Annotated in this window: 78 protein-coding genes and 1 tRNA gene (1 of these 79 running past the window's edge); 40 read left to right on the forward strand and 39 right to left on the reverse strand. The window is 64.1% G+C overall.

Annotated features, from left to right (window positions below; genetic code table 11):
- Positions 1–651: the 5' portion of an energy-coupling factor transporter transmembrane component T family protein gene (locus RY1_RS17945; protein WP_072805359.1), read on the reverse strand. Its footprint begins 87 nt before the window's first position; the window shows 651 of its 738 coding nt (coding positions 1–651); it begins with the start codon at positions 649–651; its stop codon lies off the left edge, out of view.
- On the reverse strand, positions 648–2,675 hold the full coding sequence (locus RY1_RS17950; RefSeq protein WP_218019815.1) for an ABC transporter ATP-binding protein: 2,028 nt from the start codon (positions 2,673–2,675) through the stop codon (positions 648–650). The genes RY1_RS17945 and RY1_RS17950 overlap by 4 nt, the downstream gene beginning before the upstream one ends.
- Before the next feature lie 68 nt (positions 2,676–2,743).
- Between RY1_RS17950 and RY1_RS17955 the strand changes: the two genes are divergently transcribed.
- Together RY1_RS17955 and RY1_RS17960 are read left to right on the forward strand one after the other, a co-directional pair.
- Positions 2,744–3,193, forward strand: coding sequence for a GNAT family N-acetyltransferase (locus RY1_RS17955; protein ID WP_174565413.1), 450 nt, complete (start codon positions 2,744–2,746; stop codon positions 3,191–3,193).
- Positions 3,194–3,197: 4 nt separating this feature from the next.
- Complete coding sequence (locus tag RY1_RS17960) at positions 3,198–4,496, forward strand: MFS transporter (RefSeq protein ID WP_072805361.1); 1,299 nt, start codon at positions 3,198–3,200, stop codon at positions 4,494–4,496.
- 59 nt (positions 4,497–4,555) lie between these two features.
- On the opposite strand, the gene RY1_RS17965 is transcribed toward RY1_RS17960, so the two are convergent.
- The 4 genes from RY1_RS17965 to RY1_RS17980 all read right to left on the reverse strand — a co-directional run bounded on the left by RY1_RS17965 (position 4,556) and on the right by RY1_RS17980 (position 9,334).
- Complete coding sequence (locus tag RY1_RS17965) at positions 4,556–6,001, reverse strand: DEAD/DEAH box helicase (RefSeq protein ID WP_072805362.1); 1,446 nt, start codon at positions 5,999–6,001, stop codon at positions 4,556–4,558.
- Between the two features lie 252 nt (positions 6,002–6,253).
- Entirely contained in the window at positions 6,254–7,582 is a 1,329-nt protein-coding gene (locus tag RY1_RS17970) for an HNH endonuclease (RefSeq protein WP_072805363.1), read from the reverse strand.
- Between the two features lie 162 nt (positions 7,583–7,744).
- Positions 7,745–7,820 (reverse strand) — tRNA-Arg (locus RY1_RS17975).
- 281 nt (positions 7,821–8,101) lie between these two features.
- Positions 8,102–9,334, reverse strand: coding sequence for a PucR family transcriptional regulator (locus RY1_RS17980; protein WP_072805364.1), 1,233 nt, complete (start codon positions 9,332–9,334; stop codon positions 8,102–8,104).
- 363 nt (positions 9,335–9,697) lie between these two features.
- On the opposite strand from RY1_RS17980, the gene RY1_RS17985 reads away from it, so the two are divergent.
- Positions 9,698–10,606: an acyl-ACP desaturase gene (locus RY1_RS17985; RefSeq protein ID WP_072805365.1), complete on the forward strand. Its 909-nt coding sequence runs from the start codon at positions 9,698–9,700 to the stop codon at positions 10,604–10,606.
- 368 nt (positions 10,607–10,974) lie between these two features.
- Complete coding sequence (locus RY1_RS17990; protein WP_072805466.1) at positions 10,975–11,832, forward strand: universal stress protein; 858 nt, start codon at positions 10,975–10,977, stop codon at positions 11,830–11,832.
- On the opposite strand, the gene RY1_RS17995 is transcribed toward RY1_RS17990, so the two are convergent.
- From RY1_RS17995 to RY1_RS18005, 3 genes are all read right to left on the reverse strand, one after another.
- The gene (locus RY1_RS17995) at positions 11,829–12,155 is read right to left on the reverse strand and encodes a cupin domain-containing protein (RefSeq protein WP_072805366.1); all 327 of its coding nucleotides are present in this window, start codon (positions 12,153–12,155) and stop codon (positions 11,829–11,831) included. The two genes, RY1_RS17990 and RY1_RS17995, sit on opposite strands and share 4 nt — an antisense overlap.
- A gap of 61 nt (positions 12,156–12,216) precedes the next feature.
- Positions 12,217–12,723, reverse strand: coding sequence for a dihydrofolate reductase (locus RY1_RS18000; protein WP_072805367.1), 507 nt, complete (start codon positions 12,721–12,723; stop codon positions 12,217–12,219).
- Positions 12,720–13,520 (reverse strand): thymidylate synthase, encoded by an 801-nt coding sequence (locus RY1_RS18005; protein WP_072805467.1) that lies wholly within the window; start codon positions 13,518–13,520, stop codon positions 12,720–12,722. Before RY1_RS18005 ends, RY1_RS18000 begins: the two co-directional genes overlap by 4 nt.
- Before the next feature lie 64 nt (positions 13,521–13,584).
- On the opposite strand from RY1_RS18005, the gene RY1_RS18010 reads away from it, so the two are divergent.
- Positions 13,585–14,451 (forward strand): Fpg/Nei family DNA glycosylase, encoded by an 867-nt coding sequence (locus RY1_RS18010; protein ID WP_072805468.1) that lies wholly within the window; start codon positions 13,585–13,587, stop codon positions 14,449–14,451.
- Here RY1_RS18010 and RY1_RS18015 read toward each other — a convergent pair.
- Positions 14,444–15,997: a carboxylesterase/lipase family protein gene (locus RY1_RS18015; protein ID WP_072805368.1), complete on the reverse strand. Its 1,554-nt coding sequence runs from the start codon at positions 15,995–15,997 to the stop codon at positions 14,444–14,446. The genes RY1_RS18010 and RY1_RS18015 overlap by 8 nt on opposite strands.
- 64 nt (positions 15,998–16,061) lie before the next feature.
- Here RY1_RS18015 and RY1_RS18020 point away from each other — a divergent pair, with 64 nt between their 5' ends.
- The 4 genes from RY1_RS18020 to RY1_RS18035 all read left to right on the forward strand — a co-directional run bounded on the left by RY1_RS18020 (position 16,062) and on the right by RY1_RS18035 (position 19,910).
- Positions 16,062–16,637 carry a molybdenum cofactor biosysynthesis protein gene (locus RY1_RS18020; RefSeq protein WP_072805469.1) on the forward strand — a complete coding sequence of 192 codons (576 nt, stop codon included), beginning with the start codon at positions 16,062–16,064 and terminating at the stop codon, positions 16,635–16,637.
- A 170-nt stretch (positions 16,638–16,807) separates the two neighbouring features.
- Positions 16,808–17,992 (forward strand): CaiB/BaiF CoA transferase family protein, encoded by a 1,185-nt coding sequence (locus RY1_RS18025; RefSeq protein WP_072805369.1) that lies wholly within the window; start codon positions 16,808–16,810, stop codon positions 17,990–17,992.
- A complete protein-coding gene (locus tag RY1_RS18030) occupies positions 17,989–18,924 on the forward strand; it encodes a hydroxymethylglutaryl-CoA lyase-like TIM-barrel protein (protein WP_174565416.1) in 936 nt (311 codons plus the stop codon). Before RY1_RS18025 ends, RY1_RS18030 begins: the two co-directional genes overlap by 4 nt.
- The gene (locus RY1_RS18035) at positions 18,921–19,910 is read left to right on the forward strand and encodes a 2-hydroxyacid dehydrogenase (RefSeq protein ID WP_072805371.1); all 990 of its coding nucleotides are present in this window, start codon (positions 18,921–18,923) and stop codon (positions 19,908–19,910) included. Before RY1_RS18030 ends, RY1_RS18035 begins: the two co-directional genes overlap by 4 nt.
- Positions 19,911–19,948: 38 nt before the next feature.
- Here the strand turns inward: RY1_RS18035 and RY1_RS18040 are convergent, their stop codons facing one another.
- On the reverse strand, positions 19,949–20,536 hold the full coding sequence (locus tag RY1_RS18040; protein ID WP_072805470.1) for a TMEM175 family protein: 588 nt from the start codon (positions 20,534–20,536) through the stop codon (positions 19,949–19,951).
- A 38-nt stretch (positions 20,537–20,574) separates the two neighbouring features.
- Here RY1_RS18040 and RY1_RS18045 point away from each other — a divergent pair, with 38 nt between their 5' ends.
- A complete protein-coding gene (locus RY1_RS18045; RefSeq protein WP_072805372.1) occupies positions 20,575–20,961 on the forward strand; it encodes a nuclear transport factor 2 family protein in 387 nt (128 codons plus the stop codon).
- On the forward strand, positions 20,958–22,361 hold the full coding sequence (locus RY1_RS18050) for an APC family permease (RefSeq protein ID WP_072805373.1): 1,404 nt from the start codon (positions 20,958–20,960) through the stop codon (positions 22,359–22,361). Before RY1_RS18045 ends, RY1_RS18050 begins: the two co-directional genes overlap by 4 nt.
- Positions 22,362–22,365: 4 nt before the next feature.
- On the opposite strand, the gene RY1_RS18055 is transcribed toward RY1_RS18050, so the two are convergent.
- Positions 22,366–23,802 (reverse strand): dihydrolipoyl dehydrogenase family protein, encoded by a 1,437-nt coding sequence (locus RY1_RS18055; protein ID WP_072805374.1) that lies wholly within the window; start codon positions 23,800–23,802, stop codon positions 22,366–22,368.
- A gap of 29 nt (positions 23,803–23,831) precedes the next feature.
- On the opposite strand from RY1_RS18055, the gene RY1_RS18060 reads away from it, so the two are divergent.
- The gene (locus tag RY1_RS18060) at positions 23,832–24,590 is read left to right on the forward strand and encodes an SDR family oxidoreductase (RefSeq protein WP_072805375.1); all 759 of its coding nucleotides are present in this window, start codon (positions 23,832–23,834) and stop codon (positions 24,588–24,590) included.
- 3 nt (positions 24,591–24,593) lie between these two features.
- On the opposite strand, the gene RY1_RS18065 is transcribed toward RY1_RS18060, so the two are convergent.
- The 3 genes from RY1_RS18065 to RY1_RS18075 are packed head-to-tail and all read right to left on the reverse strand — an operon-like array spanning position 24,594 to position 26,839.
- The gene (locus tag RY1_RS18065; RefSeq protein ID WP_072805376.1) at positions 24,594–24,839 is read right to left on the reverse strand and encodes a DUF2630 family protein; all 246 of its coding nucleotides are present in this window, start codon (positions 24,837–24,839) and stop codon (positions 24,594–24,596) included.
- Positions 24,840–24,854: 15 nt separating this feature from the next.
- On the reverse strand, positions 24,855–26,078 hold the full coding sequence (locus tag RY1_RS18070) for a hypothetical protein (RefSeq protein WP_072805378.1): 1,224 nt from the start codon (positions 26,076–26,078) through the stop codon (positions 24,855–24,857).
- Positions 26,075–26,839 (reverse strand): crotonase/enoyl-CoA hydratase family protein, encoded by a 765-nt coding sequence (locus RY1_RS18075; protein ID WP_072805379.1) that lies wholly within the window; start codon positions 26,837–26,839, stop codon positions 26,075–26,077. The genes RY1_RS18070 and RY1_RS18075 overlap by 4 nt, the downstream gene beginning before the upstream one ends.
- Positions 26,840–26,900: 61 nt before the next feature.
- Here RY1_RS18075 and RY1_RS18080 point away from each other — a divergent pair, with 61 nt between their 5' ends.
- Together RY1_RS18080 and RY1_RS18085 are read left to right on the forward strand one after the other, a co-directional pair.
- On the forward strand, positions 26,901–27,497 hold the full coding sequence (locus tag RY1_RS18080) for a TetR/AcrR family transcriptional regulator (protein ID WP_072805381.1): 597 nt from the start codon (positions 26,901–26,903) through the stop codon (positions 27,495–27,497).
- Entirely contained in the window at positions 27,497–29,128 is a 1,632-nt protein-coding gene (locus RY1_RS18085) for an acyl-CoA dehydrogenase family protein (protein WP_072805382.1), read from the forward strand. Before RY1_RS18080 ends, RY1_RS18085 begins: the two co-directional genes overlap by 1 nt.
- 7 nt (positions 29,129–29,135) lie before the next feature.
- On the opposite strand, the gene RY1_RS18090 is transcribed toward RY1_RS18085, so the two are convergent.
- Entirely contained in the window at positions 29,136–30,896 is a 1,761-nt protein-coding gene (locus RY1_RS18090) for an MFS transporter (RefSeq protein WP_072805383.1), read from the reverse strand.
- A gap of 174 nt (positions 30,897–31,070) precedes the next feature.
- Positions 31,071–32,720, reverse strand: coding sequence for a glucose-6-phosphate isomerase (pgi, locus tag RY1_RS18095; RefSeq protein WP_072805384.1), 1,650 nt, complete (start codon positions 32,718–32,720; stop codon positions 31,071–31,073).
- An 80-nt stretch (positions 32,721–32,800) separates the two neighbouring features.
- On the opposite strand from pgi, the gene RY1_RS18100 reads away from it, so the two are divergent.
- The gene (locus RY1_RS18100) at positions 32,801–34,252 is read left to right on the forward strand and encodes an NAD-dependent succinate-semialdehyde dehydrogenase (protein WP_072805385.1); all 1,452 of its coding nucleotides are present in this window, start codon (positions 32,801–32,803) and stop codon (positions 34,250–34,252) included.
- A 48-nt stretch (positions 34,253–34,300) separates the two neighbouring features.
- Here RY1_RS18100 and RY1_RS18105 read toward each other — a convergent pair whose 3' ends face one another.
- The gene (locus RY1_RS18105) at positions 34,301–34,591 is read right to left on the reverse strand and encodes a chorismate mutase (protein ID WP_072805386.1); all 291 of its coding nucleotides are present in this window, start codon (positions 34,589–34,591) and stop codon (positions 34,301–34,303) included.
- A 357-nt stretch (positions 34,592–34,948) separates the two neighbouring features.
- On the opposite strand from RY1_RS18105, the gene RY1_RS18110 reads away from it, so the two are divergent.
- The 9 genes from RY1_RS18110 to RY1_RS18150 all read left to right on the forward strand — a co-directional run bounded on the left by RY1_RS18110 (position 34,949) and on the right by RY1_RS18150 (position 46,906).
- Positions 34,949–37,420 carry a UvrD-helicase domain-containing protein gene (locus RY1_RS18110; RefSeq protein WP_072805387.1) on the forward strand — a complete coding sequence of 824 codons (2,472 nt, stop codon included), beginning with the start codon at positions 34,949–34,951 and terminating at the stop codon, positions 37,418–37,420.
- 89 nt (positions 37,421–37,509) lie between these two features.
- On the forward strand, positions 37,510–38,580 hold the full coding sequence (locus RY1_RS18115) for a glycosyltransferase family 4 protein (protein ID WP_072805388.1): 1,071 nt from the start codon (positions 37,510–37,512) through the stop codon (positions 38,578–38,580).
- A 139-nt stretch (positions 38,581–38,719) separates the two neighbouring features.
- Positions 38,720–39,427 (forward strand): GAF and ANTAR domain-containing protein, encoded by a 708-nt coding sequence (locus RY1_RS18120; RefSeq protein WP_072805390.1) that lies wholly within the window; start codon positions 38,720–38,722, stop codon positions 39,425–39,427.
- Positions 39,424–40,365 (forward strand): glycosyltransferase family 2 protein, encoded by a 942-nt coding sequence (locus RY1_RS18125; RefSeq protein WP_072805391.1) that lies wholly within the window; start codon positions 39,424–39,426, stop codon positions 40,363–40,365. Before RY1_RS18120 ends, RY1_RS18125 begins: the two co-directional genes overlap by 4 nt.
- Entirely contained in the window at positions 40,362–41,507 is a 1,146-nt protein-coding gene (locus tag RY1_RS18130; protein ID WP_072805393.1) for a glycosyltransferase, read from the forward strand. The genes RY1_RS18125 and RY1_RS18130 overlap by 4 nt, the downstream gene beginning before the upstream one ends.
- A complete protein-coding gene (locus RY1_RS18135; RefSeq protein ID WP_139279901.1) occupies positions 41,504–43,420 on the forward strand; it encodes a putative glycosyltransferase family protein in 1,917 nt (638 codons plus the stop codon). Before RY1_RS18130 ends, RY1_RS18135 begins: the two co-directional genes overlap by 4 nt.
- Positions 43,417–44,310 (forward strand): hypothetical protein, encoded by an 894-nt coding sequence (locus RY1_RS18140; protein WP_072805395.1) that lies wholly within the window; start codon positions 43,417–43,419, stop codon positions 44,308–44,310. The genes RY1_RS18135 and RY1_RS18140 overlap by 4 nt, the downstream gene beginning before the upstream one ends.
- On the forward strand, positions 44,307–45,647 hold the full coding sequence (locus RY1_RS18145) for a lipopolysaccharide biosynthesis protein (RefSeq protein WP_072805396.1): 1,341 nt from the start codon (positions 44,307–44,309) through the stop codon (positions 45,645–45,647). The genes RY1_RS18140 and RY1_RS18145 overlap by 4 nt, the downstream gene beginning before the upstream one ends.
- Positions 45,644–46,906, forward strand: coding sequence for a glycosyltransferase family 4 protein (locus RY1_RS18150; protein ID WP_072805397.1), 1,263 nt, complete (start codon positions 45,644–45,646; stop codon positions 46,904–46,906). The genes RY1_RS18145 and RY1_RS18150 overlap by 4 nt, the downstream gene beginning before the upstream one ends.
- 25 nt (positions 46,907–46,931) lie before the next feature.
- Here the strand turns inward: RY1_RS18150 and RY1_RS18155 are convergent, their stop codons facing one another.
- The 4 genes from RY1_RS18155 to RY1_RS18170 are packed head-to-tail and all read right to left on the reverse strand — an operon-like array spanning position 46,932 to position 55,072.
- Positions 46,932–47,906, reverse strand: coding sequence for a glycoside hydrolase family 6 protein (locus RY1_RS18155; RefSeq protein WP_072805398.1), 975 nt, complete (start codon positions 47,904–47,906; stop codon positions 46,932–46,934).
- Positions 47,907–47,917: 11 nt separating this feature from the next.
- On the reverse strand, positions 47,918–52,000 hold the full coding sequence (locus RY1_RS18160; RefSeq protein WP_072805399.1) for a non-ribosomal peptide synthetase: 4,083 nt from the start codon (positions 51,998–52,000) through the stop codon (positions 47,918–47,920).
- The gene (locus RY1_RS18165; protein WP_072805400.1) at positions 51,997–53,217 is read right to left on the reverse strand and encodes a cytochrome P450; all 1,221 of its coding nucleotides are present in this window, start codon (positions 53,215–53,217) and stop codon (positions 51,997–51,999) included. The genes RY1_RS18160 and RY1_RS18165 overlap by 4 nt, the downstream gene beginning before the upstream one ends.
- A 1-nt stretch (position 53,218) precedes the next feature.
- Positions 53,219–55,072 (reverse strand): non-ribosomal peptide synthetase, encoded by a 1,854-nt coding sequence (locus RY1_RS18170; RefSeq protein WP_072805402.1) that lies wholly within the window; start codon positions 55,070–55,072, stop codon positions 53,219–53,221.
- A 595-nt stretch (positions 55,073–55,667) separates the two neighbouring features.
- Here RY1_RS18170 and RY1_RS18175 point away from each other — a divergent pair.
- Positions 55,668–56,234 (forward strand): ANTAR domain-containing protein, encoded by a 567-nt coding sequence (locus tag RY1_RS18175; protein ID WP_169914743.1) that lies wholly within the window; start codon positions 55,668–55,670, stop codon positions 56,232–56,234.
- Positions 56,235–56,242: 8 nt separating this feature from the next.
- Here the strand turns inward: RY1_RS18175 and RY1_RS18180 are convergent, their stop codons facing one another.
- The gene (locus RY1_RS18180; RefSeq protein WP_072805404.1) at positions 56,243–57,271 is read right to left on the reverse strand and encodes a M23 family metallopeptidase; all 1,029 of its coding nucleotides are present in this window, start codon (positions 57,269–57,271) and stop codon (positions 56,243–56,245) included.
- A 245-nt stretch (positions 57,272–57,516) separates the two neighbouring features.
- Here RY1_RS18180 and RY1_RS18185 point away from each other — a divergent pair, with 245 nt between their 5' ends.
- From RY1_RS18185 to sucD, 3 genes are all read left to right on the forward strand, one after another.
- Positions 57,517–59,376 (forward strand): hypothetical protein, encoded by a 1,860-nt coding sequence (locus RY1_RS18185; protein ID WP_245819739.1) that lies wholly within the window; start codon positions 57,517–57,519, stop codon positions 59,374–59,376.
- Between the two features lie 149 nt (positions 59,377–59,525).
- The gene (sucC, locus tag RY1_RS18190; protein WP_072805405.1) at positions 59,526–60,689 is read left to right on the forward strand and encodes an ADP-forming succinate--CoA ligase subunit beta; all 1,164 of its coding nucleotides are present in this window, start codon (positions 59,526–59,528) and stop codon (positions 60,687–60,689) included.
- A gap of 8 nt (positions 60,690–60,697) precedes the next feature.
- Positions 60,698–61,609 (forward strand): succinate--CoA ligase subunit alpha, encoded by a 912-nt coding sequence (sucD, locus tag RY1_RS18195; protein ID WP_072805406.1) that lies wholly within the window; start codon positions 60,698–60,700, stop codon positions 61,607–61,609.
- A 118-nt stretch (positions 61,610–61,727) separates the two neighbouring features.
- Here the strand turns inward: sucD and RY1_RS18200 are convergent, their stop codons facing one another.
- On the reverse strand, positions 61,728–62,789 hold the full coding sequence (locus tag RY1_RS18200) for an ABC transporter substrate-binding protein (protein WP_072805408.1): 1,062 nt from the start codon (positions 62,787–62,789) through the stop codon (positions 61,728–61,730).
- Positions 62,790–62,937: 148 nt separating this feature from the next.
- Here RY1_RS18200 and RY1_RS18205 point away from each other — a divergent pair, with 148 nt between their 5' ends.
- From RY1_RS18205 to purH, 6 genes are all read left to right on the forward strand, one after another.
- Positions 62,938–64,161 (forward strand): acyl-CoA dehydrogenase family protein, encoded by a 1,224-nt coding sequence (locus RY1_RS18205; RefSeq protein ID WP_072805472.1) that lies wholly within the window; start codon positions 62,938–62,940, stop codon positions 64,159–64,161.
- Positions 64,162–64,187: 26 nt separating this feature from the next.
- Entirely contained in the window at positions 64,188–65,312 is a 1,125-nt protein-coding gene (gene sfnG, locus RY1_RS18210) for a dimethylsulfone monooxygenase SfnG (protein WP_072805409.1), read from the forward strand.
- 79 nt (positions 65,313–65,391) lie between these two features.
- On the forward strand, positions 65,392–66,678 hold the full coding sequence (locus tag RY1_RS18215; protein WP_072805410.1) for a DUF5336 domain-containing protein: 1,287 nt from the start codon (positions 65,392–65,394) through the stop codon (positions 66,676–66,678).
- 57 nt (positions 66,679–66,735) lie between these two features.
- Positions 66,736–68,238 (forward strand): cell division protein PerM, encoded by a 1,503-nt coding sequence (locus tag RY1_RS18220; RefSeq protein WP_245819741.1) that lies wholly within the window; start codon positions 66,736–66,738, stop codon positions 68,236–68,238.
- Positions 68,239–68,299: 61 nt separating this feature from the next.
- Positions 68,300–68,923, forward strand: coding sequence for a phosphoribosylglycinamide formyltransferase (gene purN / locus RY1_RS18225; protein ID WP_072805474.1), 624 nt, complete (start codon positions 68,300–68,302; stop codon positions 68,921–68,923).
- Positions 68,920–70,473, forward strand: coding sequence for a bifunctional phosphoribosylaminoimidazolecarboxamide formyltransferase/IMP cyclohydrolase (purH, locus tag RY1_RS18230; protein WP_072805411.1), 1,554 nt, complete (start codon positions 68,920–68,922; stop codon positions 70,471–70,473). The genes purN and purH overlap by 4 nt, the downstream gene beginning before the upstream one ends.
- Before the next feature lie 30 nt (positions 70,474–70,503).
- On the opposite strand, the gene RY1_RS29430 is transcribed toward purH, so the two are convergent.
- Genes RY1_RS29430 through RY1_RS29770 form a run of 3 tightly spaced genes read right to left on the reverse strand, consistent with a single transcriptional unit; the run spans position 70,504 to position 72,924 of the window.
- Positions 70,504–70,857 (reverse strand): response regulator transcription factor, encoded by a 354-nt coding sequence (locus tag RY1_RS29430; protein WP_218019816.1) that lies wholly within the window; start codon positions 70,855–70,857, stop codon positions 70,504–70,506.
- Between the two features lie 28 nt (positions 70,858–70,885).
- Entirely contained in the window at positions 70,886–72,271 is a 1,386-nt protein-coding gene (locus tag RY1_RS31040) for a M20/M25/M40 family metallo-hydrolase (RefSeq protein WP_072805412.1), read from the reverse strand.
- 2 nt (positions 72,272–72,273) lie between these two features.
- Positions 72,274–72,924, reverse strand: coding sequence for a hypothetical protein (locus RY1_RS29770; protein ID WP_139279903.1), 651 nt, complete (start codon positions 72,922–72,924; stop codon positions 72,274–72,276).
- Between the two features lie 102 nt (positions 72,925–73,026).
- Here RY1_RS29770 and RY1_RS29775 point away from each other — a divergent pair, with 102 nt between their 5' ends.
- Positions 73,027–73,515 (forward strand): hypothetical protein, encoded by a 489-nt coding sequence (locus tag RY1_RS29775; protein ID WP_139279904.1) that lies wholly within the window; start codon positions 73,027–73,029, stop codon positions 73,513–73,515.
- On the opposite strand, the gene RY1_RS29780 is transcribed toward RY1_RS29775, so the two are convergent.
- The 5 genes from RY1_RS29780 to RY1_RS18270 form a co-directional block, all read right to left on the reverse strand.
- Entirely contained in the window at positions 73,499–74,395 is an 897-nt protein-coding gene (locus RY1_RS29780; RefSeq protein WP_139279905.1) for a hypothetical protein, read from the reverse strand. The two genes, RY1_RS29775 and RY1_RS29780, sit on opposite strands and share 17 nt — an antisense overlap.
- A 571-nt stretch (positions 74,396–74,966) precedes the next feature.
- Positions 74,967–75,434, reverse strand: a complete 468-nt coding sequence (locus tag RY1_RS18255; RefSeq protein ID WP_139279906.1) for a hypothetical protein — start codon at positions 75,432–75,434, stop codon at positions 74,967–74,969.
- Positions 75,431–76,747 carry a hypothetical protein gene (locus RY1_RS18260; RefSeq protein WP_218019817.1) on the reverse strand — a complete coding sequence of 439 codons (1,317 nt, stop codon included), beginning with the start codon at positions 76,745–76,747 and terminating at the stop codon, positions 75,431–75,433. The genes RY1_RS18255 and RY1_RS18260 overlap by 4 nt, the downstream gene beginning before the upstream one ends.
- Positions 76,731–77,426 (reverse strand): hypothetical protein, encoded by a 696-nt coding sequence (locus RY1_RS18265; protein WP_072805418.1) that lies wholly within the window; start codon positions 77,424–77,426, stop codon positions 76,731–76,733. The genes RY1_RS18260 and RY1_RS18265 overlap by 17 nt, the downstream gene beginning before the upstream one ends.
- 34 nt (positions 77,427–77,460) lie before the next feature.
- The gene (locus RY1_RS18270) at positions 77,461–78,609 is read right to left on the reverse strand and encodes a hypothetical protein (protein ID WP_072805420.1); all 1,149 of its coding nucleotides are present in this window, start codon (positions 78,607–78,609) and stop codon (positions 77,461–77,463) included.
- A gap of 200 nt (positions 78,610–78,809) precedes the next feature.
- On the opposite strand from RY1_RS18270, the gene RY1_RS18275 reads away from it, so the two are divergent.
- Positions 78,810–80,195 carry a sigma 54-interacting transcriptional regulator gene (locus tag RY1_RS18275; RefSeq protein WP_072805421.1) on the forward strand — a complete coding sequence of 462 codons (1,386 nt, stop codon included), beginning with the start codon at positions 78,810–78,812 and terminating at the stop codon, positions 80,193–80,195.
- Positions 80,195–82,144 (forward strand): vWA domain-containing protein, encoded by a 1,950-nt coding sequence (locus tag RY1_RS18280; protein ID WP_072805423.1) that lies wholly within the window; start codon positions 80,195–80,197, stop codon positions 82,142–82,144. Before RY1_RS18275 ends, RY1_RS18280 begins: the two co-directional genes overlap by 1 nt.
- On the opposite strand, the gene RY1_RS18285 is transcribed toward RY1_RS18280, so the two are convergent.
- From RY1_RS18285 to rpmB, 7 genes are all read right to left on the reverse strand, one after another.
- A complete protein-coding gene (locus tag RY1_RS18285) occupies positions 82,141–82,722 on the reverse strand; it encodes a DUF1707 SHOCT-like domain-containing protein (RefSeq protein ID WP_072805424.1) in 582 nt (193 codons plus the stop codon). The two genes, RY1_RS18280 and RY1_RS18285, sit on opposite strands and share 4 nt — an antisense overlap.
- A gap of 25 nt (positions 82,723–82,747) precedes the next feature.
- Positions 82,748–83,212 carry a hypothetical protein gene (locus RY1_RS18290; protein ID WP_072805425.1) on the reverse strand — a complete coding sequence of 155 codons (465 nt, stop codon included), beginning with the start codon at positions 83,210–83,212 and terminating at the stop codon, positions 82,748–82,750.
- Positions 83,213–83,269: 57 nt separating this feature from the next.
- The gene (locus RY1_RS18295) at positions 83,270–84,193 is read right to left on the reverse strand and encodes an AEC family transporter (RefSeq protein WP_072805426.1); all 924 of its coding nucleotides are present in this window, start codon (positions 84,191–84,193) and stop codon (positions 83,270–83,272) included.
- 111 nt (positions 84,194–84,304) lie between these two features.
- On the reverse strand, positions 84,305–84,559 hold the full coding sequence (gene rpsR, locus RY1_RS18300; protein ID WP_008719028.1) for a 30S ribosomal protein S18: 255 nt from the start codon (positions 84,557–84,559) through the stop codon (positions 84,305–84,307).
- Between the two features lie 14 nt (positions 84,560–84,573).
- On the reverse strand, positions 84,574–84,879 hold the full coding sequence (gene rpsN, locus RY1_RS18305) for a 30S ribosomal protein S14 (protein WP_072805427.1): 306 nt from the start codon (positions 84,877–84,879) through the stop codon (positions 84,574–84,576).
- 1 nt (position 84,880) lies between these two features.
- Entirely contained in the window at positions 84,881–85,051 is a 171-nt protein-coding gene (gene rpmG / locus RY1_RS18310; protein ID WP_174565417.1) for a 50S ribosomal protein L33, read from the reverse strand.
- A complete protein-coding gene (gene rpmB / locus RY1_RS18315; RefSeq protein WP_072805429.1) occupies positions 85,048–85,284 on the reverse strand; it encodes a 50S ribosomal protein L28 in 237 nt (78 codons plus the stop codon). Before rpmB ends, rpmG begins: the two co-directional genes overlap by 4 nt.
- Before the next feature lie 76 nt (positions 85,285–85,360).
- Here rpmB and mrf point away from each other — a divergent pair, with 76 nt between their 5' ends.
- From mrf to rpmF, 3 genes are read left to right on the forward strand one after another with little or no spacing between them, the layout of a single operon-like run.
- Positions 85,361–86,644 (forward strand): ribosome hibernation factor-recruiting GTPase MRF, encoded by a 1,284-nt coding sequence (gene mrf / locus RY1_RS18320; protein ID WP_174565414.1) that lies wholly within the window; start codon positions 85,361–85,363, stop codon positions 86,642–86,644.
- A complete protein-coding gene (locus tag RY1_RS18325; protein ID WP_072805430.1) occupies positions 86,641–86,901 on the forward strand; it encodes a type B 50S ribosomal protein L31 in 261 nt (86 codons plus the stop codon). The genes mrf and RY1_RS18325 overlap by 4 nt, the downstream gene beginning before the upstream one ends.
- 3 nt (positions 86,902–86,904) lie before the next feature.
- Positions 86,905–87,072, forward strand: coding sequence for a 50S ribosomal protein L32 (gene rpmF, locus RY1_RS18330; RefSeq protein WP_072805431.1), 168 nt, complete (start codon positions 86,905–86,907; stop codon positions 87,070–87,072).
- The last annotated feature ends 147 nt before the right edge of the window (positions 87,073–87,219 follow it).

An 87,219-nucleotide genomic window follows, 5' to 3' on the forward strand; every position in this document is an offset into this window, starting at 1 on the left:
GCTGGGGTATGCCGTGATCTGGCCGGTACCTCCGCGCGCTGTGATGGCCTCACCCATCTCCGATGCTCGCCGGATGGCGATGGACATGGTGGCGGTGATGAGATCGACGATCGAGTTGTCCGCGGCACTGTTGAGCACCGACTTCGGGCGCAGGCGCCGGGCAGCGATCATCACCCGCATCTCCTCGATGAGCAGAGGCAGCGACCGCAGGCACAGCGCGATCGTGGCAGCCCACTCGTCGACGGGTAAACCGATCTTCTTCAGCGGATAGCCGAGAACCGCGGCTGCAGGTGCGATGTCGCTCATCGACGTCGTCCAGCCGATCATCATCGACGCACCCAACAATACGAACGCGAAGACGGCTGCGCGCAAGAAGAGGAGCACAGCGTCGAAACCGAGGGGCACATTGATCAGTCCGCCGATCAGGAACAGGATCCAGATCCACACCGGCGGACGAGGAATCGCAGTCGGTGGCACGTGTGCGATGATCGCGGTGACCACCAGCAGACCGGAGATGATTCCGATCGTCGACCACGTGGGTGCCACCACCAGCAGGATGCTGAGCATCGCGACAGCGATCAGCTTGGTACCTGCCCACAGCCGATGGACCGGGGACGATCGCGGAACTTGCCGCAGCACAACCGTTGTCACGACGGAACTCCTGGGGTCGGTGCGTCGGAGGTGATATGGCCGTCGTCGAGCACGATGGTTCGATCGCACACGCGGTCCATACCGTCGACGTCGTGCGAGATGACGACGATGGCGATTCCCAGGCGGCGCAGGTTACCGAGAACGCCGATGATCTCGGTGCGGCCGGGCGGATCGAGCCCGGCCAGCGGCTCGTCGAGCACGAGAATTCTCGGTTTGTTCACCACGAGACCGGCAATGACGACGCGGCGCATCTGGCCACCACTGAGGGAGTCGATGTCGCGGCCGGCCAGCAAGCGGTCGAGCCCGACGGCATCCATGGCTCGCGAGACCTGCGCCGAACCGACTTCGGGGCCTCCGGCAGATTCGATGTCCTCGGCGACGGTTCGACGCTGCAGTTGCAGACGTGCGTGCTGGAAGGACAGGCCGACGGCACCGACGTCACGGGAGATTGCCGAGCCGTCGAACAGGGCAGAGCCGGTGGACGGGGTGGTGAGTCCCGCGAGAATCCATGCGAGGGTGGATTTTCCCGATCCGTTCCCGCCGAGGACCAGAATGCCGTCACCCTGTGACACGGTGAGATCGAGGTCGCCCAGCGCCTTCTGCGACCACGGCGTGCGCCGATTGTAGGTGTGGCCTACGCCGCGCAGAACCAGCAGCGGCGAGCCGGAGCGGAAGATCGCCGAACCCTCGCCGAGAAAGCGAGAGCGCATCCATTCCGGTGAGTGCTCGACCTGCGTTCCCCCGTGCAGGTGTACGACGCGGTCGGCGGCGGTGGTCTCCGACTCCTGGTGTGTGACGAGAACTACCGACATTCGGTGACGGCGGGGGAGGTCGGCGAGCAGCGCAACGAGGCTGGCCCGACCGTCCGCGTCGACCATCGTCGTCGCCTCGTCCGCGATCAGCAGTGCAGGTCGCCGTGCCAGTGCCGCCGCAACTGCGAGTCGCTGCATCTCACCACCCGAGAGCGAGGCAGTGTCGCGGGGTCCCATTCCGCCGAGGCCGACCTCGGTGAGCAGCGCCCCGACGTCGGTGTCGGTGTTCGGCGGCAGCCCCCACACGACATCGTCGGCGACGCGGCTGCCGAGAATCTGGCTCTCGGGGCGCTGCAGTACGACAGCGGTGCCGCCGGTGAGTCCGAGACCGGCGACACCGTCTCGCTCGACGGTGCCCGACGTCGGTGCGCGCCCGGCCAGTATGCGTGCCAGTGTCGATTTGCCCGACCCGTTGTGTCCGACGATCGCGACGAACTCCCCGAAGTCGATGGACAGGTCGATATCGCGCAGCGCATCCGACCGTGCATCCGGGTAGCGAAAACCTATGCGATTCAGTGTGACCGGGAGGGGTGCAACACGGCCGCCGCCCGCTGCGGGCAGATGATCGACGACGGGGATGGTGGCAAGGCGATCGAGGACCGCCCCCAGAATCAACCAGGTGAACAGGGCGCCGCCGACGATGGTGAGGGTCATCGTTCCGAGAATCCACCACCACCAATTGTCCAGTACGGCACCGGCGCTCGACCGAAGCACGTCGGCGGGGCCGACCAGGGCCTGCGCCCGCGACAGCAGACGTGCGACACCTTCGATGGTGTTCTCGACGGTCCTCAGGAAGAGCTCGCGGAGCGGCGCAAGGATCAACAGCACGGTGATCGCGACGAGACCGAGCAGTGGACCGATGACCGACGTCAGCGCGAGGACAGCGAGCAAACCCTGCCCGCGTCGTTTCGCCCGCCCGACCAAGCCGCCGAGTAGTGCCGAAGTCGCCACCGTGACGGCCGTCGTCGTACCTGCTGCCACGAACGCGACGAGGGTGCCTGCGACCGCCGCGGAGATCAGCGCACGGGTGCGGTGACGCTGCGCGACGACGGCCATGGGTACCGCCGCGACGATCTGCAGCGCAGTTGCGAGAGGAACAACCATGGCGATGACGGACAGGGCAACGGTGAAGCTGCTCATCACTGCCGCCGTCGCCAACTCGGCAGGCGTCAAGGATGACGACGTGCGGTGGACGTGGGGGCTGTCGGTCACCTGTCCAGTGTGCCAGCAACGGACTTAGACTCACGCCAGGCGAAAAGCAGAGAGGCGCACCTGACGTGATGACCGTGGACGAAGAAAGCTGGGACACCCCCGTGGGTGCCCAGCTCCGCGCAGCTCAGCGAGCTGAATTGGACAACAGATACGGCAACAGCGATCACGAACCCGGAACACCGCCGACCGGCGAGGACATCGCGGTGTTCGTGGTGGCCCGCGACGACAACGCGGTCGGAATCGGATGCGGTGGGCTACGACTGCTCGGCGAGGACGAGGCCGAGATCAAGCGCATGTACGTGATCCCCGCAGAGCGGGGACGAGGCGCGTCCGTCGCGATCCTGCGGATGCTGGAGGACTGCGCGCGCACGCGGGGGATTCGAGTGCTCAAACTGGAGACGGGATCGGGCCAGCCCGACGCAGTGCGCTTCTACGAACGCGAGGGGTATTCCAAGATCGACCCGTTCGGGCCGTACGCATCCGAACCGACCTCGCTGTGCTACGCACGAACGTTGTGAACCTGTGACCCGTCTGCCCTTCGGTTCGGCACGCAGCCGTTCGGCAGGCAGCGGTTCGGCACGCATACATGCTGCCTGGATCGTCGCCGCCGTCGCATTCCTCGCGCTCGTCGGTGCCGCAGGCTTTCGCGCTGCACCCGGGGTCATGCTGGTGCCGCTGCAGGACGAGTTCGGATGGTCCCGCGGAGTGCTGTCGACGGCAGTGGGAATCAACCTGCTGCTGTTCGGGCTGACCGCGCCGTTCGCGGCGGCTCTGATGGACAGGTTCGGGATCCGGACAGTCGTCGCATCGGCACTGACGGTCGTCGCGGCCGGAAGTGCACTGAGCGTGTTCGTCACCGCCTCATGGCAATTGGTGGTGACGTGGGGAGTGCTGATAGGGATCGGCACAGGTTCGATGGCGTTGGTGTTCGCCGCGATGATCACCGACCGATGGTTCCTGAAGCGTCGCGGCCTGGTCTCCGGCATCCTGACGGCGGGCAGCGCGACAGGCCAGTTGATATTCCTGCCCGTCGTCGCGCACCTCGTCGACGCATCCGGTTGGCGGACAGCATCTCTCGTGATCGCTGCATCCGCGCTGGCGGTGGTGCCGCTGGTTCTACTGTGGCTGCGAGATCGACCGGCCGATATAGCCACGACACCGTTCGGAGCCCCCGAGGGCTACCTCGCTCCAGTCCCGATCCGTGCCGGCGTCAACCCGGCCAGGGCCGCGGTCGATGCACTGCTGTCCGCGAGCCGAGTACGGACGTTCTGGGCGCTGGTGGTGGGGTTCGCCATCTGCGGTGCCACCACGAACGGGCTCATCGGCACGCACTTCATTCCATCCGCGCACGACCGCGGAATGGCGGAGACGACAGCCGCCGGACTGCTCGCCGTGGTCGGCATCTTCGACGTCGTGGGAACCATCGCATCCGGATGGCTCACCGACCGTGTGGATCCGCGATACCTGCTCGCCGGGTACTACGCGTTCCGCGGTGTATCGCTTCTGTTTCTGCCGCTGCTTCTCTCGGCCACGATCCAGCCGTCGATCGTGGTGTTCGTCGTCATCTACGGGCTCGACTGGGTCGCGACCGTACCGCCGACCATCGCCCTGTGCCGCGAAGTCTTCGGCGAGAAGGGGCCTCTGGTGTTCGGGTGGGTGTTCGCCTCCCACCAGATCGGGGCCGGAGTGGCCTCGGTGGTGGCAGGGGTGATCCGTGACAGCACAGGCGAATACACTCTCGCCTGGTTCGGGGCGGCAGGGTTGTGTGCAGTCGCCGCCGTCGTGAGCGTGGGTATAACAAAGGCGAAAGTGCACTCCTAGAGCGCACTTTCGCCTTTGTGTCTACCCGGTCAGTCCATCGCCGGTTTTGCTTTTCGGTGTCAGCGCGTCCGCTGGCTTGTTGCGGGCCCGGCCGGACGGCGACGTCGTCCGCCGCCGGCAGCGTGCTGGCGTCCGTCGGTTGATGCTGCTCCGCCGCCCGTGCCACCGCCTGCGCCACCACGGCGCGCAGTGCTGTTGCTGCTACTGGTGTTGCTGCCGCCGTTACCCCCGCTGCGAGTGCTGCTGCCGTTACCCCCGCTGCGGCGCGGGTTGCCGCCGCCGCGTGGGCTGCCCTGACGCTGTGGCTGCGGTGCGGCCTTCGGTGCAGGCTCGACGTAGCGGGCCTGCTCGCCGACCAGTTCGGCAACCTGAGGCGAATCGGCGGTGACGCGAACCGGTGTCACGGTGATGTTGGCCTTGCGCAGTAGAACTGCGGTGTCCTTGCGCTGCTCGGGGAGTACGACGGTGACGACGTCTCCAGCGCTTCCTGCGCGCGCGGTACGGCCCGACCGGTGCAGGTACGCCTTGTGTTCTGCCGGCGGATCGACGTGCACGACGAGCTGAACATCGTCGACGTGGACACCACGAGCAGCCACGTCGGTGGCGACCAGTACCCGTGCGTCACCGGAGGAGAACGCGAGCAGGTTGCGGTCACGCGCTGCCTGGGACAGGTTGCCGTGCAGGTCGACCGACGGAATTCCTGCGTCGGTCAGCTGCTTGGCGAGCTTGCGTGCCTGGTGCTTGGTGCGCATGAAGAGGATCCGACGACCCGTACCCGATGCGAGCTGCTGGACGAGCTTCTTCTTGGATTCGACACCGTCGACCTCGAAGACGCTGTGCGTCATGGCTTCCACGTGCGAGGTGACCTCGTCGACCGAGTGCGTCACCTGGTCGGTGAGGAACCGCTTGACGAGCTTGTCGACGCCGTTGTCCAGTGTCGCCGAGAACAGCAGACGCTGGCCCTTGGCAGGTGTCGCAGCAAGGATGCGCGTGACGACGGGCAGGAAGCCGAGGTCGGCCATGTGGTCGGCTTCGTCGAGGACGGTGATCTGAACGCCGTCGAGGCTGACGTGGCGCTGTTTCATGAGGTCTTCGAGCCGACCGGGGCAGGCAACGACGATGTCGACACCTGCGTTGAGTGCGGACACCTGACGGTTCTGTGAGACGCCGCCGAAGATGGTGGTGACTTTCATCGAGTACGCAGCAGCCAGCGGTTCGATGGCGACGGCGATCTGAGTGGCGAGTTCACGTGTCGGAGCGAGGATCAGTCCGCGGGGACGGCCCGGCTTGCGGTTTCCTGCAAGCTGTCCCGCGAGGCGGGCGACCATCGGGATGGAGAAGGCGAGGGTCTTACCGCTGCCGGTCTTTCCGCGCCCGAGGACGTCGCGTCCTGCAAGGGTGTCGGGAAGAGTATCGGCCTGGATGGGGAAGGCCTCGGTTTTGCCTTGAGTGGAAAGAACTTCGGCGAGCGCGTGCGGGACGCCGAGTGAAACAAAGGTAGTCATGAAGGGTGATGCGCCTTTCGGGCAGGGTGTTGCACCCATGGGCGATGGCCCGAGAATGCAAGGGTGGCGAGACTGCCGGTGGGCAGTTTCGATCGCCGTAAGAAAAGCCTGTGCAGGGTGCACATGGACTACGCGGCCGGAGCCGGGCGGAAGTAGAAGCATTCCACGACGTCTGACGAGCAGCTACGCGCGTCATCACCGAGTGTAACCGAGCCCAGTTCCATATCCTTCCCGGAGTGACGGAACCGGCATTCACGAGTCCGTCTCGATACCGAACACCGCTTTGTCGATGACGACGTTCTCGACTGCCGAGATGTAGTGCCTGACCACCGGCATACGCGGCGCTTCGGAGGTGTATTCGTGGCCGGTGGACGTGATGATGTCGTAGATGTGGATTTGTCCGGGGCGGCCAGGTGGCCGTGGTCGGATCCACCAACCACCGGCTTCTTTCGCGTAGTTGCACGCGGCGCACAGTCCGGCGCCGTTGTTCGCGGTCGTCTCGCCGCCGTCGGCGAATGATTCGATGTGGTCGCTGTGACGGATAGGGGCGTCGCACCACGGAGTGCGGCACCGGCGATCGCGGATCTCGATCAGCCGAGCCAGTGCAGTCGGGAAGGCGCGCGCCGTCGATTCCATCGCTGTGAGTGCGCCGGTAGACGGATTGGCGTACACCCTGCGCAACGCGAGATACGTGTCCTTCGACAGCGCGTGCGCGACCAGGTGACGTGCGATGTCCGACGGGATGTCGCCGTATCCTTGCAGGTGGCCGGATTCGGTACCTTCGCCGAACAGCGTGGTGTCCGGTATGACGACGTTGACGACCATGCCTGCTCCTGCTGCAGCCGATGCGGCTCCGGTGATCCGCTCGTACGCGAGGTCGGACATGAGTTGGTCCCGCGTGCGCGCCTCGCCGCCGGCAGCGATGATCGAGGCGGCGTCGCGTTCCAGTGTCGACCACATGGCGACTGCGCGGTCCATCGAAGTCAGGACGTCGAAGTCGCACATGTGGTCCGATCGAGGCCGTGTGCTGCTGCGGCGCTCGGAATAGGACTTCTCGTAGCGGCGGACCACGAACGCAGGATCCAACGTGCTCGCGACGACACGTGATTTTCCCTCGATCGATTTGTCTCCCAGGCCTTTCAACGTGGACGCGTCCGCGCACAGCTGTCTGTCCGCTTCCCTACGGTCCTCCGCGTTCAAACATGCTGTCTCTTTTGCTATCAGGGCTGCTCGACGCTCGTTCAGATCCCCGGCTCGAAGACGTTCGAGTGTGTGAGGAAGCTCGTGGACCAGCGCGCGGGACAATTCGAGATATCTGCTGCCTCGGTTGGGCGACTCGCGTCGAGCGAGGCCGATTTGGGAAGGGATACCGTTGCGCCACTGCGCTTTCGGCTTACCGAGTGCCTTGCGCTCATCGCTGATCGCGGTAGCAACTGCATCGGTTGTGACCGCTTGCGCCGCGGCGCACGCGCTCTTCACGGACTCGAGAGCGGCGATCAACTCGATGCCCGCGGCTGCGTCGCGCGTCAGTGCTGCTTTGTTCAGGCGCCTGACGAACCTCAATACATCCACAGCGTCCATGAGATCCCCCAATCTCGAATGTATGTTCGATACTAGCGCCCTCCAGGGGGGACGGCAATACTCGAATCCGAAATGCACGAATCGGGGAAGTCGAACGAATGCACGGCCATCGTGTCGCCGCTCGTACGCGCCGAGAACAACTCTGACGCTGCAATAGATGAATGGTGCCCTCGGCAGGATTCGAACCTGCGACCTACCCTTTAGGAGAGGGTTGCTCTATCCCCTGAGCTACGAAGGCGTGCTGTGCTCGTGCGAGTGTACCGTCCACCCGATCGGCCGGCTGCAATCGCGTCCGCGATGGCTGCCGGACAGCACGAAGAGGCTTGCGCGAAGAGGTGTGCGCGACGAGGCTCATGCAAAGAACCGCCCGTACCGAAGTACGGGCGGCTCTTGCGACAGTGTCCGCCAGTGCGCCTCTCGGCAAGAGGCCGCTCGAAGCGGCAATGTGTTGGTACCCGGGGCATGGATCGAACACTGTCGAGTGGTGTAACCCGGGCTCCTCGGAAACTATTCCTGCCGCTACGCCGCACCCTGTGATGCTTCGAGTCGGCGTGCGACAAGGGCTGCCTGCAGGTGTCTGATGCCCGACGGCCTGGTGGGGTCGAAGCCGGTCAGCTGAGCGATTCTCTTCAGCCGGTAGTCGACGGTGTTGGTGTGAAGATGCAGCTGCCGCGCGGAACGCTGCCGGTTGAGGTCGTGCGAGATGTGGATTTCCAGCGTCTCCAGGAGCTCGGGTGACGCGTCGAGTGGCTCGAGGATCTGTCGAAGGTGGCGACGGCCGGGGCCCGGCCGAGTCAGTTGGTACTCCAGGACCAGATCGTCCATGCGATACAGGCCGGCCGGACGATGCAACTGGTGCGCAAGTGCCAACAGTTCGTGGACTTGATCGGCTGCCGTGGGGATGTCGGAGATGGCGGACTGTTCGGCGGTGACGGTGACCGGGACCTCCGCGGCAGTGCTGAGGCGGTGGACGAGTGCTTCGACCCACTCTTCGTCCTGCACTCCCGGTATGAGAACGGTGCCGCCCTCGGTGCTGAGCATCGCGAGTGGTGTACGCCCGCATACGGTCGCGAGCTCTGCCTGAATGCGTCGTAGCTTGCGCCGGGCGGCGACGGTCCTCTGGATCGCCGGATCGTTCTCGTCGGGATGAGAAGGAACCGAGATGGCGAGCACTAGATAACTGTCGGCGAGTTCGATTCCGGATTGACGGGCGATCGCCACCGCGTTGTGTCCGCTCAGCAGTGACGAGACGAGGGTGTGTGCGGCAGTGTGGTGTTCGCTGGCGACAGCTTGGAGCTCTTCGACGTAGCTCTTCGAAGCGGCGATCGACACCTTCTCCGACAACAGGACGAACATTCTTGCAGCTTCGATGAGATTGCTGGTGTCGCCTTCGCCTGCGCGTTTGGAGACCAGATTCCATCCGATCTGAATTCCCTCGTGATACACCGTGAGCACCGAGTCCAGTGGCACACCTTCGCGTGCCCACTGGCTCGCTTTGGCGCGCAGCTCGGCGAGGTCGGCGTCGTTGGGTGCTCGTCGCTCGTCGAGCATTTGAACGGCGATGCTGATGCATTTGACGGTGAATTCGGTGACGTCGCCGTGAAGTTGCTCGCCGGGGAGTGAACCGCACGGGGTGTTGGCGGCGAAGTGGCCGACGAGCAGCCTTGCCACGGCGCGGAAGTCGCGAAGCGGTGCCGATGCAGGCTCGCCGGCAACCATGATTCCGAGGCTCGTCGTGTTGTGAACGGTCACAGATCAGCCCTTCGTGTAGGAACTTCAGCTCTGGCGGAAACAAAGTTACCGACGCGTATTATTGCGCATTCACGCAACTTTTTGTCCAAACTTCGACAAAACTGCGGCGTTTAAAAACCTGGAGTTTGTTTCCAACCCCCTTAACGGACTTGATCATAGGTTGTTATCAACGCGTTATCCAGAGTTTCGGAGAAACAGTTTGTGAAGCCTCTCAACTCGGTTCGACACGCCTTGCGACTTTGCCTAAACAATCGAAACGCGGTTCACAGGGCGGTGATCCGGGGCCTAGGTTTGCTCGAGTGCCGAATCGATGACGCAGCAGCACCGACCGGGGGATAGAACAATCGACTTCAGGGGGTGGCGATGAGCAGACGAGTGAGTCAGTTCGCGTTGATGAGGGAACTGGAGCCTGCGATCGAGCGAGGCCTGCTAGGGCATGTCGCCCAGGCGACGACGTGGAACTCGTCGGACTACGTCGAACCGGAGATGTATTGGGGCCAGCGGCGGTCGATGCTGACCGAGACCGCAAAGGCCGCGTTGGTCACGACTCTTCTGACACACAACAACGAGGCGGTGTACCGGGCCGATCTCGCCGCGGCACCCATGACCAGGAGTGCGTGGTCGGACTGGACGGACGAGTGGACGGCGGAGAAGGCTCGCCACACCGCAGCCATCCAGGACTACCTCATAGCCACCCGTAGCGTCGACCCGATTGCACTCGATCGCGCCAGATTTCAGTGCATGACAGTGGGGATCTCGTCGTCGATGGAAGGCGATAACTTTCTGCGCTCCATCGCGTACGCGACCATCGACGTCATGGCCACCATGGTCAGCCATCGCAACGCGGCCGTCGAATGCAACGATCCGGTCGCCTCCGCCCTTCTCGGTCGTATTGTCGCCGATCAAGAGCTTCAGGTGGCCTTCCTCCGCTCGATCGGCGCCGCGGCACTCGACATCGCCCCCGCGCAGATGGCGGCGGCCATCACGGAAGTCATCATGAATTTTCAGATGCCTGGCATCGGTCTGCCGGGATTCGAACGCAGCGCCATGCTGATCGCGCGCGACGGAATCTACGATCTCCGACGTCATCTCGACGAGGTGCTGCTGCCCGCGCTCGCGCACTGGCGACTCTTCGAGCGCGCCGAGCTCGGTCTCGGTGCCCGAAGTACCTCGATCCTGTCCGGTTTTCTCGACGACCTGGAGATCCAGGCAGCAGGCGTCGAGTCGGCGGATGGTGCGGCCATGCAGGCCAGAAGGCTCCGGGCGTCCTAGCGACGACGCCCGACCAAGAGAACCCCGGGGGGTCCGTGGGACAGTCCTCTCTTCGGTTCCGTGAGGAATCGGAGAGAGGGCGCACCTGCCAGGCGGCGTGACGTCTGCGGTCCTCGTCCCAGTGGCACGACGCTGAACAGTCAGGGCAGTTGCGCAGTGAGGGCGGACGCCTGAAGATCGGGCCCCCGCTGCGTACCGCGTCGTCTATTCTGGGGCCGGGACATCGGGCGGGTTCGGTCGATTTTCCGATTGCGAGCACCGCGTCGGCGGAATCATGCTCGGGGGCAATGGCGTAGGACATGCCGATGCCGCAATCGGTGGTCGTCTTCCTCGGTCGGTTCTCGTCGCCATCGACCGGAGGTGCACTCGTGACAGGCTCGCACACCATCGTCGTCGGAATCGACGGTTCCGAATCGGCCAATCGCGCCGTCGTCTGGGCCGCGCAGGCCGCCGCGTCGCGCGGGTGGACGTTGCGGATCGTCATCGCGGTCGACCCGCCACACCATCTTTCCGACGAGGACAGGATCGAGTTCCGCGCGGTGGCAGAGGCACGAGTGGCCGCGGCGGAAATTCTGGCTGCAGAATCCGTCGATCAGGGACAGTTCGACGTAGTCGTGGAGGCAGCGGACGGCAAGGTCGTCGAAGTTCTGATGGCCGAATCCGCGGGTAGCGAATCGATCGTTCTCGGTGCAAGCGGGTTGGGCGAGTCCGATTCGGGGGTCATCGGTTCGGCGGCCGTAGCGTTGAGTGCCCACGGCTCCTCACCCGTCGTCGTCGTACGAGGCCGCAGCATCGACGGCCTCCCGCCGACGTACGGCCCGGTCGTCGTCGGCATCGACGGTTCGGCGCAGGGGCAATCGGCGGTCGCCGCTGCGTTCGACGAAGCAGCGCAACGCAACTCGCCCCTGATCGCCGTGCACGTCTGGTCGGACGTGAGTCTCGCGCAGGTCTCCGGGGTGCCGCGGGACTGGGAGTCCATCGCCGTGTCGGAAGAAGCCGTGCTTGCCGAAAGCCTGGCGGGATGGCAGGAGAAGTATCCCGACGTCGAGGTACGGCGGATCGTCGCCCAGGATCGTCCGGTCCGAGTGCTGAGCCAGCTGTCGGAGCAAGCCTCGCTGATCGTCGTCGGCAATCGAGGTCGCGGCGGATTCACCGGAATGCTGCTCGGGTCGACGAGCTATGCGCTCATCCACACCGCGGACTGCCCGGTGATGGTGGTGCGTTAGACAGCCACGGTCAGTAGGAAGGCGACATCTTCGAGCGCCTCGACGCTGTGCCGCGCGTCGGGCACGACCAGAAGGTCGCCCGCCGAGCCCTTCCAGGATTTCTCGCCACTGACCAGCATGAGCTGACCGCTCAGAACGAGGACTGTGGATTCACCCGAGAGATCGTGTTCGGCCAACTTGTTGCCTGCGACCAGTGCAACGACGGTCTGACGAAGATGCCGTTGATGGCCGCCGTACACGGTCTGCGAACTACGGCCACTGGACGCGCCCACGGCAAGTTTGAGCTGTTGTCGGGCAAGGGCTGTGAGTGACTTCTTGTCCATGGGCCCAGTATGGCTCACCGACGCATGCGCGGAGAGCGGACTGACCGAAAGTCCGTGTGAATCAGAGAGTTTGGTAAGCCTTGCCGTACTGGACGAAGCGGTAGCGAATGTTCTCGTTGCTGCTTGTCTGCCACTCGCCTGCCACCGACGTCCACCCGTCCGGAACGGCCGGTGCCGCGGTGTCCCCGTCGATCTGCAGGTCGATTTCGGTCACCTGAAGCTCGGTCGCGAACGGCAGTGCGGCGCGGTAGATTTCGCCGCCACCGATGACCCAGACCATCTCCGCGTCGGATGCTGCCACGAGTCCGTCCTCCAGGCTCGAGACAGGCTCTGCGCCGTCGGCGCGCCACGTCGTGTTGCGCGTGACGACGATGTTCCGACGACCCGGCAGCGGCCGAAACCTGGGGGGCAGGGAATCCCACGTCTTGCGGCCCATGATCACCGGATGATGCAGTGTCATGGCCTTGAAGTGCGCAGTGTCCTCGGGGACGCGCCAGGGGATCGACCCGGCGTCGCCGATTGCCCCGCCGACGGTCTGCGCCCAGATCAGGCCGACGTTCGGAGTCATACCGCTACCGGGGCCTTGATGGCCGGATGGTGCTGATAATCGACGATCTCGATGTCCTCGAATGTGTACTCGAAGATCGAATCACGGTGCGCCAGTTGGAGCTTCGGGTACGGGTACGCCTCACGCGTCAACTGTTCGGTGACCTGGTCGCGATGGTTGTCGTAGATGTGGCAGTCGCCGCCGGTCCAGACGAAGTCGCCCACCTCCAGGCCCACCTGTGCCGCGACCATGTGCGTCAGCAACGCGTAGCTCGCGATGTTGAACGGCACGCCGAGGAACAGATCCGCGCTGCGCTGGTACAGCTGGCACGAGAGTTTGCCGTCGGCGACGTAGAACTGGAAGAACGCATGGCACGGGGCGAGCGCCATCTGCGGAATGTCGGCGACGTTCCACGACGAGACGATCATGCGACGCGAATCAGGATCGCTGCGCAGCGTCCCGAGAACCTGGGTGATCTGGTCGATGTGCTCGCCGGACGGGGTGGGCCACGAACGCCACTGCACGCCGTATACCGGTCCGAGCTCGCCGTCCGGATCGGCCCACTCGTCCCAGATGCTGACCTTGTGTTCCTGCAACCACTTCACGTTGGACTCGCCACGCAGGAACCAGAGCAACTCGTAGACGATGGACTTCAGATGCACCTTCTTGGTGGTGATCAGCGGAAAACCCTCGGACAGGTCGAAGCGCATCTGATGACCGAAGACACTGGTCGTGCCTGTGCCCGTGCGGTCGGATTTGGCGGTGCCGGTCTCGAGAACATGACGCAGCAGGTCCTCGTACGGGGTAGGAACCATCACGGTGACCGAGTGTAGTGCGTCGACAACATGCGTGTGCATGCGCTGCATCCGCATAATGGGGGGCATGCCCGAACTACCCGAGGTCGAAGCGCTCGCCGGGTTCCTACGCGAGCACGCTGTCGGATCCGTGATCGGCCGTATCGACATCGCGGCTCTGAGCGTGTTGAAAACGTTCGACCCCCCGATTTCCGAACTGCAGGGCCGTGATGTCACCGACGCGGCCAGATTCGGCAAGCATCTCGCGCTGCAGGCGGGGGATCTGTGGCTCATCACGCACCTGTCGCGGGGCGGATGGCTGCGCTGGACGGACAACCCGAGCACGGCCCCACCGAAACCGGGGAAGGGGCCGTTGGCACTGCGGGTCCACTTCTTCACACCCGAGGGGCTCACGCCTGCCTTCGACCTCACCGAGGCCGGAACCAAGAAGCGGCTCGCGGTCTGGGTGGTACACGATCCCCAGCAGGTGCCGGGTGTTGCGCGCCTCGGTCCCGACGCTCTTGTCGTCACCGAATCGGAGTTCGCCGAGATTCTCGGGGGTACGACGGCCCGGCTCAAGACGTCCCTGGTCGACCAGTCCCTCCTCGCAGGAATCGGCAACGCTTATTCCGACGAGATTCTGCACGTGGCGAAGTTGTCGCCGTTCGCGTCCTCGAGCAAGCTCGATGCCGAGTCGGTGTCGGTTCTCTATCGGGCGATGCGGGAAGTTCTGCTCGACGCAGTGACCCGTTCCGAAGGACAGGACGCCGCGCGCCTGAAAGGCGAAAAGCGTTCGGGTATGCGGGTGCATGCTCGCACGGGGCTTCCATGCCCGGTGTGCGGCGACCCCGTCCGCGAAGTCTCGTACGCCGAGCGCTCGTTCCAGTACTGCGCGACGTGTCAGACCGGCGGCAAGATCCTCGCCGACCGCCGGATGTCGCGCCTGCTCAAATGACCGAGGTCTCTGTCGGCTCGGTCTTCTGGCTCGCGTAGCCGCGGTAGCCTTCCCACGCTCGACGGCGGTCGCGCCTGGGATCGCGCTGCACGCGGGTTCGAGTATCGAAGACGAGCGTCTCGCGTGCGTGTTCGTCGTACTTGGGCCACGACTCCAGCGGCGCTCCGGTGGTGGCGAACTGCAGCCACTGCGATTGCACCTTCTCGGTCACGTCCGCGAAGGCCTTGCGACCTCCGGGCACGGTCATCAACTTTCCGAAGGTGGTGCCGCTGATGCCGAAGACTGCGAAGAGTTCGAATCCGTGAGTGGCATCGAGTCCGAGCCATTTCATGACGCGTGGAGCGAAATCGTATCGGTAGCTGTAAGTGGGTGCTCGACGCGAATGTGCCTCCGCCACTTCGAGCGACGGTTTCCAGAATGTGAAGTCGCCGCCGATGTCGATGGCAGCGGCCTCACCTGGGTATCCCGGATATGCCTCGGTGACAACGTTCTTGGCTGCCGGATCGGTGAGCGAGAACAACTTGTCGATGCGTTCGGGGTTGGTGGGAAGCGCGTCGAGCACCTTGGGGAACAGCGTGCCCTCGCGGGAGTTCGTTCCGATGATCAGAGGAACCGGGTGCGCGGAGCCACCGATGTAGGCGTCGAGTGGGTTCTGTGGGAGGAACTCGCCGTCGACGACGGGCCCGAACGGGAACAGGCCTGGGGTGCGCGCCGACACCGCCGCGCCGAGCTTCGTTCCTGCGCGGCCGAGTTGGGTCACGTCCGCGGTGTCGAGTGCGTGTGCTGCATCGCCGCCGTCGCCCAGGAAGTCGAGGAACTCGCGTGCCCACTGTGTCGCATTCTCGTGGGTCGCGACCATGCCGGGAGCCGAGCTCTCGGCGATGGCCTGCGCGAACAGTCCTTCGGCAGCGGGAGTCGTCAGCAGAGTCGTGACGGCATTACCTCCAGCCGATTCCCCGAAGATCGTCACGTTCTCCGGGTCCCCACCGAACTGGCCGATGTTGAGCTGAACCCATTCGAGAGCGGCAACCTGATCTCGCAGACCGAGATTGGAGTCGAACTGGCGACTCGGACCGGAGAACTGAGTCAGGTCGAGGTAGCCCAGCGCGCCGAGCCGGTAGTTGATGGACACGTAGATGATGCCGTCGCTGTCCTCGAGCGACCGGCGTACCAATGAACCGCCGCCGTACAGCGGGGTCGCCGACGTGCCGAGCGTGTACGCGCCGCCGTGGATGAACACCATGACCGGGCGCGGTGTTGCGCTGGGCCGACCGGGCGCGAGGACGTTGAGCGTCAAGCAGTCTTCACTGGTGGGTTGGTACTTGCCGATCGACACCATCGTTCCGCGCTTGTGCTGCGCCGAGGCGTTGCCCCACTCGGTCGCGTCGCGAACACCCTTCCACGGCGTCGCAGGCTGCGGAGCGCGCAATCGGAGCGGCCCGATCGGGGGCGCCGCATACGGGATGCCCCTCCACGTGACGAGCTCACCGACGACCTTGCCTTCGACGACTCCGTCGAGTGTCGCAACTCTGGTGTTCACAGACATGTCGGAAAGTGTACGGAAGCAACTTACCGCCGGGTAGGTCTTCGCTCGGGGCAGAATGCTCGGCATGGCTTTCGAGTACCGCGCCGAGATTCTCCAGCTTCTCGTCTCGCCTGCACATGCGTATTTCGGGCGGTCGAAGGACGGGCCTGCGAAGGACGTCTCGACCGATCTGGTCGATCGAGTGGAGATCGTCGCGAACAAGGGCATACGCGGAGATCGGTTCTTCGGGGTGAAGGCACACACGGAGGCCGCGGTGACATTTCTTGCCGTCGAAGCCTGGGAGGCCGTCGGGGGCGTGCTGTCCACCGACATGCCCGACACGTCCGTGGCCAGGCGCAACGTCGTCGTGCGCGGGGTGGAGCTCGACCCGCTGCGCGGCCTCGAATTCGAACTGGATTCGGGCGACGGTCCGGTCCGGTTCCGCGGCGGGCGGCCTGCGCATCCGTGCGTCTGGATGGACACGATGGTGGTCGACGGCGCCCGCAAGGCGTTGATCGGGCGAGGTGGGCTCCGCGCGGAGCCGCTGACCGACGGCATCCTGCGTGTCGGCACGGTGACGGTGCGATCGCCCGTCGAACTCGATGTCTCCCGAGCGGGCGCGCAGGTGAAGCGGGCGCAACCCCTGAAAGTGGCGGAGTGAGCGGCAGGCCGAGCTCGTTCGTACGTTCGTGCAGCTGCAGTCGTTGATGGGCCAGAGCACGAAGGGCACACTGAAGGGATGTTCGGTCGATACCGAGTCCGTGAAAAACGAGTCTCGTGACCACCGTCTCCCGTGAATACCGAAATTCCACACGTACAGGAAGGAAGCCGATGTCCTTACCGCTGAGCGGTGTTCGCGTGCTCGAGCTCGGAAACTACATCGCCGCACCGACAGCCGCCCGAATGTTGGCGGATTTCGGAGCCGAGGTCATCAAGGTCGAGCGTCCGGGGACCGGTGACGAAATTCGCAACTGGCGCTTGTACTCGGGCACCACCTCGATGCTGTATCGCACGATCAATCGCAACAAGAAGTCCATCGTGCTCGATCTTCGCACCGAGCAGGGGAGACAGGACGTCATCGATCTCGCCGCCAAGTGCGACATCGTGTTGGAGAACTTCCGGCCGGGCACCCTGGAGAAATGGGGGCTCTCGCCGGAGACGCTCAGCGTCAAGAACCCGGATCTGATCGTCACGCGGATCTCGGCGTTCGGGCAGACCGGGCCGATGTCGCAACGTCCAGGTTTCGCCGCGGTCGCCGAGTCCTACGGCGGCTTCCGCAATCTCGTCGGTGATCCCGACCGCCCACCGGTTCGGGTCGGTGTCTCGATCGGCGACTCGATCGCCGGCCTGTACGCCGCATTCGGTTGTGCCATGGCTCTTTTCCAGCGTCAGACGGCCAAGGGCGGGCTGCCTCTGGAACAGCGGTCGATCGACGTCGCACTCAACGAATCGATTCTGTCGATGATGGAATCACTGATCCCCGATTATCTGGCCTATGGCGTCGAGCGCGAACGCACCGGCGGCCGCATGGAAGGTATCGCGCCGTCCAACGCCTACCTGTGCAACGACGGTAGGTCCGTCGTCGTCGCGGGCAACGGCGATGCGATCTTCCAGCGCTACATGGACACCATCGGGCGTCCCGACCTCGGTGCCGATCCCGAACTCGCCACCAATGCCGGTCGCTGGACGCGACGGGACGAGCTGGACGCGGCGATCAGCGCGTGGACCGGAATGCGTTCGCGCGACGACGCATTGAAGCAACTCGATGCGGCGGGTGTGCCGTCGGGGCCGATCTACACCGCAGCCGACGTCGTCGCCGACGCGCAGTACGCGTCGAGAGACATGATTCAGACCTTCTCGGTCGACACCGGGGCCGACGAGCCCACCGACGTCGGTTTCGTCGGCATCGTCCCGGTCATCGGGGGTAAGTCGATTCCGATCAGATCGGTCGGCCCCGACCTCGGCGAGCACACGAGCGAAGTACTGCGAGATCTTCTGGGCAGGAAGGACGCCTGATGTACGAGTTCGAACCGAAGGCGCAGCTGCGCGATGTGACGTTGCGCGACGGCTTGCAGTTGACCGGCAAGATGCTCCCCACCGATCGCAAGCTCGGTCTCGCTCGGAGTCTGCTGGCGGCAGGAGTGCCCGCGTTGGAGATCGGTTCGATGGCTCGCGGAGATCTGGTGCCGCCCATGGCGAACACGCTCGAGGTCATTGCCGAACTGACGGCCGAGGAACTGGAGAAATGCTGGGTCTGGGTCGCGACGCCCCGACACATCGACAAGGCCGCAGCTGCAGGTGCGCGCAATTTCCAGTACTGCTTCTCGGCGTCGGACTCCCACAACAAGGCCAACATCGGCCGATCCACCGAGGACTCTCTCGCCGCGATGCCCGACGCCGTCGACATCACTCGCAGCGTCGACGGGCAGATCCAGCTGTGCATCGCGACGTCTTTCACGTGCCCGTTCGAAGGCCGCGTGCCGCAGGAACGCGTGCTGGCCATCGCGAACGACGACCGTGCCCAGGGCGCAACCGACATCGTCATCTGCGACACCCTCGGCCAGGCCGTACCGGCCCAGGTGGCCTCGCTCGTCGCCCTTGTCGACCGCGAATCACCGAAGCGGCGCATCGTGTTTCACGGCCATGACACGTGGGGCCTCGGAGTCGCGAACACGCTCGCGGCGATCACCGCAGGTGCCACGATGGTCGACGGTTCCCTCGGCGGACTCGGCGGATGCCCGTTCGCCCCCGGTGCCAGCGGCAACACCTCCAGCGAGGACATCCTGTTCGCGGTCCGACCCGACTGGTTCCGACCCGATACGCTGGCAACCATGGTCGACATCTCCGAGAAACTACTCGCCGAGCTGGGCGAGCCCATGCGCTCGAAAACCGTCGAGGGAGCACGCTCGAGCAGAGACCGAAATTCCGTGTTCGAGTGGGTCGTATGAGCCGCATTCTCGTCACGACTCCGATTCCCGACCCCGGCATGGAGATTCTCGCGGCCGCGGGAGAGGTCGAGGTGATTTCGCTCGATCATGCGGGCCTGTTCGAGAAGTGTGCGTCGGGCAAGTACGCCGTCGTCGTCTCGCAATTGCGAGATCGCTTCGACGCAGAACTCCTTGCCTCGGCAAGGCTCACCGGAATCTCCAACTACGCAGTCGGATTCGACAACATCGACATCGCGGCGGCGACGGCACGGGGCATCACCGTCGCGAACACTCCCGGTGTGCTGACCGATTCGACGGCGGATGTTGCGCTGCTGCTGATGCTCTCGACGGCCCGTCGCGTGATCGAAGCGGACAACTTCGTTCGCGCAGGCGCATTCACCGGATGGGAGCCCGAGCTCATGCTCGGCAGCGATGTCTCGGGTCGCGTTCTCGGACTCGCCGGATTCGGGCGTATCGCTCGCGCGACGGCCCGCCGTGCCCTCGGGTTCGGCATGACCGTCAAGTTCTGCCCACGTCCGCCGTCCGACCGGGAGGTGAGCGAGACGGAGCTGGGTGAGTTCGCAGGCCGCGTCGACCATGTGTCGTGGGACGAGTTGGTGGAGACGAGTGACTTTCTGTCGCTTCATGTTCCGCTGAGCGAGTCGACCCATCATCTGGTCGACGTGCGGGTGTTGCACGCGATGAAGAACTCGGCGATTCTGATCAATACCGCACGCGGGCCGGTCGTCGACGAGGCGGCGTTGGTGACGGCATTGCGCGAGAAGGTCATCGCGGGTGCCGGTCTGGACGTCTACGAGGCCGAACCTGCGCTCGCGCCCGGTCTGGCGGGGCTACCGAACACCGTCCTGTTGCCGCACGTCGGCAGTGCCACGGTGGCCGTGCGGTCGGAGATGGCGCGGCTGTGCGCGGAGAACGCCGCAGCGATGGTCACCGGCACACCACCGCCGCACGCGGTCAACCCGCAAGCGTGGTCCGACCCTCGATAGACGCGCTGGATTTGCGCTCGGTATCGGTACGCCCGAAGCTAACCTCTGCGCCGATCGATCAGGCGGTGGACAGGTGACTCCAGAGCGAGCGCCAGCAACGACCACAATCCGACGACGGTGAACGACAACACGAATGCCACCAGCATCAGAATTGCCGTGATGGAGCCGCCGAGCAGGCTACGGCCGGAGTTGTAGGGAGCGATGTCGGGGTTGTACTCGATGACGAGTTCGATGAGGAAGATCGCGATCACCGATACCGCGATGGTCCCGACGTACAGCGACGACGCGCTCGGATCGAATCCCTCCTTCTCGGCGATGAGTTTGGTCGGGAAGGGCAGGAACACGATGCTGAGCAGCCAGACGAAGTTGGCCCATGCCAAAGTCTTCGTGTACCCGATCAGGTCGCTGAAGATGCGGTGGTGAGTGAGCCAGAGCCTGAAGATCACCACGAAGCTGAGGACGAACGCGAAGATCTCGGCACCGTGCTCGGCGATGAGTTCCCACGTGGTCATTCCCTCTGTCGGTCCGGCGATGTCCACCAGCGGCAGAATCAGCAGAGTGGCCGCGATCGCGACCACCGCATCACTGAAGTTGACGAGCCGCTCGAACCCCCGTTGCGTTTCCATGCCGTCATTGTGGCCCGCGCAGGCGTAACTTCCCACACATGGCTATCGACAAGCTGCGCGAGATGTTTTCCGTCATGGTGGTCGCGAAGAACGCCGACGCGGTGCCGCGGTACTACCACCCGGATTTCGAACTCGTCACCAACGGTGCCACGCAGACGTACGCGGAGTTCGACCGAGGTCACCGCACCGTCTACGCAACCGAGATCACCTACGACCTCGAGTACGACGAGGACGCGTGGGTGGAGGCAACGGACCGGGTGGCTGGGCGGATGTGGATCACCACGGCTCGGCCGAATGAGTCGCCGACGCGCATCGAGGTGTTGTTCATCGCAACGTTCGTCGACGGGTTGATCCACCGACTGTGGGAGCTGACCTGGCCGGACTGGTCACAGCTCGGGGCGTTCGAGACGTACGGCAACCGGTGAACGAGCGTCGAACACTGACCACCGGACGCGTGGTGTTCCTCGTCGTCGCAGCGGCCGCCCCGATGGCCGCGATGATCGGCAACGTCCCCCTCGCGCTGATCCGCGGCAACGGTGCAGGTCTGCCCGCGGCGTTCGCCATCAGCGGCATCGTGCTGATGTGTTTCTCGGTGGGTTTCGCGGCGATGAGTCAGCAGGTGGTCAACACCGGTGCGTTCTACACTTACGTCGGACTCGCGCTGGGAAAGCCACCCGGCGTTGCGGCTGCGTACGTGGCGGTGCTCGCATACACCTCGCTGGCGTGCGGTCTCGCTGCGGCGTTCGGGTACTTCACCCATCTCGTGGTTCTCGACTCGGGCCCGGACGTGCCGTGGTGGGTGTTCACCGCGGTCGCGGTCATCATCGTTGCGTGCCTTGGGTTCCGCAACGCTGATCTGTCGGCGAAGGTCCTCGGCACACTGATGGTCGCCGAATTCGCGTTCCTCACGATGTTCGACGTCCTCGTCGTCGGGCAGAAAGGTTCCGCGGCACTGCCCCTCGAATCGTTCGCTCCCGCACAGGTGTTCTCCGGTTCGCTCGGAATCGCATTGATGTTCGCGTTCTCGAGTTTCATCGGCTTCGAATCTGCGGCGCTCTACGGCGAGGAGACCAAGGACCCGAAACGGAGCATTCCGCGGGCCACCTACATCGCCGTGTCGACGATCGCCGTGTTCTACGTCCTGACGAGCTGGATCATCGTCGGTGCGGCCGGCGGCGTCGACGCACCGGCCCTGGCCCAGAGCGAACTGGGCAACCTGCTCTTCACTCTCGCTCGCGAGTACGGCGGAACGATCCTGTACGACGGTACCGCGGTGCTGCTGTGTACGAGCGTGCTCGCGTCGTATCTTGCGGTGCACAACGCGGCAAGTCGCTACCTGTTCGCGCTGGGGCGAGAAAGAGTGCTGCCGGAGGTACTGGGCCGGTTCCACGCGAAACACTTCAGCCCGCACATCGGCAGCATGACGGTGTCTTCGGTGTGCGCAGCAGCCCTGGTGGTGTTCGCGCTCTTCGGCGCCGACCCGTACCTCGTTGTCGCGGCGGGCGCGATCGGACTCGGCACGTTGGGTGTCATCGCGCTGCAGGCGGCCGCGGCTCTGTCGGTGCTTGCATTCTTCTGGCGGCGCGACGACCGATCGCTGTGGCGCACCGGAATTGCACCGGGTGTCGGGTTCGTCGGCCTGACAACGGGATTGGTGCTGGCCGGCACGCACTACAGCACACTCACCGGCTCGGACTCGGCCGTGGTCAACGCCGTCCCGGTCGTGCTGGTGGTGGCGGCAGTCGCGGGCGTGCTGGTGGCTGTCCGTATGAAGCGCCGCGAACCGGAGTTGTATGCCGGTATCGCAGCGGGTCATCTCCGGTAACGGCTCACTCGCGACGCGACTCCAACAGGCGCAGCCATACTTCACTGACAGTGGGGTACGACGGTACGGCGTGCCACAGGTCGTCGAGCGTCACCTTGCCGACGACGGCAACTGTTGCGGCATGCACCAACTCGGCAACACCCGGCCCGACGAAGGATGCGCCGACGAGGGTGTCGGTTCCCTTGTCGACGATCAACTGCGCGTGCCCCGAGTAGTCGTCCTGCTGCAGCGAGGATCCGGCGACCGCGATGTCGACTCCGAGAATCTCGACGTCGACGCCTGCGTCACGTGCCTGCTTCTCGGTCTGCCCGACGGACGCCACTTCGAGCGGTGTGAACACCACCTGAGGTACCTGTCGATGATCTGCGGTGGCCGAGAATCGCTTGCCGCTCAGGGGTCTTCCGTCGGCCCGTGCGGCGATGACGTCGCCGGTGACGCGGGCTTGGTACTTGCCCATGTGCGTCAACTGGGCTCGGCCGTTGACATCGCCCGTGGCGTACAGCCAGTCGAGGCCCGGTACCTGAAGGTGGTCGTCGGTCTCGACGAACTTGCCGTCCTCCAGTCCGACCGCCGACAGTCCGACGTCGCTGCTCGCCGGCTTCCTGCCCGCCGCCACGACGATCTCGTCGACGGTGATCGTCTCGCCGCCGACCGTCAAGTGTGCTGCGCCGCCGTGGATCTTGCCGATTCCGGTGTCCTGTGCGCCCGGCCGCGAGACGCTCTGCAGATCGGCGTGGAACAGAATCGTCGCACCACGATCACGCAATGCCGTCGCGACCAGTTCGCTCGCGAACGGTTCGGCATTGGCCAGCAACGCGGACCCGCGCACGATCATCGTCACCTCGGCGCCCAAGGACAGCAGCCACGTCGCGCTTTCGCAGGCGACGACACCTCCGCCGATGATCGCGACGCGTCGGGGAACCTCGTGCAGGTTGGTGGCGTCACGTGAGATCCAGGGGAGCGCATCGCGCAGGCCGGGTGTGTTCGGCACCGATGCCGTGGTGCCGGTGGCGAGGACGACCGCATGCCTGGCCGTCAGGGTGCGGCCGTCGACGTCGACCGTCTTCTCACCCGAGATGCGGCCGTGCCCGCGAACGACGGAGATGCCTGCGGATTCGGCCCACTTCACCTGGGAGGAGTCGTCGAGCGCATGCGTGAACGATTCCCGGCGCGCAAGCACGGCCTCGACATCGAGAGGCTTGTCGCCGACCAGCTCCTGGACACCTGGCATGTTTCGCGCGGTGTCGAGCACCTGGCCAGGGCGGAGGAGCGACTTGCTGGGCATGCACGCCCAGTACGAGCATTCGCCGCCGACCAGCTCGTGTTCGACGATGACGGCCGTACGGTCGCTTCCGGCAATGGCGTAGCTCGCCGCGTTCTCGCCAACGGGGCCGCCGCCGATCACGATGACATCGAATTCGTCGCTACTGTCCATGGTCATCACTCCAGAGTGGCATAGGCTCGTCGGCCATGGGGCAGACGAGGAAGAACATTTTGATCACCGGCGCGAGTTCGGGTCTCGGGGAGGAAATGGCGCGGCGATTCGCAGCCATGGGTCGCAACCTCGCGCTGTGTGCGCGGCGGCTGGATCGGCTCGAGGTTCTGCGGGACGATCTGCTCGCGAAGAACCCGGGCATCAGCGTGGCGATCAGGGCTCTCGACGTCACCGACCACAACGCCGTCGCGCGCGTCTTCGGCGAGCTGGAGGAAGAACTCGGCGGACTCGACCGCATCGTGGTCAACGCAGGCTTGGGCAAGGGCGCGAAGATCGGTACCGGCCGCGCCGATGCGAACCTCGCGACCGCTCGAACCAACTTCGTGGGCGCACTCTCGCAGTCCGAAGCCGCACTCGAGATTTTCCGTCGACAAAAATACGGGCATCTGGTGCTCGTGTCCTCGATCAGCGCAGACCGAGGACTGCCGGGGCCGAAGGCGGTCTATTCGGCGAGCAAGGCGGGCGTCGCGGCTCTCGGTGAGGCGTTGTCGACCGAGCTCGCCAGAACGCACATCGCCGTCACGACTTTGTTGCCCGGGTTCATCGCCACCGACATGTCGGCCAAGGCGGGCGACAACTCCTCGCTGACAGCCACTCTCGATGTCGGCGTCACCGCAATGGTCACCGCCATCGAGAAGGAGTCCAGGCGTGTGGCTCTGCCCGGCCTGAAGTGGCAGGGGATCGACCTCGCGCTGCGCTTCCTGCCCACCGCGATCTCGAACCGGCTCGTCTGACGTCTACTGCAGGTAGTGCTCGACCTGTTCGACGCTGTTGACCTTCGCGTCGTCGGGGGATTGGCCTGCGTCCTTGCGGGCGCGGCGCTGACGCAGGAGGTCCCAGCACTGATCGAGCGCGTGCTCGATGGACGCGAGTTGCGCCTTCTCGTCGGCGGGGTCGATGTCGCCGGCCTCGGACTGCGTACGCAGCTTGTGTTCGGTGGCGACCAGTTGTTCGATCTTGCTGTAGATGTCGTTCTCGCTCATGTGTTCACGGTAGCCCTATCTCCAGGATCGAGCATCGAGACGCCTGCGTGTCAGAACGGACTGTGCCCCATCTCGCAGCGCGTCCGACGTCGGGGCCAGCTGTGCGTCGGTCCCGACGAGCGAGAGGGTCGACGTCGTACCCGTCGACGCCAGGTAGGCCGAGAGTGAATTGACGGTGGCAGTGCCTTCGGCGCCAGGATGCATCGCCCTGGTCGCCACCGTCCTCGCTCGGTGTGGTCCGATCGAGTAGATCGCTGCGGGGAGTTTCCCGATGTTCGAACACAGCACCGGTGCGCTGCCGGGGCCCGCAGTGAGCGATGCGGCCACACGATCGGGCAACAGCTGAACGGCTTCGGCGGGGAAACCGCTCGGGGCACCGGCGGGACCGGTGAACGCGGCCTTGCAGGCGGCTCCGATGTCGGCCACGGTCTCGCCGGGCGACACCTCGATGGTTGCCATACCGATTCCGTTGGCACCAGGCGTACTCGAACGGAACGGCACGTTCACCGTCACCGGCGACCGATGGCCGAGTTCGACGGCGATGCCGCTGACGAGGGAAATGAACTCGGCGTTGGTCATCGCACCGTCGATGTCGAACACCGCGGTGGTGACGACGGCGGAGTGAGACTCGATCTTTTTCGGCGCCCTCAGAAAGGCGGTCAGTTCACGGCGCGATTCGGCGTGAAGCGTCAGCCCGGCCACCGCGCGCAGCGACCTCGCCGTGACGGAGGTGCCGAGTCGCACTGCGTCCAGGAGATCGGAGCTGTGGTGCGAAAGATGGTGCTGCGGAGCAGTTCCCCCGAACGCGAGCACCGCGGCCGAGATCAGGCCCGCAGCGTCGGCGAGTGCATGCGAACAGACGAGTGATGCTAGCGTTCCACCGTTGTCGGTGGTGGTCGAGGACAACCGCCATCCCGGACCGTACTCGGGATCGAGATCCACATCGGCCTGCGCGTCGGCCCAGTCGAGCAACTCGGATTCGGCAAGTCGAGAATCCTCGAACGCGAGGGGAAGTGATTCGCTGTTCGGGGCCCACCGTCGTCGAGCACCGGGAATGGAGGGCGTCACCACCTTTCGTCCCAGTAAACCCATCGACAGATTGGCATGTGCGGCAGCAAGTTCCACGCGCGCGATGGTCTCGTCGCTACGCAGCAGGCCCTGCAGAACTATCGGCAGTCCGTACCCGCGATGCGTGCGCAGGAAGATCTCGTCGATGACGGACAGTCGGTCCGAGGTCACGGCGCCCCTGTACCGTGCCTACCGGCGCCCGACGCGAATGCCTGCGCCCCGCCGAGCGCGTCGGCTGCCATGGAGACTGCGCCGCGCCGAAACTCGTTCGCGATGGCTGCCTCTTCGTCGAGTCCGTCCTGTTCGAGAAGCGACAGTCGGTCCTGGCGCATGCACGTCTGCGGAAGCGTCGCCAGTTGCGCGGCGAGTGCTTCGGCCTCGGCACGGGCATGCCCGACGGGAACCACCCGATTGGCGAGTCCGATCGCGAGCGCTTCGTCGGCGTCCACGGCACGGCCGGTGAGGATCAGGTCCATTGCGCGTGAGCTGCCGATCAGTCTCGGCAGCCTGACCGTGCCGCCGTCGATCAGCGGAACACCCCATCGGCGGCAGAAGACTCCGAACGTGCTGTTGCTCTCGATGATTCGGAGATCGCACCACAGTGCGAGTTCGAGTCCGCCGGCGACTGCGAACCCGGACACCGCCGCGATCACGGGTTTCGACAACCGCATGCGTGTCGGACCCATGGGGCCGTCACCGTGTTCGGTCGCGTGATTGGAACGGTCGGTCCCGAGCGCTTTCAGATCGGCGCCGGAGCAGAAGGTGCCGCCCTCGCCCCACAGAACCGCGACGGCCGCGTTCTCGTCGGCGTCGAACTCCTCGAATGCTGCGACGAGTTCGGTCGCGGTCGGTCCGTCGACGGCGTTACGCGACTCGGGCCGCGACAAGACGACGGTGGTGACAGGTCCGGAGCGTTCGATCCTGACTGGCATGGGTTCGACGGTACTCACGAGGTCTTGCCTGAAGCAATGAATCAATGCTTCAATTCTTCCCATGCCGTACCGCCGCACAACGGCCGTGCAAGCTCGTCTCGACGCCGGGCGCGAGAAACTCTTCGCGTCCGCCATCGAGGTGCTGTCCACACAGGGGTACCGAGGTCTGTCCATCGCAACCGTCGCCGCCGCAGCCGGGGTGTCTGCCGGCAGCGTGTACACGCACTTCGAGAACAAGTCCGACCTGGTGGTAGCGATCTTCAGGGAGGTGAGCGGCCGCGAGGTTCGGGCCGTCGCCGCCGCGGGGAGTTCGGGAAACGTCGTCGAGCGGGTCACCGCGATCGTCGAGACGTTCGCCGGCCGAGCCATGAAGAACCGCACGATGGCATACGCCCTACTGGCCGAGCCCGTCGATCCAGCCGTCGACGCGGAACGGCTGGTGTTTCGCCGCAGCTTCACCGACGCGATAGCCGGGGCCATCTCGGCAGGCGTCGCATCCGGGGACCTACCGGAGCAGAATGTCGACCTCGCGGCCGCCGGACTCGTCGGCGCGGTCGGGGAGGTTCTCGTCGGGCCGCTGAGTCCTGATCGCACGCCGGGGCCGGACGTGGTTCCAGACCTCGTCGCCTTCGCCCTCCGCTCGTTAGGAGTTCGCTGATGACTTTCCCCGCTACACACGAGGTGTTCAATCAGGTGCCGGACCTGCTGCCGTACGACACGTCGGAGGACTCGTCGCTACTGGAAGGGCTGGAGCGCCACGGGGCGCAGTGGGCCCTCGGCGAACTCCGTGAACTCGGCGATCTCGCCGGAAGCGTCGAGGTTCAGCAGTGGGGTCGGCTTGCCAACGAGTATCCACCCGTACTGCACACACATGATCGATACGGCAACCGCATCGACGAGGTCGAGTTCCATCCGCACTGGCACGACCTGATGGCGGTCGCCGTCGCCAACGGATTGCACGCGACGCCGTGGCAGTGTGACCGCCCCGGCGCGCACGTTGCGCGCGCCGCCAAGTTCTACGCCTGGGGGCAGGCGGACGCCGGACACATGTGTCCGATCTCGATGACGTACGCCGCTGTGCCTGCGCTGCGCCACAATCCGACGCTCGCCGCGCTGTACGAGCCGTTGTTGGCGTCGAGGCACTACGATTTCGGGCTGCGTGTGCCCACCGAGAAACGTGGCCTCATCGCCGGAATGTCGATGACGGAGAAGCAAGGCGGCTCCGACGTCCGGGCCAACACGACGAAGGCCGTTCCGTGCTCCGACGGTAGCTATTCGATCGTCGGACACAAGTGGTTCACGTCGGCTCCGATGTCGGACATGTTTCTCACGCTGGCGCAGGCGCCCGGCGGGCTGTCGTGCTTCCTGCTGCCCCGTGTACTTCCCGACGGCAGTCGCAATCGTATTGCGCTGCAACGACTCAAGGACAAGCTCGGGAACAAGTCCAACGCGTCGGGCGAGCTCGAGTACCAGGGAGCGACGGGCTGGCTGATCGGGGAGGAGGGCCGCGGCGTCCCCACGATCATCGACATGGTGAACATGACCAGGCTCGACTGCGTCATCGGATCCGCCGCGGGCATTCGCAACGCCACCGTGCGAGCCGTTCATCATGCACGGCACCGCGCCGCATTCGGCGCGGCGCTCGTCGATCAACCGCTGATGCGGAACGTACTGTCGGACTTGATCATCGAGTCCGAGGCTGCGACGACGGTGATGATGCGACTCGCAGGCGCCACCGACCGGGCCGCGCACGGCGACGAACAGGAGACCTCGCTGCGACGGATTGCCTTGGCCGTCAGCAAGTACTGGGTCTGCAAGCGTGCGCCCTCGCATGCTGCCGAAGCGCTCGAATGCCTCGGTGGCAACGGCTATGTCGAGGAATCGGGCATGCCGCGGTTGTTCCGCGAGTCGCCACTGATGTCCATCTGGGAAGGATCGGGCAACGTCGCCGCGCTCGATTCGCTGCGCGCACTTCTCAAGCAGCCGGACAGCGTCGATGCGTACTTCACCGAGGTCGGACTCGCATCCGGTGCCGACTCACGCCTCGACGACGCCATCTCCCGCGTCGGGAAGGAGTTGGCCGATCATTCCGACATCGAATACCGCGCACGACGCGTCGTCGAGCTCATGGCTCTCGTGTTCCAGGGTTCGCTGCTGGTCCGACACGGGGATCCGGCCGTGGCCGATGCCTTCTGCGCCAGCAGGCTCGGCGAGGACTGGGGCGGAGCCTTCGGCACATTGCCCACCGGAGTGGACACGGCAGCGGTCTTGGCTCGCGTGCCGCTGTAGATCGGTCTCAGGCGTCGACCTTCGCGGCCTCGGCGAGCTCCTCGCGCTCGTCGTGGACGTAGCGGCCGCCTGCCAAGGCGGACGCGATGGCGCCGATGATCATCATCGCGGCTGCGGCGACGAACACCACGATCAGACCGGAATGGAACGGACCCGAGATGAGGTTCGGGAAGAAGGACTGGCCCACCAGCACGTCGGAGTTCACGCCCGGCTGACCGAGAGTCCCCGATGCGCCGAGGAGTTCCTGGATCGGATTGAATCCCAGGAAGGCCGCGAACAGGCTTCCCACCGGCGGCAACGCGGCGACGTTCTGCGCGATGTCGGACGGGACGCCCTGCGCGGTCAGGCCTTCGAGCATGGCGTCCGGAAGAGTGGTCGAGAGGCCGATGATCATGAGCGAGAAGAAGATTCCGATCGACAACGCAGTCCCGGAGTTGAAGAAGGTAGCGCGCATTCCCGACGCGGCGCCGCGCTGATCGGCGGGCACGCTCGACATGATGGCCGCGGTGTTCGGGGAGGAGAACAGGCCCGATCCGACCCCGTTGAGGAACACCAGTAGCGCGAACACCCAGTAGTCGAAGTCGACCGGAATCACGAGCATGAGCAGGAACGTCGCGGCGACGAGCAGCGATCCGCCGGTGGCGAACGGACGGGCACCGAAGCGGTCCGACAGAATGCCCGAGATCGGTCCTGCAGCGAGGAATCCAACGGTGAGAGGGAGCAGGTAGATGCCTGCCCACAGCGGCGTCGACTCGTAGTCGAATCCGTGCAGCGGCAGCCAGATTCCCTGCAGCCAGATGATCAGCATGAACTGCAGGCCGCCGCGTCCGACGGATGCCATGAGCCCCGCCAGGTTGCCGAACCCGAACGCACGGTTCTTGAACAGGGCCAGATGGAACATCGGCTGTGCGACCACCGATTCCACCCAGCAGAACAGTCCCAGCACCGCGAGACCGCCGAAGACCGCGGCGAGGACCCACGGATTGCTCCACCCCGTCGTCGAATCCCCGTAGGGCTGGATGCCGTAGGTGATGCCGGTGAGCAGGGCGGTCAGCCCGACGGCGAACGTGACGGTACCGAGCCAGTCGATCGTGCCGGTGCCGCGCTGGCCCAACTCGTGCAGCGACTTGTACGACCACAGCGTGCCGAGCAGGCCGAGCGGCACGCTCACCCAGAACACCGCGCGCCAATCCCATTCGGACAGAACACCGCCGATGATGAGACCGAGGAACGAACCGGCGACGGCCGCGACCTGGTTGATGCCCAGTGCCATGCCGCGTTGGCGCGACGGGAACGCGTCGGTGAGGATGGCGGTCGAGTTGGCCATCAGCATCGCACCGCCGACGCCCTGGACCACTCGCCAGCCGATGAGCCACAGTGCGCCCGCGCCCTGGTCGAAGAAGTCGAAGCACAGCAGCACCGAGGACGCGGTGAACACCACGAATCCGAGGTTGTAGACCTTGACGCGGCCGTAGATGTCACCCATCCGGCCGAACGTCACGACGAATACCGCGGACGCCAACAGGAACCCCATGAGGAGCCACAGCAGGTAGCTGACGTTGCCCGCAGCCAGCGGATCGAGGTGAATTCCGCGGAAGATCGCGGGGAGGGAGATGATCACGATCGACGAGTTGATCGTCGCCATCAGCACGCCCAACGTCGTGTTGGACAGCGTGATCCACTTGTAGCGCGGATGGTCGTGGTCGACGCGAAGGCGACGGCGAACCGTCGCGACGTCACCGAGATCGAGCTCGTGCTCTGTAGTCACCAATATCCCCGGAATCACTCGGCCAAATAGTTATATAGGCGTACTATATTGGCCGAGGTGCGGTTAATCGACTCCAAAAGTGTTGCCTATGCCCGATTTACTCCCCGTGTTGTGCGCTGTCGAGGCACAACACGGGGAGTGGATCGACCACTCGGGAGTGCTGCTTCGGGAGTGCTACTTCGCCCGGCCTCGCTGGTCGCGGTACCAGCGGACCAGTGCGTCGGTGGATGAATCGGATTGCGGCGCAGGGGCCTGCGTGTCGGTGAGGACAGGGGTCAGCTCCAGTGCCTGGGTCTTGCCGAGTTCGACGCCCCACTGGTCGAACGAGTCGACGCCCCAGACGACGCCTTCGACGAAGACCTGGTGCTCGTAGAGCGCGATCAGCTGGCCGACGACCGACGGAGTCAGCTTGGGCGCGAGGATCGAGGTGGACGGCCGGTTGCCCGGCATCACCTTGTGCGGTACCACGTCGGCTGCTGTTCCCTCCGCTGCGATCTCCTCTGCGGTCTTGCCGAACGCGAGGACCTTCGTCTGCGCGAAGTAGTTGCTCATCAGCAGATCGTGCATGCTGCCGGTGCCGTCGCGGGTCGGGAGATCGTCGGTCGGCTCGGCGAACCCGATGAAGTCCGCTGGTACGAGGCGGGTGCCCTGGTGCAGCAGCTGGTAGAAGGCGTGCTGGCCGTTGGTGCCCGGCTCGCCCCAGAAGATTTCACCCGTGGAGGTGGTGACCGGTGTTCCGTCGGCCTTGACGGACTTGCCGTTCGACTCCATGGTCAACTGCTGCAGGTACGCCGGGAATCGGGACAGGTCGTTCGAGTACGGCAGTACCGCACGGGTTTCCGCGCCGAAGAAGTTGCTGTACCAGAGCCCGATCAGCCCGAGTAGTACCGGTGCGTTCTCGGCGAGCGGAGTCGTCCGGAAATGCTCGTCGATGCGGTGGAAACCGTCGAGGAACTCGGCGAATGCCTCCTTGCCGATGACTGCCATGACCGAAAGTCCGATTGCCGAGTCGACCGAGTAGCGTCCGCCGACCCAATCCCAGAAGCCGAACATGTTGGCGGTGTCGATGCCGAACTCGGACACACGCTCGGCGTTGGTGGACACTGCGACGAAATGCTTCGCAACAGCGTCCTCCCCGAGTGTCTCGGTGAGCCATCGGCGCGCGCCGGTCGCGTTGGTCAGTGTTTCGAGCGTCGAGAAGGTCTTCGACGCGATGATGAACAGCGTTGTCGCCGGATCGAGGCCGTCCAGTGCGGCGACGAGATCTGCCGGGTCGACATTCGAGACGAACTTGGCGTCGATGCCCGCGTCGGCGTAGTGGCGCAATGCCTTGTAGACCATGACGGGGCCGAGGTCGCTGCCGCCGATTCCGATGTTGACGACGGTGCGGATCTTCTGACCCGATGCGCCGAGCCACTCACCGGAGCGGACGCGATCGGTGAACTCACCCATGCGCGCGAGTACTTCGTGTACATCGGCGACCACGTTCTGTCCGTCGACTTCGAGAGTCGCATCGGCGGGGAGCCGCAGGGCGGTGTGCAGGACAGCACGGTCCTCGGAGGTGTTGATGTGCTTGCCCTCGAACATGGCGTCGCGATGTCCTTCGACATCCGCTGCGCGTGCGAGTTCGACGAGCAGAGCCACGGTGTCGCGGTCGATCCGATGCTTGCTGTAGTCGATGTGCAGATCTCCGGCGGCCAAGGTGAACTCGCGCCCGCGATTCGGGTCACCCGCGAAAAGATCACGCAGGTGGGTTTCACCGATGGAGTCGTGATGTAGTTTCAGATTTTTCCAGGCTTCGCTGCCTGTGATGTCGCCGCTCATATTTGTCGACCCTAATGTGCGGGACGCCCTTGTGCGCGTCTTCTGGTGCCGACCCATGCGGGCAGGGCAGACTAGAAGGCATGGGAATCAAGTCAATCATCGAAACCATTCAACCGAAGCTGTGGATCGGTGGCCATGCTGTCGACGCCGAGAACGGTGCCACGTTCGAAGTCAACGACCCGTCGACCGGCAAACCGATCGCCGTCGTCGCCGACGCCAGCCCCGCCGACGCCGCGAAAGCGATCGATGCAGCCGCCGGTGCACAGAAGTCCTGGGCGAGCACGCCTGCCCGTGAACGCGGTGAACTCCTTCGAGCGGCGTTCGAGAAGATCACCGAGCGCGCCGACGACATCGCCGAGGTCATGACACTCGAGATGGGCAAAGCCATCGCCGAGTCCAGGGCCGAGGTCAAGTACGGCGCAGAGTTCTTCCGCTGGTTCGCCGAGGAAGCAGTGCGGATCGGTGGTCGCTACACCCCGGCTCCGGCAGGCAACGGTCGAATTCTTGTCACCAAGGTGCCCGTGGGACCGGTACTGGCGATCACGCCCTGGAACTTTCCGCTCGCGATGGGGACCCGCAAGATCGGGCCCGCTCTGGCGGCCGGCTGCACCATCATCGTCAAGCCGGCAAGCGAGACGCCGTTGACGATGCTGCTCCTCGCGCAGATCCTTGCCGAGATCGGACTCCCCGACGGTGTGCTGTCGGTCCTGACCACGTCGTCGTCGAGGGCGGTGAGTGCACCCCTGCTCTCGGATCCACGTCTGCGCAAGCTCACGTTCACGGGTTCGACGGAGGTGGGCAAGAAGCTCATCGAGCAGTCTGCAGGCACTCTGCTGCGTACGTCGATGGAACTCGGCGGCAATGCACCATTCGTCGTGTTCGACGACGCGGACATCGATGCTGCCGTCGACGGCGCGATACTCGCGAAGCTCCGCAACGGCGGCGAAGCGTGTACTGCGGCCAACCGATTCCATGTCGCCAACAGCGTTCGAGAAGAATTCACCACCAAGCTCGTCGAGAAGATGAAGACCTTCACGCTCGGGCCGGGCATCGACCCCGAGACGAAGCTCGGACCGCTGATCAACGCGGATCAGCTGAGCACGGTGCAGGAACTCGTTGCGGACGCGGTCAAGGAAGGCGCCACGGTGGCTCTGGGCGGCGAAGCGCCGGGCGGAGAAGGCTACTTCTACCCGGCGACCGTGCTGACCGACGTCCCGCCGACCGCGCGGATCCTGAAGGAGGAGGTGTTCGGGCCGGTGGCACCGATCATCGGATTCGATACCGAACAAGAGGGAATCGACGCTGCCAACGACACCGAGTTCGGGTTGGCGTCGTACTTCTACACCGCGAGCCTCGACCGTGCGCTACGTGTCGCCGACGCCATCGACAGCGGAATGGTGGGCGTCAACCGCGGAGTGATCTCGGACGCGGCTGCACCGTTCGGAGGAGTGAAATCGTCCGGCTTCGGACGCGAAGGTGGAAGTGAAGGAATCGAAGAGTACCTCGACACCAAGTACATCGCTCTGACCTGACGAAAAAACTCGTTGTGCATGAGCGTTCATGCACAACGAGTGGTCGGGTCAGCGTCCGAGGCGTCCGCGACCGAGACGAAGCAGAAGCATTGCGAGCGTGTGGCCTTCCTGGCCCAGGCTGCTGAAGCGGTCGAGAACCTTCATCTCACGGCTGTGAACCATGCGAGGTCCGCCGGAAGCCATACGCGTGCGGCCGATCAGCTGCGAAACCTCGGTGCGGCGCTGGATGGCGGCCAGGATCTCGGCGTCGAGGCGGTCGATCTCATGACGAAGCTCGTCGATCTCGGCCTCGGTCGAGGGCAACGGGGTCTCGGAATCGATCTTGGTGGTAGATGCCATTTTCTTCTCCTCGTGTCACTTCGTGGATCGCTGCCTGGTCCGACACCGTTACTACCGCGTATTCGCGAGCGCTCACGGAATCGATGTGTCGATATGCAGTGCGTCACATAAAACAGTGCGTCACATAGAACGGCCCCGGATCCTCAGTGCGTGAGAGGACCTCGGGGCGCACACAACTATCGACAATTCCCCTGCCCCGGCGTCGAGCATTCGACTGCGGACAGGAGTTGGCGACGAACGGCTGTTTCGATCACCGATCCAGTTTGCCCTATGTGTACCGTCCTGGAAAGTCGGATGTTCGTTGTACTTTCTCACCGGTAACTTCCTGTCGGTCCCCGCCGGTAATCTGGTAGCGCGATGAACACGAATCTTCAGGATGTACCGGTGCCAGGAAAGTCCAAGTCCGAGACGCTTCTGGAGGGGTTGAACCCTCAGCAGCGTGAGGCCGTCGTGCATTCGGGTTCGCCGCTGCTCATCGTGGCCGGCGCAGGTTCGGGAAAGACGGCGGTTCTGACGCGTCGGATCGCCTATTTGCTGGCTGCGCGTGGTGTCACTCCAGGTCAGGTTCTGGCCATCACCTTCACCAACAAGGCCGCCGCCGAGATGCGCGAGCGTGTCGCAGGCCTGGTCGGACCGCGCGCCAACAGCATGTGGGTCTCGACGTTCCACTCCAGCTGCGTCCGCATCCTGCGAAGTCAGGCATCGCTGCTTCCCGGCCTCAACTCGAACTTCTCGATCTACGACGCCGACGATTCTCGACGGTTGCTGACGATGATCTCCAAAGACCTGCAGATCGACACGAAGAAGTTCTCGGCACGGCTGCTCGCGACTGCGATCTCGAACCTGAAGAACGAGCTCGTCGGACCCGAGGACGCCGCGGCGGACGCGGAGAAGCAGATGGTCGAGCTGCCGAAGCTCGTGGCGCAGGTCTACGGCATCTACCAGCTGCGTCTTCGTGCGGCCAACGCACTGGACTTCGACGACCTGATCGGCGAGACCGTCGGGTTGCTGCAGGCATTCCCCCAGGTGGCCGAGTACTACCGACGTCGGTTCCGTCACGTACTCGTCGACGAGTACCAGGACACCAACCACGCCCAGTACATGCTCGTGCGTGAGCTGGTGGGCACCCCGGATGCCGACGGTGCCCTCGAGGGGACCATCGAGCCGGGTGAGCTGTGCGTCGTCGGTGACGCAGATCAGTCGATCTACGCGTTCCGCGGCGCCACCATCCGCAACATCGAGGAGTTCGAGCGCGACTACCCGGACGCGCGCACCATTCTGCTCGAGCAGAACTACCGATCGACACAGAACATTCTGTCCGCGGCCAACTCGGTCATCTCTCGCAACACCGGCCGACGCGACAAGCGTCTGTGGACCGACTCCGGCGAAGGCGAGCTCATCGTCGGTTACGTCGCCGACAACGAGCACGACGAGGCATCGTTCGTCGCATCCGAGATCGACCGACTCGTCGACGGCGAAGGAGTGCGCTACGACGAGGTGGCGGTCTTCTACCGCACCAACAACTCGTCCCGAGCACTCGAAGAGATCTTCATCAGGCTCGGACTGCCGTACAAGGTCGTCGGCGGCGTCCGGTTCTACGAGCGCAAGGAGGTCCGCGACATCGTCGCCTACCTCCGTGTGCTGTCCAACGAGGACGACACCGTGAGTATGCGTCGCATACTCAACACGCCCCGGCGTGGCATCGGTGATCGCGCCGAGGCGTGCGTGGCGGTGCACGCCGAACAACGCGACATGAGCTTCTCCCAGGCGCTGCACGACGCGGCTGACGGCAAGGTCGCGCTGCTCAACTCGCGGTCGCAGAAACTGATCGGCGGGTTCCTGGAGCTACTCGACGAGCTTCGGGCCGTATTGACGGCCACCGACGGCGACGGCAACGACATCGCGGACATCGGCGACGTCGTCGAAGCGGTGCTCGATCGCACGGGTTACCGCGCCGAGCTCGAGGGCAGCAGCGATCCGCAGGACGGTGCGCGGCTGGACAACCTCAACGAACTCGTCAGCGTGGCACGGGAATTCACCTCCGAGGCACGCAACCTCGCGGCGGTCGAGGCAGAGCTGGAAGCGGAAGGTATCGAGCGGTCGGTACCCGACGGCGAAGCCGATCCCGAGGAGGGCCTCCCCGAACCCGGATCCCTCGCGGCGTTCCTCGAGCGAGTCTCGCTCGTCGCGGACACCGATCAGATCCCCGATTCCGGCACGGGAGTCGTCACCTTGATGACGCTGCACACGGCCAAGGGATTGGAATTCCCGGTCGTCTTCGTCACGGGCTGGGAGGACGGTCAATTCCCACACATGCGTGCACTCGGCGACCCGCACGAGCTGTCCGAGGAGCGCAGACTTGCATATGTCGGCATCACTCGTGCGCGCCATCGTCTCTACGTCACTCGGGCGATCATGCGCTCGGCGTGGGGGCAGCCGATCAACAACCCGGAATCGCGTTTCCTGCAGGAGATTCCGCAAGAGTTGATGAAGTGGAAGCGAGAGGATCCCGGCGTCGGCGGTGGGCGCGCCATCGGGGGAGGGCGTCCCCGATCGGGTTTCGGTGGCGGTGGCTTCGGTGGTGGCGGTTTCGGGGGAGGCGGTTATGGGGATCGACAGTCGTCGTCCACGCCGAGCTTCGGTGCGCCGCGCAAGAACAACACTCTGGTCCTCGCAGTGGGGGACAGAGTCAACCATGACAAGTACGGCCTCGGAACGGTGTTGGAGTCCACCGGGTCAGGAACCTCGGCGATGGTACTCGTCGATTTCGGTACGTCCGGGCGTGTGAAGATGATGCTCATCGGTGGGGTCCCGATGACCAAGCTTTGACTTTCCTTTTGCGATTGCGCTTTTGGTGAATCTCGCCGGCGGCGACGGGGTATCTTTGCGCACACCTACGCGGTTGCCGAAGGACCACTATGCGCGTCGCCATCGTCTCGCCTGGATTTCCGCCGGACCGAGGCGGGGTGGAGGCGCACGTCGAAGCTCTCGCCGAGGGGCTGACCGCCGCCGGTGTCGACGTGGAGGTGTTCTGCGCGCATCGTGGGGCGCGGTCGACGCACGTTGCCGGCACCGGCTCCGTTGTCGTGCACACCTTCCCGGCGTGGAGAGTGTCCAGTATGTCGATTTCGCCGAGGCTGTTGTGGAGGGCACTTCGGCTCGGACCTGGCTTCGACGTGATCCACGTGCACAGCTATCACGCAACCTCCGGTGCTGCGGCGCTGGTGGGGCTCCGTGCGAGAGTGGTGTTCACGCCCCACTATCACGGGGTCGGGCATTCCCGGGCTGCCGAACTGCTGCATCGGGTCTACGGCCGTTTCGGTTCCGTATTGTTCCGCCTGAGTCGGGCGGTGATCTGCGTGTCCGAGGTCGAGCAGGAACTGATCGTGCACGACTTTCCGCGCTGCGCGGACAGAATCACGGTGATCCCGAACGGCACGAATGTCATCGGTATCGGTGCGGCTGCACCGTTCCCGAACGAGCCTCCCACCGTGCTCAGTGTGGGGCGCCTCGCGGCGTACAAGCACACCGAACGGCTGGTCGCGGCCATGGCGGATGTGTCCGAGCACGCTCAGCTCGTCGTGATAGGCGACGGTCCCGAGCGTGCGGCCTTGGAAGCGCGGGTACGTGACTCGGGCATGGAAGGCCGGATCCGTTTCACCGGGCAGGTCGACGATGTGACACTTCGTCGCTGGTTGCGCACGGCCGCGGTGCTGGTGTCGCTGTCGGAGCAAGAGGCATTCGGAATGGCCCCCGTCGAGGCTGCGAGCGCTGGAGCGCGTGTCGTGCTCAGCGATATCCCGGCCCATCGTGAGCTGGAGAGGCTGTACCTCGGCGACGCGGCACGAATCGTGGCCGGCCACCTCGACGTCGCATCGACGATCGGCGAACTGCTGATGCTGAAAGACCGTGTAGTGGTGGAGGTACCGGACTGGCCCTCGGTTGCCGCGTCGACCATGTCGGTGTACCGAAGTGTGTGCAAGCGCTAGCCGCGAAGCTGATTTGGTAGTAGCTTTGTCTGCAGCGCCGTACGTCTCCTGTCCCTGGCACGTCACGCGCCGACATGAACTGAGCTGCTCCTGACAATCGGTGGCCACTGAACTCGTTGACGCGAACAGGTGGGCTGCCATGCACTACGACCAAGAGTTCGTGGGTGCCATCGCCCGGTTGGCAGTGCTGCCGGCCGAGAAGTGCGATTGCATAGCTGCGATGACCGAATTGAACCGCATCGCAATCGAACTGCTCGGTCTGTTCGGTAGCGGCGTCACCGTCACGGTTGCAGGCCGTCAGCATTCCATCGTGGAGTCGACCGCTCGTGAGACGGATCTGACGTGGTTCCAGGATCGTCTCGTGGTCGGGCCGTGCCGCACCACCTGGGACGCCCTGACGACGGTCTGCCTGCCGGATGTGCGTGAGTGCGTCGAGCAGTGGCCGGAGATCGCGGCCGAAGCCCGATGCACCGGAATTGCCGGGATTGCCGGTATTCCCATGCACATCGGAATACACTGTATCGGCGTCCTTGCTCTGTACTCCGACGAACCTCGGATGTGGCGTGAGGACGACATCAGTGCCGCCGACGTCCTGGCCTCGATGACAACCGGGTATTTGATCGATTCGACAGCGCTGTCGCAGAACGAATCTCGCGCGGCTCGGCTCGATCGTGAAGTGCAGTGCAGGATAGTCGTCGAGCAGGCCAAAGGGATGACTGCAGACGACAGGCAGGTGTCGGTCGATCAGGCCTACCGGTTGATCGAGCAACACGCGGTGCGGCACAACACAACCGTTCTTGCGGTGGCTCAGGCGATCGTCGGTGTCGGATTCCGGGTCCGCTCGTGAGCGGCGTGCGACCGGTCCCGGTCCGCGGTGACGGCTCGGCTCGGGTGCGCCCCAGCGGCGTCGGTCGTTCCCTTCGATCCGAATCCGCCGACGCGGCCCCGTCGTCGCACGCGCCCTTGGTGAAGCTGTCGATCGTGATGCCGGTCTACAACGAGGAACGCACCATCGGTCTCGCCATCGAACGGGTCCTCGCCGTCGAGTTCGACTGCGCTGCCGAAATCATCGTCGTCGACGATGGAAGTACGGATGCGACGCCTCGGATGCTCGGCGCGCTCGCGCGTCGAGGTGTCGTCGTCATCACGCATTCTCGCAACTACGGCAAGGGAACCGCGGTGGTGACGGGAATACGTTCGGCAACGGGCAGCCATCTCATCATTCTCGACGCGGACCTCGAGTATGCGCCTGCGGATATTCCGTCACTGCTCGCCCCTGTCGTCGAAGGAAGAGCCGACCACGTCTTCGGGGTCCGGGTGTTCGGTGTGAATTCTCGGTTTCCTTCGCTGCGCTATGCGTACGGTGGACGAGCTACGACGCTGGTCGCGAATCTGCTCTACGACTCGTGTCTGACCGATATGCACACGTGCCTGAAACTGATTCCGGTGTCGCACTTTCGGGCACTTGCGCTGCACGAGGGCGGATTCGGACTCGACACCGAATTGACAGCGCGGTTGCTGCGGAGTGGGGTGCGACCGTTCGAGGTGCCGGTGTCCTACTGTGGACGCTCCGCGCGCGAAGGCAAGAAGATCACCTGGCGCGACGGTGTGCACTGCCTGTCCGTCCTTTTCAAGGTCCGTATCGAGCGTCATCCGATTCCGTTGCCGCCGTTGATCATCGATGCCAAGTCCGATGATGCCGTTCCCGACTCTCCCGAGGGCCCTGGTTCAGGCGAAGCCGGGAGTCCCGACGGGCGATTCGGACTTCGATCGCGGTCACTATGAGAGGCAGGCATACCTACGTCGTCGTAGGACCGGGATTTCGCTTCCAGAGCGGTATCTCGGTGTACACCCATCGGTTGGCGGACGCCCTGTCGGCGTACGACGACGCCTCGGTGTTGCTGTTACGTCGCCTGATCCCACGGCACCTCTACCCGGGAGCCGCGAGGGTCGGTAGTCGTCTGACCGACCTGCATTACCCCGACAACGTGCCGGTGCTGGCCGAACTCGACTGGTATTGGGGGCCGACGATGGTGCGGGCGTTGCGGGCCCTTCGACGAGCGCGTCCCGACGCGATCGTGTTGCAGTGGTGGACGGCCGCGACGCTGCACAGTTACCTCGTACTTGCCCTCGTTGCTCGGTGGTGGCGCATCAGGGTGATCGTGGAGTTCCACGAGGTGCAGGACACAGGTGAAGCGGATATCGGGCTGGTTGCTCGGTATTGCCACCGGGCTATGCCGCTGTTGCTGCGGTTGACCGATGCTGCGCTGGTGCACAATCGACACGACCTCTCGCTGCTGCGGCGAACGTACGGCGGCGACGCGATCGACCGGCTGCGTCTCGAAATGGCCCCCCACGGTCCGTACGATCATCTCGTCGGCGATCGGGCGCCCGCACGCCGTGACGGCTCGGTGACGCGACTGCTTTTCTTCGGGCTCATTCGCCCGTACAAGGGCCTGGAGGATCTGATTCGCGCCTTCGGCTCGATGACCGAGGAGGAAGTGGAGCAGTTCCATCTCACGGTGGTGGGTGAGACATGGGAAAACTGGTCCCTTCCAGCAGAACTGATTGCGGCAAGCCCGTACCGCCATCGCATCACGTTCGTCGATCGGTACGTCGACGACGGCGCCGTGCGCTCGTTCTTCGCGTCGGCGGACGCCCTCGTGTTGCCGTACCGACGGGGTTCCGCCAGCGGTCCCATGCAGATTGCGATGAGTGGCGGTATGCACGTCGTCGTGTATGCCGTCGGCGGGTTACGTGAGACCGCTGCGGAGTACGAGGGAGCTGTGCTCGTGCCGCCCGACGACATCGACTCTCTCCGAGCCGCACTGCTACAGCTTCCGCCGCGCCGCGAGATGCGATTCGCGGACCCGTCCTCGTGGTCGACGACGGTGTCCGCGTACGACCGTCTGGTTCGCCGCGCATGATCTCGATCGCGCACTTCGCTCCGGCGCAGGGCGCGAGGAACTCCGCACCCAGTGACCACGGCGCATGCGGAGTTCGGCTGTGGGCGCCGATCTGTGTCTCGATAGCGGCCGGTATCGTCATTGTCGGTCTGTCGTACCGGATATCAGCGCATTCAGGCTCGCCGTCGGCGTACTACGGCGTCTTCTGGGCAGGGATGTCCGCCGCTGTCGTTCCCGTCGCCATCGTGCTGGTGCGCAGAAGCAGTACCGATAGCCAACGGCTGTGGGCGATACTGTTGCTCGGACTGTCGACGGCCGTCCCGAAGTTCCTTCGCAACCCCGACGTACCGCTCTATCACGACGAATACGCCCATTGGCGGCAGGCGATGGATGTACTGGTCAGTGGCCGTTTGTACCATTCGAATTCGATAATCCCGATCGTCGAGTTCTATCCGGGAACCTCGGCGTCCACTGTATCGATCGCGGGCCCGAGTGGATTGTCGGTATGGTCGTCCGGGCAACTGCTGGTGTGTGCCAGTCATGTTCTCACGCTGTTCGCCGTCTACGTGCTCGGGCGATCGCTTCTGGGCTCCGGTCGTGCAGGAGCGATTGCGGCACTGGTCTATTCGATCAATCCGTCGGCGCTCTACTTCGACACTCAGTACGCCTACGAGAGTGTCGCCATCGGATTGTTCCTGTGGGTTCTTGCCCTTGCAACGCTCGCGGTGTCCTCGCCCGATCGTCGCGTGCGCCGTGGGTATTGTGCAGCGGCTCTACTGTGCGCGGCCGGATGCACAGTGACGCACCATCTCACGACGCTCGTGCTGCTGGCGGTCATGGCATTGCTGGCGATGTCGGTGACCGTACACACCGCGCGATATCCGCTCGACTCCACGGACATGCCCTACGCCGCCCTGCGTTGGTGGGCACTGCTGGTCGGCATCGGGGTGATCGCAGCGTCGTGGCTGGTGTTCGTGGCTTCGCCGACCATGGCGTATCTTGCTCCGTACGTGGGTAGTTCGATTCATCAGCTGACCGGTGTCGCGGCCTCGCAGGAAGAAAGCCGCGAGCTGCTGGCGGCGAACGTGCAGCCGCTACCCGAACGAATCATGACTGCACTTGCGCCTGCGGTGGCAGGTGTGGTGTTCGTACTCGGTCTCGGCTTGGCTCGCAAGGAACGTCGGACGCTTCCCGGCGCACTGTTCGGGTTCTTCGCGCTGGCAGTGATGTACTTCGCCTCGGTGCCTTTCGTGCTCGTTCCGTCCGGTGCCGAGGGCGCCCGACGCTCATGGGCCTTCACATACGTGGCGATCGCACTGATCTTCGCCTTCGTCGCCACATCCACCCGTTGGCAGAGATCGTCGATTCGCGTCGGACGACGAGCTCGCGCGGTGACCGTGTTCGCGACGCTGACGATACTGGCGATCGGCAATGTCGGCGGCGGACTGAACGACCCGTACCGATTTCCAGGGCCGTTCCTGTGGGGGTCGGACACCAGATCCGCGTCCGAGGAGGCACGCACTGTCGCCGAACAGCTGTACTTCCAGTTCGGCAGCGTGAACGTCGTGAGTGATCGGTACACGAGCCTGGCGCTCGCGGCGTACGGGTCGCACTACATCGCCGAAGCCACCGACGCATACCCGGTATGGAATCTGACCCAGACCGATTCGGATCCCGATCCCACCCTTGCCGGTGACATGACGTTCTCCCGCTACGTGTATCTGGTCGTCGACGTTCGTATGTCCGAGGCTCCGGCGTTCAACGGTGACAACTACGGCGCGGGGGATCCCCTTGCCGGAGAGCCGACGCCGCAGGCCTACCTCGATCGGCTCGACGCTGTCCCGTGGGCCGCCCGGATCATGTCGACCGAACACCTTCGTGTGTATCGCCTGGATCTGGAACGAATCGGTACTGCCGTGCAGGAGGGACCGTGACCGAGCTGAGAGAACCGACGTCCCGGCACGAAGCAGCGCCGCGATCGAGTTCGACGCGCCGAGTGCTCGTGCCCTGTGCGCTCGTGCTTTTCGCCGCAGCGCTCGCCGTGAGCGATGCCCCGTCGATCGTCCGCGCCGCCGTCGTACTTCCCGTCCTGATTCTGGTTCCAGGATGGGCAGTGACCGTACTGCTCGTCGGTCGAGCGAACGATGCGCCCGAACGGCTCGTGCGAATGTGCATGTGCCCGTTGCTCGGTTCGTTGCTTCTACTCGCGGTCGTGCTCGCTCTAGGCGCCGGTGGTGTCGCTATCACCGGCGACACCGTTGCCGGATTCGGTGCGGCTGCGGCAGTGGTGTCGGTGCTCGGGGCAGAGTGGAGTACGCGACATGGCCGATCGGCCACCACGTTCGGTCGACCACCCGACGCACGGACGGTTGTCCTCGGTGCAGCGGCAGCGGTGCTGCTCGTCACGGCGCTGGTGGTTGCCGTGAAGCTGCAGCCCGAGGTTCACGAGAAGTACACCGAGCTCGTGCTCACCGGTCCCGCGACGTCTGCCCCTGGCCAGATACACGCGAGCGCTGGGGCCGACGTGCAGATTCGCTGGGCGAGATACAGCTATGGATATTCTCTCCCACAGGATCTGCCCGTCGTCGACGTCACCATCGCAGGTGCCTCCGTCGTCGACGAGGCGGCGACGACAGAGGCGCCCGAGCCGGTGCCGGACGCCACCACCGATGTGGTCGACTCGCAAACGGGGAAGTTCACCGTCGCGGCACCGGAGAAATACGGGACCTATCGCGTGAGCGTGACCGTGAGCGATGCGGACGCTCCGGATCTCCAGGCGGCCGGCAACTCCACACTCGTGATGTATCTCGAGGTGGGCAGGTGAGTCGGCGGTTGATCTCCGAACTACGAACTCGGGCAGCCGATCACCTGTCCGACAACCCGATGCTGCGGTCGAGCGCGGCGCTCATGTCGAGCACGGTGGCAACGTCGCTGCTCGGCTACCTGTTCTGGCTCGTCGTCGCACGGACGGCAGATGCAGACGTCAGCGGGATCGGAGTGGCGACCACCAGTGCACTGCAGATGACCGCAATTTTCGCGAGCGTCGGTGCGGGTACCGCGATGCTGCAATGGCTACCCCAGGCGTGCGGCCCGGCGCAATGGCAGCGCATCTTCACCGCGGGAGTCGTTGTTGCCCTGGCCACCAGCCTTACGGGGTCCGTTGTCGTGGTGCTGATACTCGGACGCATGTCGAGCATTCTGCCCACCCTCGATTCGCCTGCCGCTGCCGCGTTCTTCTGCTCGGGCGCAGTGCTGTTCGCAGTGGGCACAGTTCTCGATCATGTGGCGGTGTCGGAAAGGCGAAGCATTCTGTTGTTGGCGAGGAACGTCCTGCTGTGCTCACTGCGTACCCCACTTCTGTTCGTTCCCTTCCTGGTTCGTGATCGACCCAACGAGATTCTCGTCGCGTGGACAGTGGCCGCCGCGTTGTCGCTCCCACCGTCGCTTCTGCTGTTCACCCGCGACGACTCCCGACGGTTGAGGCCCGCCTTCGGGCACGTGGTGAGCGACATCAAAGCGATGGTGCCCTCCCTCGTCGGACAGCACTTGATCTCGGTGGCAGCGGTTCTGACGACGTTCCTGTTGCCTGTCGTCGTGTTGGCACGTACCTCGGAAGCGGACGCGGCGTACTACTACGCTGCGTGGATGTTGGGCGGAATCTTCTTCATGGTCAGCCCGTCCGTGGCCACGTCGTTGTTCGCCGAAGGGTCGGCCGACCCCGCGAGGATCCACGTGTCGGTGGTGCGGTGCTGCCGAATCATCACAATCTCGATCGCACCGCTGATCGTGTTCTATCTCGTCTGCGGTGGGTGGTTGCTGCAACTGTTCGGGCCGGCATACGAGCAGAACGGGCGGGCTCTGTTGCTCGTGCTGACGTTCTCTGCGATTCCGGATGCCGTCACCAATGTCGCGGTTGCGGTCCTGCGGTCCACGAACCGGCTCGGGGCCGCGCTTCGCCTCAACACCGCGATGCTTGTCGTGTGCCTCGTGCTGTCGTGGCTGTTGCTGCCGTCGGTGGGAATCGTCGCGGTCGGTATCGCGTGGATCGTGAGTCGAAGTGCAGGAGCGGTGTGGGTAGCGGTGCAGTGGCGCTCGATCATGGCGGCGCCAGGTGAGGCGAACGGCGCTCGCGCGGACACCGAACCAGGACGGGCCGAATGAAAGTTCTTCTCGTCTGCGACAGCTATCCACCGGCCACCGGTGGCCTCGAACGAGCGGTCCAAGCTCTGGCCCACGGACTGGTCCGCGCCGGTGACGAGGTCACGGTGGCGACTCTGGGGCATCCGAGTGGTGCGACGGCCGACGACCCTGGCGTCGGTGTGGTGGGTGGCGTTCGTGTGGTGGGAGTCGACGGGTGGAGTCGGCACCTCGACAGGTTCTCCACCGACCCGAACCATCGCTTCCATCCCACGGCCCCGGATCCGGCACTGACTATGGCACTGCAGCATCTCGTGGACGAGATTCGTCCCGACGTGGTGCATGCGCATGGCTGGATCGTGTTCTCGTGCCTACTGCTTCGGCTGCCGCTGGGCTCGGCGTTGGTCCACACCCTGCACGATTACGGTCTGACCTGTGCAAAGAAAACGCTTGTCCGACAACAGGATCTGGACAGCTGCTGCGAGGGGCCCGCGCTCGGTCGCTGTCTGCCCTGCGGACGGGACGCATACGGCGCGGTGAAGGGCGGCGCTCTGGTGCTGGGCCTGGCAATGACCAGACCGCTCCTCGGCCGCATCGACATGTTCCTACCCATCAGTGCAGCAGTTCGAGCAAGCATGCCGGACGTCGGGCCGAAACGAGTTCGGATCATCCCGTCCTTCGTCGCCGACGACGTCGCGAACGAGGCCTCGGCAGCGGTCCCGCCCGATTGCCTGCCCGCGGGCGAGTACATCGTCTTCGTCGGAGCTTCGGGCGCGCACAAGGGCGTCGACACCTTGGTGGAGGCACATCGACAGATGCGGCATCGGATACCGCTCGTGGTGATCGGTCCGGCGCAGGTTCGGCAGCACCCGCGCTCGGGTACACCCGAGCGACCGGTGATCCACGCCGGATCGCTTGCACACGGGCCGGTGATGGCGAGTCTCGCATCGGCGAAAGTAGCTGTGGTGCCGTCACGTTGGGCAGAGCCGCAGGGGTTGGTCGCGATCGAGGCGATGGCAGTCGGTACACCGGTCGTCGCATGTGACGTCGGGGGATTGCGTGATGTGGTCTCCGAGGAGACGGGACTCGTGGTTCCCCCGGGTGATCGTGCCCGGTTGGCAGACGCGCTCGATCGGCTTCTCGACGATGCCGCGCTGCGCCAGCGCACGGGTGTGGCTGGCGCAGCGCGCGCCCTCGGGTACACGGAATCGGCAATCGTTCCCCTTGTGCGGCAGGCCTATCGGGCAGCACAACGGAATCGACATGAGACGGAATCGACGTGAGCGATCGGCCCACCGAAACATGCGGTCACCGACCGGAATTACGCACTAGATCCACCGCATAGGCCTGCCACCAGACGCTGGAAGGCGGATCACCCCGGTCGCACGTGCCGTCCGATTCTCCCGGATGTTTGACCCACAGGTACGCATCTGCGTGTGCGTCGTCGGTCTGCGCTGTCGGCTCGTCGCCGAGAGCACGACCCGGCGGATTGCACCAGTTGAGCGGTGCGTCGGGTGCAGGTCCGTTCCCGTTACGTGAAGTATCGATGACATAGTGCTTGCCGCCGAGCAAACTCGACACCGTCTCGCCGTACGCCGATTCCTCGGCCGTGCTGAAGAAGTTCGCGACGTCGAGGCTGAAGCCTCGTATCCTGTCGACACCGACAGCTGCCAGCATCGACGCGAGATCCGGTGGGCTGAGCCACCGGGAATGTCCGCCGTCGAGATAGACCGCGACGTGCGGTAGATCCGCGAAGACCGACACCGCGTGCCGGAGCATGTCCAACCGAGACTCGGTGTCGGCTGGATCGAGGCAGGTGGTGGCCGTCAGTGCATCCGGTTCGACGATCACGGCTGCTGTCCTGTCGCCGATCGCCGTTCCCAGACCGTCGATCCATGCACGATACTGCCCAGGATCGGTGAACCCGCCTGCCGAGTAGGAGCCGCAATCGCGGTGGGGGATACCGTACGTCACCACTACGGGAATCGCATCGGCCGCTGCCGCGTCGACCACATACCGCTGCACCGACTCCGGGGACGCCGACGAGTCGAACCACCGTGCCTGTGGGGTGTCGGCGATGACCGAGATGTCCCGTGCGTCCTCGGGATAGCGGATCACTGCCCGCGATGCCGATGTGTCGGGGGAGACGTACAGAGGTTGTGTGGTGAAGATGTTGGATTCGGTATGCCCTTCGGCGGAGGACCGAACCGGGGCCGCAGCACTACCGAGCATCAGTAGCGCGAACACTGCGCATGCTCCGATGGCCGCCTTCGACTCGTCCATGACCCGGGCCACTACGTAGACCCGGCGTAGTCGCGCCGCAGGCTCTGCAGGACGAGCTCGGCGACTTCCAGCGCCCGTGGCCGACTCAGCAACGTCGCATGGTCACCCGGCATGCGGTGTGTCGTCAGAGGGCCTCGATGCAGTTCCTTCCAGCCCAGCGCTGCCCGCCCCACCGCAGTTGCGGTCTCCTCGGTCACGAACAATTCCATGGGCACGTGATGGCCACCGCGGGAATACCGTTGGATGATGTCCCATGCTCCGCGCAGATCGAACTGCTCGGCTTCGGCACGGCGCACGAGTCTGGCTTCGATCAATCTCTCGCGCGCTGCCCACCGTAGGTTGGCCGCGTAATCGAGGACCATCTTCGTCCGATCGGGTTCGCGGACGCGAGCCAGCCTGCCGGCGGGTGACTTCCACCTGCGGATCAGCTGACGCGCCATTTCCGGGGTCGGCGAGTCCAACATCACCACTCGCTCGACGTGGCTCCCATCCTCGGACAGCCTTCGGGCCAGCTCGTACGCCAGCAGCCCACCGAACGAGTATCCGAGCAGGACGTACGGTCCATGCGGTGTGACCGACCGAATGGCGTCGAGCAGAGGAGCGGCGAGTTGCTCGATACTGTGCCAGCGGGCATACCTCCCGCCGGGCAATATCGGCAACAGAGGGTGCGCAGGTAGCTCGTCCTTCCACACCGACGACAGATGCCGAAGGCTCATTGCGCTGGCCAGATCGGGGTAGACGACGAAGATCGGTGGTGCCGAGCCAGCCTGCTGCGGGCGGGATCGCGAGGCGACGGTCTGTGCTGTCAGATCGGTCAGCCCGGCCAATGTGGTTCCCCGTGCGAGGAAGTCGGCCAAGGTGACCGAGATGCCGAGGGTGGATTCGATCCGCGCCAGCAGCTGCGCTGCGTGCAGCGAGTGCCCGCCCAGATCGAAGAAGTTCAGATTCTCGTCGACGGTGTCGACTCCGAGAACATCCGACCACAGTGCGGCGACGTTCGTCCGCGCATCGGGATCGACTCCGCCGCCGATCCGCTTACGCTGCAGGCGTGTTGTGGTGTCGTCCATCACCGGGGCCGGCGCGGGTAGAGCTGCGCGGTCGAGCTTTCCGCTGATCGAAGTGGGCAGCGCGGAAAGATGTACGACGGCAGTAGGGACCATGTAGTCCGGAAGGCGGGTTCGCATCCAGGCTCTGAGCTCGACCTCGAGCGAGACCGATTCCCGCGAGGACGATCCCCGCGAGGCCGGCTGCGGGCCGACGACGTAGGCCACGAGTTGACGCCGCCCATCGCGGTCCTCGCGTGCGGCGGCGGCCACTGCATCCAGTCCAGGAAACTGTGCCATCACCGACTCGACCTCGCCCAGCTCGACACGGAAGCCGCGTATCTTGACCTGGTCGTCGTTGCGACCCAGATGTTGCAGCCGTCCGTCGCTGAGCCACCTGCCTCGATCCCCGCTGCGAAAGACCATGTGTCCCTCGCAGAATGGATCGGGCAGGAATCTGCGTTCGGATTCTTCGGGTCGATTGGCATACCCCTGCGTCACTCCCGATCCGCCGATCAGAATTTCTCCCGGTACTCCTGTGGGGACCAGGCGAAGTCGCTCGTCCACCACGTAGAGCCGAACACCGGTCAAAGGCTTTCCGACAGTGATGGGTTCACCTTCGCTCACGAACCCACCGCCGGCGAAGACGGTCGTCTCGGTGGGTCCCCACCCGTTCCACACCGCACGGCATCGCGCGAGCAGTGCGTCGGCCAGCGGTTCGGGAAGTGGCTCTCCCACACTGCCCGCGACGAGTGCCGGGTTGCCCGACCAACCCGCCGCGATCAGTGCCGACCACGTGGTCGGCGTCGCGCCCATGAACGTGGCGCCGGATCGGCCGACGAGATCGATCAGCAACCGTGGATCCTTGGTCTGCTCCTCGTCTGCGACGACGAGTGCGGCCCCGACCCCGAGCGTGGGAAAGATGTCCCCGATCGACATGTCGAAGGTGTAGGACGCCACCGAGAGTACGGTGTCGGCGGCTGTGGTTCCCAGCGCCTCGGGCATGGAATCCATCAGGCTCGTCACGTTGCGATGCTCGACTCGAACGGCCTTCGGCGTACCGGTCGTCCCGGAGGTGTAGATCATGTATGCCAGATCTCCGGGTTCTGTTGCACGCGAGCTCTTGTCCGGTACACGAGAGCTCTCGACGAGAGCTTCCACGACGAGCCCGCGGTGAGCGCGCGGATGATCCGGCGACGAATCGGTCAAGAGCACACGTGCCCCCGAGTCGGCGATCATGAACTCACGTCGTCGGGCCGGCTGCGCCGGGTCGATGGGAACATACGCCGCACCGGACATCAGAATGCCCAGCAGCGCAGGAACCAAGTCGATCGAGCGAGCGAGCACAGTCGCAACGACATCGCCGCACGTCACGCCTGCATCGAGAAGAAGCGCCGAAATGGACTGGGCGCGTTCCGCGAGTCGACGATAGGTCAAGCTCTGAGTGCCGACGACCACCGACACCGCATCGGGTGTGCGCCGTGCCTGCTCCATCACGCGGGCATCGATGCGGGTGCTCGCATCGTGAGGTGTACGCGTCAGGTGCAGTAGTTGACGGCGACGATCGTCGGTGTCGGGCTCGAGGAGTTCCGTCAGAGGTACGTCAGGAGTGCTCGAGATCCGATTCAACAATCGAACGTACTGCTCGGTCATCGACTGTGCTGTGCCGCAATCGAACAGATCCGTGCTGTAGATCAATCGGCCGGTGACGTGGCCCTCGCTACGCTGGTCGAGTTCCATGCTCAGATCGAACTTGGACTTACCGAGTGCTGCCCCGATCGCATTCTCCATCTGATGCATGGACCACGACGGGTCGGGTGTCAGCATCGGCGGTTCCAGGACGAACGCAGACTGGAACACCGGGTTTCTTCGGGGGTCTCGCGGTAACCCGAGGCTGCGAACCAGGTGCTCGAACGGCACTGCGTTGCCGATCGCGTCGAGAATCTCGTGGCGCACTTCCCGGAGGAGATCGGTGAACGTCGACGCGCCCTCGGACGAGCATCGTAGGACGACGGGGGTGAGGCAGTACCCCACCATCGACTCGAGCTCCGGTCGTTGTCGTAGGTCGCAGGCGGTGGCGAACACCACGTCGCGGGTACCTGAATAGCGCTGCAGCCAGTATGAGTATGCGGCCGCCAATACCTGGAACAGAGTCGCGTTCGCGGATGCGGCGAGCTCGCGCAGCGCACGTACGGTCGCAGGCTCGATCGAGATCGGCACGACGTCGCCTGCCGAGGACTTCAGGGGAGGGCGCGGTCGGTCCTGGGGGAGATCGAGTGGCTGCGCGCCACTGAGCCGAGCGCGGAAGTGCTCGATTCTTCGTTCGACCTCGGGTGAACTCACCCACTCCCGCTCCCACACAGCATAATCCGGGTATCGGATGGGAAGCGGCGGCAGCAGCGCCTGTACTCCCGCGCAGCGTGCGTCGTACAGGGCGACGAGCTCGGGCAGTACTATCCGGTACATACTGACACCGTCGAAGACCAGATGATGCATGCTCAGATACAGTCGGTGGTCCGATCGAGACAGCCGTACGAGCAGAGGTCGAATCAACGGGCCCGTCGACAGGTCGTACGGCTGCGAAGTGCGTTGTATCGCAATCGATGTTGCCTCGGTCTCCGCATCGCCCTCACTCAGGTGGCTCAGATCGAGCAGCGCGGGCTCCGAAGGCAGATGCTCGTGCACCACTTGCACGGGTTCACCGTCCAGGGTCTCGAAGGTCGTACGCCATGCGTCGTGCCGTCGAACCACGTGATCGAAGGCCCAGCGAAATGCATCGACATCGAAGGATCCGCTCTTGCGCACGGTGACCAGTTCGTTGTAAGCCGAAGAGTGCGGAGACATTCGGTCGACCAGCCACAGTTGCAGTTGCGCAGCCGACAGCGGTGCCCGGCCGTGCGGGTGGTCGATTCGCCGAACCGGATGATCACAGGCACGGCCACGAGTGTGTACACCGCGCAGTCGTGCGTCGAGAAGCCTCCTACGTGCCTCGGTCAACTCGGCCTCGCTGAAACTCCGCGCTTGGCGGCGATCGCCGTTGTGGGAGCTCATACGGACCACCGGACCCTCATGGCCTGCAGGCCGCGAAGACCGAGGTTCGGACGCCACACGAGCGGTTCGGGAACGAGTGAGAGGTCGGGAAGACGGGAGAGTACCGCGGCGAAGGCGGCTGCGGCCTCCATTCGGGCCAGCGGCGCACCGAAGCAGAAGTGGGCCGCCCAGCCGAATGCCAGATGCCGGTTGTCACTCCGGCACAAATCGACTCGATTCGGATCGGGAAAGCGATCCGGATCGCGATTGGCCGCCCCCATCACTGCGATGACCGCCTGCCCCTTCTCGATCGGTCGACCCGCGATCGAGGTGTCGCGCGGTGCGAGCCGGGCCGTGTGTTGGCTCGGGCTCTCGAAGCGCAGCAATTCTTCGACCGCGCTGGGCATGAGCGTCGGATCCGCTCGAAGCTGCTGCAGTGCAGCGGGATGTCGCAGCAGTGTCAGCAGCCCGTTGCCGATCAGATTCGTCGTCGTCTCCTGTCCGCCCACCATGGTGACTATGACGTTGGCGACGACCTCGTCCTCGGTCAGCCGGTCGCCGTCGATCTCGGCGTTGGTGAGCGCGTTGACCAACCCATCGGTCGGGTGCGCCGCTTGCGCACGGATTGCATCTCTGAAGTAGCAGGTCATCTCGTCCACGCTGCGCAGCACCTGTGCCGTTCGCCCTGGATTGTGTTGAAAATTTCCGAGCATCTCCGCGAAATCGGTCGACCATTTCTTGAGCATCTCGTGATCGGACGTCGGTACGCCGAGCATCTCCGCGGTCACGATCGCGGGCAACGGATTGGCCAACTCGGCCATCACATCCATGTGCCCTCTGCCTGCGACTGCATCGACGAGCGAATCGGTGATGCCCTGGATGTGAGCTGCGAGTTCCTCGATTCGCCGCGGCGTGAAAGCAACCGCGGCGAGCCTTCGCACCCGTCCATGCGCTGGGCGGTCGAGAAAGAGCATCTGCGCAACCATGATTCGGGCGAGAGGCGTCAGGTTCTCCATACCGAGTTCGACGAGCTTGTCCGGGGTCGGGGTCCTGTTGGCACTGAAAGTGGTCAGAACCTCGACGACGTCGGCGTATCGGGTGACCACCCATGCATGCAGGTAGGGGTCCCACAGCACGGGAGTCTCGGCGCGCAAGCGTGCGTACAGAGGATATGGGTCGGCCAGTACCTCCGGGTCGAGTAGGTGGAACAAACTGGGTGTCTTGGTCGGTGCGTTCATCTCAGCTGATGCCCCCGTCCATGTCGACGGCGTTCGTCAACGATTCCGCGCTCATCTCTGCAATCTGCTGCACCAGTAGGCGTTCGATCTCGACCGCCATCTGCGCGACGGACGGATGATCGAACAAGTCGAGCAATGTCATCTCGACGCCGTAAATACGGGAGATCTCGATGATCAGCTGGGCGCCGAGCATCGAATGTCCACCGAGGAGAAAGAAATTGTCGTCGACGCCGATTTTCGTGGTCTTCAGTCGCTCCGCAACCATGTCGAGCAGCGTTGCTTCCACCGTGGTGAGCGGGCGGTCCTCGATCCGGTCCCCGCGGTCGGGCGGCGGGAGAGACCGAAGCGCGGTTCGATCGATCTTGCCGTGTGCTGTCGTCGGCAATTCGGTGACCGCGACGACCGTATCGGGCACCATGAAGTCCGGTAGTCGCTGTGCGAGATAGTGCTGGAGGTCGACTGTGCCCATATTCGAATCCTGCTGAAACACAACGAACAGGGCGAGCCGCGGGTCGCCGGATCCTTCGATCGGAACAACTGCGCAGGTGCGAACCTCGGTACAGGCTCGGAGGGCGTCGCCGATTTCACCGATCTCGACTCGGAATCCCCGAATCTGCACCTGATCATCGACGCGGCCGAGGAAGTCCACGCTGCCGTTGTCGTCCATGCGCACCACGTCGCCGGTGCGATAGGCGCGAACCGCGGAATCCAACGGGTCGGAGACGAATCGCTGCGCAGTGAGTCGGGGCAGTCCGAGGTATCCCCGTGCGACGCTGACGCCGCAGATCACCAGTTCCCCGATGGATCCGGGCGGCACCGGTTTTCCGACATCGTCGACGACCCTGAGCTCTACTCCGTCGATCGGCGTACCGATCGACGGAGCGTGAACGGAGTCGGATTGGGCTGCAACGGTTCCCGATGTCGAGACCACCGTTGCCTCGGACACTCCGTAATTGTTGACCAGTTCGAAGGGCAGCCCCGGCGGCGGCAGGTGGCGAAGGACGTCGCCGCCGGTCAGCAGGTACCGCAGGGCCGCCGTGGGCGGCCACGGAAGTTCGACGAGGGTTTCGGCCAGTGGCGTCGGGAGGAACGCGACGGTGATGTTCTCGGCAATCATCCAGTCTCGCAGACGAACCGGATCGGTCTTGAGTGCCGCCTCGGGTACGTGGAGGCAGGCGCCCGCGCAGAGTGTCGGCCAGATTTCCCAGGCCCCGGCATCGAAGCCGGGGTTGGCGATCAGCGTCGTTCGATCACTCGCCGTGAGGTCGAATGTGTTTCGGTGCCAGTCGACGAGATTCAGCAGACCGGCGTGCTCGACCATGACGCCCTTGGGCTTTCCGGTCGAACCGGAGGTGTAGACGACGTACGCGAGATCGCCTGGGGCAGGAACAGTGTGGCTCATCGACGCTGAGGGCGTAGCGCTCGGCGACGTGCAGGGCGATACCACATCGACTGTGCCGGACAACGTATCGACCATCGATGGGTATGCGACCGCGACACCCGCGCCGCAGTCCGCCACCATGAAGTCCAGCCGCTGGTGCGGCTGATCGGGATCGAGTGCGACGTACGTTGCGCCGAGTGCGAGAATTGCCAGCGCTGCCACGATCAGGTCCGACGATCGGGGCAGGCACAGCGCGACGAGGTCGCCGCGCGCCACACCGGCCTGCTGCAGCCGAATACCCAGTTCGTTCGATCGCGCAGTCAGTGCCGAGTACGACAGGTGGTCGTCGGCGCTTCGCACCGCCGGCGCGTTCGGTGTGGCACGCGCTCGATCGAATACCTGCCCGGTTATGTCGAACTGCGTGGCAGGGCTGTCGAGACGATTCTTGTGTGCCGAATGCTGCGTCGAGTACATGGGCTGCCCCTTGTGGTCCGATCCGGATGGAACGGGGCACCGAGTAGCAGGGGCAGCCCCACGTGATCAGCGCAGCGAAACCGGGGGCACGAGTATCGCGGCTGACCCGAAAATACTCCACGTCCCGGTGCGGCGGCTACGGTTCGGGCGGAGGAAATCGAACTCGGTTGCAACTCTGCTTCGAGTGCGTAGAAGTTGTCGTAAACCGACGGGATCGAGAGTACGGTTCAGGGAATCAAGTTTATCGCATGTTTTTCGATGGTCGGGGCGGCGAAGTAGCAGCTCATCGGACAACCAGTGTGAAGGACTGGTTGAAAAACACTGAATTAACTGATGCGAGTGCGGGTTCGAAGACGCCGGGTAGATGCCGCACGCCTTGAACAAGAAATTTGACATATTCGCGCGTAAGGAATCCCTGCTCATGACTCACCTCGCTGTGCAATCTTTGCCTGCCTGTCCGCCTCGGACTCCCTCCTCGCCAGTGTGTGAACACGGCGTCAGCGAACTATCACCCTGCGCGAGCGCACCGGAATCCGATGCAGAGCCACTGCCGACGCTCGGGGCCTCGCTGCGTGCCCTCGAAGAGGTGTGTTCGGTGGCTGTCCGAACGTTGGCTCTTCGGACCAGCGTCATCGTCGCGACGGTCGGCCGGTCCGATCACACCGTCAGTGCGGGTTGTGCAGACGGTGTGATGCCGGAGCAGGATCGATCGACAGTCCGCTGTATCGCGAACATCGGCGGCACGGCCACGATGCGGCCGTCGTTCCACACCGACAGGCCGACAGGCCGGCGTGCGGCAACTGCGTCGATTCTGCTCGAGCGAGAAGGCGTGCGTCTCGGGGCTCTGCATCTGTGGTCGGCGGAACCGCGTCCGTGGCGGCCGGCCGATCTCGATATCGCCCACCGGCTGGGAACGGTTGCGGCGACACACATCGACTTCGCAACTCGGCTGTGGCAGCAGGAACAGCTCGTATGCCAGCTGAGCTACGCACTGGAGGCGAGAATCATCGTCGAACAGGCGAAAGGGATCATTGCCAACGACAGGCAGATCGATGTCGAGAAGGCGTACGAGCTGATTCGACGGCACGCGAGACGTCACAATGCGACAGTCCGAGCTGTGTCCAACGCCATCGTCCACGCAGGGATGAGGGTCGCTCGATAGGACCGGAGCTAGTCCTGCTCGACGCCGAGGCTGATGCCACGGGAAGCGAGCCAGGGAAGTGGGTCGATCTTGTTCTCGCCGGGCAGGTGTACCTCGAAGTGGAGGTGAGGCCCGGTGGAGAAGCCGCGGTTACCCATGCGTGCGATCTGGTCTCCGGCCATGACGTCCTGGCCGACGCTGACGGTCGCGCTGTCGATGTGGCCGTAGACGGTGATGGTGCCGTCCGCGTGCTGCAGGCGAACCCACATTCCGAAACCCGAGGCGGGACCGGCATCGATGACCTTGCCGTCGGCGACCGCGAGGATCGGCGTTCCGATGGCGTTGGCGATGTCGACTCCGGCGTGCAGCGTTCCCCAGCGGGTTCCGAAGTTCGATGTGTACGTTCCGACGGCCGGCAGTACGAACAGCGGGCGGCGGGCGGCGGCCTCGCGGGCGGCACGCTCCTCGCTGAAGCGCTGGCCCTTGGCCAGAAGGTCGCTGAACTGGCTCAGATCGACAGCGTTGGCGACGTTGAGAATCTGCGGAGCGGACGACGGCGACGTGTCGGTCGTGTCTGCGGCATATCCGGCAGCCTGCGGTACCGCGGTTGCTGCGATTCCTGGGGCCGCACCGGCGGCGAGAGCAACTTCCTCGGACGAGGTTGCTGTGGTGGTGTCATGATCGACGATGGCCTGTCCCGCTGCGACGACGGCGCCCGCGGCAACTGCCAGGACCGCTGCGCGACCCTTGAGTGCGGTGGGGGGCGTCGGGATGCGGTGCGCTCCACCCTTGCGGGGAACGGCGGTGACGGTCTCGAATGTGTCGGCGGTACCGAACTCGGAAGAATCGAGCGATTCGGGAGTGCTGTGCAGCTCGGAATCGTGGTAGCTGTCTGCCGAGCCGTAGTTGCTGGCAAAGTAGTCGTACCGGTTCGAGTCGAGGTCTTCGGTCTCGGCACCCCAGCTGGTCTCGTTCGAGTACACGGTGGGTGCGCTGTCGGTCACGACCGCCGGTGTGACGAAGCGGCTGGAAGTGAAGGAAGCGCGGTGTTGCGACAAGACCTGCGACCTCCGTTTCGTGATCTGCTCGTGACTTAAGACTCGGCAGACGGTAACGAAACGATTGCAACGGGCGCAAGTTTTCCGGCCCACAAGAGGCATATTGTGACGTGCCTCACACTGCGAGCAGGGGTTATGCGAAGACGCCGCGGCGTCTCCACTCGGTCACGATTACCCGCCTCGTCGTTATCGAAACACCGCGAGAGGTGACCGACTTGTTCGGCGTCGAACGATAGCGTTCACCCGTGCCATCCCCATCTCGGATCGATCCGTCCGGCAAAGTCCCCCCTCGTCGTATCGAGCGTGGAAACGACGAGGACAAGAGTGCTCGGCCCGCCGCCGTCGTCGCAGCAGTACTGATGTCGATCGCGGCACTCGTCGCTGCTGCGGCACTCGTGGTCGACACGGTCCGCGTCGAGTCCGCGAGCGCTGTCGGCGGAGGTGTCGAGTCCGCGAGCGCTGTCGGCGTAGGTGTTGTCGCCGCCGCGATCATCTCGATCGCCCCGCTCGTCGTGACCGCACTCGCCGCCCTCGCCGCGGCTTCTCGCAGCCCCGCATTCGCCGGGGCGCTCACGGCCGGAGTCGGCGCGGTCGCCGTCGGGCTCGCGGTCCTGGACATCGGTCTGCTGCTGGACCCGATCGACGCGAACCGGCTGGAGCTGTTTCGGCCGGTCACCGCCGCACCGCTCGAGCCCGGCCCCGGTGCGTACCTGATGTTGGCCGCCCATGTGGTGGCGGTGCTGGCGGGCGTGTGGGGTTGGGTCGCGGTCGGCCGGGCGTCCCTGACCGACGGGTACGGGCAGTCGGCCGGCCCGGATCTCACCGGCCGCGCCGCTGCCGCTCGCATCGGCGGGGTGGTGTCGTCGGTCGCAGCAGTGGCCGCAGCGCTCGTGGCCGGATCGATGTTCGTACCGCCCTACGTCTCCGCCGACTCCATCGTGCTGGTTCCGGCGATCATCGAGTCGCCGTGGACGACGGCGGTGGGATCCGGCCTCGTCGCGTTGGCAGCACTCGTCGTCACCGCCTCCGCGCTGGCGTCGATCTCGCCTGCCGTCGCGTCGGGCACGCTGATCGGCGCGGGAGCGACGCTGCTCGGTCTCACCGGCGCACGAGTGACAGCGGGTCTGTCGTCGGGCGCCGGGATCGAGGTGTCGCCGGGTGCCGTGGTCGGAGTGATCGCGTCCGGGGTGATCGTGGTCGCAGGAGTACTGGCGCTGCCGCTGGCTGCGGCCCGGGATCGGCGAGCGGCGCGCACGTCGCAGGACCGGGTTCGATCGACTGCCGAGGCCGGATCGGATGTGAACGCGGCGTCGACGCGGTGGCACCTCGTCGCTGGGTCGGCCGGTGCGCTCGCCGGGGTCCTGCTGGCCGCGGCAGGGTTGCTTCCGGTTCTGAGCGTCCCGGACGGGTTGTCGCCCCCGACTGTCCTTGCGACACGAACTGCGCTCATCGCCGGAGTGGTGCTCGTCCTCGCGTCCGTGCCGATGTTCTTCTCGCTGTTCGCCGCTACCGTCGCACCGGCCCTCGGAGTGTTGAGCGTCGCAGCGTTCATGGCTGCGTCGGGGGTACTGCAGTCGGTCGTCCTCGCCAGCGATATCGCAGGGATCTCCGTCGGAACCGGAGGCTTCGCGACGATCGCCGGATCGGTGGCGGCCCTCGTGTGCGGAAGTGCGGTCCTGCTCGCGGGAAGCGCCGAACGTGACGACGTCGACACCTCCCGCCGTGCCACCGACGTCGTGGTCGGCTCGGTTGCCTGTGTCGGCGCGATCGTCTCGGCAGTCGGCTTGGCGCTGCCGCTGTATCGAGGTGTCGACGTCACGGCTGCGACGGTCGTCGAACTTCCGTGGGGCTGGGATGTCTGGGGTCAGATCGCGCTGGCTGTGACACTGCTGATCGGCGCCGTCGTCGCGGCGCGGTCGAGGCGCTCACGCGGGACCTCGTTGCTCGTCGGCGCCGTCGTGGCCATGGTGATCTATTTGCTCGGCTGGCCGCTCACACAGGCGCGCGCCGTCGCTCCGGTCGTCGGGCCCGGGTTGTTCGCCGGGGTGGTCGGAACGGTGATTCTCGTTGCGGCTGCACTACTTTCGGCTCGCCGGCAGTCCTAGTGAGACGTGGGACACAGCGGCCGTGCCGGTGAGATAGACCACATAGCATCCATGCGCCCGATGGAGCGCCGGAGCACCTGGATAAAGTCGGTCATCAGACCCGCTCACACCCGACGAGCGGGCGTCAACGTAGACGAGACGGTGAGCTGATGGATCTCTTCGAATACCAGGCGAAGGAATTGTTCGCCAAGCATGGCGTACCAACTTCAGCCGGTCGTGTCACGGACACGGTTGCCGGCGCAACAGAAATTGCCGAGGAAATCGGCAAGCCAGTGATGGTCAAGGCTCAGGTCAAGGTCGGCGGCCGCGGCAAGGCCGGCGGCGTCAAGTACTCAAAGGACGTTGCTGCAGCTACCGAGAACGCCGAAGCGATTCTCGGACTCGACATCAAGGGCCATGTCGTGAAGAAGCTTCTCGTTGCAGAAGCTTCCGACATCGCGGAGGAGTACTACATCTCCTTCCTGCTCGACCGCACCAACCGCACCTACCTCGCGATGTGTTCGGTCGAAGGTGGAGTCGAAATCGAGGTGACGGCGGAGGAGAACCCCGACGCACTCGCGAAGATCCCGGTCGACGCCGTCAAGGGCGTCGACCTTGCTTTTGCTCGTGAAATCGCCGAAAAGGGCAAGCTTCCCGCCGAGGTGCTCGACGCCGCTGCGGTGACCATCCAGAAGCTGTGGGAAGTCTTCATCAACGAAGACGCCCTGCTGGTCGAGGTCAACCCGCTGGTTCGCACCCCGTCCGATGAGATCCTCGCCCTCGACGGCAAGGTCACGCTCGACGCGAATGCCGACTTCCGCCAGGCAGGTCACGCGGAATTCGAGGACAAGGACGCAGCAGATCCTCTCGAGGCCAAGGCCAAGGAGAACGACCTCAACTACGTCAAGCTCGACGGACAGGTCGGAATCATCGGCAACGGTGCCGGTCTGGTCATGTCGACGCTCGACGTCGTCGCATACGCCGGTGAGGCGCACGGTGGCGTCAAGCCCGCCAACTTCCTCGACATCGGTGGCGGCGCCTCGGCCGAGGTCATGGCCGCAGGCCTCGACGTCATCCTCGGTGACGAGCAGGTCAAGAGCGTGTTCGTCAACGTCTTCGGTGGAATCACCGCATGCGACGCTGTGGCGAACGGCATCGTCGGCGCGCTGAAGAAGCTGGGCGACGACGCCAACAAGCCGCTGGTTGTCCGTCTCGACGGCAACAAGGTCGAAGAGGGCCGCAAGATTCTTGCCGACGCCGCGCACCCTCTGGTGACGCTCGCCGGAACCATGGACGAGGGCGCCGACAAGGCCGCCGAGCTGGCAGCGAAGTAGAGGAAACCATGTCTATCTTTCTGAACAAGGACAACAAGGTCATCGTCCAGGGCATCACCGGCGGCGAGGGCACCAAGCACACCGCCCTGATGCTCAAGGCCGGTACCCAGGTCGTCGGCGGCGTCAACGCACGCAAGGCCGGCACCACGGTCAAGCATGTCGACGCCGACGGCAACGACATCGAACTCCCCGTCTTCGGCACCGTCGCCGAGGCCATCGAGAAGACCGGCGCCGACGTCTCCATCGCGTTCGTCCCGCCTGCATTCTCGAAGGACGCCATCGTCGAAGCGATCGACGCAGAGATCCCACTGCTCGTCGTGATCACCGAGGGCATCCCCGTGCAGGACTCCGCATACGCGTGGGCCTACAACGTGGAGAAGGGCAAGAAGACCCGCATCATCGGCCCGAACTGCCCCGGAATCATCACTCCCGGTGAAGCTCTCGTCGGCATCACGCCCGCCAACATCTCCGGAACCGGCCCCATCGGCCTGGTCAGCAAGTCCGGCACGTTGACCTACCAGATGATGTTCGAGCTCCGTGACTTCGGATTCTCGACGGCCATCGGTATCGGCGGAGACCCGGTCATCGGTACGACGCACATCGACGCCATCGAGGCATTCGAAGCGGACCCCGAGACCAAGCTCATCGTCATGATCGGTGAGATCGGTGGCGACGCCGAAGAGCGTGCAGCCGACTACATCAAGGCCAATGTGACCAAGCCGGTCGTCGGCTACGTCGCAGGCTTCACCGCTCCCGAGGGCAAGACCATGGGCCACGCAGGCGCCATCGTCTCCGGTTCGCTCGGCACGGCTCAGGCGAAGAAGGACGCGCTCGAGGCTGCAGGCGTCAAGGTCGGCAAGACGCCGTCCGAGACCGCTGCACTCGCACGCGAGATCCTGGAATCGCTTTCCGTCAAGTAGGGCGTATTCCCTACTGCAGGAACCGTTCACACTGAAGGGGCGCACACGGTCGACAGACCGTGTGCGCCCCTTCAGTCATGTCAGCGGCACCGTTTGGGTCGTCACTGCTGGTAGTGCGTCACTGTGTGAGTGTGTCGGTGAGGACATTCAGAACGAGGGTCGCGGCGGTCGGTCCGGCATTGAGGAACCACGGATCGTCCTCGACGGCGACGATGTGATTCTCCGTTGCCGCACTCATCGAAGTCCAGAGCGGGTTGGAGGTGAAGGTCTCCGCGTTCGAGCCGGGGGTGCCGGTCTGCTGGTTGGAGACGAAAACCCAATCGGCGTCGGCCAATTGAATTTCCTCTTCGCTGAAGTCGCGCGCGACCTTGTCGAATTGCTGGCTTTCCGGACGTCCGAGTCCGGCATCCCATGCGATGAAGCCGGCGAACGACGGTACGCCGTACACGCGTGCCAGGTCGGCAGTGAAGCGAACGAAAGAGACTGTGGGCGAATCGGATCCGACGGTATCGCCGAGTTCGTGAGCATCGTCGAGGAAATCGTCGAGGTACTGCTGGGCTTGCTCGGTACGCCCGAGCGCGGCGGCGATCAGAAGGAAATCTTGTTTCCAGTTGATGCCGACGCCCTCGGTGAGAACGGTGGGCGCAATGGCGGACAGGAGTGGGTAGTCCTCTTCCGACGCCGTGTTGTTTCCGAGTATCAGATCGGGCTGGATCGCCGCGAGTGCTTCGAAATTGACGTCCTGGCGATTGCCGACATCGACGAACGACGCCATCTGCTCGGAGTACTGAGGGAACGAACGGGACAGGTACTCCGGGACGAGTTCGGCTCCACCGGCGTAGGTGACCCCGACGGGAAGTACGTCGAGTGTGAGGACGGAATCGAGTTGGCCTGTGGCGAGCACAACAACTCTCTTAGGTTCCGCCGGGATGTCGGTGGACCCTGCGAAGTGCCCGACGGTGCGTGGGAACACGCCGTCGGCCAGGCCGGGAGAGCCCATGCCGTCGGGCACAGCGGTAGGCCCCGGTGTGTCGGCAGATGAGTTGGGGGCAGCAGTGTCGGGGGCTGCGGAGGTGGTGGACGGGGCGGTCGCGGTCGAGTCGGGTGAAGAGCTCGAACAGGCGGACAGTCCAAGGAGGGATATGACCACGAGCGAGGTGGTGAACAGAGAGCGTTTCAAGTCGATGTCTTTCGCACAGCAGTGAAGGGACAAGGTAAAGCTATCTTTACTTCAATGTTCAACACAATTCGGCGGAAATGGCCCTCCGTTGCATTCATCGTGATTTCAAGTGTGGGCAGGGTCGGTGAAGATCGGTTCACTGGTGACCATGACCACAACCGAGAACAGAGCACTTGCACGCGACTGGCCGGACGCTCCCACGTCTCCCGAGGGCTGGATCGGTAGAGCGGGGGAGGTGGCTCAGATCCTTGCGGTCGACGCCGTTGCACGAGATCGCGGGCGCGAGGCACCCTTCGCGGAGGTCCAGCTGCTCAAGGACGCCGGGCTTGTCACGCTGCTGGGTCCAGTGGAACACGGTGGTGCAGGCCAGGATTGGCCTACGGCACTGCATGTGATCCGCCGTGTCGCCGCGGCCGACGGATCCATCGGGCAGCTGCTCGGCTACCACCTGCTGTGGTTCTGGGCCGCGCGATTGGTGGGAACGAAGGAGCAGATCGAGGCGGTCGAAGAGGCTGCGACGACGAACAAGTGGTTCTTCGGCGGCGCCGTCAATCCTCGCGACAACGATGTGTCGGTCACCGACGAGGGCGACACGCTTGTGTTCGACGGAAAGAAGACGTTCTCCACCGGCAGTCGGGTGTCCGACGTGACGGTACTCGAGGGCGCGCTGACCGGCAGCGACGCGCACGTTTTCGCCATCGTCCCGTCGACGATCGACGGACTCGCATTCAACGACGACTGGGACAACATCGGCCAACGTCAGACGGAATCGGGTAGCGTCGAGATCGATCACGTTCGCGTGGACTGGAGCGACGCAGCAGGATTCGTCGACAAGCAGTTTCAGCCACGGGTGTACAACACACTCAATGTCCCCACCATTCAGCTCATCTTCGTCAACTTCTACCTCGGTATCGCGAGGGGTGCTCTCGAGGAAGCCGCGTCCTACACCAAGGAGAACACGCGGGCGTGGCTGCACAGTACCGTCGACACCGCCGTCGACGAGCCGTACATCATCGACATCTATGGAGACCTGACCGCCAAGCTGTGGGCAGTGGAAGCGCTCGCGGACGCAGTTGCGTTGGAAGCGAAGAAGATTCACGACGATGCCTGGAACGTCACGGCCGAGCAGCGCGGTGACCACGAGGTCCGCGTCGCCGCAGTGAAGGCACGTGCGACCGAGGTGTCTCTGGAGATCACCTCGACGGTGTTCGAGGCGCTCGGCGCTCGGGCGACGGCGAGCAAGTACGGGTTCGATCGCTTCTGGCGCAACGTCCGTACGCACACGCTGCACGATCCCGTCGCCTACAAGCGGCGGGAGGTCGGCCGCTGGGTCCTGACGGGCGAACTGCCCGAGCCGACCTGGTATTCGTGACGCGCCCAGCTATATCGAGGAGAACAATGAGCACCGAAAGAATCGCAGACGCAATCAAGTTCGCCTACTGGGTTCCCAATGTCAGCGGCGGCCTCGTCACCAGTGACATCGAGCAGCGCACGAGCTGGGATTACGAGTACAACAAGAAGCTCGCGCAGACTGCGGAGAACAACGGTTTCGAATACGCACTGAGCCAGGTCCGATACGAAGCCAGCTACGGCGCCGAGTTCCAGCACGAGTCCACCAGCTTCAGCCTCGCCCTGCTGCTCGCCACCGAACGGCTGAAAGTCATTGCAGCGGTCCATCCGGGGCTGTGGCAGCCTGCGGTGTTGGCGAAGCTCGGCGCCACCGCCGATCACCTGTCCAACGGGCGATTCGCGGTCAACGTCGTCAGCGGGTGGTTCAAGGACGAGTTCACGCATCTGGGCGAGCCGTGGCTCGAGCACGACGAGAGGTACCGGCGCAGCGCGGAATTCCTTCAGGTACTGCGCAAGATATGGACAGAGGACGACGTCGATTTCCGTGGCGACTTCTATCGGATCCACGACTTCACGCTCAAGCCCAAGCCGCTCAACACCCCCGAACGGCCCAATCCGGAACTGTTCCAGGGTGGCAACTCCTCGGCCGCGCAGGAGAACGCCGGTCGGTATTCGGACTGGTACTTCAGCAACGGCAAGGATTACGACGGGGTCACAGAGCAACTCGTCAACATTCGACGCGTTGCGCGGGACAACGATCGCGAGGTGAAGTTCGGTCTCAACGGATTCATCATCGCGAGGGACACCGAGAAGGAAGCTCGGGACACGCTGCGGGAGATCATCGAGAAGGCCAACAAGCCTGCGGTCGAGGGTTTCAAGGGTGCCGTGCAGCAGGCAGGGTCGTCGACCAAGGACGGCAAGGGAATGTGGGCCGACTCGTCGTTCGAGGATCTGGTGCAGTACAACGACGGATTCAAGAGTCAGCTGATCGGAACACCCGAACAGGTCGCGCACCGCATCTTCGAATATCGCAAGCGCGGAGTCGATCTGATCCTCGGTGGATTCCTGCATTTCCAAGAGGAGATCGAGTACTTCGGCGCGAATGTACTTCCGCTGGTCCGAGAATTGGAAGCCGCGGATTCCTCGACTCCCGCGTTGGTGGACGCAGGCTGAATTCGACGCCGAACCACCCGGTCGGGTCCGTAGACTAGTTTGGTCTACGGACCCGATCTTTCTTTTCGAGGAGTGTGTCATGACTTATTCACCCGAGGGCCCCAATTCTGGGGGTACCGGTTCACCCGGATATGGAGCGGGTGGATACGGCAACTACGGCCCGCCCCAAGGTTCGACGCCCCAGTCCTCTCCGCAGCCCGGCGCATCGCCTGCGAGCGGACAGTCCCCGTACTCGCAACCCCAGTATTCGCAGGGACAGTACTCGCAAGGGCAGTATTCACAAGGGCAGTACGGGCAGGGGCAGTACCCACAACCGCAGTACGGACAGGGGCAGTACCCGCAGTCTCAAAGTTCTCCATCGGGGCAGTCCGGATCCTACGAGCCGGTGGCCACACCGAAGACGGCATCACCGTTGCCGCGCATACTGACGCTCGTCGTCGCCATCTTCGGTGTCGTCAATTTCCTGGCGGGTCTTGCAGGCCAGTACTCTGCATTCGACATCTCGAGCAGTTTCTTCCTCCCTCAGTCCGGCGATCCGACGTCGATCGCGTTGCTGTTGGCCTCGGGCGTCGTCGCCGCGCTCGGTCTGCTTCCGAAGCAACCGAACACGTTGGGGATCTCGGTGGGCCTGGCATTGTCGGGTTGGCTGGTGCTGGTGTTCCAAGCGTTCAGCATCGACAACAGCGACGGGCTCGGTGCCTCGATCGGTCTCGGTGCGGGCGCGATCACCGTGCTGGTGCTCGGTTTCCTGCAGGTCGCCACTGCCGTCGCCGCACTACTGTTCGGTGCTGGAGTGCTGAAAGTGCCTGCTCCGAAACCGGTTTCGTACGGTCAGCAGAATCCGTTCCAGGGTTACGGCCAGCAGGGCCAGAACCCGCAGAGCCAGAACCCGCAGAGCCAGAACCCGCAGGGCCAGCAGTACGGGTACGGGCAGCCGCAGCAGAGCTACGGTAACCCAGGCCAGGGCAATCCGGGTCAGGGCAATCAAGGTCAGGGCAATCCAGGGCAGGGCAATCCGGGGCAGGGGAGTTACGGCCCCCCGACCTACTCCGGGCCGTCCAGCCAGAACACCACCGGTGGCCTCGGTTACCCCGTCGGCACGTCGCCGGATTCCTCGTCCCCCGATTCCTCGCAATCCGATTACTCGCAGCCGGGTTCGAGCGGTCTGACCGGACCTGCCGGGCAGAACTCGCCGTACAGCCAGTATCAGTACGGTCAGCCCCCTGTCGGCTCCGCAGGGTACGGCGAGGCCCAGCACGCCCAGCCGTCCGAGTCGCACGAGGATCACGCCGAAGAAGCAGAGGCGCCGTACAGCGCGCCGACTCAGGCATTCGGGACGACTCCGGACAAGGACGACCAGAAGTGAGTTCCACTCGGCGCGCCTGATCGATCGGCTCGCTCGATGATGCAACGCTCGTAGTCGATGAGCGCTCTACTGAACCACGAGAAGCGGCGGACCTCGCGGACGCAACGCACCCCCACGCGTCCACCGGTCGTGACGCCCGAGCAGTCTCGGATGCTGGTACGAGTCGGCTTCCGGACGCCGGGTGTGCTGATCGCGGCAATCGCCGCCCTCGTGCTGGTGACTCTCGTATCGGTCAACAGCGAACTCACCGGGGCATTCGGAGCCATCGCGGGCCTCTGGTTCGCCGTCCATCAGGTTCCGCTGAGTATTTCGGGGACCTCGCTGGGAGTGTTGCCACTGCTGCCAACCCTGGTTCTGGTGTCGACGGTGGCCCGCGGCGTCAGGTCGGTGGTGTCGGAGACGTCCACGCGTCGCACGGCGATATCGGTGTTCGGGGCTGCGGTACTCGGTCCGGTCGTCGTCACCGCGGTTGCGTTGGCTGTGGCTGCAGACGCGTCGGCCACGATCGGTCTGGCCAGCCCGAACGCGCTGGTGGCGTTCGGCTGGGTTGCCGCCGTGCACGCGGTCGGCGCAGGCATCGGTCTCGGCTTCGGGATGTGGCGTTCCGCAGCAGTGCTGGCATTGCCCGACTGGGTTCGCGACACGCTCCGTCCGACGGTTCGCGCTGCCATGGTCCTCGTGGCCGGGGCAAGTGCAGTGGTGCTCGTCTCGATGGTGGCCTCCTGGTCGACGACGGAGATGCTGCTCAGCGCTGGCAACGGATTCGTCGGCGTCCTGGGATTGACTGTGCTGTCGATCCTCTACCTACCCAATGTCGTTCTCGGATCCCTCGCGGTGTCGGTCGGGTCGGCCGCCCAGGTCGGTGAGGTGTCGGTGAGCATCTTCCACACCACCGGCGGTCCGCTTCCGCCGCTTCCCATGCTGGCGGTGCTGCCGGAAGGCGCCGCACAGAGTGTGTGGTTTCTGATGCTCGTCGTTCCCTTGGCCGCGGGCGTACTGCTCGGCCGGGACTGCGCGCACCGGACGTTCGACGTGCACTACGCGTTGTCCTCGGTCTGGCTCGGTGCTGCCGGCACTGGTGTTGCGACGCTGGTGCTCGGCTTCGCTGCAGGCGGCAATCTCGGAACGTTCGGCACCGTCGAGGTCACAGTCTGGTCGCTCGGCCTGCTGACCTTTGCGTGGCTCGCGGTGATCGGCTCGGTGTCGGCGGCGTACACCGCGTGGCGAGGCGGATCCAAGCAGCCCGAGCCTTCCGAGGTACCCGTACCCGTCGCTCCGGTTCCCGCGGCTGCACCTGCCGAGCCGGTCGTCCACGAGGATCGCGCGCTGGAGGCCGAGATCGTCGAGGAGCCACAGGCGCTTGCGGACCCCACAGACGAGACCCGCGATGTAGAAGTTGTCGAGGCAGAAGTCGTCGAAGTCCCTGCAGTCGATGACCCTGTCGTTGATGACCCTGCCGTCGAGGCCGTCGTCGAAGAAGCTGTTGCCGAGACCCCCGAACCGGTCGACGCCGAGACCACAGAGGACCTGCCCGACACGCCCTCGGACCGCAGCGACTAGTCTGGGCTGGCCCTTCGGAGACGAAGGGCATCCCCCACGACGAGTTTGTAGGAGTAGTGCGCTGACTGCCACGCGTGAGCACCCAGCACGAGTCGTCGTCCTCGCTTCGGGCACCGGTTCGTTGCTTCTGTCGCTGATTGCGGCGTCGCGTGACGAGGCATATCCCGCGCAGATCGTCGCAGTGGGCGTCGACCGTGATTGTGATGCCGCTCGTCACGCACACGATGCCGAGATCCCGCACTTCCGCGTCGGGATTCGCGATCACGCGGATCGAGAAGCGTGGGATGCTGCGCTCACCGATGCCGTCGCGGGACACGAGCCCGATCTCATCGTCACCGCGGGCTTCATGAAGATCCTCGGACCCCGTTTTCTCGACGCGTTCGCCGGTCGTATCGTCAATACCCATCCGGCGCTGCTGCCGTCGTTCCCCGGCGCTCATGCCGTGCGTGACGCGCTCGGATACGGCGTCAAACTGACCGGCTCCACCGTTCACCTCGTCGACGCGGGCGTGGATACCGGGCCGATTCTGGCCCAGGAAGCTGTACCGGTGCAGCCCGACGACGACGAGGCGTCGCTGCACGAGCGAATCAAAACTGTGGAACGCAGGCTGCTGGTCGAAGTGATCGCTGCCGTTGCAGCCCGAGGTGTTGTCTCCGATGGACGAAAGGCTCAGATTAGGCGATGAGTGAACGTAAAGCAGTGCGGCGTGCGCTGGTCAGTGTCTACGACAAGACCGGATTGATCGAGCTCGCGACCGGCTTGCACAATGCGGGCGTCGCTGTGGTGTCCACCGGCTCGACGGCGTCGAAGATCGCCGACGCGGGCATCCCGGTCACCAAGGTCGAGGACCTCACCGGATTCCCGGAGACACTCGACGGACGCGTCAAGACCCTGCATCCCCGCGTGCATGCCGGTGTTCTCGCCGATACCCGTCGCCCCGAGCATCTTTCGCAGCTCGAGGAGCTGGGTATCGAAGCGTTCGAGTTGGTGGTGGTGAACCTGTACCCGTTCACCGATACCGTCGCCAGCGGCGCGACGCCGGACGAATGCGTCGAGCAGATCGACATCGGTGGACCGTCGATGGTGCGGGCCGCGGCCAAGAATCATCCGTCGGTTGCCGTCGTCGTCGATCCGGCTCGGTACGACGACGTGCTCGCTGCTGTCGCAGGCGGCGGATTTACTCTTGCGGAACGTACTTCGCTTGCAGCGCAAGCATTTCAGCACACTGCGTCCTACGATGTCGCGGTGGCATCGTGGATGAGCAGCGTGCTCGTCTCCGACGCGGATTCGCAGTTCCCCGAGTGGATCGGTGGTACGTGGGACCGGTCGGCCGTTCTGCGTTACGGCGAGAACCCGCACCAGGCTGCTGCGCTGTACATCGCGCCGGGAGGCGCCGGCATCGCGCAGGCCGAGCAGTTGCACGGTAAAGAGATGTCGTACAACAACTTCACCGACGCCGATGCAGCCTGGCGCGCGGCGTTCGACCACGATGCGCCCACCGTCGCGATCATCAAGCACGCGAACCCGTGCGGCATCGCGGTCGCCGCGGACATCGCCGATGCACACCGCAAAGCGCATGCCTGCGACCCGGTCAGTGCGTACGGCGGCGTCATCGCAGCCAACCGTGAGGTGACCGTCGAGATGGCCGAGCAGGTCGCGGAGATCTTCACCGAGGTCATCGTCGCTCCCTCGTACGCGGACGGAGCGCTCGGAGTTCTGCAGCGCAAGAAGAACATTCGTGTTCTGCTCGCGACCGCGCCCTCGGCGTCGGGCATCGAGCTCAAGCCGATCTCCGGTGGCACCCTGCTGCAGCAGCGAGACGCAATCGACGCCGAAGGCGACAACCCGGCCAACTGGACACTCGCCGCGGGTGCACCTGCCGACGAGCAGACGTTGAAGGATCTCGAATTCGCTTGGCGTGCAGGGCGGGCCGTGAAGTCCAACGCAATCCTGCTGGCCAAGGACGGTGCCTCGGTCGGCGTCGGCATGGGACAGGTCAATCGCGTCGACGCAGCTCACCTGGCAGTCCAGCGTGCCGGTGATCGGGTCGAGGGTTCGGTCGCGTCCTCGGACGCGTTCTTCCCGTTCCCCGACGGCCTGCAGGTTCTGCTCAACGCTGGCGTCAAAGCCGTCGTTCAGCCCGGCGGATCCGTCCGCGACAACGAGGTCATCGCAGCTGCTCAGGACGCGGGCGTGACCCTCTACCTCACGGGTTCGCGGCACTTCGCGCACTAGCTTGTTCGGCCAACGCCGATGCGTCTGCAGTCAGTGCCTACGCATCGGCGTGGCTGCTCCGAAGACGAGGGCAACCATTTCGGCTCGGCTGTTGACGGCGAGTTTGGCGAAGATTCGTCTCAAATGAGTCGCGACTGTCCAGAGGCTGATCTCCAGCGAGCTCGCGATAGCTCGGTTCGTGTAGCCATTGCTGACCATCCTGGCTATCTCACGTTCGCGTGGACTCAATAGCGCCTTTCGTGTGGGAGCGGCGAAAACAAGGCATCGCATCCCCGCGATGTCCGCGTCGAGTAGCGCCTGCGCGGGTGCGTCCGGGTGCGCTGATGCCTGCCCGTTTTCCGCAAGATCAGCAAGCTTGCGAAGTAGCGCCGCGATTTCGGACACAGGAGTTCCGAGTTCCCCCTCGTGTTCGTCAACCAGTGATGGCGATCGGACCACCGTGCCCACCCCCGAGCATCGTTCCGGCAATTGTAGGGGCATCTGACTTCGCACGCCGCGAATTCGGTCGTCGGTCGATCGATTGCCACAGCATCGTGCTAGCTTGCACCGATCTGAGCCAGTTGGGTATGTGGAGATACTCGTCGGGTCCGTGAGCGTTGTCGTCGGGCGGTCCAAATCCCCATAGAAGCGGCGGAACTCCGAGAACGTCTTCCAGGTCCTGAACGGCGCGAATTGTGCCCCCCGATCTGGCGTACGTGGGTTTCCTTCCGTAGACGATCTTGCACACTCGATCGACGGTGTCGGAGAGAGATGAATCAGGACGGCAGTCCAGGCCTCGTGCGGTTCGTCCGACTCGCACCGTCATGATGGATTCGCATCCCCGTGTAAGCAGTCTTATGAAGCTTCGAGCTGCAATGCCCGCGTCGTATCCAGGAGGAAGTCGGATATCGACCGATGCGCGTGCGCTGGTGGCGATGGATCCTGCTGTTCCGTTCGAACTGACCTGTGTCACAGTCATGGCAGCGTGCGTGGTCAGCCAATTGTGACGACCGATGTTAGGGCTGTGCCGTGCGGGCATACGACCGCCGGACCTCACGATGAGCATGCGATCGGTGGGAGCGGTCAGGCGCGTCGAGATATCGATGCACGTACCCGTGAGCCCTCTGATTTGTTGGACGTACAAGTTGAGCTGGTCCAGCTTGCGTATCACCACGAGTGCCGGGTCCAGAACAGCCCCTCCGAAACGGCCGGCGTGCACTGCTCGGCCACCGACATCGACGACGACGTCGAGGCCGACGACGCCTCGCTGGGAAACAGTGATGGAAGGAGTTGCAAGCGTCGCCTGTTGTGTGTCACTGACTACGACATGTCCGAGTCTGTGAAGTCGACGCTCGCGTCGCACAGTCGACAGAACTTCACGGAGGCCCGGGCTCCCAACTTCCTCAGCTCCTTCTGCCAATACCGCGACATCTTGGTGTAGATCATCCCGCTCGACAAGCGTACGAAGAGCGACGAGGTGGGCAAACAGTTGGCCCTTGTCGTCGCTCGAACCCCGTGCCACCAGCCGGGTGCGTGTCGAGACCGGTGTGAACGGCCGCGAAGACCATCCGGCACCTGCTGGCTGGACGTCGTAATGCCCGTACACGAGGGAAGATCGGACAGTCGCCGTCGAGCCAACGAAGCGACCGAAGACGACCGGCGCGCTGGATGTGGGTAGAACCGAGACAATTGCTCCAGCTCGAGTGAGCCACCGAGCGAGCCAATGTGCGGCGGCCGTGACGTCATGGTGGCGCTTCGGGTCGGAACTGACCGAGGGTATGGCGAGCCATTCGCACAGTTCGCGCAGGCGACCGTCCATGGTCACAGACGAGGTGTACTCGCCGTAGCCTGCGAGCGGTTACCGCGGAACGTGTTGTTTCCGCCGCGTATTGGGTAGGTAGGTGCCCGTCGAACCGATGGCGGAAGAAGATTTGGTGAACGCTCGGAATAGGCTGTAGCGACGCCTGATTGGCCGTGAGAATCCCACGGCATCACTCGATCCGACCCTGTACGACGTGTCAGCGTCATCGCTTGTGCCGATGTCAGCCACTCTTCGGATGACTCCGCCACCTGCATGAGTAGAGTTTCGAACTCTGCCCTGGAGGTTCGGAGAATATGGGGGGCGGACAGCCATCGGAGAACATCACGGCCATTCACCGCCATGCGCTGCCGAGGCGATGACTGCAATTTCTCGTCGAAATAGCGGATCAGGACCTCGTCGACGACATCCCAGCCGTTCTCTGCACCGAAAAGACGTTTGACATCTTCGGATTCGAGGATCCCGAAGCATTCGTCCAACACCTGCATCACTTCGACCCTCAGCACGTTGACGTGGCCGAAAGACGTGAATTTGAGATTGTTTCGCAAATCGAGGCCGGCACGTCTGACAACCGCAATAGAACCGAAACTGGGATCGAGCGCGCGTTCTCGAATCACGTCGCTGATCCTCTTGTCGCGCCAGAACAGCGTCACTTGATTGACAAAGTGAGAGAACAGAGCATGGAAGTCTGTATTCGGTCGACTTTGGCCTGCTCCGAGTCCGCGTCCGTATCCGAGAACTCGACGATATGCAGCATGGCGGTCGTTTCGGGTGTAGCGCAGTACGTCGCGGCGGTCGAACTGGTACAGCCTGTACGCGCCTTGCTCACCGGACAGGCGAACAGCTCCTCCTTCGAACAGTTCCTTCAGTTTCTGCACTACTCGGAAGACACCGATCTGTTCGTGTTGGTAGATGTAGTAGAGGTCGCCGACGGCTCCGATTCGCTCGGAGTTGACGGTATCGTCGTAGGCTTTGACGCCATGGTTCATCTGAACGTCGCCGAAGTGCTGCGCAGCCTGCGGACCGATTCCAGCCAGTTGCGCCAGGCCTTTGTCGGGAAGCTTCGGTTGCTGGAGATCGTTCGACGATGCCGTGTCGATCAGTTCGTCGATCTGTCGGTTGATCTCCTCTGCCAGAGCAGGATTGGATGTCAGACTCCCTGCCAACTGTGCCGTAACGGATTGTCTGAGCCCGGCAATTCGATCCATACGGTCTTGGTAGTCGCGTTCACTCAGCACGGCTAGCTCCTTTGAACTGGGCACTCGGTTCGACGGCCAACGTCGTCTTCATACCCTCCGTCAACATGTTCCCGTTGCCGTCGACGACAGAGACTCGATGGTCGCAGTCGGATAGGTCGTGAGACAACGTGAACTCGGATGTGATCGTGTCACCATCGATGGAGGTCCGGTCTTCGTCCGAGGGCACGGTTTCGCCGCCGGCGATCAGTACAAGATCGTTGTCTGGACGAATGTTCAAACACCGAGCTTCTACGCGAATCCGGACATCGCTGTTGCTTGTTGTGTCGGCGATACGCTCGGTGCGTATGTTCAGCAGGATCGGTGTGTCGGATCTACTGATGCGGCTGGACAGACACACCAGATTCGTCAGTTGCCGTTCCAGGCTCTTGGCCGCATTCTGGGTGCGTGCCGCATAGAGTCCGGGGGGATAGCCGTCGTTCTCGGCCTGTGAAAAGTGGCTCTGGACCAGCTTCTGCAACGTGGCCGCCGTTGGGGTGAGCGAAGTCTGAATTCCATTCCTGCCACCCTCGATGGCAATGGTTTTCGCCTCGTCACCGAGAAACTGGTGGAGCCACCTCAATAGATCCTCGATGGTCATTCCCCCCTCGGACGAATAGATCGTCTGCCGTTCGCTCTGGGGTATCAGAACGGAGTCCAGAGCGGCTTCGAGCTCGTAGACCTGATCTTCGGCGGCAGCGAGGTTGCGTGAGATAAGCACCAGATCAGTTCCTAGGAATCCGCTGTGATCTCCCTGACCGAAGGGCAGGCTATGAAACATCTTCCGCTGAGAGTTCCATGCGTAGGAAAGATCGAGCACCAGGTCGGACAACGTCCAGAATGCCGTGCGAATTTGCTCTTCATCGATCGTGTTCACGTTGTCGTTCACCAGTCCGAACAGCAGTCTGACTTTGCCCAACTGACCGTCGACGTTGTCGGCGGTTTTCCTCGTAGATTGGTCCCCTGTTCGCCCGACGAGAGTTTCGAGATACGCGTCGACCCTGGCGACGTTGGGGCCTCCAGGTGTTCCTAGTTCACCGACAAGCCGTGTGAGGGCAGCGGATATCAAGCTCCGCAGAGCTTCGCAGTCCTCAGAATCGGCATCTACTCTTAGCGGGCGTAAGCCGGAGAGCAACGGAAGAATCTCGGTAAGCATGGATCGCGCGCGTGCGTACAGCGATGCCTGGCCTCCGCTGACTGTGCCCAGATCGGCCTGCATCGAAAATCCTCGTGGTGTGTGTTTTACCTCGACGTGACCTTCGACATCGGAGACATCGAATGCGGCCCCGAGCGCAGCGAGAAATCCGCGGGAATCCTCTTTCTTCGGAGTCCATGCGAGGACTTCGCGAAGTACGTTTCGGACGACCGGTGTCTCGTCGGCGCCATTCACGGGTGATCGTCGGTTGCGCGACGAGGTGTCGAAGGGCGGAAAGAGTTCGTCTGTGTTGATCGCTTGGACTTCATTCACGACTGCCTCCATGTCGATGCTGGGTCCGGGTGAATCCCGGGCCGTCCGAGAACCCGACTCTTTGGATCAGTGCACCATCGAGTGCGGTGAGGGGTGATTCACATCGAGCCACGGCGAGCTCGACCCCTCCAACCCATGTCTGCCATTCCCGTCCACGTCCGCGGGCGGCCCGCCGAAGCTCGTAGACCGGCCGAAATGCCCTCAGGTGCATCCAGTAGAGCCTGTTCGCTTCACTGACCTCGGCGAGAGGCGTAGTTCGGGGTAGCAGCCGACGTGCGTCGTCGAGTGAGCCTTGAATATCACCGACGCGGTCTCGAAGGTCGTCGACCACTGCGAGGTCGGCGTCGGAGGGATGGTCCTCGTTGACCGTTATCGCCAAGTCGGTGATCGACTGCCACGCCTCGTTCAGCCGATCGAGAAGCTGTGTCTCCGGGAACTCGATATCTCCGGTCATCGTCACCGCCTGGACAGTTCGAGGTAGAAATTCCGCATCAACGTCTCCGGTTCTGCCAGACCACGATCGACTGCAACGCGCACTGCGCCGATCAGAAATCGCTCTGGAATCACGCCGGGGTCGATGCCCGAGGCGAGACGCTGCGCTGCCTCCTCGATCATGACTTGGTGTCGCGGTTCGAAGAAGATCACTTCGCGTAGCGACTTTCGCCCCAGTCCGACGAACTTGGTTCCGACCACCGCCTCGACGACCAATGGGATGGCGCGTTCTGCGGTGTCGAAAAGTTGCGCCGGCATGGTGTGGGTAGATGTGTTCGGATACAAGCGATGCCAGACCGCGGCATAATGTTGTGCTACATCGTCGAATCCCATACTGCTCAAGAGGTGGAAGGACAATTTCGCGCGGAGGTACGGCGTGGGGTGGACGCCGCGCGGTGAGTAGTCGAGTACTTGTTCGGGTGCGCGTCCAATGACGTCGAGCAACGATGCCACGAATGCCTCCCCGCCGAGTAGAAGACCGAGCATGTCGCCGAAAATTTCGCGATTCCATCTCGCCCAGATCAGTTGCGCCTCGCGGGGTGCACCGGCCGAGCCGAGTCGATGCACGATCGCGGCGGGTACTTCGCTCTGCAGATCGAGCTCGTTCTGCAGGTTGTGACTCACCTCATGCAGGATCGCTCCCATCGTCCACGGGTTGACTAGCCGATGATAAGGAAGCTGAACCAGTGGAAAGGGATTCGACTGCCGTCCTAGTTTTCGAAGCGGAATTCCCCGACGGTAGGTCGCAGGCGAGAATCCGGTTCGCATGTATGCGAACGGTGGCGGCGACGGAATGCTGCGGGGTTGGCCCAGGTGCATGAAGACGTGTTGATAGCAGTCGAGTGCAATGCGATCACACGAGACCAGCCACACCCCGAATGCGCTCTGACGTTGTCCGAACAGTTCGAAGTAGAAGTCCCACACTTTCTCGGTTGCCCGAACCCAGTCGTGCGCGCGGCTCTTGGCGGTCAGCAGTGTCTCGGCGCGAGAGGCCATTGCGTCCGTTGACGGGGACCCCGCTGCCTGTTCCAACACGTGCACAGCGCGGTCCAGCGGTGTGCGCAACTGGCCGAGAAGCGAATTGACTGCATGAATATGCCCTGCAGTTGGCCGCGCGATGCTGTCACCGAATTCGTCACGTCGAAAGTCGCGAAGAGCATCCAGATGGCGCCGCACGTTGAGTGCCTGCCCGGCAGCGAACCGGCTGACCGTGATCGGTTGCGGCACGGGTGCCGGTGCCGACGGGCGAGCGTCGACCACCGGACTAACGGGCGCGGCCACGGCTGCGCCTGTTCGCTGGCCCGCTGAGTGAATTGCGTTGCCATCTGGCACGACTCCGAAATCGATCGTCGAAGACTTTTACGGCGCGCAGCGAACGGCGTCGGTCCGGTCCGGACAACACGCGGTTCGCCATCGTGCCGAGAGTGTCGAGAACATCACCGGGCTCGAGCGTGTCTTCGCGGTTCCGGTCCGCGAGGCTCTGTGCGGTTCTCGTCAGAATGATGGGCACCGCCCGAACTAGCCGCCGCGTGTTCGGGTCTTGCCGCAGGGTGCGAACCAGGCGAGCTGCACCTCGAATGAGCCCGGGTCCGTTGGACGCGATGATGGCCGACGCGCTCGGGACGAGTTGTGCCAACAGCGGGACGGTGGCGCCGATGAATGCCTCTGCCTCCGACTCGGATTCGGCCTCGGATGCCTTCGTCGCCAGACGAGCCATCAGCTCGGCATCACGGTAGATGCGTCTCACGGGATTCACGAAGCCTTCTAGTTCTTCTTCCCGTTCGGCTTCGAACTCGTCCTCCAGTTCGCCTTCGGCGGTCAACTCCGCCTCGGCCTCCGTTTCGAATTCGAAAGCAGCCTTTGGGCCCTGATCTGTCGCGAACGTCTCGAATTCATTCTCCAATCGTTCTTCTTCCTCGCCTTGTATGGCCGGATAGCGGTGATCGAGTGCGGAAGTCATCGAGTTTCTCCTTGTGGCATACATCCGATGTAGGTCAGCTAACGCGGCGGGACGCGACGGTGGACGGTCGCCCTGCAGGGCGACCACCTCGCGGAAGACGGACGTCGCTGACGACACGGACCGTTCGCGCCGGATGCGATCCCTTGGCTGGAATCCGAACTGGGGTGACGACTCGAACGAAGCCCGCTCTTGGCCTTCCCGGACCCGATCTGTCGCCGATCACCTTGTTGGACAACGGTGTCCGACGCACATACGGCACACCGCGGCTTCTGGCTGCCTGCGGATTGTAGGCACGGTGGTACGCAAGTCCGCGCGAGTGCCGCTGCAGACCCGAAGCGAGACCACGCCCGCGCAGCACCTTGTTCGACGATACGGCCAGAAGTCGGCCTACCGCAGCGGGACTCGACGTCGCGCCACCGGCCTGTCGGATCAGACCGGCCCCAGTCGCGCGTGCAATGCTCGGTATCAAACGGAGCCCCGGGCGTGTCCGCCGATCTCGATACAGAATTCTGGTGATCGCTGCTGTTCCACGCAGTAGCGCAGGAAGTACTTGTTCGAGCTCACGACGGTCGCGTTGTGATAGTCCGAGCGACACGGCTGCTCCTGCGAACGCCTCGGCTTCTGCCTCCGTCTTGGCCGACGCTGCGTTCGCTGCAAACTGCTCGGCGAGTGCCTCGGATCGACCGACCGGTGCGGTCGCCAGGCTCTCCAATTCGGCTTCGACCTCGGACTCACCTTCGCTTTCGAATTGCGAGGCTACCGCCCGCGCAACGGCCCCGGCCGCGGGCCCACCGACAGCGGTCGCAACCAGCGGTGCAATGGTCTTGAGAAACGGCTTCGCGATCTTCAGTACTCGGCCGATATTCTTGAAGAACTCCTCGGCCTCCTGCTCGGCTTCCTCCTCTCTGTCGCCTTCGAGTTCGTCCTCGTATTCTGCCGCAATCGATGGCGACAGTCCCGAAAGGCTGGAGAAGTCCTCGTTCTCGTCCTCGAGTTCGAGTTCCAACTCGTCTTCGTATTCGCCTTCCAGTTCGTCTTCCCACTCGTCTTCGTCTTCTGCCTCGCCGAGTACAGAGCCTGTAAGCGAGGAAAGTCCGCCGACCAGAGACTCGCCTTCGTCCTCGAGTTCGACTTCGAATTCGTCCTCGTACTCGGCTGCTGGTCCTTGCATGAACTGAGTCATGGAGTCCTCCTGGAGTCCTCTGATTCCGGATGGTCCGTAGTCGGATGCTGTCTCTGTTATCTCAGCCCTGTCGGGTGCGCCGGTTCAGTCACATTTACGATGGAAGCTCGTTCTTGGCCCCATGTTCAGGGTCACTCGAATCTGCGACTGCAATTTCGGACGAGGGTGCACAAACGTGCGAACGCTCGTAGCGTGGAGAAGTGACCTCTACCAAACCAGGAATCACCACCGTAGGCGAGTTGCGCGCGACCGGACACGTGCAGCGTTCCGTCAAAGAAGAACTCCGGGAGAATTTGCTCGACGCCCTTCGTGAGGGCAGGTCTGCGTGGCCGGGGATCCTAGGGTTCGACAAGACTGTGCTTCCGCAGTTCGAGCGGGCCATCCTTGCTGGTCATGACGTTGTTCTGCTCGGTGAGCGGGGTCAGGGCAAGACCCGTCTGCTGCGCACACTGAACCTGTTGCTCGACGAGTGGGCGCCCGTCATCGACGGCTCCGAACTCGGCGAGCACCCCTACGATCCGATCACCCCCGCAAGCATCAGGAAGGCGGCCGAGCTCGGCGACGAACTTCCCATCGCGTGGCGTCATCGAAGCGAGCGTTACTCCGAGAAGCTGGCCACCCCGGACACCTCGGTCGCGGACCTCGTCGGTGACGTCGACCCCGTCAAGGTCGCCGAAGGTCGGAGCCTCGGCGATCCGGAGACCATCCACTTCGGCTTGGTTCCACGCAGTCACCGCGGCATCGTGGCTATCAACGAGCTTCCCGACCTGGCCGAACGTATTCAGGTGTCGCTGCTCAACGTCATGGAGGAACGCGATATCCAGGTGCGCGGATACACGCTTCGACTGCCACTCGACGTCGTTCTCGTGGCGAGCGCGAACCCCGAGGACTACACCAACCGTGGACGTATCATCACTCCGCTGAAGGACCGCTTCGGCGCCGAGATTCGCACCCATTACCCTCATGCGCTCGACGACGAGATCTCCGTCATCGAGCAGGAGGCTCATCTGCCGGCGTCGGTCCCGTCGTACCTGCTCGAGGTGTTGGCTCGGTTCACGCGGTTGCTGCGCGAGTCGCCGTCGATCGACCAGCGCTCGGGCGTATCGGCGCGATTCGCGATCGCGGCGGCCGAGACCATCGCTGCTGCAGCGATTCACCGTGCCGCAGTCCTGGGTGAAGGCGACGCCGTGGCGCGGCCGGTCGATCTCGGCACCATTATCGAGGTGCTGCGCGGCAAGGTCGAGTTCGAATCCGGCGAGGAAGGCCGCGAGGTCGAGGTACTCGAACATCTGCTCCGACGCGCGACGGCGGACACCGTGCGTGAGCGACTCGGCGGCATCAACCTGGCGCCACTGGTCACCGCGATCGAACAAGGGGAGCCGGTGGTCACCGGTGATCGCATTGCCGCCAAGACGCTGATCGGTGAGCTGCCCGATCTCGAGGTGCTCGACGAGGTCGCTACTCGGCTCGATGCGTCCTCGGACGGAGAGCGTGCGGCGGCAACCGAATTGGCGCTCGAGGGGTTGTACTTGGCTCGGCGTATCGCCAAGGATCCCGACGAAGACGGACAGACGGTGTACAGCTGATGCCGGCCAGCAGATACGGGCGATATCACGGTGGGCCTGATCCGCTGGCCCCACCGGTCGACCTGCGGGAAGCACTCGAATCGATCGGCAACGACGTGCTGGAGGGCGCGTCGCCGCGTCGGGCATTGCAGGAGATGCTCAGGCGCGGAACGCAGAACACGAGAGGCCTCGACGACCTCGCCGCCGAGGCCAACCGGCGTCGCCGAGAGATGTTGCGCAAGAACAATCTCGACGGCACTCTGCAGGAAGTGCGGGAGTTGCTCGACAAGGCGGTGCTCGAGGAGCGCAAGACTCTGGCGCGGGCACTCGACGACGATGCGCGATTCCAGGAGATGCAGATCGGCGATCTGTCTCCGTCGACTGCGCAGGCCGTGCAGGAACTCGCCGACTACGACTGGCGTTCGTCCGAGGCGCGGGAGAACTACGAGAAGATCAAGGATCTCCTCGGACGCGAGATGCTCGATCAGCGTTTCGCCGGCATGAAGAAGGCTCTCGAAGGTGCGACGGCCGAGGACCGTCAGGCGATCAGCGAGATGCTGAAGGACCTGAACGAGTTGCTCGATGCGCACAACAAGGGCGAGGACACCGACGAGCAGTTCGCGGACTTCATGCGCAAGCACGGTCAGCATTTTCCGGAGAATCCGCAGAACGTGGACGAGCTCCTCGACTCGCTGGCAGAGCGGGCCGCAGCTGCTCAGCGTCTGCGCAACTCGCTGAGCCCCGAGCAACGCGCCGAGCTGGATGCGTTGGCCCAGCAAGCGTTCGGCGATTCGAACCTGCTGAGCCAACTGGACCAGCTGGATCAGAATCTGCAACAGGCCAGGCCGGGCGAGGACTGGGACGGGTCGCAGAACTTCCGCGGCGAGAACGGAATGGGGCTCGGTGACGGCACCGGAGCTCTGCAGGACATCGCGGAGCTCGAGAATCTGGGAAATCAACTGTCCCAACAGTACAACGGGGCAGCGCTCGACGACATCGACGCCGACGCTCTACTGCGTCAGCTCGGTCCCGAGGCGGCGGCGGACGCGCGGACGCTGTCCGAGCTCGAAAAGGCGCTGCAGCAGCAGGGGTTCATGGACAAGGGTGCCGACGGTCAATGGCGGCTCTCACCGAAGGCGATGCGTCAGCTCGGCCAGTCCGCGCTCCGCGATGTCGCAGGCAAGATTTCCCGACGCGGCGGCGAGCGAGACACGCGCAAGGCAGGCGCGATGGGGGAGCCGACGGGGGCGTCACGGGCATGGGAGTTCGGAGACACCGAGCCGTGGGATGTCACGCGCACCGTCAACAATGCCGTGCTCAGGACGGCGGCGGAGGGTTCGACGTTCCCGGTTCGGTTGCAGGTCACCGACGTCGAGATCAGCGAGACCGAAACTCGAACGCAGGCGGCCGTCGCACTGCTGGTCGACACGTCGTTCTCGATGGTCATGGATGGCAGGTGGGTGCCGATGAAGCGGACCGCGCTTGCGCTGAATCATCTTGTCAGCACCCGGTTTCGAGGCGACGATCTCCAGCTGATCGGCTTCGGTCGTCATGCGCAGAAGCTCACCGCATCGGAGTTGGCGGGTCTCGACGGTGCATACGATCAGGGCACCAACCTCCACCATGCGTTGCTGCTCGCAGGCAGGCATCTGCGTCGACACCCCAATGCGCAGCCGGTGGTGCTGATCGTGACGGACGGTGAGCCGACAGCGCATCTGGAACCGGACGGGCACGCGTTCTTCGACTATCCGCCGCATCCGCGGACGTTGGGGTTGACCGTGCGAGAGCTCGACACCATCGCCAAGCTCGGTGCGCAGGTGACCATCTTCCGTCTCGGCGACGACCCGGGACTCGCGCGTGTGGTGGACCGGATGGCGGAGCGAGTCGGCGGGCGGGTCATTGCACCCGATCTCGACGGGCTCGGTGCAGCCGTCGTCAGTGACTATCTGAAGAGGAGAAGGAAGGCCTAGTCCTTGAAGTCGCTGTCCTTCACCTTGATGTCGACGCCGCCCCAGAATGCGATACCCGTGACGACGATGCGGGGAGCGTTCGGGGCGGCTGTTCGGCTGAGATGGTCGAAACCGCCCATGATTCCGGCCCCACGCACTTCGACGCCGATGTGCGGTGGCACGGTGATGTCGATGCCGCCCATGATGGCGACACAGTTGATCGTCACTTCCTGAGCGGAGAACCGGGCCTGGCGCAGGTCGATCTCGCCGCCGCCCCAGAAGGCGATCGCGTCGACTCGTCGGGCGACCGTCCACTCGCCCTTCCTCGTGAAACCGCTCATGATGGCGACGGCCCGGTCGTGGGCCGGCCCGTCGGAGAGCTCTGTTCCGCCGAGCGGGCCGAGCGCGAGATCGCCCGTCAACACGTCGAGTTCGCCGTACGTCCTGGCCTTGTAGGCGGCGGCCGTGCGCTCGTCGTACTCGGCGAGGCTGAGTTGGCCGTCGGCGAGCGCGTCACTGAGGAGCTTGGCAACGAGGTTTCTGTCTGCGTCCGCAGCACGAATATCGGCGCGCGGACGTTCCGGTAGCTGATCGCTCACAGGCAGCAGGTTACCCCGCGACAGCTCAGGCCGCGTTGATGATGGCGCGGTCGCCGAGCGGCGACTGCAGCGTCATCTGCATGGTTCCGTAGACGGCAACCATGATGCAGGCCTTGTCGGCGGCCTCGGGCAGCGTTCCCGTGCGCAATGCGATGACGACCTCGGTGTCGGTCTCGGTGACCTGAGCATCGGCGCCGTAGCACTCTGGGGTACCGGTGACGAAGTGGATGGCGATGGTGTTGGGCGAGATCTGACTCCACGATTCGAACGGAGTCGACGACGCGCGTACCAACTCCGGCGTCGAGTCGAACATCGTCCCGACCTCACCGACCGGGACCTCCACCGGAACCGGGGGAGCACTCGGGCCGTGCAACAGTTCTGCGGGCGCCGTGCTCGACGTGGTATCGGTGTCTTCGTCGTACGTTGCAGCCTCGCTGCTACAGCCGACGAGCAGGACACACAGCAACAGTCCCGCAGCCAGAAACCTCATTCCTCCAAAGTAGCGCTGCTAGCTGAGTAGAACCTTTGGGTCGGACAAGAGTTTCATTCACGCGAGCAACGCGGTCACGAGTGCGATGACGGGAATCGAGATCAGCGTCGTGACGAAGGCGGTATCTCGGGCCATGACGACGCCTCGGTTGTATCGGCTGGCGTAGACGAAGACGTTCTGAGCGGTGGGCAGCGCCGAGATGACGGTGATAGCGAACAGCTCGTGGCCTTCGAGTCCCATGGCCAGTGCCATCAGATATCCGAGGGCCGGTTGCAGCACCATTTTCAGGGCCGACGCGAGCGCGACGTCGCGGCGCGGGCTCGCGCCCTTCTGCAAAACACGAGCCCCGTAGAGCGACAGTCCGAATGCCAACAGTGCGCCGGGGACTGCAGCGCCACCGACGAGGTCGAACGGCTGCATGATCGCTTCGGGCAACTCGATACCGGTGATCGACAGCAGCAGACCGGCGGCGCCCGCGAGCACGATCGGATTCCGGAACGGGGTGACGACGATGTTGCGGATCGACGCCTTCTTACCCATCGTCGACAGGTCGAGAACGGTCAGTGCCAACGGCGAGTAGACCATGATCTGGAACAGCAGAAGTGGCGCGACGAAATTGGCGTCACCGAGTACGAAGACCGCGATGGGGATACCCAGATTGGCGGCGTTGACGTACGACGACGCAAGCCCGCCGATCGTCGCCTCGGGTATGTCCCGTTTCAGAACGAGTTTCGCGATGAGAAAGTAGATCGTTCCGACGGCAAGTGCAGTGACTCCTGCGACCACGAGAATCGGCGACAGGATCACCGCCAGATCGGATTGGGCCAGCGTCACGAACAGCAGGGCAGGTGTCGCGACGAAGAACACGAGGCGGCTGAGCACGAACTGGCCGTGCATGCCGAGCACCTTGAAGTGCGCCAGAATGTAGCCGAGCGCGATGACGACGAAGATGACCGTGAATCCTTCGAGAACTCCGGACATGAAGCGGTCGTCTCGATTCTCTCGGTCGGGGCTGGCTGCGAGTAACTCTAGTGCTCATGCAGAAAGGCCACGCACCCGAGAGGTGCGTGGCCTTTCTGTGAGCAGAAGTCTCTAGCGGCTGGTGAACGGCAGCAATGCCATTTCACGAGCGTTCTTCACTGCGACGGCGACCTGACGCTGCTGCTGCGGCGTCAGGCCGGTGACGCGGCGGCTACGGATCTTGCCGCGGTCCGAAATGAACTGACGAAGAAGGTTGATGTCCTTGTAGTCCACCGTGGTGACCTTGGCAGCATTCAACGGATTCTTCTTCGGTCGACGGCCTGCCTCGGCGCGGACCTTCTTCGACGGTGCTCTCTTGACTGCCATCTGTACCTTTTCCCTTACCAGCTCGACTTGTGGACGCCTGGCAGCTCCCCACGGTGAGCCATCTCGCGCATCTTCACACGAGAAAGCCCAAATTTCCGCAGGTGGCCGCGCGGACGTCCATCCGCAGCGTCACGATTGCGCAATCGTACCGGACTCGCGTCGCGCGGTAGACGCTGCAGTGCCGCTTGGGCCTCGGCGCGCTCGGAATCAGGTGTCGACGGCTTCCGGATGATCTCCTTCAACTCGCTCCGACGTGCGGCCCAGCGTGCGACGACGACCTTGCGTTGTTCGTTCTTGGCGATCTTCGACTTCTTTGCCACGTCAGCGTTCCTCTCGGAAGTCGACGTGCCGGCGGACGATCGGGTCGTACTTCTTCAGCACGAGCCGATCGGGATCGTTGCGACGATTCTTCCTGGTCACGTACGTGTAGCCGGTGCCAGCAGTCGATTTGAGTTTGATGATCGGACGAACGTCGGTGCTTTTGCCCATCAGAGCTTCTCCCCTCGGGCGAGGACCTTGGCCACGACGGCGTCGATGCCGTCACGGTCGATGGTCTTGATGCCCTTCGCCGACAACGTCAGCGTGACGCGGCGGCCGAGGCTCGGGACGAAGTACGTCTTCTTCTGGATGTTCGGGTCCCAGCGGCGGTTGGTTCTGACGTGGGAGTGGGAGACGGACTTACCGAACCCCGGCTTCCTCCCCGTCACCTGGCAGTGCGCGGACATGCGCGCTCCTCTCTAGCTGTTATGACAATCGTTTTCGACAAAGCGGTGATTCGAATGTAGCGTGCTGAAGAAAGGAATGACAATCGTTGTCGAAAGAAGGGAAGTTCTCGTGGACGGTCGCACGCCACTCGTGCTCGTGTCCGGCTGGACCGGAGCGATGGACCACGTGGTGACCTCGCTACTCGCACCGGGCACGGTCGCCGTTCGGCACGACCTCGGTCGGGTACACGAAGGCGTGGTCCGCCGAACGCTGTACGCCGCAGGCGACGCGCCCCGCGAGACGATCCTCGAGCTCGCCCACGGCTGTGTCTCCTGCACTCTGCGAGAAGACCTACTGCCACTGCTACGGAAACTGGCACGGCGAAGTCCCGTGACACGCATCGTGCTCGCCCTGGACCCGGCGCTCGAACCCGAGGCGTTGTGCTGGGCCATCGAGAACGTCGTCGTAGCAGGAACGGTCGGTCAGATCGACGGTCCGGCTGCCCGCGACGTCGGTATCGACGCCGTCGTCACATGTCTCGATGCCTCGACCTGGCTCGCCGACGCCACGGGTGACGACGCACTGGCCGACCGCGGCATCGTCGCCAGCGGTGACGACGACCGGACCGTCGCGCAGTTGGTCGTCGGGCAGGTCGACTACGCCGACGCGCTCGTCGTCACCGCCGATCAGGGTGTGGACGCGTGGGAGCGTGCCAGGCTCGCTGCTGTTCTTGCGCGGCTCGCTCCAGGAGCGCCGATCGCGTGGGTCTGCCCGGGAGACACGCTCGACGCCGAGGCACTCGTTGCGGCAGTGCCCTTCGACGCCAGGCGCGGGGAGGTCTCCGACGCGCACTCGCCGCTGCTACGTGGTCAGCCACCGTTGACCGTCGACTGCGGCGTCACCCTCGTCGAATTCACCGCCACGCGTCCCTTCCATCCCGAACGGTTGCACGAGGCGATCGACGTACTGCTCGACGGCGTCGTGACCGCACGCGGACGGGCGTGGGTGGCAACACAACCCGACGAGGCGCTGTGGATCGAATCCGCAGGCGGCGGACTACGCGTCGCAGGTGCGGGCAAGTGGCTCGCGGCCATGACACCGGAAGAGCAGAACGACGTCGACACCGCCCGACGCGCCATGGCCGCGCTGCGCTGGGACGAGACGTTCGGCGACAGGGATACCTCGCTCGTCGTGCTGATACATGCAGCAGACCCGTCGGAAATCGACAGAACTCTCCAATGGGCGCTGGTCTCCGACGACGAAATGCACATGCGCGACGAGTGGGCCCACTGGACCGACCCCTTCGGCCAGTGGCACGAGGATCCCTGCGAAACAACCGAATCCCCGTATTCGGAGCAATCGAGAGAGGCAACAGAATGAAGCAAGGAATTCACCCCGACTACCACCCGGTGGTCTTCCAGGACGCAGGCACGGGAACACAGTTCCTCACCCGCTCCACCCTCGACAGCACCCGCCAGGTCGAGTGGGAGGACGGCAACACCTATCCGCTCGTGATCGTCGACGTCACCAGCGAGTCGCACCCCTTCTGGACCGGGGCCGCCCGCATCATGGACACACAGGGACGCGTCGAGAAGTTCGAGAAGCGCTACGGGCGCCGCACCAGGAAGGACGTCTGAGCAATGGCTGTACCGAAACGCAAGATTTCCCGTTCGAACACGCGTAGCCGTCGGGCGCAGTGGAAAGCTGTTGCGCCCGATCTGGTGACCGTGCGCGTCGGTGGCCAGCAGTTCCGAGTTCCGCGCAGGCTGGTCAAGGCAGTACAGACGGGCGCATACGACCCGAGTTAACGGGTGGTTCTTCCGGTTGCTGCCGGCGGGGAGCGAATGTCACATTCGGTCTACTGCGGTGACCGAATGTCGCCTTCGCTCACTCAGAGTGACTGAATGTCGCCCTCGCTCACCGCGGAGTGACTGAATGTCGCCTTCGCTCACTCA

It is taken from the genome of Rhodococcus yunnanensis NBRC 103083, assembly GCF_001895005.1.
GTDB lineage: Bacteria > Actinomycetota > Actinomycetes > Mycobacteriales > Mycobacteriaceae > Rhodococcoides > Rhodococcoides yunnanense.

Bases quoted from the DNA above. Each gene is read 5' to 3' on its own strand.
- RY1_RS17955 (WP_174565413.1), top strand. From the start codon at position 2,744: ATGACCGTGGACGAAGAAAGCTGGGACACCCCCGTGGGTGCCCAGCTC.
- RY1_RS17965 (WP_072805362.1), bottom strand. From the start codon at position 6,001: ATGACTACCTTTGTTTCACTCGGCGTCCCGCACGCGCTCGCCGAAGTT.
- RY1_RS17970 (WP_072805363.1), bottom strand. From the start codon at position 7,582: ATGGACGCTGTGGATGTATTGAGGTTCGTCAGGCGCCTGAACAAAGCA.
- RY1_RS17985 (WP_072805365.1), top strand. From the start codon at position 9,698: ATGAGCAGACGAGTGAGTCAGTTCGCGTTGATGAGGGAACTGGAGCCT.
- RY1_RS17995 (WP_072805366.1), bottom strand. From the start codon at position 12,155: ATGGACAAGAAGTCACTCACAGCCCTTGCCCGACAACAGCTCAAACTT.
- RY1_RS18000 (WP_072805367.1), bottom strand. From the start codon at position 12,723: ATGACTCCGAACGTCGGCCTGATCTGGGCGCAGACCGTCGGCGGGGCA.
- RY1_RS18010 (WP_072805468.1), top strand. From the start codon at position 13,585: ATGCCCGAACTACCCGAGGTCGAAGCGCTCGCCGGGTTCCTACGCGAG.
- RY1_RS18015 (WP_072805368.1), bottom strand. From the start codon at position 15,997: ATGTCTGTGAACACCAGAGTTGCGACACTCGACGGAGTCGTCGAAGGC.
- RY1_RS18020 (WP_072805469.1), top strand. From the start codon at position 16,062: ATGGCTTTCGAGTACCGCGCCGAGATTCTCCAGCTTCTCGTCTCGCCT.
- RY1_RS18025 (WP_072805369.1), top strand. From the start codon at position 16,808: ATGTCCTTACCGCTGAGCGGTGTTCGCGTGCTCGAGCTCGGAAACTAC.
- RY1_RS18035 (WP_072805371.1), top strand. From the start codon at position 18,921: ATGAGCCGCATTCTCGTCACGACTCCGATTCCCGACCCCGGCATGGAG.
- RY1_RS18040 (WP_072805470.1), bottom strand. From the start codon at position 20,536: ATGGAAACGCAACGGGGGTTCGAGCGGCTCGTCAACTTCAGTGATGCG.
- RY1_RS18045 (WP_072805372.1), top strand. From the start codon at position 20,575: ATGGCTATCGACAAGCTGCGCGAGATGTTTTCCGTCATGGTGGTCGCG.
- RY1_RS18055 (WP_072805374.1), bottom strand. From the start codon at position 23,802: ATGACCATGGACAGTAGCGACGAATTCGATGTCATCGTGATCGGCGGC.
- RY1_RS18060 (WP_072805375.1), top strand. From the start codon at position 23,832: ATGGGGCAGACGAGGAAGAACATTTTGATCACCGGCGCGAGTTCGGGT.
- RY1_RS18065 (WP_072805376.1), bottom strand. From the start codon at position 24,839: ATGAGCGAGAACGACATCTACAGCAAGATCGAACAACTGGTCGCCACC.
- RY1_RS18075 (WP_072805379.1), bottom strand. From the start codon at position 26,839: ATGCCAGTCAGGATCGAACGCTCCGGACCTGTCACCACCGTCGTCTTG.
- RY1_RS18080 (WP_072805381.1), top strand. From the start codon at position 26,901: ATGCCGTACCGCCGCACAACGGCCGTGCAAGCTCGTCTCGACGCCGGG.
- RY1_RS18085 (WP_072805382.1), top strand. From the start codon at position 27,497: ATGACTTTCCCCGCTACACACGAGGTGTTCAATCAGGTGCCGGACCTG.
- pgi (WP_072805384.1), bottom strand. From the start codon at position 32,720: ATGAGCGGCGACATCACAGGCAGCGAAGCCTGGAAAAATCTGAAACTA.
- RY1_RS18100 (WP_072805385.1), top strand. From the start codon at position 32,801: ATGGGAATCAAGTCAATCATCGAAACCATTCAACCGAAGCTGTGGATC.
- RY1_RS18105 (WP_072805386.1), bottom strand. From the start codon at position 34,591: ATGGCATCTACCACCAAGATCGATTCCGAGACCCCGTTGCCCTCGACC.
- RY1_RS18110 (WP_072805387.1), top strand. From the start codon at position 34,949: ATGAACACGAATCTTCAGGATGTACCGGTGCCAGGAAAGTCCAAGTCC.
- RY1_RS18115 (WP_072805388.1), top strand. From the start codon at position 37,510: ATGCGCGTCGCCATCGTCTCGCCTGGATTTCCGCCGGACCGAGGCGGG.
- RY1_RS18120 (WP_072805390.1), top strand. From the start codon at position 38,720: ATGCACTACGACCAAGAGTTCGTGGGTGCCATCGCCCGGTTGGCAGTG.
- RY1_RS18130 (WP_072805393.1), top strand. From the start codon at position 40,362: ATGAGAGGCAGGCATACCTACGTCGTCGTAGGACCGGGATTTCGCTTC.
- RY1_RS18135 (WP_139279901.1), top strand. From the start codon at position 41,504: ATGATCTCGATCGCGCACTTCGCTCCGGCGCAGGGCGCGAGGAACTCC.
- RY1_RS18150 (WP_072805397.1), top strand. From the start codon at position 45,644: ATGAAAGTTCTTCTCGTCTGCGACAGCTATCCACCGGCCACCGGTGGC.
- RY1_RS18155 (WP_072805398.1), bottom strand. From the start codon at position 47,906: ATGGACGAGTCGAAGGCGGCCATCGGAGCATGCGCAGTGTTCGCGCTA.
- RY1_RS18160 (WP_072805399.1), bottom strand. From the start codon at position 52,000: ATGAGCTCCCACAACGGCGATCGCCGCCAAGCGCGGAGTTTCAGCGAG.
- RY1_RS18165 (WP_072805400.1), bottom strand. From the start codon at position 53,217: ATGAACGCACCGACCAAGACACCCAGTTTGTTCCACCTACTCGACCCG.
- RY1_RS18170 (WP_072805402.1), bottom strand. From the start codon at position 55,072: ATGTACTCGACGCAGCATTCGGCACACAAGAATCGTCTCGACAGCCCT.
- sucC (WP_072805405.1), top strand. From the start codon at position 59,526: ATGGATCTCTTCGAATACCAGGCGAAGGAATTGTTCGCCAAGCATGGC.
- sucD (WP_072805406.1), top strand. From the start codon at position 60,698: ATGTCTATCTTTCTGAACAAGGACAACAAGGTCATCGTCCAGGGCATC.
- RY1_RS18205 (WP_072805472.1), top strand. From the start codon at position 62,938: ATGACCACAACCGAGAACAGAGCACTTGCACGCGACTGGCCGGACGCT.
- sfnG (WP_072805409.1), top strand. From the start codon at position 64,188: ATGAGCACCGAAAGAATCGCAGACGCAATCAAGTTCGCCTACTGGGTT.
- RY1_RS18215 (WP_072805410.1), top strand. From the start codon at position 65,392: ATGACTTATTCACCCGAGGGCCCCAATTCTGGGGGTACCGGTTCACCC.
- RY1_RS18220 (WP_245819741.1), top strand. From the start codon at position 66,736: ATGAGCGCTCTACTGAACCACGAGAAGCGGCGGACCTCGCGGACGCAA.
- purH (WP_072805411.1), top strand. From the start codon at position 68,920: ATGAGTGAACGTAAAGCAGTGCGGCGTGCGCTGGTCAGTGTCTACGAC.
- RY1_RS31040 (WP_072805412.1), bottom strand. From the start codon at position 72,271: ATGGACGGTCGCCTGCGCGAACTGTGCGAATGGCTCGCCATACCCTCG.
- RY1_RS29775 (WP_139279904.1), top strand. From the start codon at position 73,027: ATGGCGGTCGTTTCGGGTGTAGCGCAGTACGTCGCGGCGGTCGAACTG.
- RY1_RS18265 (WP_072805418.1), bottom strand. From the start codon at position 77,426: ATGACTTCCGCACTCGATCACCGCTATCCGGCCATACAAGGCGAGGAA.
- RY1_RS18270 (WP_072805420.1), bottom strand. From the start codon at position 78,609: ATGACTCAGTTCATGCAAGGACCAGCAGCCGAGTACGAGGACGAATTC.
- RY1_RS18280 (WP_072805423.1), top strand. From the start codon at position 80,195: ATGCCGGCCAGCAGATACGGGCGATATCACGGTGGGCCTGATCCGCTG.
- RY1_RS18290 (WP_072805425.1), bottom strand. From the start codon at position 83,212: ATGAGGTTTCTGGCTGCGGGACTGTTGCTGTGTGTCCTGCTCGTCGGC.
- RY1_RS18295 (WP_072805426.1), bottom strand. From the start codon at position 84,193: ATGTCCGGAGTTCTCGAAGGATTCACGGTCATCTTCGTCGTCATCGCG.
- rpsR (WP_008719028.1), bottom strand. From the start codon at position 84,559: ATGGCAGTCAAGAGAGCACCGTCGAAGAAGGTCCGCGCCGAGGCAGGC.
- rpmB (WP_072805429.1), bottom strand. From the start codon at position 85,284: ATGTCCGCGCACTGCCAGGTGACGGGGAGGAAGCCGGGGTTCGGTAAG.
- mrf (WP_174565414.1), top strand. From the start codon at position 85,361: ATGACAATCGTTGTCGAAAGAAGGGAAGTTCTCGTGGACGGTCGCACG.
- RY1_RS18325 (WP_072805430.1), top strand. From the start codon at position 86,641: ATGAAGCAAGGAATTCACCCCGACTACCACCCGGTGGTCTTCCAGGAC.
- rpmF (WP_072805431.1), top strand. From the start codon at position 86,905: ATGGCTGTACCGAAACGCAAGATTTCCCGTTCGAACACGCGTAGCCGT.